Source organism: Brucepastera parasyntrophica (genome assembly GCF_022376835.1).
GTDB classification, from domain to species: domain Bacteria; phylum Spirochaetota; class Spirochaetia; order Treponematales; family Treponemataceae; genus Brucepastera; species Brucepastera parasyntrophica.
Genome location: NZ_CP084606.1, coordinates 667,844 through 783,186, shown reverse-complemented (window position 1 = coordinate 783,186; position 115,343 = coordinate 667,844). Strand labels below are relative to the sequence as shown.

The 115,343-nt window shown below is 45.1% G+C and carries 124 protein-coding genes, 1 tRNA gene and 2 pseudogenes (2 of these 127 running past the window's edge); 79 read left to right on the top strand and 48 right to left on the bottom strand.

The window, feature by feature from the left end; translation table 11 throughout:
* Positions 1-756, top strand: the 3' portion of a protein-coding gene (locus tag K7I13_RS03820) for an aldo/keto reductase (RefSeq protein WP_255948106.1). 96 nt of this gene lie to the left of the window's left edge; 756 of the gene's 852 nt are visible here — the last part of the coding sequence; its start codon lies off the left edge, out of view; its stop codon occupies positions 754-756.
* 76 nt (positions 757-832) lie between these two features.
* Here the strand turns inward: K7I13_RS03820 and K7I13_RS03815 are convergent, their stop codons facing one another.
* The gene (locus K7I13_RS03815; RefSeq protein ID WP_255948105.1) at positions 833-1,213 is read right to left on the bottom strand and encodes a DUF2992 family protein; all 381 of its coding nucleotides are present in this window, start codon (positions 1,211-1,213) and stop codon (positions 833-835) included.
* Positions 1,214-1,942: 729 nt separating this feature from the next.
* On the opposite strand from K7I13_RS03815, the gene K7I13_RS03810 reads away from it, so the two are divergent.
* The 3 genes from K7I13_RS03810 to K7I13_RS03800 all read left to right on the top strand — a co-directional run bounded on the left by K7I13_RS03810 (position 1,943) and on the right by K7I13_RS03800 (position 4,216).
* Positions 1,943-2,419 carry a MarR family winged helix-turn-helix transcriptional regulator gene (locus K7I13_RS03810; protein ID WP_255948103.1) on the top strand — a complete coding sequence of 159 codons (477 nt, stop codon included), beginning with the start codon at positions 1,943-1,945 and terminating at the stop codon, positions 2,417-2,419.
* Positions 2,420-2,456: 37 nt separating this feature from the next.
* Complete coding sequence (gene ytvI / locus K7I13_RS03805) at positions 2,457-3,572, top strand: sporulation integral membrane protein YtvI (protein ID WP_255948101.1); 1,116 nt, start codon at positions 2,457-2,459, stop codon at positions 3,570-3,572.
* 98 nt (positions 3,573-3,670) lie between these two features.
* A complete protein-coding gene (locus K7I13_RS03800) occupies positions 3,671-4,216 on the top strand; it encodes a GNAT family N-acetyltransferase (RefSeq protein ID WP_255948098.1) in 546 nt (181 codons plus the stop codon).
* A gap of 153 nt (positions 4,217-4,369) precedes the next feature.
* Here the strand turns inward: K7I13_RS03800 and K7I13_RS03795 are convergent, their stop codons facing one another.
* From K7I13_RS03795 to K7I13_RS03750, 10 genes are all read right to left on the bottom strand, one after another.
* A complete protein-coding gene (locus K7I13_RS03795; protein ID WP_255948096.1) occupies positions 4,370-4,843 on the bottom strand; it encodes a flavodoxin in 474 nt (157 codons plus the stop codon).
* A gap of 15 nt (positions 4,844-4,858) precedes the next feature.
* Positions 4,859-5,551 (bottom strand): DUF4405 domain-containing protein, encoded by a 693-nt coding sequence (locus tag K7I13_RS03790; RefSeq protein WP_255948094.1) that lies wholly within the window; start codon positions 5,549-5,551, stop codon positions 4,859-4,861.
* Complete coding sequence (locus tag K7I13_RS03785) at positions 5,548-6,108, bottom strand: flavodoxin (protein ID WP_255948092.1); 561 nt, start codon at positions 6,106-6,108, stop codon at positions 5,548-5,550. The genes K7I13_RS03790 and K7I13_RS03785 overlap by 4 nt, the downstream gene beginning before the upstream one ends.
* A gap of 12 nt (positions 6,109-6,120) precedes the next feature.
* Positions 6,121-7,068, bottom strand: coding sequence for a formylglycine-generating enzyme family protein (locus K7I13_RS03780; RefSeq protein ID WP_255948090.1), 948 nt, complete (start codon positions 7,066-7,068; stop codon positions 6,121-6,123).
* Between the two features lie 9 nt (positions 7,069-7,077).
* Complete coding sequence (locus K7I13_RS03775) at positions 7,078-7,635, bottom strand: flavodoxin (RefSeq protein WP_255948088.1); 558 nt, start codon at positions 7,633-7,635, stop codon at positions 7,078-7,080.
* Between the two features lie 147 nt (positions 7,636-7,782).
* A complete protein-coding gene (locus K7I13_RS03770; RefSeq protein ID WP_255948087.1) occupies positions 7,783-8,370 on the bottom strand; it encodes a DapH/DapD/GlmU-related protein in 588 nt (195 codons plus the stop codon).
* Between the two features lie 14 nt (positions 8,371-8,384).
* Complete coding sequence (locus tag K7I13_RS03765; protein WP_255948086.1) at positions 8,385-8,861, bottom strand: cyclophilin-like fold protein; 477 nt, start codon at positions 8,859-8,861, stop codon at positions 8,385-8,387.
* Positions 8,862-8,876: 15 nt separating this feature from the next.
* Positions 8,877-9,701 carry an iron-containing alcohol dehydrogenase gene (locus tag K7I13_RS03760; RefSeq protein WP_255948085.1) on the bottom strand — a complete coding sequence of 275 codons (825 nt, stop codon included), beginning with the start codon at positions 9,699-9,701 and terminating at the stop codon, positions 8,877-8,879.
* Complete coding sequence (locus K7I13_RS03755) at positions 9,659-10,048, bottom strand: iron-containing alcohol dehydrogenase (RefSeq protein ID WP_255948084.1); 390 nt, start codon at positions 10,046-10,048, stop codon at positions 9,659-9,661. Before K7I13_RS03755 ends, K7I13_RS03760 begins: the two co-directional genes overlap by 43 nt.
* A 17-nt stretch (positions 10,049-10,065) precedes the next feature.
* Positions 10,066-10,518 (bottom strand): cyclophilin-like fold protein, encoded by a 453-nt coding sequence (locus K7I13_RS03750; protein WP_255948083.1) that lies wholly within the window; start codon positions 10,516-10,518, stop codon positions 10,066-10,068.
* A 206-nt stretch (positions 10,519-10,724) separates the two neighbouring features.
* Here K7I13_RS03750 and K7I13_RS03745 point away from each other — a divergent pair, with 206 nt between their 5' ends.
* The 4 genes from K7I13_RS03745 to K7I13_RS03730 all read left to right on the top strand — a co-directional run bounded on the left by K7I13_RS03745 (position 10,725) and on the right by K7I13_RS03730 (position 13,613).
* Positions 10,725-11,606 carry a LysR family transcriptional regulator gene (locus K7I13_RS03745; RefSeq protein WP_255948073.1) on the top strand — a complete coding sequence of 294 codons (882 nt, stop codon included), beginning with the start codon at positions 10,725-10,727 and terminating at the stop codon, positions 11,604-11,606.
* Positions 11,607-12,020: 414 nt separating this feature from the next.
* Complete coding sequence (locus K7I13_RS03740; RefSeq protein ID WP_255948071.1) at positions 12,021-12,440, top strand: DUF3788 family protein; 420 nt, start codon at positions 12,021-12,023, stop codon at positions 12,438-12,440.
* Positions 12,441-12,565: 125 nt separating this feature from the next.
* Complete coding sequence (locus tag K7I13_RS03735) at positions 12,566-13,012, top strand: AraC family transcriptional regulator (RefSeq protein ID WP_255948069.1); 447 nt, start codon at positions 12,566-12,568, stop codon at positions 13,010-13,012.
* A 40-nt stretch (positions 13,013-13,052) separates the two neighbouring features.
* A complete protein-coding gene (locus tag K7I13_RS03730; protein WP_255948067.1) occupies positions 13,053-13,613 on the top strand; it encodes a YdeI/OmpD-associated family protein in 561 nt (186 codons plus the stop codon).
* A gap of 99 nt (positions 13,614-13,712) precedes the next feature.
* On the opposite strand, the gene K7I13_RS03725 is transcribed toward K7I13_RS03730, so the two are convergent.
* From K7I13_RS03725 to K7I13_RS03710, 4 genes are all read right to left on the bottom strand, one after another.
* Positions 13,713-15,110 carry a 5-methylcytosine restriction system specificity protein McrC gene (locus K7I13_RS03725; RefSeq protein ID WP_255948065.1) on the bottom strand — a complete coding sequence of 466 codons (1,398 nt, stop codon included), beginning with the start codon at positions 15,108-15,110 and terminating at the stop codon, positions 13,713-13,715.
* Positions 15,111-15,295: 185 nt separating this feature from the next.
* Entirely contained in the window at positions 15,296-16,468 is a 1,173-nt protein-coding gene (locus tag K7I13_RS03720) for an AAA family ATPase (RefSeq protein WP_255948063.1), read from the bottom strand.
* Between the two features lie 53 nt (positions 16,469-16,521).
* Positions 16,522-17,271: a hypothetical protein gene (locus K7I13_RS03715; protein WP_255948061.1), complete on the bottom strand. Its 750-nt coding sequence runs from the start codon at positions 17,269-17,271 to the stop codon at positions 16,522-16,524.
* Between the two features lie 62 nt (positions 17,272-17,333).
* Positions 17,334-17,621 (bottom strand): type I restriction enzyme endonuclease domain-containing protein, encoded by a 288-nt coding sequence (locus K7I13_RS03710; RefSeq protein WP_255948059.1) that lies wholly within the window; start codon positions 17,619-17,621, stop codon positions 17,334-17,336.
* Between the two features lie 579 nt (positions 17,622-18,200).
* On the opposite strand from K7I13_RS03710, the gene K7I13_RS03705 reads away from it, so the two are divergent.
* The 14 genes from K7I13_RS03705 (at position 18,201) to K7I13_RS03640 (ending at position 28,946) form a co-directional block, all read left to right on the top strand.
* The gene (locus tag K7I13_RS03705) at positions 18,201-18,431 is read left to right on the top strand and encodes a hypothetical protein (RefSeq protein ID WP_255948056.1); all 231 of its coding nucleotides are present in this window, start codon (positions 18,201-18,203) and stop codon (positions 18,429-18,431) included.
* On the top strand, positions 18,406-18,963 hold the full coding sequence (locus tag K7I13_RS03700; RefSeq protein ID WP_255948054.1) for a hypothetical protein: 558 nt from the start codon (positions 18,406-18,408) through the stop codon (positions 18,961-18,963). The genes K7I13_RS03705 and K7I13_RS03700 overlap by 26 nt, the downstream gene beginning before the upstream one ends.
* Before the next feature lie 782 nt (positions 18,964-19,745).
* Entirely contained in the window at positions 19,746-19,991 is a 246-nt protein-coding gene (locus tag K7I13_RS03695) for a type II toxin-antitoxin system prevent-host-death family antitoxin (protein WP_255948052.1), read from the top strand.
* Between the two features lie 7 nt (positions 19,992-19,998).
* Entirely contained in the window at positions 19,999-20,331 is a 333-nt protein-coding gene (locus K7I13_RS03690) for a type II toxin-antitoxin system RelE/ParE family toxin (RefSeq protein ID WP_255948050.1), read from the top strand.
* A gap of 277 nt (positions 20,332-20,608) precedes the next feature.
* Complete coding sequence (locus K7I13_RS03685) at positions 20,609-21,754, top strand: ATP-binding protein (protein WP_255948048.1); 1,146 nt, start codon at positions 20,609-20,611, stop codon at positions 21,752-21,754.
* 247 nt (positions 21,755-22,001) lie between these two features.
* Positions 22,002-22,244 carry a single-stranded DNA-binding protein gene (locus K7I13_RS03680; protein ID WP_255948046.1) on the top strand — a complete coding sequence of 81 codons (243 nt, stop codon included), beginning with the start codon at positions 22,002-22,004 and terminating at the stop codon, positions 22,242-22,244.
* Positions 22,245-22,248: 4 nt separating this feature from the next.
* Positions 22,249-23,259 carry an Eco57I restriction-modification methylase domain-containing protein gene (locus tag K7I13_RS03675; protein ID WP_255948044.1) on the top strand — a complete coding sequence of 337 codons (1,011 nt, stop codon included), beginning with the start codon at positions 22,249-22,251 and terminating at the stop codon, positions 23,257-23,259.
* A gap of 11 nt (positions 23,260-23,270) precedes the next feature.
* On the top strand, positions 23,271-23,690 hold the full coding sequence (locus K7I13_RS03670; protein ID WP_255948042.1) for a hypothetical protein: 420 nt from the start codon (positions 23,271-23,273) through the stop codon (positions 23,688-23,690).
* Positions 23,678-25,015: an ATP-binding protein gene (locus K7I13_RS03665; protein WP_255948039.1), complete on the top strand. Its 1,338-nt coding sequence runs from the start codon at positions 23,678-23,680 to the stop codon at positions 25,013-25,015. The genes K7I13_RS03670 and K7I13_RS03665 overlap by 13 nt, the downstream gene beginning before the upstream one ends.
* A 143-nt stretch (positions 25,016-25,158) precedes the next feature.
* The gene (locus K7I13_RS03660) at positions 25,159-25,821 is read left to right on the top strand and encodes a sensor histidine kinase (protein WP_255948037.1); all 663 of its coding nucleotides are present in this window, start codon (positions 25,159-25,161) and stop codon (positions 25,819-25,821) included.
* On the top strand, positions 25,821-26,417 hold the full coding sequence (locus K7I13_RS03655; protein WP_255948035.1) for a hypothetical protein: 597 nt from the start codon (positions 25,821-25,823) through the stop codon (positions 26,415-26,417). Before K7I13_RS03660 ends, K7I13_RS03655 begins: the two co-directional genes overlap by 1 nt.
* Complete coding sequence (locus tag K7I13_RS03650; RefSeq protein WP_255948033.1) at positions 26,410-27,036, top strand: HNH endonuclease; 627 nt, start codon at positions 26,410-26,412, stop codon at positions 27,034-27,036. The genes K7I13_RS03655 and K7I13_RS03650 overlap by 8 nt, the downstream gene beginning before the upstream one ends.
* Before the next feature lie 190 nt (positions 27,037-27,226).
* On the top strand, positions 27,227-27,505 hold the full coding sequence (locus K7I13_RS03645; protein ID WP_255948031.1) for a hypothetical protein: 279 nt from the start codon (positions 27,227-27,229) through the stop codon (positions 27,503-27,505).
* Positions 27,506-27,644: 139 nt separating this feature from the next.
* A complete protein-coding gene (locus K7I13_RS03640) occupies positions 27,645-28,946 on the top strand; it encodes an ATP-binding protein (RefSeq protein ID WP_255948029.1) in 1,302 nt (433 codons plus the stop codon).
* A gap of 103 nt (positions 28,947-29,049) precedes the next feature.
* Here the strand turns inward: K7I13_RS03640 and K7I13_RS03635 are convergent, their stop codons facing one another.
* Positions 29,050-30,222, bottom strand: coding sequence for a tyrosine-type recombinase/integrase (locus K7I13_RS03635; protein WP_255948027.1), 1,173 nt, complete (start codon positions 30,220-30,222; stop codon positions 29,050-29,052).
* A 115-nt stretch (positions 30,223-30,337) separates the two neighbouring features.
* Between K7I13_RS03635 and K7I13_RS03630 the strand changes: the two genes are divergently transcribed.
* The 8 genes from K7I13_RS03630 (at position 30,338) to K7I13_RS03595 (ending at position 35,011) form a co-directional block, all read left to right on the top strand.
* Positions 30,338-30,730 (top strand): DUF6573 family protein, encoded by a 393-nt coding sequence (locus K7I13_RS03630; RefSeq protein ID WP_255948025.1) that lies wholly within the window; start codon positions 30,338-30,340, stop codon positions 30,728-30,730.
* Positions 30,730-31,152 (top strand): JAB domain-containing protein, encoded by a 423-nt coding sequence (locus K7I13_RS03625; protein WP_255948023.1) that lies wholly within the window; start codon positions 30,730-30,732, stop codon positions 31,150-31,152. Before K7I13_RS03630 ends, K7I13_RS03625 begins: the two co-directional genes overlap by 1 nt.
* A gap of 173 nt (positions 31,153-31,325) precedes the next feature.
* Positions 31,326-32,198, top strand: coding sequence for a RecT family recombinase (locus K7I13_RS03620; protein WP_255948021.1), 873 nt, complete (start codon positions 31,326-31,328; stop codon positions 32,196-32,198).
* A 9-nt stretch (positions 32,199-32,207) separates the two neighbouring features.
* Complete coding sequence (locus tag K7I13_RS03615; RefSeq protein WP_255948019.1) at positions 32,208-32,786, top strand: host-nuclease inhibitor Gam family protein; 579 nt, start codon at positions 32,208-32,210, stop codon at positions 32,784-32,786.
* Positions 32,773-33,183 carry a hypothetical protein gene (locus tag K7I13_RS03610; RefSeq protein ID WP_255948016.1) on the top strand — a complete coding sequence of 137 codons (411 nt, stop codon included), beginning with the start codon at positions 32,773-32,775 and terminating at the stop codon, positions 33,181-33,183. The genes K7I13_RS03615 and K7I13_RS03610 overlap by 14 nt, the downstream gene beginning before the upstream one ends.
* Positions 33,180-33,491 carry a hypothetical protein gene (locus tag K7I13_RS03605; protein ID WP_255948014.1) on the top strand — a complete coding sequence of 104 codons (312 nt, stop codon included), beginning with the start codon at positions 33,180-33,182 and terminating at the stop codon, positions 33,489-33,491. Before K7I13_RS03610 ends, K7I13_RS03605 begins: the two co-directional genes overlap by 4 nt.
* 211 nt (positions 33,492-33,702) lie before the next feature.
* On the top strand, positions 33,703-34,605 hold the full coding sequence (locus K7I13_RS03600; RefSeq protein ID WP_255948012.1) for a hypothetical protein: 903 nt from the start codon (positions 33,703-33,705) through the stop codon (positions 34,603-34,605).
* Positions 34,595-35,011: a hypothetical protein gene (locus K7I13_RS03595; protein ID WP_255948010.1), complete on the top strand. Its 417-nt coding sequence runs from the start codon at positions 34,595-34,597 to the stop codon at positions 35,009-35,011. Before K7I13_RS03600 ends, K7I13_RS03595 begins: the two co-directional genes overlap by 11 nt.
* Positions 35,012-35,307: 296 nt before the next feature.
* Here K7I13_RS03595 and K7I13_RS03590 read toward each other — a convergent pair whose 3' ends face one another.
* From K7I13_RS03590 to K7I13_RS03575, 4 genes are all read right to left on the bottom strand, one after another.
* Positions 35,308-36,051 (bottom strand): hypothetical protein, encoded by a 744-nt coding sequence (locus tag K7I13_RS03590; RefSeq protein WP_255948008.1) that lies wholly within the window; start codon positions 36,049-36,051, stop codon positions 35,308-35,310.
* A gap of 83 nt (positions 36,052-36,134) precedes the next feature.
* Positions 36,135-37,376 (bottom strand): FlgO family outer membrane protein, encoded by a 1,242-nt coding sequence (locus tag K7I13_RS03585; protein ID WP_255948006.1) that lies wholly within the window; start codon positions 37,374-37,376, stop codon positions 36,135-36,137.
* Positions 37,377-37,433: 57 nt separating this feature from the next.
* On the bottom strand, positions 37,434-38,093 hold the full coding sequence (locus tag K7I13_RS03580; RefSeq protein ID WP_255948005.1) for a hypothetical protein: 660 nt from the start codon (positions 38,091-38,093) through the stop codon (positions 37,434-37,436).
* Positions 38,094-38,115: 22 nt separating this feature from the next.
* A complete protein-coding gene (locus K7I13_RS03575; protein ID WP_255948004.1) occupies positions 38,116-39,072 on the bottom strand; it encodes a 6TM ABC transporter family protein in 957 nt (318 codons plus the stop codon).
* Positions 39,073-39,216: 144 nt separating this feature from the next.
* Here K7I13_RS03575 and K7I13_RS03570 point away from each other — a divergent pair, with 144 nt between their 5' ends.
* A complete protein-coding gene (locus K7I13_RS03570) occupies positions 39,217-39,549 on the top strand; it encodes a helix-turn-helix domain-containing protein (protein WP_255948003.1) in 333 nt (110 codons plus the stop codon).
* Positions 39,550-39,771: 222 nt separating this feature from the next.
* Here K7I13_RS03570 and K7I13_RS03565 read toward each other — a convergent pair whose 3' ends face one another.
* From K7I13_RS03565 to aroC, 12 genes and pseudogenes are all read right to left on the bottom strand, one after another.
* The gene (locus tag K7I13_RS03565) at positions 39,772-40,575 is read right to left on the bottom strand and encodes a hypothetical protein (protein ID WP_255948002.1); all 804 of its coding nucleotides are present in this window, start codon (positions 40,573-40,575) and stop codon (positions 39,772-39,774) included.
* 624 nt (positions 40,576-41,199) lie between these two features.
* A complete protein-coding gene (locus K7I13_RS03560; RefSeq protein ID WP_255948001.1) occupies positions 41,200-41,862 on the bottom strand; it encodes a hypothetical protein in 663 nt (220 codons plus the stop codon).
* 29 nt (positions 41,863-41,891) lie between these two features.
* Positions 41,892-42,404: a hypothetical protein gene (locus tag K7I13_RS03555; RefSeq protein ID WP_255948000.1), complete on the bottom strand. Its 513-nt coding sequence runs from the start codon at positions 42,402-42,404 to the stop codon at positions 41,892-41,894.
* 133 nt (positions 42,405-42,537) lie between these two features.
* Positions 42,538-43,746, bottom strand: coding sequence for a tyrosine-type recombinase/integrase (locus tag K7I13_RS03550; RefSeq protein WP_255947999.1), 1,209 nt, complete (start codon positions 43,744-43,746; stop codon positions 42,538-42,540).
* A 172-nt stretch (positions 43,747-43,918) separates the two neighbouring features.
* A tRNA-Asn gene (locus K7I13_RS03545) sits at positions 43,919-43,991 on the bottom strand.
* A 187-nt stretch (positions 43,992-44,178) separates the two neighbouring features.
* Positions 44,179-44,771: pseudogene (locus tag K7I13_RS03535) on the bottom strand (DUF6657 family protein).
* 20 nt (positions 44,772-44,791) lie between these two features.
* Entirely contained in the window at positions 44,792-45,394 is a 603-nt protein-coding gene (locus tag K7I13_RS03530) for a 5-formyltetrahydrofolate cyclo-ligase (RefSeq protein WP_255947995.1), read from the bottom strand.
* Between the two features lie 3 nt (positions 45,395-45,397).
* Entirely contained in the window at positions 45,398-46,720 is a 1,323-nt protein-coding gene (locus K7I13_RS03525) for a [Fe-Fe] hydrogenase large subunit C-terminal domain-containing protein (RefSeq protein WP_255947993.1), read from the bottom strand.
* 102 nt (positions 46,721-46,822) lie between these two features.
* A complete protein-coding gene (locus K7I13_RS03520) occupies positions 46,823-47,236 on the bottom strand; it encodes an ATP-binding protein (RefSeq protein WP_255947991.1) in 414 nt (137 codons plus the stop codon).
* Between the two features lie 15 nt (positions 47,237-47,251).
* Complete coding sequence (locus K7I13_RS03515) at positions 47,252-47,611, bottom strand: hypothetical protein (protein WP_255947989.1); 360 nt, start codon at positions 47,609-47,611, stop codon at positions 47,252-47,254.
* A 118-nt stretch (positions 47,612-47,729) separates the two neighbouring features.
* Positions 47,730-48,671 (bottom strand): hypothetical protein, encoded by a 942-nt coding sequence (locus K7I13_RS03510; protein ID WP_255947987.1) that lies wholly within the window; start codon positions 48,669-48,671, stop codon positions 47,730-47,732.
* An 87-nt stretch (positions 48,672-48,758) separates the two neighbouring features.
* Positions 48,759-49,850 (bottom strand): chorismate synthase, encoded by a 1,092-nt coding sequence (gene aroC / locus K7I13_RS03505; RefSeq protein WP_255947984.1) that lies wholly within the window; start codon positions 49,848-49,850, stop codon positions 48,759-48,761.
* A gap of 125 nt (positions 49,851-49,975) precedes the next feature.
* Here aroC and K7I13_RS03500 point away from each other — a divergent pair, with 125 nt between their 5' ends.
* On the top strand, positions 49,976-51,103 hold the full coding sequence (locus K7I13_RS03500) for a vWA domain-containing protein (RefSeq protein ID WP_255947982.1): 1,128 nt from the start codon (positions 49,976-49,978) through the stop codon (positions 51,101-51,103).
* Positions 51,104-51,252: 149 nt separating this feature from the next.
* Here the strand turns inward: K7I13_RS03500 and K7I13_RS03495 are convergent, their stop codons facing one another.
* The 5 genes from K7I13_RS03495 to K7I13_RS03475 form a co-directional block, all read right to left on the bottom strand.
* On the bottom strand, positions 51,253-51,636 hold the full coding sequence (locus K7I13_RS03495; RefSeq protein WP_255947980.1) for an outer membrane protein assembly factor BamD: 384 nt from the start codon (positions 51,634-51,636) through the stop codon (positions 51,253-51,255).
* A gap of 60 nt (positions 51,637-51,696) precedes the next feature.
* The gene (locus K7I13_RS03490; RefSeq protein WP_255947978.1) at positions 51,697-52,014 is read right to left on the bottom strand and encodes a hypothetical protein; all 318 of its coding nucleotides are present in this window, start codon (positions 52,012-52,014) and stop codon (positions 51,697-51,699) included.
* Positions 52,015-52,148: 134 nt separating this feature from the next.
* A complete protein-coding gene (locus tag K7I13_RS03485) occupies positions 52,149-53,462 on the bottom strand; it encodes an OmpA family protein (RefSeq protein ID WP_255947976.1) in 1,314 nt (437 codons plus the stop codon).
* Between the two features lie 160 nt (positions 53,463-53,622).
* On the bottom strand, positions 53,623-54,930 hold the full coding sequence (locus tag K7I13_RS03480; RefSeq protein WP_255947975.1) for a lytic transglycosylase domain-containing protein: 1,308 nt from the start codon (positions 54,928-54,930) through the stop codon (positions 53,623-53,625).
* Positions 54,930-56,018, bottom strand: a complete 1,089-nt coding sequence (locus K7I13_RS03475; protein WP_255947974.1) for a tetratricopeptide repeat protein — start codon at positions 56,016-56,018, stop codon at positions 54,930-54,932. Before K7I13_RS03475 ends, K7I13_RS03480 begins: the two co-directional genes overlap by 1 nt.
* A 54-nt stretch (positions 56,019-56,072) precedes the next feature.
* On the opposite strand from K7I13_RS03475, the gene K7I13_RS03470 reads away from it, so the two are divergent.
* From K7I13_RS03470 to K7I13_RS03320, 31 genes and pseudogenes are all read left to right on the top strand, one after another.
* Positions 56,073-56,636 carry a hypothetical protein gene (locus K7I13_RS03470; protein ID WP_255947973.1) on the top strand — a complete coding sequence of 188 codons (564 nt, stop codon included), beginning with the start codon at positions 56,073-56,075 and terminating at the stop codon, positions 56,634-56,636.
* A complete protein-coding gene (locus tag K7I13_RS03465) occupies positions 56,629-58,368 on the top strand; it encodes a tetratricopeptide repeat protein (RefSeq protein WP_255947972.1) in 1,740 nt (579 codons plus the stop codon). Before K7I13_RS03470 ends, K7I13_RS03465 begins: the two co-directional genes overlap by 8 nt.
* A 27-nt stretch (positions 58,369-58,395) precedes the next feature.
* On the top strand, positions 58,396-58,587 hold the full coding sequence (gene rd / locus K7I13_RS03460; protein WP_255949208.1) for a rubredoxin: 192 nt from the start codon (positions 58,396-58,398) through the stop codon (positions 58,585-58,587).
* 12 nt (positions 58,588-58,599) lie between these two features.
* Complete coding sequence (locus K7I13_RS03455) at positions 58,600-58,887, top strand: hypothetical protein (protein ID WP_255947971.1); 288 nt, start codon at positions 58,600-58,602, stop codon at positions 58,885-58,887.
* Between the two features lie 173 nt (positions 58,888-59,060).
* Entirely contained in the window at positions 59,061-59,456 is a 396-nt protein-coding gene (locus K7I13_RS03450; RefSeq protein ID WP_255947970.1) for an ester cyclase, read from the top strand.
* A gap of 209 nt (positions 59,457-59,665) precedes the next feature.
* Positions 59,666-60,046, top strand: a complete 381-nt coding sequence (gene yajC, locus K7I13_RS03445) for a preprotein translocase subunit YajC (RefSeq protein WP_369413693.1) — start codon at positions 59,666-59,668, stop codon at positions 60,044-60,046.
* A 212-nt stretch (positions 60,047-60,258) separates the two neighbouring features.
* Positions 60,259-61,992 carry a protein translocase subunit SecD gene (gene secD / locus K7I13_RS03440; protein ID WP_255947968.1) on the top strand — a complete coding sequence of 578 codons (1,734 nt, stop codon included), beginning with the start codon at positions 60,259-60,261 and terminating at the stop codon, positions 61,990-61,992.
* Complete coding sequence (gene secF, locus K7I13_RS03435; RefSeq protein ID WP_255947965.1) at positions 61,992-63,233, top strand: protein translocase subunit SecF; 1,242 nt, start codon at positions 61,992-61,994, stop codon at positions 63,231-63,233. Before secD ends, secF begins: the two co-directional genes overlap by 1 nt.
* A gap of 74 nt (positions 63,234-63,307) precedes the next feature.
* Entirely contained in the window at positions 63,308-64,168 is an 861-nt protein-coding gene (gene ispH, locus K7I13_RS03430; RefSeq protein ID WP_255947963.1) for a 4-hydroxy-3-methylbut-2-enyl diphosphate reductase, read from the top strand.
* A gap of 295 nt (positions 64,169-64,463) precedes the next feature.
* On the top strand, positions 64,464-67,151 hold the full coding sequence (locus tag K7I13_RS03425) for a valine--tRNA ligase (protein WP_255947952.1): 2,688 nt from the start codon (positions 64,464-64,466) through the stop codon (positions 67,149-67,151).
* Positions 67,152-67,227: 76 nt separating this feature from the next.
* The gene (locus tag K7I13_RS03420) at positions 67,228-67,809 is read left to right on the top strand and encodes a hypothetical protein (protein ID WP_255947947.1); all 582 of its coding nucleotides are present in this window, start codon (positions 67,228-67,230) and stop codon (positions 67,807-67,809) included.
* 216 nt (positions 67,810-68,025) lie between these two features.
* A complete protein-coding gene (gene gap, locus K7I13_RS03415; RefSeq protein WP_255947945.1) occupies positions 68,026-69,018 on the top strand; it encodes a type I glyceraldehyde-3-phosphate dehydrogenase in 993 nt (330 codons plus the stop codon).
* Positions 69,019-69,385: 367 nt separating this feature from the next.
* Entirely contained in the window at positions 69,386-70,645 is a 1,260-nt protein-coding gene (locus tag K7I13_RS03410) for a phosphoglycerate kinase (RefSeq protein ID WP_255947943.1), read from the top strand.
* Between the two features lie 78 nt (positions 70,646-70,723).
* Positions 70,724-71,472, top strand: a pseudogene (tpiA, locus tag K7I13_RS03405) (triose-phosphate isomerase).
* Between the two features lie 109 nt (positions 71,473-71,581).
* On the top strand, positions 71,582-71,980 hold the full coding sequence (gene secG / locus K7I13_RS03400; protein WP_255947941.1) for a preprotein translocase subunit SecG: 399 nt from the start codon (positions 71,582-71,584) through the stop codon (positions 71,978-71,980).
* A 17-nt stretch (positions 71,981-71,997) separates the two neighbouring features.
* The gene (locus tag K7I13_RS03395) at positions 71,998-72,459 is read left to right on the top strand and encodes a PTS sugar transporter subunit IIA (RefSeq protein WP_255947939.1); all 462 of its coding nucleotides are present in this window, start codon (positions 71,998-72,000) and stop codon (positions 72,457-72,459) included.
* Between the two features lie 185 nt (positions 72,460-72,644).
* The gene (locus tag K7I13_RS03390) at positions 72,645-72,950 is read left to right on the top strand and encodes a hypothetical protein (protein WP_255947937.1); all 306 of its coding nucleotides are present in this window, start codon (positions 72,645-72,647) and stop codon (positions 72,948-72,950) included.
* A 2-nt stretch (positions 72,951-72,952) separates the two neighbouring features.
* A complete protein-coding gene (locus K7I13_RS03385; protein ID WP_255947935.1) occupies positions 72,953-73,558 on the top strand; it encodes a hypothetical protein in 606 nt (201 codons plus the stop codon).
* 79 nt (positions 73,559-73,637) lie between these two features.
* Positions 73,638-73,970, top strand: coding sequence for a V-type ATPase subunit (locus K7I13_RS03380; RefSeq protein WP_255947933.1), 333 nt, complete (start codon positions 73,638-73,640; stop codon positions 73,968-73,970).
* Positions 73,963-75,948, top strand: a complete 1,986-nt coding sequence (locus K7I13_RS03375; protein ID WP_255947931.1) for a V-type ATP synthase subunit I — start codon at positions 73,963-73,965, stop codon at positions 75,946-75,948. The genes K7I13_RS03380 and K7I13_RS03375 overlap by 8 nt, the downstream gene beginning before the upstream one ends.
* A gap of 1 nt (position 75,949) precedes the next feature.
* Entirely contained in the window at positions 75,950-76,270 is a 321-nt protein-coding gene (locus K7I13_RS03370; RefSeq protein WP_255947929.1) for an ATP synthase subunit C, read from the top strand.
* Between the two features lie 17 nt (positions 76,271-76,287).
* Entirely contained in the window at positions 76,288-76,629 is a 342-nt protein-coding gene (locus K7I13_RS03365) for a V-type ATP synthase subunit F (protein ID WP_255947927.1), read from the top strand.
* Positions 76,630-76,796: 167 nt separating this feature from the next.
* Positions 76,797-77,441 carry a V-type ATP synthase subunit E family protein gene (locus K7I13_RS03360; protein ID WP_255947925.1) on the top strand — a complete coding sequence of 215 codons (645 nt, stop codon included), beginning with the start codon at positions 76,797-76,799 and terminating at the stop codon, positions 77,439-77,441.
* Positions 77,438-79,240: a V-type ATP synthase subunit A gene (locus K7I13_RS03355; RefSeq protein ID WP_255947923.1), complete on the top strand. Its 1,803-nt coding sequence runs from the start codon at positions 77,438-77,440 to the stop codon at positions 79,238-79,240. Before K7I13_RS03360 ends, K7I13_RS03355 begins: the two co-directional genes overlap by 4 nt.
* 1 nt (position 79,241) lies before the next feature.
* Complete coding sequence (locus tag K7I13_RS03350; RefSeq protein WP_255947921.1) at positions 79,242-80,648, top strand: V-type ATP synthase subunit B; 1,407 nt, start codon at positions 79,242-79,244, stop codon at positions 80,646-80,648.
* A 2-nt stretch (positions 80,649-80,650) separates the two neighbouring features.
* Positions 80,651-81,277 (top strand): V-type ATP synthase subunit D, encoded by a 627-nt coding sequence (locus tag K7I13_RS03345; protein ID WP_255947919.1) that lies wholly within the window; start codon positions 80,651-80,653, stop codon positions 81,275-81,277.
* Positions 81,277-81,765 (top strand): universal stress protein, encoded by a 489-nt coding sequence (locus K7I13_RS03340; protein WP_255947917.1) that lies wholly within the window; start codon positions 81,277-81,279, stop codon positions 81,763-81,765. The genes K7I13_RS03345 and K7I13_RS03340 overlap by 1 nt, the downstream gene beginning before the upstream one ends.
* A 154-nt stretch (positions 81,766-81,919) precedes the next feature.
* On the top strand, positions 81,920-82,330 hold the full coding sequence (locus K7I13_RS03335; RefSeq protein WP_255947916.1) for a hypothetical protein: 411 nt from the start codon (positions 81,920-81,922) through the stop codon (positions 82,328-82,330).
* An 8-nt stretch (positions 82,331-82,338) separates the two neighbouring features.
* On the top strand, positions 82,339-83,154 hold the full coding sequence (locus K7I13_RS03330; protein ID WP_255947915.1) for a J domain-containing protein: 816 nt from the start codon (positions 82,339-82,341) through the stop codon (positions 83,152-83,154).
* A 1-nt stretch (position 83,155) separates the two neighbouring features.
* Positions 83,156-83,920 (top strand): type I methionyl aminopeptidase, encoded by a 765-nt coding sequence (gene map, locus K7I13_RS03325; RefSeq protein WP_255947914.1) that lies wholly within the window; start codon positions 83,156-83,158, stop codon positions 83,918-83,920.
* 302 nt (positions 83,921-84,222) lie between these two features.
* Complete coding sequence (locus K7I13_RS03320; RefSeq protein ID WP_255947913.1) at positions 84,223-85,722, top strand: Do family serine endopeptidase; 1,500 nt, start codon at positions 84,223-84,225, stop codon at positions 85,720-85,722.
* Positions 85,723-85,864: 142 nt separating this feature from the next.
* Here K7I13_RS03320 and K7I13_RS03315 read toward each other — a convergent pair whose 3' ends face one another.
* Positions 85,865-86,602, bottom strand: coding sequence for a transporter associated domain-containing protein (locus K7I13_RS03315; protein ID WP_255947912.1), 738 nt, complete (start codon positions 86,600-86,602; stop codon positions 85,865-85,867).
* Between the two features lie 316 nt (positions 86,603-86,918).
* Between K7I13_RS03315 and thrA the strand changes: the two genes are divergently transcribed.
* Genes thrA through K7I13_RS03300 form a run of 3 tightly spaced genes read left to right on the top strand, consistent with a single transcriptional unit; the run spans position 86,919 to position 91,422 of the window.
* Complete coding sequence (gene thrA / locus K7I13_RS03310; protein ID WP_255947911.1) at positions 86,919-89,447, top strand: bifunctional aspartate kinase/homoserine dehydrogenase I; 2,529 nt, start codon at positions 86,919-86,921, stop codon at positions 89,445-89,447.
* Positions 89,441-90,403: a 3-deoxy-7-phosphoheptulonate synthase gene (gene aroF / locus K7I13_RS03305; protein WP_255947910.1), complete on the top strand. Its 963-nt coding sequence runs from the start codon at positions 89,441-89,443 to the stop codon at positions 90,401-90,403. The genes thrA and aroF overlap by 7 nt, the downstream gene beginning before the upstream one ends.
* Complete coding sequence (locus K7I13_RS03300; protein ID WP_369413721.1) at positions 90,322-91,422, top strand: prephenate dehydratase; 1,101 nt, start codon at positions 90,322-90,324, stop codon at positions 91,420-91,422. The genes aroF and K7I13_RS03300 overlap by 82 nt, the downstream gene beginning before the upstream one ends.
* A 187-nt stretch (positions 91,423-91,609) precedes the next feature.
* Here the strand turns inward: K7I13_RS03300 and K7I13_RS03295 are convergent, their stop codons facing one another.
* The 3 genes from K7I13_RS03295 to K7I13_RS03285 all read right to left on the bottom strand — a co-directional run bounded on the left by K7I13_RS03295 (position 91,610) and on the right by K7I13_RS03285 (position 92,561).
* Positions 91,610-91,804 (bottom strand): hypothetical protein, encoded by a 195-nt coding sequence (locus K7I13_RS03295; protein WP_255947909.1) that lies wholly within the window; start codon positions 91,802-91,804, stop codon positions 91,610-91,612.
* A gap of 260 nt (positions 91,805-92,064) precedes the next feature.
* Complete coding sequence (locus tag K7I13_RS03290) at positions 92,065-92,355, bottom strand: hypothetical protein (protein ID WP_255947908.1); 291 nt, start codon at positions 92,353-92,355, stop codon at positions 92,065-92,067.
* A gap of 8 nt (positions 92,356-92,363) precedes the next feature.
* On the bottom strand, positions 92,364-92,561 hold the full coding sequence (locus tag K7I13_RS03285) for a hypothetical protein (protein ID WP_255947907.1): 198 nt from the start codon (positions 92,559-92,561) through the stop codon (positions 92,364-92,366).
* 235 nt (positions 92,562-92,796) lie between these two features.
* On the opposite strand from K7I13_RS03285, the gene K7I13_RS03280 reads away from it, so the two are divergent.
* Both K7I13_RS03280 and K7I13_RS03275 read left to right on the top strand, forming a co-directional pair.
* Positions 92,797-93,141: a cupin domain-containing protein gene (locus K7I13_RS03280; protein ID WP_255947906.1), complete on the top strand. Its 345-nt coding sequence runs from the start codon at positions 92,797-92,799 to the stop codon at positions 93,139-93,141.
* Positions 93,142-93,192: 51 nt separating this feature from the next.
* A complete protein-coding gene (locus tag K7I13_RS03275) occupies positions 93,193-94,065 on the top strand; it encodes a DUF4421 family protein (RefSeq protein ID WP_255947904.1) in 873 nt (290 codons plus the stop codon).
* Between the two features lie 80 nt (positions 94,066-94,145).
* On the opposite strand, the gene K7I13_RS15550 is transcribed toward K7I13_RS03275, so the two are convergent.
* The 4 genes from K7I13_RS15550 to K7I13_RS03260 all read right to left on the bottom strand — a co-directional run bounded on the left by K7I13_RS15550 (position 94,146) and on the right by K7I13_RS03260 (position 97,273).
* Positions 94,146-94,331, bottom strand: coding sequence for a YjfB family protein (locus K7I13_RS15550; protein ID WP_369413692.1), 186 nt, complete (start codon positions 94,329-94,331; stop codon positions 94,146-94,148).
* A gap of 31 nt (positions 94,332-94,362) precedes the next feature.
* Positions 94,363-94,494 carry a hypothetical protein gene (locus K7I13_RS03270; RefSeq protein ID WP_255947902.1) on the bottom strand — a complete coding sequence of 44 codons (132 nt, stop codon included), beginning with the start codon at positions 94,492-94,494 and terminating at the stop codon, positions 94,363-94,365.
* A gap of 281 nt (positions 94,495-94,775) precedes the next feature.
* Complete coding sequence (locus K7I13_RS03265) at positions 94,776-95,774, bottom strand: helix-turn-helix transcriptional regulator (RefSeq protein WP_255947900.1); 999 nt, start codon at positions 95,772-95,774, stop codon at positions 94,776-94,778.
* Positions 95,762-97,273, bottom strand: coding sequence for a MalT transcriptional regulator family protein (locus K7I13_RS03260; protein ID WP_255947898.1), 1,512 nt, complete (start codon positions 97,271-97,273; stop codon positions 95,762-95,764). Before K7I13_RS03260 ends, K7I13_RS03265 begins: the two co-directional genes overlap by 13 nt.
* Before the next feature lie 281 nt (positions 97,274-97,554).
* Between K7I13_RS03260 and K7I13_RS03255 the strand changes: the two genes are divergently transcribed.
* Positions 97,555-100,716 carry an EAL domain-containing protein gene (locus tag K7I13_RS03255; RefSeq protein ID WP_255947896.1) on the top strand — a complete coding sequence of 1,054 codons (3,162 nt, stop codon included), beginning with the start codon at positions 97,555-97,557 and terminating at the stop codon, positions 100,714-100,716.
* 139 nt (positions 100,717-100,855) lie between these two features.
* Here K7I13_RS03255 and K7I13_RS03250 read toward each other — a convergent pair whose 3' ends face one another.
* Complete coding sequence (locus K7I13_RS03250) at positions 100,856-101,911, bottom strand: hypothetical protein (protein ID WP_255947894.1); 1,056 nt, start codon at positions 101,909-101,911, stop codon at positions 100,856-100,858.
* 20 nt (positions 101,912-101,931) lie between these two features.
* Positions 101,932-102,996 carry a hypothetical protein gene (locus K7I13_RS03245; RefSeq protein WP_255947892.1) on the bottom strand — a complete coding sequence of 355 codons (1,065 nt, stop codon included), beginning with the start codon at positions 102,994-102,996 and terminating at the stop codon, positions 101,932-101,934.
* 480 nt (positions 102,997-103,476) lie between these two features.
* Between K7I13_RS03245 and K7I13_RS03240 the strand changes: the two genes are divergently transcribed.
* On the top strand, positions 103,477-103,743 hold the full coding sequence (locus K7I13_RS03240; RefSeq protein WP_255947890.1) for a hypothetical protein: 267 nt from the start codon (positions 103,477-103,479) through the stop codon (positions 103,741-103,743).
* Entirely contained in the window at positions 103,743-103,892 is a 150-nt protein-coding gene (locus K7I13_RS03235) for a nuclear transport factor 2 family protein (RefSeq protein ID WP_255947888.1), read from the top strand. The genes K7I13_RS03240 and K7I13_RS03235 overlap by 1 nt, the downstream gene beginning before the upstream one ends.
* A 13-nt stretch (positions 103,893-103,905) precedes the next feature.
* On the opposite strand, the gene K7I13_RS15845 is transcribed toward K7I13_RS03235, so the two are convergent.
* Positions 103,906-104,067 (bottom strand): hypothetical protein, encoded by a 162-nt coding sequence (locus K7I13_RS15845; protein WP_439647474.1) that lies wholly within the window; start codon positions 104,065-104,067, stop codon positions 103,906-103,908.
* A gap of 770 nt (positions 104,068-104,837) precedes the next feature.
* Between K7I13_RS15845 and K7I13_RS03230 the strand changes: the two genes are divergently transcribed.
* The 8 genes from K7I13_RS03230 to K7I13_RS03195 all read left to right on the top strand — a co-directional run.
* Entirely contained in the window at positions 104,838-105,431 is a 594-nt protein-coding gene (locus tag K7I13_RS03230; protein WP_255947886.1) for a lactate utilization protein, read from the top strand.
* A 181-nt stretch (positions 105,432-105,612) separates the two neighbouring features.
* Positions 105,613-106,692, top strand: coding sequence for a nucleotidyltransferase domain-containing protein (locus K7I13_RS03225; RefSeq protein ID WP_255947884.1), 1,080 nt, complete (start codon positions 105,613-105,615; stop codon positions 106,690-106,692).
* Positions 106,693-106,759: 67 nt separating this feature from the next.
* Complete coding sequence (locus K7I13_RS03220) at positions 106,760-107,305, top strand: GNAT family N-acetyltransferase (protein ID WP_255947882.1); 546 nt, start codon at positions 106,760-106,762, stop codon at positions 107,303-107,305.
* A gap of 56 nt (positions 107,306-107,361) precedes the next feature.
* Entirely contained in the window at positions 107,362-107,877 is a 516-nt protein-coding gene (locus K7I13_RS03215) for a ClbS/DfsB family four-helix bundle protein (RefSeq protein ID WP_255947880.1), read from the top strand.
* A 225-nt stretch (positions 107,878-108,102) separates the two neighbouring features.
* A complete protein-coding gene (locus K7I13_RS03210; protein WP_255947879.1) occupies positions 108,103-108,549 on the top strand; it encodes a hypothetical protein in 447 nt (148 codons plus the stop codon).
* Between the two features lie 159 nt (positions 108,550-108,708).
* Complete coding sequence (locus K7I13_RS03205; protein ID WP_255947878.1) at positions 108,709-109,332, top strand: class I SAM-dependent methyltransferase; 624 nt, start codon at positions 108,709-108,711, stop codon at positions 109,330-109,332.
* A gap of 297 nt (positions 109,333-109,629) precedes the next feature.
* Positions 109,630-113,604 (top strand): fibronectin type III domain-containing protein, encoded by a 3,975-nt coding sequence (locus K7I13_RS03200; protein ID WP_255947877.1) that lies wholly within the window; start codon positions 109,630-109,632, stop codon positions 113,602-113,604.
* Positions 113,605-113,608: 4 nt separating this feature from the next.
* Positions 113,609-115,343, top strand: the 5' portion of a protein-coding gene (locus K7I13_RS03195) for a fibronectin type III domain-containing protein (protein WP_255947876.1). The gene runs 452 nt beyond the window's last position; only the first 1,735 of its 2,187 coding nucleotides appear in the window; the start codon lies at positions 113,609-113,611; the stop codon falls past the right edge of the window.

The following is a 115,343-nucleotide window of genomic DNA, read 5'->3' as shown; positions in this document are numbered from 1 at the left end:
TACGATGCGCTCATGGCTGGATACCGCTCCATTGATACCGCCGCGGCATATATGAATGAAACCGCCGTAGGCAAAGCTATAAAGAGGAGCGGAATCCCAAGGGACGAACTGTTTATTACTACCAAACTCTGGATACAGGACCAGGGATACGATAAGGCCAAAAAAGCCTTTGCCAAATCACTCACAAAACTTGAGCTGGATTATCTTGATCTCTATCTTATCCACCAGCCCTTCGGGGATTACTACGGTTCCTGGCGGGCCATGGAGGAGCTGTACAGGGAAGGCAGTATCAGGGCAATCGGGGTAAGCAATTTCTATCCCGACCGTCTGGTGGACCTCATCGCCCACAATGAAATAGCTCCCATGGTGAATCAGGTGGAAACCCATCCTTTTAACCAGCAGATTGAAAGTTCAAAACTGATGAAGGAAAACCGGGTGCAGATTGAATCCTGGGGCCCTTTCGCGGAGGGGAAAAACAATATTTTTACTAATGAGGCGCTTTCAGCAATCGGCGCGAAATACAATAAGTCTGTCGCCCAGGTGATTCTCCGGTGGCTCATACAGCGGAATGTCGTGGCGATTCCGAAGTCCGTACACAAGGAACGGATTATCGAAAACTTCTCTGTCTTCGACTTTGAACTGACCCGGGAAGACATGGAAAAAATCGCCGCCCTGGATACCGGAGAGAGCCTCTTCTTCTCCCACCAGAATCCGGAGATGGTTAAATGGCTCGGTACCGCGAAGTTTGATATTTAGGTTTCACGGGCGGTGCAGTATCCATACCGCCCGTACAGGAACAGGTTAGTCATGTGAATGGTTTCCTGCAAAGGAATCACCGGCGCCGGCGGCGTTTGTTCCGGTCCCGGTTTATCCGGCGGAGCGCCTCGCGTTCCTGATCCCCGGCTTTCCTTTTTTCCTTTCTGCTGTCACGCAGATACTCCCGCTGCAGCTCTCTGAAGGCGTTTCTGGATTTTGACGTGTTTCTGGCCTGCTCCTTTATGCGTTTCTGTTTTTTCTCCCTGATCTTTATGCAGGAAGCCAGCAGGGGAACTGTAGCATAGATGTTCAGATAAAAATGAAGAAGATCGGTATTTGAGGGTTCGGGGCCGAACACATACCTTCCCAGGAACAGCGTTCCGTCCCGGCTTTCCTTTTCAATCAGCGCGGACCAGAACTGCCCGTCAAAAAAAACTGTTGTAACAACATTGTCCATTCTTTTTCTCCCGGGATACATTTTTCCCGGGGCAAAAACGGACATCTTTTAGCAAAGAAGGTTACTTGGCGGAACTGCCGGACTTCGGCCTGTGCGGAAATTCCACTGTCCGGACTACCCGCCGGACCTGTGTTTTTTTTCTGCCCTTAACTGTGAATATGTTTTATCATCTTCCGGACTATGCCGGCGGGAATATCCTATACCGGCGGATGGGGCATGTCAATCCCGAAAAGCAGACCTTTCCGCATCTCCTTGGCAGTTTTCCGCGAAATGCCCGCGGCCACACAGGGAAGGCTGCCTGCCCCGACTCCGGGGCGGGCGTCGCTGCGGGGACATCCGCTGTGCTCAGGAACAATGGATATTTTGTACTCCTAAATCAGTTTGTCCGCCGCTGCGGTATCCTGGGCCTTTTTCATGTCCCGCAAACACTGACGCACAAACCTGCTGTTAGACTCCCTTATGGTATTGAAAGCAATCTTTCTTTCCCTTTCTGTTGTACCGGAAAATTGCCGCAGCCGCCGCAATATCAGCCGAAACAGATTTGGCCGTGATAGATTATGCGTTCCCTGCGCCTGACAAAGGTTAACTGAAAATGACTTACAGAATGAAGTATCCAAGTACAAGTTCCGTATTGACAGCATACCTTGTCAATATTATTATAGTCTTAAAAAATAACGGTATATTTTTCGGACTAAATTTGCTGACTGAATTTCCGTGGAGGATGACACCATGAGGCATCTCACATTACAGGAACAGACATCCATGATTCTGGACGGCTGGCATATTATCGATAAACTGTATGAGGAATACGCAAAATCACTGGGGCTGACGTATATAGGTCTCAGCGTTTTGAACGCAATCTATGGAATGCCTGAAAATTGCACGCAAAAGGCCATCTGCGAGAGAACCCATTTGCCGAAACAAAGCGTAAATGGCATTATCCGTTCGCTGTGGGAACAGGGTTATGTTAAAATGAAGGAGACAGATTCCGACAGGCGTAATAAGATTATCCGGTTCAGTAAATCAGGCAGGGACTACGCGGACCGTACCATAGGACGGCTTCTGAAAAAAGAAGAAAAAGTTGTGGCGCAATTAACCTACAGGGAACGGCAAATTATGATCGGATTTCTGGAAAAAACAGGAAACAGTATTGAAGAATGCATACAGGCCGGACAAAGCGGCCGGAAGGTTTTAAAGGAGGTCTGAAGTGCAAAATCCGGGTAAAGGATTATATAAACGGTTATTGATACGATGTAGCCTTGCGGTTATTGCGGTTCTTTTTCTTGTTTTTATTTTTCCAAGGGCGATTAATGTTTTTCTGCCGTTCATCATAGCTTTTTTTGTTGCCGCGCTTCTCAATCCTCTGGTAAACAAGGTCAATCAGAAATTAAAAATTCCGAGACGGATTATCGCACTTGTTCTGGATCTCCTGGTTTTTCTCCTGATAGCTTCCCTGATCGGTTGGCTGGTATACGCTGTTATCAATGAAGCTATTTCGTTTGCTACCGGCATTCAGACGAACTGGAGCGACATCGTTGCCAGGATTGACAGTCTGTCGGATAGTTTTGACTGGCTGAAGGAAAAGCTTCCTCCGCAGGCAGTTGAAATTCTGGAAGGCTTTGAAGAGAGTATTGCCGTATTCATTCAGAACACCAGCAAAAACCTGCTGCGCTCTGTTATGTCGGCAACCACCACCCTTACAACAAAAACGGGAAGCTTTCTTACCGGCTTTATCATGGCTATTCTGGCAGCGTATTTTATTATTGCGGATTATAACCGCATGTCAGCAGGGATAAAAAAACATATCGGACAGAGGGCAAGCAACTATATTTCCATACTGAAATCAGCTGTGATAAACGCTTTGGGCAGGTATCTCAAATCACAGCTGCTTCTTGCCCTGACAGCCTTTCTCTTTATGTTCGCTGCCCTGGGAATATACGGCCAGCCCTACGCGCTGCTCATTGCCCTGTTTCTCGGAATTGTTGATCTCCTGCCGATTATCGGTACCATTGCCATACTGGTACCATGGGGAATTATTGAGATAATCGTCGGAAGTTTCAGCAAGGGAATTTTCCTGATTGTTATCGGGGTGTCTTTTTTTCTGATCAGAAAGGTGATTGAGCCGAAAATTGTAGGCAGCCAGACCGGACTGCATCCGTTAGCCGCCTTAATGAGTATTTATGTTGGACTCCGGTTATCGGGTGTCTGGGGAGCAGTATTAGGTCCTGTCGTTTTGATGCTGATTATCAGTATAGCCAAATCGGGGATTTTTAATAGTACGGTCATGGATTTGAAAATACTCGCCGCGAGAATTTCGAGGGTTCTGAACAAAAGGTCCGGAGAAAAAACGGAATCGTAGTTTCATTTCTTGATTATATAACTGGCTGACCAGCAGGTAATAAGTGAGGGATAAACCGGGAACGCCTGCCGGTTTGCTTTGCTCAGGGAGTATCCATTATGATTACCGTCATCGAAACGCCGCGCCTCGCATTGAGACACTGGAAAGAATCAGACATGGTCCCGTTTATCAGAATGAACGCAGATACGGAGGTCATGAGGTATTTCCCGGAACCCTACGAAGAAGACAGAACAAGATGTTTTTATGACGCAATCATCACGGAATTTTCTGACTATGGGTACGGACTTTATGCAGCTGAAGAAAAAAACAGCGGCGGTTTTATCGGCTTTATTGGTTTTCACCGGGCAAACTTTAAGGCCGCTTTCTGCCCCTGTATTGAAATCGGCTGGAGACTGGATAAAAGCTTCTGGAACAGAGGATACGCTGCCGAAGGCGCAAACGCATGCCTGAAATACGGCTTTGAATATCTGGGGTTTGACCGGGTGTACAGTTTTACTGCTGTTGAAAATCTTCCGTCACAGAGGGTTATGCAGAAAATCGGTATGCGGCTGGAGCAGTATTTTGACCACCCGGATGTTCAGGACGGTCATCCTCTGAAACCTCATGTTTGCTATACCATAACAAAAAAAGATATGGTGCTGTAAACTATTCCGGTCCGCGTTTGAAAAAAAACCAGTAAAAAATTTTCTACAATCCAAAATGACAGAGGATAGTCCATTTTCCGGAAAGGCGGACAAAAGGCATCATCTGTGCCGCATCACATTTCGTTTCTGTTTATACCGGAATAGCCATTATAACTATTCTCCAAATCCGATTTCCCTGAGCCAGTCTCCGAGTTCCGCTTTTCCGGTATTGCTGCCGTATGACACAAATGGCTTCAGAACGGTTCCTCCGGGACAGAGTGAGGAGATATCTTTTTTGCAGTTTCCCGGACCGCCGCCTCCGTGGGTGATGAAGGGGGCCAGGGTTTTCCCGGAAAAGTCAGAGGCCGCAAGGAAACTTGCTAACGGAGGGGCTATGGTACTCCACCAGTTGGGCGAGCCTATCAGAATCGTATCGTAGTCTTCCAAATCACCGGGCAGAGATTCCAGTTCAGGCCGGTACCCGTTTCTGATCTCCTTTTTTGCCTGTTCAACCACGGCATTGTAGTTGGCGGTGTAGGGTAACACTGGTGCAATTTCGAAAAGGGTCCCTCCTGTTTTCTCTTGAATGGCTTTAGCCAGTTTTCCGCTATTTCCGGACCATGAATAGTATGCAATAAGCACTGCCATAATCATCCTCCATAATCAGCCCTGCGCGTTTTTAGCCGCGGCGGTTTTATTTTTTATCCACTGAAGTAATTTAAGTATATAATGGGTCGTCCCGGTGTACAACGCCGCGATTGCCAGATAATCCCGGATAAACCGGAACACCGAGGGATCGCTGAACATGGCGTGGAGCCCCTCATTGAACAGCAGACGGGAACCCATAGTGCGGTCAAAGGAAGCCTTGATTCCCCAGGTCATGAGAAGAAGGCCCATGGCTCTGACCAGCCAAATGACTACCGTACGGGTGTCCGCCCGCCGACGGAAGGCCCGGAGCAGGCCCGCCCAGTGGAAGCCCAGGTGGACTGCCCCCAGGACAAACATCCATGTTCCGGCCACACCGTGGAATTCCACCGCTGCCGGGTCCTTGGCGATGCCGAGGAAGGCGAATACGGTCTCCGAAATGGGCAGAGCTGTGAGGACCTGGACCGTCAGCGCCGTCAGGAGCAGCAGATTTACCGCGCCGGCAAGAATACGCCTAAGGGTGTACCGGCCCTTGAACAGAGCGGCGAACCATCCCCGGTTGAGTACACAGTGAACCACCGCCAGCAGGAACAAACCCATACCGGCAAACTCATGGAGACCGTTGGGGGCCATCTTGTAGCCCATGAGCAGGATGAGACAGAGCGCCATGGCAATATCAACCACGCATCTGCAAAGCCTTCCCGGGTTCACCTGGCCATCCCTATTTCAGTAAGCCAGGCGTCAATATCACTGCCCAGAGTCCTGCCTCCGCCGTAGTGGATGGACAGGGCCTGGGTGATCTTCACCGAGGGACAGAGCTTTGCGATAGCCGAAACAGTCTGCCCCAGTCTGCCGCCGCCATGGCTGTTGAAAGGAGCGATAATTTTGCCGGTAAAATCGCAGCTCTCCAGGAAGGTTGCCACAGGCATGGGGATGGTTGCCCACCAGGTAGGATATCCCAGGAAAACCACATCATAGCCGGCCACATCCGTCTCCAGCGTTTTCAGCGATGGATGAATGCCTGCCCGGAGATCCCGGAGGCTCTGGTCCAGGCAGGTGTTATAGGTCCGGGAGTAGGGGGTAACCATCTCGATTTCCACCAGGTCGCCCCCGACCCGGCGATGGATCTCCGCCGCAATCAGCCGGCTGTTGCCGGACCAGGAAAAGTAGGCCACCAGAATCCTGGGGTCCCTCTCCTGGGCAAAAAGGCCCGATATCCCTGTCAGGGTTAACAGCATTATACACATCATGGTTTTTATTTTCATCATATTAGATTCTCCTCATACGTTTCTCACCAGACGGAACCCGATGTTAAAGGTCCTGTTTTCCGGCGGATAGGCTGCCCGGTAGGCCGATCTGAGGTGCCGGGCAAAGTCGTTCCAGCCGCCGCCCCGGTTAACCTTGTAATTTCCTGAAGCAGGTCCCGCAGGGTTGTCCCAGTCCGCGGCGTCATAATCACTGTACCAGTCCCAGCACCACTCCCATACATTGCCGTGCATTTCATAAAGGTCCCAGGGATTGGGCGGGAGGCTGCCCGGCGCGACGGTTCTTCCCCGGTACTGACCGGGACCCACCGCTATCCGGTTCTGTGAGAAGTAGTGTTCCTCGATGGTATATGGGTAGGTGCCGTAGTAGTTTCCCTGGTTTGTAGAAATGGCTGCCCCAGTGCTGAAGGGTGTGATGGTTCCCGCCCGGCAGGCATACTCCCACTCGGCTTCTGTGGGAAGCCGGTACCCGCCGGCTTCCCGGTTCCAGGTCACTGCGGGCCTTTCTCCGGTTCCGGTAATGGTGTAGGCCGGGGCAAGTCCTTCCTCCTCACTCCGGGCATTGCAGTAACGCACCGCCTCGTACCATGTAACATTTTCCACCGGCAGGGTCTCATCCTGGAAGCTGCTGGGGTTGTTCCCCATAAGCTGCCGGTATTCTCTCTGAGTCACTTCGTACCTATCCATATAAAATGAAGCCACCGTCACCTGGCGCCGGGTTTCGTCGGACTCCCGGAGGAACTCATCAGCAGGGCTTCCCATGGTAAAGGTGCCGCCGGGGATGAGGATAAAGTTTTCAGGCACTCCGGTCTGCGGGGAAGATGCCTCCGGCGCGGCTGCCCGCGGGCTTGTCCGGGAAGGTTCCTGGGCGGATACCGCCGGATTCTCGCTCCTGCCGCTGCAGGAGGCAAAGGACAGGGGGAATAATAGTATACCCATGGTGATGGTCAAAAATTTTTTCATATAATTCTCCTATTGTAAGATTCCCAGGTCCCGCAGCCAGGCCTCCGCATCATTCCGGGAATTCCGGGCGCCGTTGGTGGGTACCCGGAAGCCATTAGTGACCCGGGCTCCGGGTACCAGCTTTGTAATCTCCGCAATGCTTTGGCTGATACCGGTGCTTCCGCTGGTGCAGAAGGGTACGATGGTTTTGCCGGAAAAATCAAAGGTTTCCAGGAAGGACGCCACCGGCATGGGGATGCCTCCCATCCAGATAGGATACCCTAGAAGGATGTAATCATAGGAGCTGATGTCCGGCACCCACACCCGGATGGCAGGCCGTGCATTCCTGTCCCGTTCCTGCCGGGCCCGCTCAAGCGCCGCGCTATAGGCTTCCGGGTAGGCGCTGACCGCGGTGATTTCCGCCATGTCCCCTCCCAGGAGACTCTGGATATGTTCCGCCACATACCGGGTGTTTTCCGTTCTGGTAAAATAGACCACCAGGATCTTTCCTGTGCTGTTTGTCCGGTCAGCCGCCGGCAGGACGGAAACTGTGACCAGGGCCAACATAAATAGAATTATTTTTTTCATGGTATACTCCTTTGATGCTCCTTCAGAGGGGCAGTATGTACTGTACATTTTCGTTTTTTTCCATAGCCATTCCTCTCTATGTGGTAACAGCCGCTGACCACCGGACGGACATACACAGGTGCGGCGGCGGTGCCGGCGCCGGGCTTCTCACACCAATGCCGCCCTTGCAGTCTCAATGGTTTTGATAATCCTGGCCGGTATTCCACCGACGATCACATTCGGCAACACATCCTTTGTTACCACTGCGCCGGCGGCGATGACAGCGTTTTCGCCGATGGTGACCCCCTGGGTAATCACCGCGTTCGCTCCTATCCAGACATTCCTTCCGATAACAATGGGCGCGGGATAGGTGATGTGCCGGGTAGCAGGTGTTATACCGTGATTCAGGGTGGCCAGCACCACATTGTGTCCTATCTGCGACCCTTCGCCGATGGTGATGCCTCCCTGATCCTGGAAGCTGCATCCCTTGTTGATAAAGACATTTGTGCCCACGGTGATGTTCTTTCCGAAGTCAGTGTAAAAGGGCGGGAATAGCCGGAAGGAGCTGTCCGCCGGTTTCCCGATGAGCCGGAAAAATAATTCCCGTATCTCCTCCGGGGTGCGGTATGAATTATTGAGTTCTGCAGTGATCCTCATGGATTCATTTGTAATACCAACCATAAAAGCATGGATATCCGATCCGCCTTCCAGCGGTTTTCCGTTATTAACATAGGAAAGAAATTCCTGCAAATCCATTTTGTCTATACCTCTTATTCTTTCATGACAGTAAAGGTTACGGTCACATTTCCCGGTCCCAGAGCCGCCGCGAGACAGGCTGTATCTTCTACATACCCCAGCCGGACGTAGCCGCCGTATGAGTTGGAAAAGGTTTTATAAAACAGTACCAGGGTATTGCCCGACCACAGCATGATTTCCCCGGCTCCGATAATTTGCGGGCGTTCAGTGGATGCAGCGGGCAGTGGTTCCTTCAGGTTAAAAAATTTTTCATTCCTATTTAAATCAGACATGTTTACTGTCAGGGGCATGCGGGCCAGCAGAACCCGGGTAGCTGCATTATCATAGAAGAGTGCGGAAAATGTTTCGCCCCCTGCGGTTATGATTATTCTGGTCATGGCCGCATTTTCTCCGGTATTTTTTTCTTCACCCGTATCCGCGAAGATGTCGCAGGCCGCGAACGTCAGGCTGAGAAATATCAGTAATCGTAATTGTTTCTTTTTTCCTTTCATGCAACTCCTCAGTTTTCAGCGGTATGCCTTCCGCAGAATGGCAACACAGTCTTCGTCGGTTAACGGCGTCCGGTCGCTGGAAAAGAGACCGCCCATGGTTTTCCGGGCGTTTCCGGCGATAGCAGGGAATTCTTCCGGAGTAATTCCGTAGTCAGACATTTTGAGGTCCGCCGCTCCGCAATCCGCTTTAAGCTTTTCCAGCATAGTGATGAAATCCATCGGATCCCCGGCGTCCTTCATTCCCAAAGCCCGGGCCATTCTGATATAGCGTTCATCACAGGCATGCTTTTCGATGAAGTGGGAAAAGTACGCCGAGCAGAGCATAATAAGCCCGGCGCCGTGGGGCAGGTCCTGGTGATAGGCGCTCATGGCGTGTTCCAGGGAGTGTTCACTGGTAGTGACGCTCACGGTCATCGCCACACCCGAGAGCGTGTTGGCGAAGGCAACATGTTCCCGGGCTTCCAGGTCATTACCGTACTTCACCGCCCGGGCGAGATACTCTCCGATATGCTCAATCGCCGTCAGGGCGTACATATCACTCATCAAACTCGCAAAAGATGATACGTAGCATTCCACCGCCTGAAGCAGGGCATCGAAACCCTGATAGGCGGTAAACGCCGGAGGGACCGTTTTCATCAGCTCCGGATCAACAATGGCCAGCACCGGAAAGAGCCGGTCATCCCCGCCGAACCCGATCTTTTCATGTGTTTCATCGTTGGAGATAACTCCCCACTGGTCGACTTCGGAACCGGTGCCAGCGGTGGTGGTGATGGCTATTACCGGGAGGGGCGCGTTCTTCAGTTCTTTTCCTCCCCTGTACCGCCTCCGATATAGTCCCATATATCCCCTTCGTTGGTTGCCATGGCCGCGATGGCCTTTGACGCGTCCATAACACTGCCGCCGCCGAGGGCAACGATAAAGTCGCAGTTCTCCCTCCGCGCAAAAGCGCTGCCGTCCATAACAGTGGACCTGAGGGGATTTGCCCGAACCTTATCGAACACCGCCGCTTCAATCCCACAGCTATGAAGTTGCTCCATAGTTTGTGTAAGAAACCCGCCGGACCTGGCGGATTTTCCGCCGGAAATGACAATCAGGGCTTTTCTGCCCGGCATTTTCTGTTTGCCCAGATTATTGAGCTGGCCCGGACCAAAGATGATCCTCGTGGGTACATACATTTCAAAACTCATACTATCAACTCCCCTTTTCAGTTTTCTTCCATAATTTCTATGGTCGCAGTGAAATTGCTCCGCATTTGCCCGAGCCGTTCTGCACCGGACCTGATAGCGCCGAGAATAATCAGTCCGTTTGCGCTCCCCTGTCCCCGGTAAAATACGGCGAGATTTCCCCATGGAGCATAGTAGGTGAAATTGCCCGATGCCGGTGTAGTTTCGGCTGCTCCCCGGTCTGTGGTCAGCCGCCGGGGGAGATAGGTGATTTTCTCAGTGTTCGCGTAATCTTCCATGATTACTGTCAAAGGAAGCAGAGTAAGAAAATCCCTGGCTGTTGGGTTATCGTATAAATCGATGATGAGTTCATCATTATTGAATGCCATCCTGAGTTTTACGTTCATCATGGTCCCTTCTCTTTCCTGAGCACCGATGCTGCAGGAAATAAGAAGCATCCCTATCAGCATAAAGAGAGCAATCTTTTTTTCCATCCGATTCTCCATTACTATTTTTGAAACTTTGAATGCGGCAATTGATGCCGCTGTGTTTCGTCATCTGCTATCCGCTTTAGAACCGCACATTCGCTTTACTCAAATAATACCGGAAGTATTGAACTATGTAAAATACTTGTTTATTATGAATAATAATGCTTTTCAGGCATGATAAAAAAACTATAACAAATACGAGGAGGCGAATAATGGAACTGAGGGTTTTGCGTTACTTTCTCGCGGTTGCCCGGGAAGAGAATATTTCCAGGGCCGCTGATGTACTATACGTGACCCAGCCGACTCTTTCGAGGCAGCTTATGGAGCTTGAGGACGAGCTGGGGACAAAACTGTTTATCCGGGGCAAACGGAAAATAACCCTTACCGATGAGGGGCTGCTCCTGCGCAGGCGGGCTGAAGAGATTCTTGACCTTGTTCGGAAAACCCAAACGGAATTTGATTCCCAGGAAGAGATTGTAAGCGGCAATATTTTTATTGGCGGCGGGGAAACCGAAAGCATGTCTATAATCGCCCGGATCGCCCGTGAAATGCAGCGGGATTATCCTTATGTGCGGTTCAATATTTACAGCGGAGACTCGAAGGATGTCACCGAACGGCTCGATAAGGGTCTTCTGGATTTCGGCCTTCTTATTGAACTGAATCCCCTCAAATATGAATCCCTCAGGCTCCCCGCGGTCGACACCTGGGGTTTGCTCATGCGCAAAGACAGCCCTCTGGCCGCAAGGAAAACAATCAAACCAAAGGACCTGTGGAATATCCCGCTCATTACTTCCCGCCAGAGTCTGGCGGCGGAAAAGATTCTTAAATGGCTTAATAAGGACTTTGATGAACTGAACCTTGTGGCTACCTATAACCTGGTGTACAACGCCTCCCTCATGGTACGGGAAGGAATGGGATACGCCCTGTGCCTCGACAGACTCGTAAATACGTCCGGGCCGGGTACTCTTTGTTTCAGACCTCTTTGGCCGGTCCTGGAATCAAACCTCCACATGGTCTGGAAAAAGGATCAGGTATTCTCAAAGGCTTCGGGGCTTTTTCTGAAAAAACTACGGCAGGCGCTGGTTCAGGAATAGGTAATTACTTACCGATGCCTCAACACAGGCCGCCGGACATCTAAGCCCATAATAAAAAAGCGCAAACAGTTTTGCGGCAAATACAAAAAACTCCGTACCAAATCAGCTTTTCCGGTCTGAAACCGGCAAACAGTTGTCATGTGCAATGTGTTAATAGTATTATGAGATGATGCAACGAGTGCAAAAATCAGCCGGACACGCTGCTATCAGAATAACCCTGTCATTTCAGGAGATTATTGCAAAAGCCCCGGCAGGAAAGAGAATCGGCCTGGCTTGATAAAGCCGTGTTGTCCGCTGCGCCAGAAACACGTACTAGACGGAAGAAGCAATAGGCAGCTCTCTTTATATTGAGATATTGTTTGTGATTGAGGGTAAATGATTAAGCAGGTGAAGTTATATGAAGGAGGTACCTGAATGGCAAAGAGTATTTTCCGCGAAAAAGCCGCGCCGCCCGGCATGGATTTAATCGGCTCCGTTTTGAAAGAAACGAAGCAGCTATGGGATACTCTTGCCGCATATGTGTCCAATACATATCCGCAGGTTGTACAGGAATGGAAGTTTTACGGCACTGCCTGGGGCTGGTGTCTGGTATTGAGCAGCAGAAAAAAGAAACTGGTTTACCTAACACCGTCGGAAGGATATTTTCTGTGTTCTTTTATCTTCAATAACAAGGACCGCGAACTGTCGCGGCAGTCCGGCTTCAGCGAAGATATTCTTGAAACTATTGAAGCGGGCAAAAATAACGCGGCGGGACATACTTTTGATATCGAGGTAGCTGGTGATCAGGATCTTGATCTGGTAAAGCAGCTGTTACATATTAAGGCAGCGTCTTGAGCCGTTTCCGGATATTTATGGTAACCAGATACCTGAGTATCAGGTATAGACTGAATGGCTCAGACTGCGATACGATTATTGCTGAGTCGTTGGGTCCCGGGTACGGCTGATAAAAAAGGATATTCATGGATTTTATTATAGAGCAGCGTCCATCCCAGCCTGTCCTTTATATGAGGAGAACCGGGCCGTACGGCAGCGAAAGCTACGGATTAATGACCGCGCTCAAAGATTGGGCGGACCGGAAAGGGCTGTTAACGGACAGCGTAATTTATGGAATTGCCCGCGACAATGAAAACACGCCGGCGGAAGAATGCCGCTATGATGTATGCCTTGTCGCGGCTTCAGATGTACGGGCGGACGGACAGGTACAGCGGGGTGAAATCCCCGGCGGCAAATACGCGGTTTTTACCGTGGAACATACCGCGGAAGCCATACAAGCGTTTTGGACTTCCGTCATCGAACGCCTGCAAAAAGAAGGACTGCAGTTTGATATGACAAGGTCTATTCTTGAGCGTTACGAATACAGACTGGTTGAAGAAGGGCAGTGCGAGTTCTGTGTGCCGGTTATATAATCAATCCGAGGAGTAATAAACGAATTGAAACGGAGATTTTATGAGTAACATATTGCAGTTTTCTCACAGGCAGGCCTTCCGGGAGTGGCTGGAAAAATATGGCTGTGACAGTGAAGGAGTATGGCTCCTGTTTGGTAAAAAAGGCGGACCGGAAACATTATCGGCCAATGACGCCCTCGAAGAAGCTCTTTGCTATGGCTGGATAGACGGGCAAATGCAAAGTATTGACAGCACCAGCTATAAAAAATACTTTGCCCGACGGACGGCCCAGAGCAACTGGTCCGATAAAAACAAAAAAATAGCGGAAACACTTATTGAAAAAAAGTTGATGACTGATCATGGTATGAACGCTATTGAAAAGGCCAGGAAAAACGGCTCGTGGGAAACATCCAGCCGTATCGTGATTGACGATGAACAAATCGGACAGTTTTTGCAGATTGTTCAGCCCTATGAGACCGCTTATACAAATTTAATGGCTATGCCGCTTTCAGTACGGCGATCATACACCGGACTGTACCTCGATGCCAAAACGGACAAAACGCGTCAAACCAGGCTTGAAAAAATAATAGATAGATTAAATAAAAATCTGAAACCAATGTAAAACGGATATATGCTTGTGAAGCGGCAATAGGTTTCGTTTGCGGGGCGGTATTTTCCACATATGGAATCAGGATATCATAATTACAGCGAAAAAATGAGTTTATTTTTTTGTAATAATACCCCGGAAATACTGCTCTATTCCTGCTTTAAAATGGTTTTCTTCAAGCTGCATTGCGTCAGAAAAATTCCGGAAATTGTCAGCGCATGATGGTATGGCAAGGTCAAATAATAAAACCGTTCCTCCATATCCCCGCAGGGTTCCTACACTGTGACAGCAAGTGTTTCCCTGCATCTCTGAAACAGGAATGATAAAACCTCCGACAGCCGCCTTGAATAAATGAATATAAGAAATAATCTGATAACGGTCTTCCCTCTGAATGAACCGCTTCTCATCATCCGATTCTTCATCCCGGGTATTACTGCTTCCTCTGCGCATTCGTTTGTATTTTGCATCGAGAACAATGGCCGGGATTTTTTCTGAAGCTTCCCGGTAAAAATCGGGATAGCATCTCCATTTGTGTTGACTGTCAGAAGTAAGCAGGTTTTTCCATCCCGATTTTTCCTTGTTCTTCGGATGAATAAATCCGCAGCCGGAAAGAATCGTATTCACATATTCTTCCCACAGCCATGCTCCATCAAATAGAATCCCATGTACTTTGTTGGAGTGAACACCATATTTAAATTGCTCATTCCGCAGAATTTGCAGGCAGAGTTTCTGTAAATCCATATAATTGCAGAAATAGGGATGATTTACGGGCTGTATATTTTTATTGATAATGGAAGAACGCATTCTCAAATCATAATTCGGAGTCGCTCTCACTATCTGCGATACATATTCTTTTGTGTCTGCGTCATTTTCCAGAATAGCGCTGTATGCACTGCATTTAATATACTCAACAGTATGACGTATCAGTTGGGTTATCCGGTTATCATAAGAATATTCCCGTGAGTTATACGCAATAGCGCCTGAAAACGGAATGTTTTTTCTTATATGCCGGGACACATCAATACGGCCCTTGATATCCGGGTCATTATACTGACGGTTGCAGTATTCTTTGAAAAGTCCCTGAACCATTGCCTTTTTCAGTATCATGGGAAACAGGAAAATCATAAGATTGAAGGTCTGGTCTATCGCTCCAGTGTGTTCGAGCTGAAATATATTGACTCCTCCGGTTTTCATCAGCATGTACTGGAGAAAGCTGTCAGCCTTGCCGGATGGCGCAAAGCGGGAAAGTATGGAGATGCGCAGATTATTATATCCGATAAAACCCATGAGATTACCGGTTGCTATTTCCCTGCCTCCGTTTCTGAGATGGAAAAGGGAAAGCTCTTTATCATCAATTCCATGAAGTTGACTGAATGAATAGGGAAATGCCAGTAATTCCTCTGACTTTATCAGTTCCTGTAGGGTATGTTCCGATAGGTAACGCAGTTCTTCAATATATTCATCAGTGGCACATGGTGTTAATGAGTTGTCCCGGAGAATCAGCGGTTCCATTATTTCCTACTCATTTTCCTTTGGCGAAGGGACACCAATATCATAGGCATTTTTCAGTTCACCAAGAATGTCTTTCGAATCAGGTCTTCCCCGGAGGTATTCAAAAAGAACTCCTTCCAAATGGTATTTCCAAAGCAGTTCAAAATCGCCGTTATAATTTTTTAACTTACGGAAATATGCGGGGCCTATATGGTAGGAAGAGGAGAGTCCCTGTACAGTTTCAATTTTGCGTTCAGGGACTGCATTCTTGCCAAGGCCGCATCTGAATACTCTGCAATATCCCGGAACATTGACAGCCGGTCATTCGCTTTCAGTTCCGCCCAGGCAAACCTTCGGCGCATTGCAAAATCCATGCTCTCCACGCTGCGGTCTATATCATTCATGGTTCCGATGATGTATACATTTTCAGGTACAAAAAATCCGTCACTGAATATATCCTGTTCCTCAACAAGATTCTGGTACTGAGTCTTGACCCTCTCCTCCGGTTTTTTTGCCTTTTTCCGGTACCCGGGATCTATGGAGAAAAAAAGCTCTCCGAAGATTTTCGAGATTTCTCCCCGGTTTATTTCATCTATAATGAACACATACTTTTTTTGTTCATTGCTTACTTCCGGAACAGCCACATTATTCCGGTTTTCATTATAGTATGTTCTGAAAGCTTTCATAAATCCATATTTATACGTATGGTGAACACCGCTGATTTCGGTTTTAAAATCATTATACTCCCAGTCTGTCCGGCTGGTGAAGGTCTGATATATTTTCTCAAAGTCCTTTATCAGGACAGATATCGTATTGCCATTTTTTGTAAGCAGCCCGAAACGGATAATGCCTGTTTGTATATAATAATCATATTCAATGAAAGTGATAGGAGCCGCCGCCCTGTTACTGATACCATCTATAGGGAAGGAACCATTTTCTTCAATTGTATCAGCTATATAAGAGATGAAGTCCTCCAGAAGCGCTGAGAATGTTTTTTCTGTTATCAGCTCGGAGGCTTCTTTTTCACTGTCCGCCAGGTTCTGTGCCGCCCTTTTGCAGAATGCCTTGAACACACCATCCTGCCGTTCAAAGCCGATATTTCCATTTGAGTCGGGATGGGTAGGACGCAAACCTTCTACAAAGTCGGTGTAATCATAGGAAGGATGAAACTGGACAAAGGCGGTTTCAGTGTCACCTGCACCCATCTCCCTGGCAATCTCCTTCGCGAGATATGTTTTTCCCGTTCCGGGCGCGCCATGGATTATCAGATTTTTGTTTGCTTCAAGGTGCGTTATGAGTTCGGATATATCGATAACATCCTTCATGTTTCCCTCCAATGCATTCATCAGTTTCAGAGCCGATGCTGGTTCCAGTTCCATAAGTACGCCATAAGGCGTTTGGCCTTCTTTATAATCCTTGGCCAAGTTTACATTTATTCCTCTATCATGATAGTACTCCCATTTATCCACTGGCCCCAGGGATTGTCTCTTTCATATCTGTCAGGGAGATTGAAATCTTCATAAAAAACATCGCTTTCCTTGAAGGTTATAACTTTATCATATTCAGTTGAAAGATATTTGCCTGCATCTTTTTTTTCGACAAAATCATTTATGGAAAGAATAATGTCGGCTTTTTTACGGGGAGGAATAACCCTGCCATAGGCATGAACACAATCATCTCCTCTGAGAAAGATAATATCCCCTTCCCGGATTTTCAGTGCCGCGTTCCAGTTTGCTGTTACAGGACCAGTGGCCTGTATATTGTATTCATATTGCATAGCGGCAAAGTTTTTATCCTTTACCCAGCTGAGTATTGGCCGGGCATTGCCGCCGGTGCCCGGCTTGTGCTTAAAAGTCCAGTAGCGTATTTTTGTTTTCGGGGAGTCCTGTAAAAATCTCTGAAACAGTTCCATGCCTGCTGAGAAAGCCCTGTGTCCTGCGGCTATATCTACCTCATCAAAATCAGGCTGTTTCTCAATTATCGCCTTAACTTTCAAGAACTCATTTGTATCGCTGTATTCAAACAGATCCTTCTGTATTCCAGACGGCAGCTGACTTAATTTGGCGGAGCTGTTTTTCAGGGCAGAACAATAGGAGTTAATTGTATTTTGAGTATAGAATTTTCCATAACCTTTTTGCTGCCTGCTCATCCATTGTATGAAATCGTTTCTCTTGTCTGCCATTTAAATAGCTCCTCATGGCTCTCATGAATTTTAAATGAGTGAATTATTTTTCCCTTCCTTTGTCAGCTCATCAGAGATTGCCTCCGTCTGCTCCGGAACGTTTTTTTTATGGCGGTTGCGCCGGTCCTGCCGGTAAAGTATTCCCGTGAGCTTCCGGCATTTTCCTTTTCCGTAAGTTCCCGGACGCTCCAGTTATCTGCAATAGCGGTATAAAAAGTATATTCGAAATCAGTAAATCCCGGCGTCTGAGCCTTTTTATCTTCCGCTTTGATCTTCCGGGAAAGATTTGGAAAGTCTTCAATTATCTCTGCGGCAGTTTTAATTGTAGTACCGTTTGATGGAATCTGCAAGCATTCTCCATAAGGCTTTTGTCCTGAACAGGACTTATGTTTTCCGGAAGGAAATTCCTCTGAAATGATGGAGATACTATTTTTTGACCGGCTGACGCCTATCGTTGAGGGAGATTTTCCGGACCTGTCTATACCGTAGTTCCCCGGAAACTTTGAAAATATCCGAAAAATGGTAACCCTTTCCGGGCAAAAATTGAAAAAGGCCAGACAGTTGTCTGGCCTTTTTCATCGCTCCCCCGAGGTGGCTCGAACACCTGACCCAGTGGTTAACAGTATGGGGTCGATTATTCAGACTCTTTCACATAGTGGCAATAAATCATTGTAATACAATGATTTAGGCTGATTTAATATAATCAGTATAGCACGGTTTTGAGGGGTATGCAAGCGTATTCTGTTGCCACTTTTGTTGCCACTTGGGGGAAAAAAAGCTGTCCAGGAAGAACCTGGACGAGATGAAACTGACTCGATTCTGATAAATAGAAATTGCCCGGTACATTGGTACATTGGTACATTATCAGGGTGAAAAATTATCTTGTCATAGGTAATTGAGGCTGATATACTATAAATGAAGGAGAATATATGCCGCAAACCATGACCATTGAAGAGAAACTCTTTATCTCAAACAGGGCTTGCGCTCTGTGGGATGCCGGAGATATGGAAGGATACGAACGCCTGACAAAGACGATTCCCATGCCTCCATATCTGGCAAAGGTAATGAAGGAAAAGGTAGGAGTGGATTATCTTCTAAACAGCGGATGGAATTTATCGGAAGCAGAGGCAGAGTTTGGATCCGATTGGCTTAGTAGATAGTATTACTACAGCAGTAACAAATATTGATGCCGGACGCAAAGGATTTGCTATTATAGGAAAGGAGCGGGAAGGTCGTATTTCCTATGAAACAGGTATCGCTAATGCTATGTCCGCTTTTCAGGAAGCCCAGATTTCCGCTGATCCTCAATCCATTATTCTTGCCGAGTATACATTCCTGATTCAGGAACTTGCATTTTGTGATGAAACCGACAAAGACAGCCTGAGTAGTCTTACCCAGGCAATACAGAGTTTCGATGACGCTTTCCTTGTACTAAAAATTGTAGATGATAAAACCCTTTACTTGGGCGCTGAAAACTCCCATCCTCACCATAAAAAATATCGTGTAAACGGTCTCCCAAAAGACTCATTCCATATAGCCTGTATTTCTCACAAAACAAGGATTCAGAATATACTTCGTAGTCCCGGAATAGAACCAATAGAAAAAGCCCTGCTCAAACAGCGGTTTGCCAATCTCTCTGTTGCTCAAGGTGGTTATATCGAGAAACAGAAGAAGGTGCTTGAAAACAATTAAAATGTTGTTTATCTGTATTTTAGATTTCATCTAGCTGATTAAAAAATAAAGAATTACAGCCATAATTCCTATATAAAGACATCATAAAACCAGAGAAGATTAAGAGATTTTGTTGTCACGGAATCGGAGAACACATATCTTGTGGTATTTTTTGCGGTATAGAAAAATAGTCAGGTCCGCTTGGGGATTATGCATCTTGTTGCAGATGTAGTCGAAGTACGTTTCCATATCTTCTTCGGTATATGTATATATCAACCCGCTTTTCTTTTACAAAAACCCCACCGGCACATACGCGTTATGTTCATTTACCGGAAGGTATTGGGGTATCTGGCAAATCAGCGCCCCGCTTCCGATGGATAGAACAGGGGACAGAGCTTGCTCTGCCTCAGCTGTTTTTTCAGCTTTTCCAGGGACCTGAAAATTCCGCATCATTGTACTGTCTGGAGATTCGGTCTTTTTGATTTCTATGGGATACAGTTTGCAGTCAATATGAAGGTCTATTTCCTTTTGTCCTTGTCCCGGTAATAATACAGGGGCGGTTCCATTCCCGCATTAAGGAAACTCTTGTAAATCTCTGATATGACCCAGGTCTCTATGTACATATATGACCTCTATCTTGTTCGTCTGTAATAAAGTATGACTTTATTACAGACGATACTCTGTGAAAACACAATACAGGATTTTTACAGCATATATAATTTCGAAAACGCTGTATTATTTGCTGTTGAATTTTACAGCAAATAAGTGTATAATAAATACAGCACATGAAAAAGGAAAAAATTATGCCGAATATTAAACCGGTATCAGATTTACGGAATTATACGGAAGTTCTCCGCGATATTGAAGTAGGGGAACCTGTTTTTCTTACTAAGAACGGGCGGGGACGGTATGTAATTATCGATATACAGGAGTATGAAAAAAACAGGGCCACTTTGAAACTGATGTCCGAGCTTGCAAAAGGGAAAAAAGCGGGCGAAGAAGCAGGCTGGCTGGATATTGATGAAGTTGAAGCCTCTTTAGGATTGTGAGTATCCCGTGAACAGAGTATATATTTCTCCTGCCGCCAAAAGCGATCTGGAGGAGATAAAACAGTATATCAGTGATGAGTTGTATAATCCTCAGGCGGCTTTGCGAATCATATCTGATATTACCCGGCGTATCAGACTGCTTCAGGAATTCCCGGAAACAGGAGCACCCCTGTCTTCCATTGTTGAAATTGAGACCCCATACCGCTTTCTGGTATGCGGGAAATATCTGACATTTTACCGGTTTGAAAAGGATACTGTTTTTGTGGACAGGATTTTATATGGTAGACGGGATTATCTGAAAATACTTTTTTCAGATACGTCTGACGAAACTGATGACTAAGCGGGCAGATGCGTTGCCGGTTGTAGAAAACGAGAGACTTGCAAGCGCAAAAGCTGGCTGTTACGTATAATTAACAGACTACGGTAGGATTCTTCGGCGGGCCGAAAGGGGATGGACCGGATACATTATCCTTGCATAATCCTGTTATTTCGGCTAAAATAGGATTGATACCTATATCAGCCGGAGGGTATATGAAATACATAAAGCGAAGTATGGAGGATATATTCCTCAGTCTCACAGGAGAATACAGCGCTGTCCTTGTCACTGGCCCCGACAGGTGGGAAAAACAACCATGCTTCAGCGTCTCATGGAGCGGGAATCCGTAAAACGTGAATATATCACCCTTGATGACCTGAATGACCGGGCTCTCGCGAAAAATGACCCTGCCATGTTCTTCCAGCTTCATCCGCCTCCTGTTTTTATCGATGAGGTACAGTACGCGCCGGAACTGTTTTCATATATTAAAATCCAGATAGACAAGCATCATAATCCAGGCGATTTCTGGCTGACCGGTTCTCAACTATTCAAACTGATGACAGGAATTCAGGAATCTCTTGCGGGGAGGGTTGCCTTATTACATCTTTCGCCCCTTTCCCAGCAGGAAATATACACTGAAATCGGTCCAGAACCCTTTACGCTGGATATGCGGAGGCTGACGCAAAGACAGCGGTATATCAAACCTGCAAGTACACCTGAAATGTTTGAACGTATCTTCCGCGGGGGAATGCCCGCCCTGATTAGTGGTCAATATTCAGACCAAAACAGGTATTACTCGGGTTATATCTCTACCTACCTTGAGCGGGATGTCCGCGATTTATCAGGAACAATCGATTCGCTGAAATTCATGAACTTTGTGACCTCCGTGGCGGCCCGGACCGGACAGCTGGTGAATTACAAGGGAATAGCCGATGACTGCGATATCGACCAGACTACGGCGAAAAACTGGCTGCGGATTCTGGAAACTCTGGGGATTATCTTTTACCTTCATCCCTATTCGAACAATGTGCTGAAACGGACAATCAAGACGCCCAAGCTGTATTTTTATGACACTGGACTTGTCTGTTACCTGACAAAATGGAGTAACGCTGAAACGGTGATGAACGGGGCAATGAATGGAGCCTTATTGGAAAACTATACGGTCAGCGAGATACTGAAGAGCTATCACAATACTGGATTTGAACCTGCCCTGTATTACTATCGGGATAAGGATTCAAAGGAGATTGACCTTTTGCTGGAAAGCGACGGCGCGCTTCATCCGGTGGAAATCAAGAAAAGCGCGTCTCCTGATTCGAGGATAACCCGTGTCTTTGATGTTATCGACCGGGGCCCGCTGGAGCGTGGCACCGGAGGCGTGCTCTGTATGGCCGAGAAGCTGGGAGCCTTTGATTCACGGAATCTGATTGTGCCAGTCTGGTTGGTGTGAATATGGGTTTTACGGAAAAAATTATCGAATTCTTTTATCTTGTAATTTTTCCGTCTTTATATTGATCTCCCCTTTAAACTTTTTCGGCCTTTATTAAGCGTTGTCATTACAATAGCCATCGCTTAGATTATTTTTTGCCTTATTCCGTCACTTAATTTATGTTTTAATAAGTATATAAATTGCATATTTTCATAAAATAATATATGTTGTTGTTGATAACGTTGTTTGGCTATGATGAGGTAATTTTATGACCCAATCTGTTAATGCTTTACTTTATTCTGCAATTAATGAAACGAAAAATATAAATGAAGGTGAAGTTTTTCTGCTTAAAGACCTATTCAAAGGTTATGAATGGAATCGGATTCCTCGCAATACAAGACTATTATTGGGTACTTTATTTTTAAATTATGTAAATGACAAGAAAGATGGGATTGCTGCTATTGAAAAAACATCATCAGGTCAGCAAAAATATACTTCCCGAAAGAGATAATCGAATGAGTTCAATTTTGGAAATACCAGAGGTCAAAAATAAGTGTCAGATACTCACTCCAATTTCAACAGTTGCAACTATGCTAGATATCGCCGGATATAAGAAACACTTATTTGGAAAAAAGGTATTAGAAAATTCTTTTGGTTCCGGGAATATTTTACTTGAGATAGTTATACGATATATTCGTAGTTGTATTAAGGACAAACTTTCAGCTGAAAAAATTGCTATCGGTTTAAGTGAAGATATTTATGGTATTGAGCTTGATAAGGACCTCTTTCGTAAATGCAGAACAGCTCTTAATCAAATTATTAAATCTTATAATTTACCACCTGTGAAGTGGAAGCTGTACAATAAAAATGCATTGGAATGGCATCCTGATATCTATTTTGATTACATTATAGGGAATCCTCCTTATATTACTTATAAAGAATTGGATGATGAGACCCGAAAAACTATAAAAGAAACATATGATTCCTGTTCAGATGGAAAATTTGATTATTATTATGCGTTTATAGAAGCAGGACTTAGATCTCTTAATAGCACAGGAAAACTTGTTCAATTAGTTCCAAATAATATATATAAAAATGTTTTTGCACATAAATTACGTTGCTTATTACGAGAAAATGTTTCAATTATTATCGATTACCCGGCTCAAAAAATATTCAAGGATGTGATGACATCTTCAAGTATATTTGTATATGATAAAAGTTTTGCTGATAACTTAATTACATATAAGAATGAAACTGAAAAGAGTGAATTAAAAATTCCAAGAAATTTATTAGATGGTAAATGGCAATTCGATAAAAAAATAAAAATTACTTCTGATTTAGTTTATTTTGGAGAGCTCTTCACTGCATCTATAGCTATTGCCACTTTATTAAATGAAGCCTTTATAGTTGATGATAAAATAATTGATGAATATAAAATTGAAAGCAAAGTCTTGCGAAAAGCAGTAAGTCCGCGTTCTTTGCGTTATAAAAAAATGAAACAATTATATTTCCTTACTTTTATATAGATGGTAAGCTAATGCGCTATAAGCCAATTGAGTTTTCTACACAATATCCTTTTGCAGAAGCATATTTAAAAAAATTTAAAAATAAATTAGATGTAAGAAAAAAGGATAAATCTGCTGAATGGTATGAATATGGGCGGTCTCAAGCTCTATCCCATATGTACCAAGAAAAATTGCTTTTATCTACAGTTGTTACAAATGATGTTGAAATTTATCAATTAGATAAAGCTACTATCCCTTACTCAGGGATATACATTACGCGAAAAACTGTTTTTCCGCTAGCTTGTGCACAAGAACTTCTTAAAAGCGATGATTTCAAAAAATATGTAAAGAGTATTGGAATTAACGTTAATGGCAAGTCAATACGGATTACTTGTAAAGATATAAATAACTTTGGTTTTGAACGAAGGAGGCTGGATCCTTGGAAAAATTAAAATACGTAATAGAGGATAGTACAATAGCAGAACTCTTAGGTACTCAAAACTTCACAAACAAAGAATCTGCCATTTTAGAACTCGTAAAAAACTCATACGATGCCAAAGCCTCAAAACTTACCATATCCTTCGAACCAAATATGATAGTTATGACTGATGATGGTATGGGTATGGGGTCAAAAGATATAAAAAGTCATTGGATGCATATTGGAAAAAGTAATAAAAAGTATGAAATTATTGACTTCAATCATAGGAAAAGAGTTTTGTCCGGGTCAAAAGGTATCGGTCGTTTTGCCCTTTCTCGACTGGGAGAACAAGTTGCAGTGTATTCAAAAAAAAGGAATTTATCAGGTATTGTTTGGGATACTGACTGGAATAGTAGTACAATTTCAGAAGAAAAGTCATTAAAAAAACATGGTACCAGAATTGAAATTATGGGATTAAGAGATAAATGGGGACCAAAAGCAATAAGCGATTTATCTGAATTTTTAGCTAAAACCTATAATGATGATACTATGGAAATTGACATTCATTCTAATGGAGAAATTACATCAGTTTCAAAATATTTTCCAGATCCACAATTGGGTATAAACTGTTTGAGTTCTATTCAGATGACATACGATAGTGCGAATCATACGTTGAGAATGGTTATTAAATCAGACGAATTTCTTGACAAGGCAAGGGAGTATCATACACAGTACGATATATGTAAATATGAAGTTAATACAAATATATTAGAAGAATTCAAGACAGTACAAAACTGGGATTTATCAACCGAAGAATTATCTGGTAATTTACATGGGTTAGGTGATTTTTCTGCAATTATGCTTTTTAATATAAATTCTCCATCTGTTGAAATGGAAAAATTTTTATATAAATATAATAATATACCAAACAGCCTGACTGGTGGTATGATTTTGTATAGGAACGCATTTAGTATATCTTCTTATGAGGGTAAAAAAGATTGGCTCGGTTTAGGCAAGCGTTCTAGACAATCCCCGGCAGCCGCATCTCATCCAACTGGGGCATGGAGAGTAAGAGAAAATCAGTTAGCCGGAAAAGTTGAAATTGATAAAAAAAATAATAGGTTCCTTCGAGACCTTTCGAATAGGCAAGGTCTCGATGAAAACGTGTTTTATGAACTTTTTGTGGAGATCATTCTTGTTGGTATCAAAGAATTCGAAAGATACCGTCAAGAAATTATACGTTCAATTGACAAGAAAAACAATTCAGAATCTGAAGAGAAAGCCTGGCCCATATCTGAAAAGGTATTATCAAACCCTTCTTCTGTCTCTACTTTATCAAAGAAGAAACAAAACAGTTAGTTACGGAATTAAAAACATTCCACAAAGAAAGATCTTCTTTTAAACGAGAAAAAGAGAATGTAGAAAAACGCTATAAATATGATGTTCGTATTTTAAATGTTCTGGCAACAACTGGATTAAAGGCATCTTCCATTGCTCATGAAATGAGTAATGATCGTAATTCTATAGCAGAAAACAGTGAAAATATTATTCTTGCGCTTAAAGAATATAGAATGTGGGAAGAACTAATATCTCCAGAACGAACGGAAAAATCATATAAAAATGTTCCAGAGCTTATTGAATCAAATCGACGGATTAGTACTAAAATCGTCACTTTTATGGATACCATGTTAGTAGAAATTGAAAAAAAACAATTTAAAACAAGTATGCAAAATCTTACAGAGATTCTTTATACAATAAAATTGACATGGGAAAGGGATTATTCCTGGGTAACGATTAATATTTTATCTAAATATGATATATCCTTTTTTACTTCTGAAGATATCGTACGTGTGATTCTGGATAATTTAATATTGAATAGTATTCAACAGAATGATAAGAAGGAACATTTGGATATCATTATATCACTAAAAGAGAATGAAAATGAATTACTTTTTGAATATTCAGATGATGGTAACGGTTTAAATAAGAAGTATTTATCTAATCCACGAAAAATATTAGAGGTTCATGAAACAACACGCAAAAATGGGCATGGGTTAGGAATGTGGATTGTTAATAATACTGTGGTAATGTCAGGTGGTACTATTTTCAGTATTCAAGGTGATCATGGTTTTTTTATCGAATTTTCGTTAGGAGGAAAAATATAATGGATGAATTACACATTGTCTATGTTGATGATAATATTGACACAGGTCTTAGTCGTTATTTAGATGAAGAGTATAATCCTCCCAACTTTCAGAAAATATATGTTGAAGTAGAATTTGATCCAAGCTTAGGCTATGAAAGTTTAATACAAAATCCAAAAATACAAGCAGCAAATATTATATTAATTGATTCGAGATTGTTCGAGAATGGAAGGGCTTCCGCAGGAAAATTTACTGGGGAAGAATTTAAAATAATTTTAAAGAAATATTATCCCTTTATTGAAGTGATTGTTATTACACAAAATAAACCAGATATTGATATGGGTACAATCTCAAAATATAATGCTAGTTGCGGAAAAAGTAATAAGGAATACTATGACAATACTCTGCCACAGTACTTTGCGAATGCAATCAACAATTTGCAAATATACCGACAAATTGCTAAAAACCTTAAAGAAAACCCCAATTGGGAAGATGTTTTAAAAGAAAAAATACTGAATTCACTTAATGGGATTGTTTCGTATGATGAGTTAACAAAAGCAGATATTGATAATTTAGTTACTATTTTTAATGAAATACAGGATAATTTAAATGGCTGATGATTATAGAACAACACTTTTTTGCCCACAATTATATGATATAACAGAGCGAAAAAGACATGTTGTTGCAGAAATTCTGAAGGATCATCCGAGAGCAATTGACATGCATGCATATATTAGCATGACGGATTCCTCATACAAAGAATTATTTATAGAAGTATATTATTCTAAGTGTGCTTATTGTGGTGTATCAATCGATATTATACCAAAAAATATGTTTGAGGTAGATCATTTTATATACAAAAGTTCTTTTCCAAAAAAAAGTGAAGCTGGTTATATTCAGAATTTAATTTTAGCCTGTTATACTTGTAATCATAAAAAAAGTTCGTTACCAATACCTGAAAGGTATCGTTCAATACTTCATCCAGATGAATGTAAAATTAACACATTATTTGTACGTGATGATCTATTCTACATAAGAATATCAGATGAAAATACAAATGACGAAGTAATAAACTTGTTTTATATACAACTTGGACTTGGAGAAGAAGTAAGAAGATTAGATTATCTATTAATGAATATGATTGGATTACAGAGAAAAAGTGGTATTAGTGCTGACTTATATCAACAATTAGGTCAAGTAATTGATCTGTTGCGAAAAAAGCGTAACATGACTTAAACAAGTATTTTAAAATACATATTTTGTTTTAGGATGTGTGTTTTATTAGTTTTGTTTATAAGGGAATGTTCTTGCTGCTGAAGTATTGAAGAACAAATAAGACTTGTATTGGTATTTATTTTGATATAGATATTATCCCCTGAAAGGCCGTCCGCAGTGGCGGCTTATTTTATTTTCAGGAGATTTTATCATGGACGAAAATCATAACCACGATCCCAATACCGAGCACGAACTCACACAGGAAAAAGAACTCGCCTTTATCGCCGCCCTAAACAAGATAACCACCCTCTCGGAGCTCCTCGGTCAGTATGAGCCGGTAAATCCGGATAAATTCTGGGAAACATGTAGCGGTATTTCGGCCATTCTTTCGGATATCGCGGCGGCCTGTTATGTCTACAAGGAAACCGTTGTCATGCTTTTGCCGGAAACCGGTCCCGGGGCCTGCGGAAAAAATGATCCCAAAGAATAGGAGCAAAACAGTCGTATAGCGATTATACGGCTGTTTTTTCAATATTCGTTATAATAATTGTATATTAATATCAAAAAGTCGTTTGAATTATTGTAAAAATATACTATACTATCAATATAGCCAGCAGAGGGAGGCTTTTATGTACCGGGAAGCGATAAAAGAATTATACAAATGGAAAGAAAAACAGAACCGGAAACCCCTGATTATTCGGGGGGCGCGGCAGGTCGGGAAAACCTGGCTCATGAAGGAATTCGGCGCTCAAGCTTATACAGATACCGTCTACGTCAATTTCGACAATAACCGGCGTATGCAGGACCTCTTTTCCGCCGACCTTGATACCGAACGGCTCATAACTGGGCTTGAACTCTATTCCGGGAAAAAGATCGTACCTGAAGAAACACTCCTCATTTTCGATGAAATCCAGGAAGTCCCTCATGCCCTTGCCTCGCTCAAATACTTCAACGAAAACGCCCCTGAATACCAGATAATCTGTGCTGGTTCTCTCCTTGGGGTGGCCCTGCATCAGGGAACATCCTTTCCTGTCGGAAAGGTGGAGTTCCTTGACCTGTATCCCCTTTCCTTCAGCGAGTTTATGACAGCCATGGGAAAGGATCGTTTTGTCCAGCTTATCCGCGCGGGGGACTACTCCATGGCAAACGATTTCAAGCAGACCTATATTGACCTGCTCAAATACTATTACTTTGCCGGCGGAATGCCTGAAGCTGTCCTCGCGTTTTCACAGAACCGGGACTTCAATGAGGTCAGGGAAATCCAGCGGCGCATTCTCGAGTCCTATGAACAGGATTTCTCGAAACATGCTCCCCATGAACTTGTTCCCAGAATCAGGATGCTCTGGAACAGCATTCCGGGACAGCTTGCCAGAGAAAATAAAAAGTTCATGTACGGACTCATCAGGGAAGGGGCGCGGGCCAAGGAGTATGAACTTGCCATGCTCTGGCTGACCGACTGCGGTCTCGTACACAAGATCCACCGAGTGACAGCGCCTCATCTGCCGCTCAAAGCCTATGAAGACCTGAAGGCGTTCAAGCTGTTTGTGCTGGATGTAGGTCTTCTTTCCTGTATCGTCAGGCTCAGGCAGGAGACTCTTCTTGACGGGAACGAACTTTTCATCGAGTTCAAGGGCGCCCTGATCGAACAGTATGTATTGCAGCAGCTGAAAACACTGAAAGGTCTGGATGTCTGGTACTGGTCAAGCGAGCGGGGAACCGCGGAAATTGATTTCCTTGTGGACAACGGAAAGAATATTATTCCCGTTGAAGTCAAGGCCGAAGTGAATCTTCAGGCAAAAAGTCTGAAGGTATACCGAGAAAAGTTCCGGCCGGAAATATCCGTGCGGACTTCCATGGCAGATTACAAAAAGGAAGACGGACTGGTGAACCTGCCGCTCTATGCGGTGGAGGAAATCCGGAGTATAAGCTGATTGCTTTCCATGACTTCAGAATCATATTCCTTCCCTGAAACCGGCAGTCGGAAACGGAATACCCAAATTTTCTTTTTGATGAAATCTTTGAGTATTCACACTGTCATACAAAAACCTGCGAACACGATAACTCCTGTACCTCTGTGACCTCCGGCATATTCCCCAGCTGCACATGCGAATAATGGGCTGTCATCTGCGGAGAGTGCCCGGTCATCAGCCGCACGGTTTCAGGAGGAAGCCCGGCTTCAAGCAGAAGAGTGTTGAAGGTGTGCCGGTAAGAATGGAAACTGATATTTCGCCGTTCCCGTTCCGCTTTGCCGATACCGATATTGTCCAAAGCCCTCCAGAAATGAACATACACTGTTTTGTGGTTTATCGGTGTCGCGCCGCCGTTGGTTGAAAAGATGAACCCTTCAGGAGATTTATCGGCGGTGAACGTATCTATCGCCTTGCGCAGTTCCGGTTTGAGCGGCACTGTCCTTGTCCTGCCTGTTTTTGTTCCCTTCAATCCGTCAAGACGGTTCCATGAATGAGAGACTGTAATTCCCGTTTCCGTGATATCTTCAGATTTCAGGGCAAGGATCTCTCCGAGTCTCATGCCCGTTGTGGCCGCGATACAGTTGATAAGCAGATGCGTTCTGTTTTTCCAGAGACCTGAACTTTCAGGAGTACCGAACAGCTTCCGCAGTTCCTCCCTGCTGAATATTCCCTTTTCCCGTGTGCGGGTATTAAAGGGCCTCAGTCCTTCAGCCGGATTCCTTTCAATAAGCCCGTTTCTCACAGCGTAACCGAAGATAACCTTCAGGACAGTCAGAATATGGTTCAGTGTTTTTGTACCTGTCCCATCCTTTTTCAGTTTCAGAATGAATTCATCGATTGAGCGGGATGAAACCGTCCTGATATCCGTAGTGCTGAAAAAAGGCTGAATGGTTTTTACCAGAAGACTCCTCTGTCGTTGTGCCCAGCCCTGAGTATATGAATATCCTCTGAGCAGTCTGCTTTGGATATACGGACAGCTGCCGTAATCGAAAAAATCTTTTGTATACATGTCAAACCTGAAGGCTGAAGAAATATAGAGCTGTCCCTTTTTCTGCAAAGTCCTGCAATATCTGACCGCTTCGGTAAAATCCCGTTTTCCTGTAGTACGAAAAATCCGTTTTCCCTTTTCATCATAGGTCCAGTAATAATAAATAATCCCTTGCGGATTTTTTTCGGAAAAATCCCGAACTCGCCATTTCTCGGTCTCATAGTAACACTCCTGTGGCGTATCTGCCATTGGAATGTCCCCGCGAATTTATTTTTTAAAAATGTATTTTCCCTGATACGTAACAGAGCCTCTGTTTGCCCAGATATTATCCTTCTGACAAAACCAAATCAGACAGGAGGTATGTATGGATAACTGGGAAACAGTCTATTCCTATTCACGAAAACAGGCGATTGAAGACGGGGTGCTCATTGATATCACGGAAGCCGCAAAGGAAAGCGGATTTGTTCTTCCAGTCGCGGTAACCGCTTCGGTTTACCACGGATTGATAGTTCCTTCAAATCGGGCGGAAACTGAGTATGGCCAGTCCGTGGAGGGACGGCTGCACGATATGCTTTTTCTTTTGCAATATGCAATCAGAATCACTTCAGGAAAATCACAGCTTCTCTTTGATGTTGCCTTCCTCATGGAAAATGAATCAGGTGAAATAGGGGACAGGGAAGTAAAACTTAAAGCGGTTATTGACGGCGGCGATGACGGTTCACCTGTCGTTACCATCATGGGAGAAGAGGAGGACTGATGGAGATGCAGTACCAGATAGTTTCGGAGAGGAAAAGCCTGTATCCCGTACAGATATCGGCTCCCGCCGATGTGTATGCTGCGGTACGCCGTTACGCGAAATCACCGCAGGAACAGTTTATTGTCCTCACCCTGAACGGCGCCCATGAAATCATCACCGTTTCCATTGTCACCATAGGAATCATCAACCGGACAATCATTCATCCCCGTGAGGTTTTTATCAGGGCAATACGGGATTCATCAGCGGCCGTCATCCTTGCCCATAACCATCCTTCGGGACAGCTTGAACCGTCCCCTGAAGACCTTGCCGTAACCGTCAGGCTTATGGAAGCGGGAGAGCTTATCGGTATTCCGGTCCTTGATCACATTATTTTCGGCAAAAAGGATTTTGTGAGTCTCAGGGAAAAAGGACATGTTCCATAAGTTGGTTACTTATGAAACATGTCTTGAATTTTCTCCCGTTTCTTTGAAACGGTGCAAAAATTCCACATCAAGGAAACTGTCCGAAGAAGTTTTCAAACTTTTCGGACAGCCTCAGAAAAAAACACACATCCCATCGGAAGATGAGGATACAACTCATTACAAGGAGGCATCAAATGCAGAATGCCAGTGAAGAAACAGTACCCGCCGTTATCAGCCGGGAACTGGCTGAACACTATCTTTCCGTTTCGCCGGAGGAACTTCCTCTGACGGAGGCGGAAAAGGAACGGTTTATCGCCACGGCGGTTACCTACCAGCTCAATCCATTCAAACGGGAACTTCATGCCAGGGTTCTGTTTGAAGACGGACAGCGGAGGATGAAACTCATCACCGGATATGAAGTGTACATCAAGAAGGCCGAGCGGACAGGATTACTTGACGGCTGGAAAGCGTGTGTTGAGGGCTCCGGTGAAACCCTGAGGGCTGTTGTCGAGATACAGCGCAAGGACTGGAGCCGCCCGTTTATCCATGAAGTATACTGGAATGAGGCGGTACAACATGACAGTTCCGGGAAAGTCAACGGATTCTGGGAACGCATGCCCAAATTTCAGCTGAAGAAGGTTGCTATCAGTCAGGGATTCAGGCTCTGCTTCTCAAATGAAATCGGAGGCATCCCCTATGACAGCGCGGAGCTTCCCATCAGGGAAATGCCTCTGGCGGAACCCGGGCAAAAGCCCGCGGCAGGAAAAGCCCGTGAAACGGATACCGGCTTTTCCGCTGGCCCTCTGGTCGGTGCCATTCATTCCCTCGCGATGGAAAACAGGGACATCCTTTCTCCCCAGCATCTTGAATGGATTGAAAACCAGCTCAGAATGGAGAAGACGGAACCTCAGCTCAGGGGACTTCTGAAACATGTGAGGGAGTGTATCGCGTCGGGCGGAGATGCTGAAAAAGAGAAAGGACGGAAACAGCGGACTCAGACAAAACAGCCCCGCGTTCCTTCATCCTATTCAAAACCTGCGGTTCCGCAGGAAATACCAATATACTGAGGTGCGTTTATGATACAGCAGGAACAGCATACTATCGATTCTCTGGAACAAATACTTTTTAATATCAGGGAAAGCTCCGTTTCCCCGGAAACAGGATTTCATGTTGACTCTGAGGACAAGGCCGCCTGGACAGCCCGGAAGATATTGCAGGCTGAACAGCGGATTCAAAAACAGAAACAGCTTGCCGAGGCGTACCATGCCCGCATTGACCGCTGGCTCGCGGAAACCGTGAGGGAGGACACCGAAAGCATCATCTGGTTCCGTACACTGCTGAGACCCTACGCGGTCAAAGCAATCGCCGAACAGCGGAAAGGAAAAACCCTGAAACTCTTCAGCGCTTCAGTGTCTATGAGAAAACTTCCCGATACCGCAAAGATAACAGACGAACAGTCGGCCCTGAAATACTGCGGGAAAAACCTGAAGAACGCTGTGGAAGTGAAAAAACAGCTTCTCCGTTCGGAGCTGAAAAAGGCCCTTCAGTCCGGAGTTTCCATTCCCGGCGTAAGCCTCGTTGAGGGAGAGGAAGAACTCTACATCACAGCGGAAAAAGGCGCCGCAAAACAGGAGGCCGCCCATGACGCCGCCTGATGAAAACGGATATCCCTATTCACGAGGAACAGCGATACGGGGTGGTCTTCTGGTTGATATCAGCGGGGAAGCTGAAACCGAGGGGATTGATATTCCCGTGGCTCTGACAGCCGAACTCGCGCAGAAACTGACCCCTCCGGATTTTCTGGTATCCATGGGAATAAGCCTGAAGCAGAGGATCATCAATCTCCTGAAGCTGGTGAACGCCCATATTGTACCGGAGACTTCTCCCGGACGGAATACCGAAGAAAGCTATGCCGTTCCTTTTATGGTTCTCCGGGGGCCTCTGGTGACCGAAGAGTTTATTCTGGTTACGGCCCTTATTCATCCCGGAGATGACGGCAGGACTGTGATGACCCTGCTTGCGGCAAAGGACACCGACGGAGACGCGGCATGATTCTGATTGACCATGACAGGGAAGGGTATTGCTGTCCTTACTGCCTTTCAAAAAACATCATCAGGCTTTCAGCTCATGCGGTCATTCTCGCGGGATTGGGCGGCGCCATCGGCGGCGCTCTTATCGCGTGGGTGCTGATTGATGAGCAGCGTAAAGAAAAAGGAGAAGCCTCGGGGCCAGTCACGGGCGGAATTATTTCTGGAATCCTCGCGGGTCTCGCCTGCGCGGGATTGTCGGATATAACGGAAAAGGCGGGACGGAAATATATCTGCCTGAGCTGTTTCAGAATATTTACCAAAGATGGGTAACGTCTGTATTTGGAATTACCTGAAATACACAGGCTGAGCTCATTACAGTCCGATAACTTGATCAGCGTTTCCGCACCGTTTCAGATTCAGAAAAAGCCGTTTCCTCCGGGAAGCGGCTTTTTATTTTTTCATATCAAAGGAGTTGCGGAATTGAGTTGCTTCTCAACTCGTTCTGCGTCCGGTTAACGGATAAATTTATAGGAGTATATCAATGTTGATTTTTTTACCTGCCGCAATCACCGCGGCGGTCTCATTGGGAGAGATACTGGGTACTGGCGTCGGCATCATAGGTATCGGTGCGGGGATAAGGGGAATCGCGGATTGCAGAAAAAGCGCTGAAATCCAGAACGCGGCGCGGGACTCATATCTTCTGGAACTCCGGCGTATTAGACGATACGCCAGGAGGATACAGAAACGGCTTGAACAGTTCGGCAGACTGAAACTGGAAATCTATTCCGGTATTATCAGGGAAGCTGTGGAATCTCTTTCCCGATTCCGCGGTACCGAACTGACTCCCTTCAGGAACACTGAAACAATCGGCGTATACAGTATTGCTCCGGAACTCGATTCCCTCGAAAGGGCCTGTATCAAAGCGGGCGATATACTTGAGGGCCTTTCTCTGGGAATCGCGCAGGTTGTACAGTGTAGGAGTGTATATGGAAAACGTCTTCCATCTCTTATTGCGGCGGGGGCATTTGGCCTCAATCCTCTTTCTACGGTATTCCCTGCCATAACAGGATTATTCTTTGGAGCAAAAGCTGCGGGAATAAAAACAGCCGCCCTCAGGAATGCAGCGAAGATTGAGATCAGACGGGAAAAGTTACAGGCCTATCTTGCTCAACTGCGGGCTGTCAGCGCCCGCGTCAGGGAAGGTGAACAGCTCATTTCAGCCCTTTCCGGAAAAATACGTACCCAGCTGTGCTTTCTTGACAATGTGTCCGGCTTTGAAATCACTGAATCAGTAAGCGGTCATATCAATATGACAGTCCTTCTTCTCCGGGCTCTGAAGAGTGTTATTGAAGTCGATATCGTAAGCGGAAATGGTACCCTGACAAAAGGGAGCGGAGTGCTGTTCAGGAAAATACACAGGGAGTATACCGCCGATGATCTATGAAGACGATGAAGAATATCCTGAATATCCGGATGTCAGACGGTTCCCTGAACAGGCAGCCGCTAATACCGCGGGAGCGGTCATACATGCCCTGAGCGAATACATGCGTACCCTTGAACAGGAAAAATCAAAACGCCGGGATATTGAACGCAAACGCATAGCAGCGCTTTCGGTTATAAGAACTGAACGCGAAGCCATGCTTTTGTATCTCAGGCACCGTTTTGGCGAGCGCAGGATATTGTTTGAAGAGTATTTCCGGCTTGTCGATACGGCCCTTCAGGAGCAGAACACGCAAGCCGTGAGCATGATACTCGAAACCATTATGGAAATCTATCGGGACAATCCCGGAGCCGGAATCGATGAGTTCCGCGGACGTATGAGCGAAATAAGTGAGGTAATCAGGATATGAAACACCACAGGTTTATTCCACCGGGATGGAAACAGAAACGTCTTATGAAATGCGGATCATGCGGATATATTTTTTTCGTGAAACCTTCACTGTTTTTGCCCCGCTGTCCCAGATGCGGAAGCAGGAAAACAGATGAGGATTTCCGTGTCAGATATTAAGGTATCAGTGATTCGGAGGCGGGATGGTATCTGTTTCCGTATCCGAATCACGGTGCATCAGCACAGAGAATATTCTTTTCCGGAAACCGGTAACGCATCAGCCGTGATTCTTATCCGCAAACAGGATACCATCCCGCGCTATTCAGTTTCATTTTTCTGAAACAGGGAAAGGATAACCACAAGCAGCAAAAGTATTCCGAGAATGAAACCTGTTATATACAGTCCCTTTTTATTCGGATACGCATAAATAATTACATCATCTTTTGCGAACAGGGAATATACAAGCATGAACGGACTTTTCAGTCCATCACCAAAGCCTCTGAAAAATCCCGGTGTTTTTACCTTTATGGTTTTGAATATCTTTGCCGCGTTCTCCAGATCGGAATCAGCCGATAAGAGAAAGGCGTACATATTTCCCTGATGAACACAGACAGCATACAGCATTATACCGTAATAATAATCATGAAACATAATAAAAAATTCTTTTCCATGGATCTTGTCAAATCCCATTGTTTCATCAAATGTCTCTGCGGGAGGCAGCATCCTGCGTATAGACATTTTTTTTAATTCATCAGGTAACGCCATAATTCCGATCCGCAGAACATTTCCGGGGTTTTCCCTGTCACGGTAATAATATTCCGCGATAAACTCTTCCTCTGAAGAATCAGCGCCGCCGGTCAGTTCATCCGTCATAAATCCCAGGTCAATTTCCTCAATTTCACTTTTTGGTACCTCATCCCAGGTTCTGGGAATTTTCAGGGAATATTGATATGTCGTGTTTCTGATTGTTTTTTTCGAAACAGAACAGGATGATAGTGATACAATAAAAATACAAACTACAGAAAAAACGATATATGCTGTTTTTCTTTTTTTAAAACACATGTTTATGCCTCCCTGCATATTTCTGATATTTATTTATTACACAACACAGCGTGCCCGGATTATATGTTCAATGATATTGGTTGCTAGTAAGCGTTAGGAGATGAAATATTTTCCATCCAATATATACTGCCTGTTTTTTTGGTCAGCCTGACTTCTTTTACCATTGCGTATGCTTCTTCCGAAATATTGAAAAACCATCCCTTACTGTCTCTGGATGATTTTCCCCATGGCGCAGTCCGTGTGAGCGTGGTTTTATATATATCAATCGGCAGCCCGTCTCTATCAAGTAGAGTGAATTCCAATTCCCAATGAAATCCGTATTTTAAAACAGAATTTGCTTTTTGGTATATGGGAAAAGCTATCTGCTGGGTTTTGCTCGCGTATGCGCTTGGATAATAAGTGAAGCTCCGTTTTCTGTTTCCCTGACCCGCATCGGCAAAGGTCTGAAAAAATGTTTTCATTTCGTTAACTACCGGCATTTTGTCGGTATGGTTCCAGGTGAATTCAATGGTATATAAAACAGTTGATCCGGATACTTTTGATTCGGTTTTTATATCCTTAACAGTAATATCCGGAAAATAATCAATCATATACTCCTGATAGTCCCTGATTGCCTGAATCTGCGCCTCTTCGGTGGCAAGTTCATCCCTGTTTTTCTGTATCAGGGACAAATCCGGATTAGCTGAGGCGGAGGACGCCTGATTATCAGGTCTGTCTGACGGATGGGGAAGCATCTGTTCTTCTTTTTTTGTTTCCCCGGCTGAACTCTGTTTCTTTTCCGCCGTTCCCAGCAGCGATTTCACCTTTTCTGTTTTCGGCACTTCCATATTGGCGATGGAAACAAGTATCCCGGATTCAACATCGATAATCCGGGCCGAAATCCTGACTGATCCGGGAAGTTCGGTAATCCGCCCATAGCAGAGCATATCCGCCCCCGCAATCCGCCCGATACTTTTTGCGGTGTTATCGTCAACATTTCCCGAAAGCTGAAACTGCTGTTCGTCCAGCACCGTATCAAGGTTTTCCCGTTCAATCATTTTTACGGTACCTGACGAATGAAAAATGCCCGTGAGTTCCTCGGCAATATACCGGGAGAGCTGGGTATGTTCATTGTCCAGTGTGAAATCCAGGACAGCGATGGACAGGCCTTTTTTGCCGGCCATATCGGCGAGCATCCTGTCAGCCATACTATATATGCCTGCGTCAAGTTCATCTGAGGTACTGACTGGAACAGTTTCAGCCGCCGGTTTGGCGGTTGTCGTACAGGCGGTGAAGCAGGTAATCATAATAAAGAATAAAATCAGGAAAATGGAAAACTGTTTCATGGCGTATCCTTTGTATTAAAAAAGCGGGAAGCGGAATGACGCTTTCCGCTTTCATTTTTATCTCGTCTCAATATAGGATTTGTTGCCGTAAATCATTTTCAGCATTGTTTCCAGTCCTATGGGAATAGGTACATCAAGTGTTTTGTTATCCATCTGCGGAAGTTTGAATGTGACAGTTAACGTCTGGTCATTCAGACGGGTTCCATCTTCCTTCTTTCCGAGGATGAGCCATTGAAGTTCAAGAACAGCCGACGCCGGAACAAAAAATGCTTCATCATGGGGTTTTTCATCATAATATTCATATACCTCATAGTACCGTTCATATACTGTGTTAAGAAAGTTTTTGTCCATTCCCAGTTCTTTCAGTTCAGCTTCCGAACCGGAAAGACCATAGAAGCCGATGAAATTGACAAAAAGGTCATCCCTTGTTTTGACATCAATATCTCCTTTCGGCGTATGAAAGATAATCGCGTATGGGTCCTTCGCTCTTGCGGTGAAAGAGACCAGCTGTCTTCCCTGACTGTCCTTTGATGAACTCCATTTTCCCGCTGTTATGTAGGAATATCCTGAAAGCGCTTTGCCGATTGTGGTTGACTGGTCGAAATTCATCCTGCCATTTTTTACCTGTTTTATGTAGTTGTTTCCTCCGCAGGAAGCAAACAAAAATACACACAATAGCGCAGCCAATAACCGTCCGTAACTCCTAAACCCTTTCATTCTGCTCCTCCTCCTTGTTGGTTTATGAGAAAAATCCGCCGATAAAACCGGCAATAACAATGACAAGCCCCAATAACGCAAACCAGATATTTACTCCGCCCAGTTCCCGTATCGCGGTAAGGCGTTGTTCTCTGTCCGTGATCATTTGTGTTTTCCGCTGTATTGACCGGAACCGTTTATATATGAAATAGGGTCCCATCAGCCCGCAAAACAGAATAAGCAGGACAAGCGCTCCGATGTCAATGAAAATGTATAACAGCAGATATATTCCGAGCGCTGTCAATGCTGGCGCATAACACTTGCGATAAAAGAGATTAAGCAACCCCGCCGCGAAGCCGCTAATGGAAAAAGAAAAAGCAAACCGATCTATTCCATTACACGAACACCGGGCAAAATATCTGGCGTAGAAAACATAGGCGGAGATATCGTTATCCGCGTCAAGATATGCCCATATCTCTTCACGGTTCAGAGAGCCGTCGGCGACAGGTTTTTTGTCATATATTATTACCAGCGTTTCCAGGAGTTTTTCCAGCCCTCCACGGATACTCTGGATCATTTCAGAATTTGAGCATGCGTCAAGTGTGACCGAGAGGGTAATAAAATCGGAGTTTTTTACATCATCGCGGTAAAAGGTGATTTCATCGCTTCCGGAACCGGTCTTTACCCTCACGGCAAAATTGGCAAGTTCCTCATAGGAGAGATTTCCTGAAGTTCCTTTTCCTGTTTTATCATCCTCTTTTATTGATTGAGACTTCCAGAACATTCCCGCTGAAGTAAACGCTACAGCCTGTTTCCGTTTTCTGTCTTTCAGATAATCGGCGTCAATATATCCGAATATCTTCGTACCTGCCGGGATACCGAGGGAATCGGTCAGGACAGACAAATCCTGCTCCTGCATTTGTTCTCCTGAATGAAAACGGTCTGATTTAATCCCTGATAGAACATTTTTAATGTTTACCGTAGTTTCTTCATTATTCATGGCCAAAATCCTTTTGTATGCTTGCTGAAATAGACATGTGTGGTTATTAAAAGTCGCTTATGGCGACTTTGTGTTAATGCTAGTAGTTATTTGCGTGTTTGTCAAGCTGATAGTTAGAATTACACTACGCTATAAGGATGAAATATGGATAAACGTGAAACTCTGGAAATTCAGAGAATATTGAGTGCAAATATAAAGCGCTTCCGCAGCAGACGCGGTATGTCCCAACTGAAATTTGCCCAGGAACTTGGAATATCCCATAATTTTGTCAGCGATATTGAAACAGGAAAAAAATGGATATCCCCCGCAACTCTGACAAACCTTGCCGAAGTCCTTGGGGTTGAAGTCTACGAACTGTTTATGCCCGAACAGGCGGCTACGGAGGATACCCATAAAATACTTACCCGGTACAGTCAGGATATTAAAAAGGTTTTTATTGAATCATTTGATACTATTACAAATGAATACTTAAAGTAATTATTCTTTTCATATTTAGTTGTTTATACATGAATACTATGTAATTCATATATGTATTCTATACATAACGAATATATCAAATTATATTTTATATTAATTTTAATTAATTTGAAAATATTTTCAGAAATATCAGAATACATCAAAACAACTAAACAAACGTTTCCCATTAATAAGTCCCCCTGAAAAATACAGACAGAGCGCATGTTTCTACTATAGATTTGTTTACTTTTTCAGAAATGCCAGCAGAAGCATCATTTTAAATAACTCATGACTGTTCAAATCCCAATAATCGGTCAGTACAATCGATTCAGGACTGATAAGTTTACCGATAATTTTCGGAAAACTTGGTTTCAGCAGGGAAAACGCTTTCTCCGCTGTACCTTCGAGCATGTTTATAGAAAGGTACTTTCTATATTTTCCCTGATATCTGACCTCAAACCGTGTACATTTCCTGTCACTTCCCAGTTTCTTTCCCCGGTCATATATTATTACCGCGGATTGTTGGTTTCCCTTGGACAGCATTTTACCGTTTCTTTTCCGTCTGGTGACTTTCCCGTCAAGGGAATAAAATGTTCCTTTATAATTTTTGAAATCATGATGCTCTGTATTTGATGGGGAAATCAGCAGAGGATAGTCATAAAAGTCAAACGCAAGTTCAAATTCAGCAAGACTCATAAAGTTGCTTAAAAAATATGATATGAACATGTCGTTTCTTAACAAATAGGGATATAGTGTTTTATACATGGTATATACACAAAAACTGAATCTTCGTGTAAAGGCTTGGGTATGCAGCAGCACCAGAACCGCATCAAGACATTTCCATCCGAGATTTTTTTCCCATGGTTCAAATTCAGGATGAATGTTTATCTGGGCTGTTTCACCATGGGTCAGGATAGTAATTCTTCCTTTTTGCCAGTCTTTGACAGTATCCTTATTCAGATATTCTGTTTTTATCCGCAGCCCGATTTTATCAATTACCAGCTGAGAATTTCCGTTGGGAATCTGTGTCGTGTCAGTTGTTGCCATAATGGCACCTCCATAAAAAGTTGGCCGGCTTTTTTGCTGAACAAATAACTCCCGCTATTACTACTCAGCAAATTCATCCGGCCTTATTTTTATGTATGGAGGTGTTTAGAGTTTAAAAATATTTTTATCTGATTTTGCGTAATTTTCCGTTACAGGAATAATAACATTCAGTCATTTTCACTTTTCTTTTTTGCCGTCATACAATATTGTGGACCCATTAATACCATCTGCTGAAAATACACATGAGTGTACTTCAACACAATCTGCTGATTCAATAAAAAGGGGCGATTTTGTTCTGGCTGTCTCATCGGGATCATAAATTGTTACATTATAGAGTCCTGGAAGGCGATGGGGTGAACTAATGTGTATATTTTCTATTTTAATATTTTTGAGGGACTATCAATTACAAATGCTGGACTATCTTCGCAGGTATAGATTTTTGATTCATTTATCTTTTCTTCTATCAAATTAGATTGACTATCCTTATTCCATCCCCCTGAAAGTATTACTTGGGAATGTATCTGGAAACCATCTTCAGGCGCTGAATATTCACCTGCGGCAACTCTTATTTCTACTTTTTTCTTTGTTTATTAAAAACCTGATCGACATGACGTAACGCGTTGTTTAAATCGGAAAATGCTGTATTCCAGGTTTTTCCGTCATTTTTTTGTTCTTTGTTTTTCCGTCAACATATAAAATAACTTCATTGGATAGTATTTTTTCTTCATATTTTTCAGGTATCAAATAATACATTTCATTCTGCAAATTGGTCAGAGAGTCAGTAAATGATTCATCAAGTGTAATAATATAATCAATTGAATATTTGGGATTATTATTAATGAGTATCTTAAATAGATATTCTCCCTGATTTTTGTATTTTTTTATTTCACTGGGATAATCAATATCAGCTTTTATCAGTTTTGAAAGAACTTCAATCGCGGAATAAATGAGCGTATTGGAAACCGGCCCCGCTTTTTTTCCTGACCGGTATATATCAAAAAACTCATCCCATATTTCCGCGATAAGCTGGAATTGGTTTTTTATATCAGTTTTATGCTCTGTTTTAATATACTGAAATCCCTTAAAAATGCTTTTATTAGATTTTGTAGGAGTAATGTTTGTATATTTAAGATTAAAATGTGAAAAGTAAAATCGTTCTATTTCTTGTTTTAAATATAGAAATATAAGAATTTTATTGTCTTTTTCAGATGCTGCTTTAGGGAAAATATTAAATATTTTTTTTAGTACAGTATCAATCTGTATAATATTCTTATCTCTATTATTCACCGTACCGTGTGGATACAATTTTTTCTGTTTTACCGACCACATAAAAAAAGCGAGAGTGTAGGCAAACTATTACTCATAATAAGATTTGTGTAAAACAGAATATACCCTGCCGCATAGTATTTCTGCCTGAACGATATATTTTGACTCGGCTTGCGTGAACTCCATACCGCATGCTGTACGGTATCATGAATCAGCCTGAGACTCTCCGATGAAACGAGAGCTTGTGTTACTTCCTGATCTGTTAAGATTTTCGTTTTTTTCAGGGAAAAAGCTTCCTGTATGGATATGCCCAAGTCTTTAGTTACAGCCAGAAGCAATACCGGATCATTATATAATCCATTTTTACCATTCATTCGTTCAATTTTTTTATAAAAAGATTTTTCCTGAAGATTACGCGCGTTGCATACCGCATTGGTATGTTCCATCATATATAGATTTTTAATATGCGGAAAAGACCTGCACAGGTGGATAAATGATTCAGTTGCTTCCTGTAATTCGTGTTCAAGCTTTCCATATAGTTCGGTATCCTCATTTTTCGGCATAAAACTCCTCCACAGGGCGGTCTTAAAGATTTTTACATTTTATATATATTAGACAATATTGTCTATAATAAGACAAAAATGTATTTTCAGCGATACCTTTATCTGTAATGCAGATAGATGATTTAGCTAATGATCAATTCCCCCAGAACATCTCCACCGCGGGCCGCACTCCCTGATACGCCTCAAGCCGTTCGGCGGGGATCGGGTTGTCATAATGGTCCGTCATCGCCATAGACCGGTGACCCACAAACTCCCGAAGGACCTGTTCTGACAGGAGTGTCCGCATACGAGTGTTGTAGGTGTACCGCAGGCAGTGAACGGTCAGCCGCCGGGCCTTATAATCAATCCCCGCTTTTTCAAGACCGAACCTGAACCGGTCGAGAAGGTAATAACTTGCTACGGGCTTGCCGTTATAGGGAAACACAAGACCGGGAAACTCAGGAGTGTGGGGCATGAGGGAGAGCCAGCGCTTCAGCATATTCATTGTGATTTCAGGCACAATGACGGCGCGGCTTCGGGTATCTTCAGCGGTGGCTTTTTTCAATAAGCCGATCTCCCCGAGGTCATCGACAGCCCGGTCAATTACCAGACCGCTTCTGGGCAGATATATCTGCTCGGTGTGCAGCGCCCGGACTTCCCCGGAGCGGAGTCCCGCTGATACGGTCAGACAGAAAAGAGTACCGAACATGAGCGCGTCCCTGTCGGTCTCCTGGTGCACACGGCTGGGGCGTTTCCATATCCTGATAAGCTCGTCCGCGTCCCATGGAAAAAGGTAGGCCAGCTCCTCACCAGACAGGGTGTCCTGTCTCCTGCCGTTCCGCCTGAAGGGTTCAAACTCGGGGATTATCTCCAGAATACCCGAGCGACGGGCTTCCCTCATGATGAGACGGAGCGTATAAAGGACAGTGTTCCGGCAGGAATTGGAAAGCCTCTGTTCGAGAAGAAAGTCCTCGACTTCAGTTGGAGTAATATCGGGAAAACGGTAACGTCCGAAGCGGGGAAGGATATAGCGCGTCAGGTGCCGCCGGTGCTGGATAACAGTCTGCCTCTTGAGCACCTTGCCTTTGGCGGCCCAGCGGGCGAGGTGAGGGGCCCCTTCAGTAAACATGTCCCCGGCGAAATCCGTGACAGTTACCAGCCTGGCCGCTGTTTTCTTTTTTGACTGGGTCAGTTCTTCTTTCAGGAGGTTTTCGAGAAACTGTACCGCTTCCCGCTTGCTTGAGCAGGCCCGCCCGCAGGACCTGATAATCCGCTTTTCGTTTTCCGAAAACCAGTAATACCAGAACGTTCCATTGGGCCGCGCGCGTTTGAACAAATGATACTTTCCGACCGATACACTCATCCGTGGCTCCCGGAGACTTATGAAATCTCCAAAAAAAGTGTTGCCCTTTTGTTGCCACTTCTGTTACCACAGCCCTTTTCCGGCTGTGTCTTACGCATACGATTCTGACAGCGTTTTCAGCTAATTCCTTGCAGTGCAAAAAAATAGACCGCCTGAAAGGCGGTCTGAAAAGCTCCCCCGGCCGGGCTTGAACCAGCGACCCAGTGGTTAACAGCCACTTGCTCTGCCGACTGAGCTACAGGGGAATGTTTGTATTGGAAAAAATATACTAACAGCAAAAAAAAGTCAAGAGGGCAGGCATAAATAATCATATAGACTGCGTTCCCTGATTTAACTATATTTCTGCCGCTAAGGCAATTTGCCCCTTCATTTTACCGGCCTCACTCTGTTCCGCTCAAACCTCAAACAGAGAGCGGCCCCCGTACCGGTACCTTATTCAGTGATACCCGCTATTTCCTGAATTCTTCGCTTGATCTCTTCGATTACCGCGCCGTATTTCTGTTCAAGCATGCGTCTGCCTTTGGAAACGGCCTGCATATATTCCGGATCCTGTCTGGGATCAAGAGAAACCGCCTGCCCGTACATTTTTTCGAGTTCCTGCTGTTTTGCCTTCAGGCGCGGCATGAACTGCTGTTCCAGCATGGATCCGAGCTGTTCACCTTCATCCAGGTATTGCTGCATAATCTGGTTAACCTGCTCAAAAAAGAAGGAATTCCCGAGTCCGGCAGCAAAACATCAAGCCCGGCACCTATATCGGTCAGTTTCTTGAGATCATCCTCAGCGGACGGGAGCCTGACTGCGGCAAGAAAAATTGACAGGGCGCCTTCCTTTATAAACTGCTGATCTGCCTCTTTTTTTCCGGACAGCACGGACGCAAGCTTTTTCGGATCCCTGTCTTCCAGGTAGGCGGTTGCCGCCTTTTTTCCCTCAACTTTCAGTTCCCTGCTTTGGGCCCCTGTTTTGTCTCCCTGTATATCAGCTGTTTTTTCAAGCGCAATTTCCAGAGCTGATCGAACCTGTCCCATTTTTCCCCCTCATCATATTTTTATATTAATATACAGTTTTTTTCAGTACAAAGGCAATTAACCCGTATATCATGGGATTCAACAGGAATATCTTCAATTATCTGGGCTTCCCAGCATACTCCCGCCAATGTAATCTCTCTCCGGCGTTCCGCAAAATGACTGAGAAAATCCGAAAGAAACCGGTCATAGTATCCTCTGCCTCTGCCAAGGCGGGAGCCTTCACGGGAAAATGCGAGACCGGGCATCAGAATAACTGCCGGAAACCGTATTAAATGGGACTGTTCCGGAAACAGGGTGGGCCAGGAGCTGTCAGGTTCCGGAATGCCGAATGCCCCCGGAAGAAAATCACCGGTTACGGAATTAATGGCATGAAACGTCAGATCCTCGCCGGTAATGCGCGGGACCGCTACGGTCCTGCCTTCATCAATCATTCTGGATATTGCCGGAGTTATATCGGGCTCTCCGGCGTAAGGAAAAAAAGCAAAAACCGTGTCTGTTCCTTCAATGCCGGGAATGGCGTATATTGACTGAAGAAATTGCCGGGAAGTGTCCCCGCCGGTCATGGCGCATTGTTTTACCCGTTCTCGCATTTTCTGCCTGAGTTCTGCTTTTGCTTCGTTCATGTGCTATTTTTCTTTTCCGAGAAGGTTTCTGTACTGTTCCTTGAGAATGATGACACAGTCCGTCAGACTGGCGTTTCCCTTTACAATATCCTCCGCAAGGGCGTGACAGTTCGGCGCGCCGCAGCAGCCGCAGTCAAGCCCGGGAAGTTCTTTATAAATTTCCTCCATTTCTTCCATCATTTTTACCGCTTTTTTATAATCGGAATCAAGTTTGAACGCCGACTTTTCGGGAATGGAACCCTTTCTCATACAAAGTGAAGGATCAACTTTTTTCCGTTTATCACCGGCTTCTTTTTTTTCATTTCCCAGTTTTTCTTCTTTTTGCCTGATGGAATGTTTTGCCAGATCGGAATTTGAAACAGTCAGCGCCCCGCCGACACATCCGCCCGGACAGGCCATCAGTTCAAGGAAATCTATATCATTGAGAAGCCCGTCTTCCACGGCCTCAAGAACCCGGGTGCAGGCTTCTATGCCGTCGACCGCCATGTAGGAATATCCTTTGTCTGCGAGGGCCGCCTCGGCTTCTCCTCCTGTCCTTCCCCAGGCGATTTCTTCGGGGCGGAGAGGAAAACATGCTTCGCCTCTTGTAATTTTTCCGAGGGCAGTCAGGCCCGGAACATGAATATCCCTCATACTGAAAACACCGTCAATGCCCGTATCTTCGCCGCTCACGGGGGCCATTGATTCCGTTATTTTTCCCGGACAGGGTGAAATAAAAAATACGCCTATCCTTGGTTTTTTCTTTCCCTTTTCCCGTAATTCAGTAAGAGCCTTTTCCCGCGCAAGCCGCCCTGCCAGTTCCATAGGCGCGATTACAGGTACTATATGATCGATCAGTGTAGGAAAGCGGCTTTGGATAAACTTTATTATTGTAGGACAGCTTGAAGATATCAGGGGCTTCATTTGCTGCGGCCCCTGATTGTTTTCAATACACTGGAGGGTTGCCTCGGAGATTGCGGAGGTTGCCGCTGATACGGGAAAAATATCGTCAAAGCCCAGCATCAGCAGCGCCTGATGGATATCACCGATACTGTATTTTTCCGGAAACTGTCCGTACAGCGACGGCGCGGGCAGAACAATGGTCCAGTCATATTTGCTGCGTCCGGAATTCATAAAATCCCGGAAACTGTCGGATCTTGCCTGTTTTGCGTGGTTCCTGCACCGCCGGATACATTCGCCGCAGTCAATGCAGCGTTCGCTTATAATAAGGGCCTTTCCGTTTCTGACGCGGATTGCTTCCGCAGGACAGGTAGTAACGCAAACTGTACAACCCTTGCATGCATCTTCATCGAGCATTACGGAATGATTTCGGTTTGGTTTTTTCACTGCACTGTTTCCCTTTATCAGGAAGTTTCCGGGGTCTTCCTGAAAACCTCTCTGCTTATTTAGTACTCTAATAATAGAGTACTCTGATGTTATACTATATTATTAGAGTATCCGTATTTTCATGGTTATGGTTGTGCCTTTCCCGGGTTCCGTTTCTATCAGCATCTCATCGGTATTGCGCTTCATGTTCGGCAGTCCCATTCCCGCGCCGAAACCCATTTCCCTGACTTCATCCTCCGCAGTGGAGTATCCGTCCTGCATGGCAAGTTCAATATCCGCTATTCCGGGACCATCGTCTTTCATAATGATAGTTATCAGATCAGGCTCAATGGTTATTTCCGCCCGGCCCCCGCCGGCATGAACAACCATATTGATTTCAGCCTCATACATGGCGACGGCGGTTCTTTTGATAACCGCCTGGGGCAGCCCCAGGCGCTGGAGTGTCTTTTTCATTTCTGAAGAAGCATTTCCGGCACGTGAAAAATCATCTCCGGGAACTATATAATTGAATTTCATCCCGCCCGGATTCTCCTAGTCGATTTTTCGGACTCCGCCCTGTCTGACTCCGGCTTCATACAGCTTTCCGCAGGCAAGAAAAAGCGGGAGTTTTGTTTTAAGCAGGACAATATTATTGTCTTTTGCCATTTCAATCATTTCATGATTGGGGGACTTCCCGCGGACAAAACATATTGCCTGAATATCCATAAGAATAGCGGTACGGATAACCTGAACATTGATAAGACCGGTGAGCAAAAGGACCTGGTCCTTTACAAAGGCCATCACGTCACTCATAAGATCGGCTCCGCAGGCGGAAAGGATTTCCACATTTTCCTGTCCGGTGCCGTCAACCAATTCGGCTTCAAGAGCCTTTTGTACTTCGGAAATTGTCATATAATAAGAATAACACGGTTCCGGCCTGCCGTAAAGTGACTTTCCGGGCAGTTATGCTCCCCCGTATTTCTGTTTTCAGTATTTTTTTTATCCGGAAGTCCGGTTTAATCCGGGCTGTTCATTGAACCCTGCCGAAATCCCTCAAAAGCAGCGTTTTTTCAATTGCCTTGACTGATTTCCACCAGTTTTCACTGATAGCCCATTCCCTTGCGTATTTTCCGGCGTGCTCAAACCAGTTCCAGGGGATATCCCAGACCGCCCCGGGCCGCCTTGTGTCAATAATAAAATCCAGCTCCGCGGAAACAAGCTCCTTAAAAGCGGGAAAGAAAACACTGTCGGGCGATCCGATATAGAGGGAAGGTTTTGCGTTATAAGCAGTCCATTTTGAAGGGTCCCGTTCAACGGTATTTTCCATGAGTCCTGCCAGCCTGCCCGCGAGGCCGGGACCGTCAAATTTGTTCGCGGCGCCGGACGTTTCCATGTCAGCGAGCAGGGAAACTCCTTCTCCGATTCCCATGTCGCCGTACGGTCCCGGTCCGTTCAGTTTATCGATTACATCTTGGGTGCAGTCAAGGGCTTTTTCATACAGGGCCGAATTGACATCCCCGTATCTCAGGATAAAACCGGCAAGACCGGCGGTTACGCCGACACTTTCAGTCTCATTTGAGGCCTCATTGTATGTCCACCACGGGGCTCTCGGGCAGGCGTCGTTTGAGGGTATGCTGAACAGCCAGCTCTTTTCAGTGCTGTGCATCCCGTTTTCCAGAAATCTGAAAATGCCCTGGTATACCGGATGGCTTGTATCGGTAAAGCGGATTCCCCTGAGAAGGGTTATCGCGTAGAGTGTTGTATACGGTGACGAATCCGGGTTCCAGCTGTCAGGTTCGAGTGCGTTCCCGAAACCGCCGTCTTCATTCTGGTAAAAGGCGAGGGTGGACAGTACAGCCTCTGCGGTTCCATCTTCAAAATGAAACTGCCAGAGCGCGCATTCGATTTCCCTGCCGTTCCGGTGCAGCCAGCTGCGGATTTCCCCAAAAGCTTTTTTATCGAGTGTTTTCATTTTTTTTCTCCGGTAAGTTTTATTCGAGGCGAGGGTTTGATACCCCTGCTCTGCGCCGAGGTATTTTATTGATTGTCCGCTGTTTTTTTATTTTTCGGCTGACGTGAGCTGGCGCAGATACATATCCGCGATTACTATAGCTGCCATCGCTTCAATGACCGGAACAATCCTCGGACAAAGGCAGGCGTCATGCCGGCCTGTTATTTCAATGCTGGTCCCGGCGCCGTCAACCGTTACCGTTTTCTGGATTTTCGCTATGGACGGGACCGGCTTGATAGCCGCATTGAAGAAAATATCGGCCCCGGTCGAAATCCCTCCGAGTATCCCTCCCGCATTATTTGAAGAAAACCCGGCGTTATCCTGTTCATCCCCGGCGGTCATTTCATCATTCCATTCCGATCCTGTCATGCGGGCGCTGGCAAATCCTGCGCCGAATTCGATTCCCTTTACCGCACCGACGGAAAGAATTGCATGGGCAAGTTCGGCGTCCAGTTTATCAAAGACAGGTTCTCCGAGGCCCGCCGGGACTCCCGAAATCCTGCAGGAAATAATCCCTCCTGCGCTGTCGCCTTTTTCCCTCAGAGCGGCTATTTCAGCCGTCATTTTTTCCGCGGCTTCCATATCCGGAGCTCTGCATGTATTGGCCTCAATAACCGATTCATCTCTGGTTTCGCAGCTGATACCTGCGGCTTCCTGTGTCCATGCAATCACTGTGATGCCCTTTGAGGCCAGAAAAGTTTTTGCCACGGCTCCCGCGATTACCCGAGCCGCGGTTTCACGGCCGGATGAACGCCCTCCGCCACGGTAGTCACGGATCCCGTATTTTTTCTGCCAGGTAAAATCAGCGTGGCCCGGCCGGAAAACATTTTTCAGCGTATCATAGTCGGAAGAATGCTGGTTTGTGTTTCTTATGAGCGCCGCGATGGGAGCTCCTGTTGATTTTCCCTCAAAAATTCCGGAAAGGATTTCACAGTGATCAGCTTCTTTCCGGTCGGTAATTGCGGGATTATGTTCCCTGCCGTGAAATCCCGGCCTGCGGCGGTCCAGTTCTTTTTGTATATATCCGGGATCAACCTGAATACCGGGAGGACACCCGTCTATGACAACCCCCAGAGCTTCCCCGTGACTTTCCCCGAAAGTGGTTACCCTGAAAACTGTTCCGAATGTATTTCCTGCCACAGCACACTCCTTTCGGAAATAGTCAAATAATTTAAATTATTTGACTATAGCTTCCTTTATTCTCACTTTAACATCCGGCGTCCTTTTGCATCAAGGGCCACTGTATATATTCCGATAGTATATATATGAAGAATATTTTCATTACAATAATCATGGTTTTAACCGCCGGTATGCTTTCCGCCGCGGATCTCTCCATAGGCCCCTCCGATGTAAGGATTATCCAAAGTCCCGAGGGCGGTTACCATTTATACATCCGGAAAAAAAAGGATATAAATTCAGTACTGATCACTGAATCCACAAAGGATCCGCAAATGCTCTCCGCTAACTACGCTTACCGGACCCGGGACTATAATCCGGTAAATGGCGATGAACTCCGCATGCTTGATGGTGAATTTATTCCAAAAGAAGATAAAATCTACAGCCTGATTGATTCTACACCGGAGCAGAATACTCCGCTTGGTGAAGCTTTCCATATCTGGATACCCTATATTATTCTTTACGGATATGAAAATACCCGTCATGGGGAAGTACAGGTTCTTGACGGGACCTTCCTCAATATCCGTGCCTTTGAAAAGCCCTATGCCGATTATACGGGACAATTCAAAGACAATCCCTTTCAGCTCCGGGTAACCCAAAAATCTGTTGCCGAACATATGCCGGACACCGCAATTTACATGAAAGATACGGTAACCGCCTTCTCGAATCTTGCCGATGTTTCACAGGGTAAAATAACCTATGCAAAAGGCGCGGATGATATTCTTCCCCAGATCACGAAAATTCTGACCCCTGCCGGTGATAAATCCCTTGATCTTGTATTTGTTATTGATGCAACGGAAAGCATGCAGGATGATATAAAGATTCTGCGGGAACTGCTGGCCTCTTCCCTTAATGAGTTACTGCCCCAGTATCCTTCATGGCGGGTCGGGCTTGTTCTTTACAAGGACTATTTTGATGATTTTCTGGTTAAGTCCGCCTGTCCCTTTACGCCGGATTTAAATGTATTCATGAAAGCCCTCGGGAGTTTCCGTCCCTTCGGCGGCAGGGACATCCCCGAAGCGGTTTATGAAGGCATTGACGCCGGTCTTGCCTATCCCTGGAATCCTGCTTCAGATAAAAAAATCATTCTTATCGGTGACGCACCGCCTCATCCGAAACCGCGCGGGCGGATTACAAAGGAAACGGTTGAAAATAACGCCCGTTCCAAAAATGTACAGATTAATGTTATCATTCTGCCGCATGGAAACACGTATTAGACGGGAAACCAAAAGTATCAATCATCCCTGAGGCGTATCAGCAAAAGATACCGCCCCGGGATAGAGTATTCTTTAAAAAATTACCTGAATATGATTTTGTCAGAAAAAACAGCCGCTGAAAACAGATTTATTTTCAGTGGCTGGATATTTTATTCCGCAGCGTCAGTTTTTGCAGTCCGGTGTTTTTCCGGAATGCGGTTCAGATCGTTCCGCGCCAGGACCAGATATTCAGGGGGCAGCTCTGTCCCTCCGGTTGATTCATAACGCGCTATAATTGTTTCGAGGCGTGTTTCAGCATCTTCCCATTTTTTCTGCTTCATTCTGATATGCGCAATTTCAAACTCCGCCGCGGTCAGTGTTGAGGTATCCGATCCATAGCGGTCTATGATAGTCTGGTAATAAACTTCTGCGGCCTTGTATTTGTTCCTGTCAAGTTCCGTCTGTCCCCGGAGACTCAGTTCCGCAACGCTTGCTTCAGGTGGGATCTGTTCAGGATTGGGAATAGAAGAACATCCTGCCGATATTACTGCCACAATGCCGGCCAATAAAAAAAGTAAGGGTTTGCATTTCATGTACGGGTTTTCCTAGCCTTATTATTCGTAGATTTCGTCTTTGATGGGCAAGGTTTTTTTCAGATCGCTGATAAAATCCGCGGCATCGCCCATCGGTTCATATGAATCACAACAATCAATACTGCGTCTGGTAACAGTGAAATATTTATAAAGTTTCTCTCCGCCCATTTTTTTATTCCATTTGCCTGCTGCGCAGCGGACCCGGAGATAAAACTGGCCCGAAGAGTTTGCCGGACTCGGCACAAGTTTGCAGTGTATGCAATTTGCGCAATAAATTTTTCCCTGTTCAAGGGCTTCCGCGATTTCGGTTTCATACATTTTTTCTGTCTGCTCAGGCATACATAGCCCCCTTTTTCAGTCTTTATAGTATCATGCGTGAAGACCGGCGTCAATGTAATTCGGGCCTGAAAATGCGCATGACAGGTATGATATCGAGCCAGTTTCAAAACTCTGTTAGTTTTGAAATCGCCCCATTAATTCAATTTTATAATAATTTCGGCCCGCCTGTTGCGAGCCCGGCCGTCGGCCGTTTCATTGGTATCTATGGGTATCCGAGCGCCGAATCCCGCTGTCTGTATTTTATCAGCCGGAATTCCCCGGGAAACGAGCTGTTCCGCTATTTTTTCCGCCCTCAGTTCCGAAAGGGTCTGTTCACCGGACGGATTGCCTACGTTTGCTGTATGACCCTTTACAGTAAATGAAGCGTTCGGGCCGGCTATTTTAAGTATATCGGCAATGATATTAAACCGTTCCTGTTCCTCAGGAAGGATTTCAGGAGAATCGGCGATAAAACGTATATCATAAATACTGATTTTAAGCCCTTCCCAGCTGTCGTCCACATCCATCCTGGTGACAGGAATGGGTGCCAGGATCTTTTCGATTTCCTGACGTGTAAAATAGTAGTTTTCATCCCGTACGGGGCCGAGCATGCTGTTTTCCAGTGTTTCCTGGTCACACAGGATAACGATTTTACCGTCCCTGAGCAGATTCCTGTTTTCAGGGCTTGAAACAATACGCAGAAAATCCGTCTGTGAAATGACGGGATCGGTCCTGTTCTGGCCATACACGCCGCGGGCCGTTATCCGAAGAGGGTCTGCTCCTATTCTGTCCCTGTACCGGCTTTCATCGCTGCTTGCCGTGTAATATACGATTCCCCGCTTTAAGGCGACAGCCGGATCTACCGTATTCTTTTCATACAGCAGGTCCATATCCGAACCCCATATTCTGGGAAAAATACAGGGAGACAATGCTTCCTGCGTATATTCGCCATGTACGGGAAGTGTTCCCCGCGCGTCAATCAGAATGCCGCTGTATGCCCGGGTCGGTACTGTATATAAAGAAGGTTCAACCGGGTTGGCCCTTCTGTGCTTAATAAAAAGACTGCCTATATCGGCAAGATAAAAGGTATGTGTTGTTGACAGCTGTTTTAAATCAAGTGAAAAGCGGGGAGGTGTTTTTTTGCTTGTGTCGATAATTTCATTTATATCGGCAAGCGAAACAGCCCCGCTTTCAACAGCGTCGCCGAGTCTCTGCGAGGAATCTATAATTATGGAAAAGAATGTGTCTTTTAGAAGGCCGGGAGTTTCCGCGTTTAATATCCGGAGGGCCTCATTTCGGCTTGTGGGCATTTTCAGGCCGGTTTTCTCTACATCAAGTGAAATTACGGAGGTGATTGCTTCCGTGTTCCAGTTCACTGCCGATTTCGCAGAAATAATCTGATCATAGGCGGCAGCGTTAAGGGTAATCACTAATATGAAACACAGAGATATCGGCAGTTTTTTAGCCATATACACCTTTAATTTAAGTTTCTGATATAAAGATTTAATTAATTCTTTATACCAGAAACACGTACAACCGGAAATAGTCAAATATATTTAAGTTATTTGACTATATTACCTTCTTCCTCACGGATTTTTCCGGAAAACGGTTTCCGGAAATACCCTCATGTTAGAGTATCGGTACATGAAGCTGTTTACCTAACTTAAGAACAGCGTTAACATCAAGATTATTTTTTTCCGCAAGCGTTTCAACCTGAATATTATATGCCAGCGCTATAGACCAGAGCGTATCGCCCTTTTTGACAAGATAGGTGCCGGAAAAATCGAGGGTATCGGAATCTTTTTTTCCTTTATATGCTGTTACTTCCCTGAATGCCGGGATGACTATATTTTTTCCTATTTGCAGCGCCGATGGCTTCAGCCCGGGATTGTGCTGCAGAATCATATCGACGGAAACTCCGTAATGGTTGGAAAGAGCATAAAGCGTATCGCCGCTTTTTACCGTATACATATAATACTTTAAAAGTATCCGCGAAGTATCGTCCAGAAGACTTTTTACAGACTCCTCGTGGCTGCAGGGTATTCTGAGCGCATAGGATACATCCGGAGGCGTGATATTGTAAAAGAGGGAAGGGTTCGCCGCCAGAACCAGTTCGGTATCAATGCCGCACTCGGCGGCTATCAATTGTATGTCCACCGGACGTTTTACGGTAATTGTTGTCAGCTCCGGATGTTCTCCGGTTTCACCCCAGGAAATTCCGTAGTCATCGCTTTTTGAGAGGATTTCCGAAACTGCCAGGAATTTCGGTACATAATGGACCGTTTCCTGTTTTAAAAAACCTTTTTCACATAAATACCAGTAATCGGCTTTTCCCGCCTTTTTTATCGCGGTACGGACCGCTCCAAGGCCGCAGTTATAGGCGGCAAGCGCCAGATACCAGTCGCCGAGGTCCCTGTAATTATCCATCAGCTTTCTGACCGCCGCGGTAGATGACAGCCAGGGGTCCCGTCTTTCATCCATCCACTCATTTATTCTCATTCCGTAGCCGCCGATACTATTGCGCATAAACTGCCAGACCCCGGTGGCGCCCGATCTTGATACTGCTTTAGGCGAAAATCCCGATTCAATTACAGGCAGGTATAATAAAAACTCCGGGGCTTCAAGACGTTCAATTTCGGATAAGATAAAATCACGGTACAGCCCGGAACGCTGCATAACTGAAGAAAGGTATTGAATTCCGCCTGAAGAAGTGTACTGGTCGCGGTATTTCTGGACCAGCGCGGTTTCCGGGACCTCTATTGTAAGCGCCGGGTAGGAATTTTTCCGGTTTTCTTCTATTAGAATCTGTACCTCTGTATCTTCGGCAGCAGGCGTTTCAAGCTGGAAAAGGACCTCTGTTTCCGTTTCTATTGACGCATAGATAAAAAAAGGAAAAAACAGCGCGATTATAGGGACTGCAAAGACGGCTCTCTTCATTATACCTTATCTCCGTAATATATTCCCGCCCATTCCCAGCGCCCGTGAATCTCGGGATCCGCCGGAAAATTCACCTTTCTGAAATAAAGGTACCAGACACTGACATTCTGATACCAGCCCCAGGTCCGTAAATACGCCTCATAGGGAGTTGAAGAAGAATCAAGCGCCGCGCTGTATCTGATTCTGTTTCCGGCCATAAAGTCTCTCATCTGAAAGTCAACCTGCGAATTTTTATCGCTTGCGGTCTGCTTCCATGACATTGCGAAAAAATTGACCTTTGCCCTGTAGCTGTCAAGCGCCCGGTAATTGTAGGTATCTATAGCCCGTTTTATGCTGGTAACAAGCTCGTCCAGTGTTTCAAAGGTCCAATCCTTGGAAGAACTGTTATAATCGACGATTTGCTTGGCATATTCATACGAATTCGGTATTCCGGGTACCTGAATATCAAAACGGCCGTAACTCAGGAACTGTGTATATGTTTGTATAGCAAGGTCCCATTCACCGAGTTTTTCATACGCGCGCGCCAGCATAAAATATGCCTGGGCGGCGTCAATATTGGATGGAAACCGGGTTATAAGTTCGGTATAATATCTGATATGGAGTTCCGGGGAATCGGTTATTTTTATGAGATTTTCGAGACATACAAGGTGGAGCGACCGGCCCTGTATTTCAAGATCGGGACAGTTTTTCAGGATCCGCTCAAAATAATATTTTGCTATTTTCGGAGCATTGTTCTGGAGATAAATATGGGCGGTCATTAAAAGCCAGTATGCGTTATACGGATTATCGGGGTAATTTTCCACCGATGTGGTAAGAAAGAGTACGAGGCTGACATTGTTTTGTGCCGTCAGGAGATTATTTGCGACGCGGTTCATAAGCGCAAAACGGGTTTCCTGGTTTTTTGGGTTTTTTGCCAGAAGTTCAAGCAGCTGTTTCTGTTCATCTGAGTTTTCTTTTAGTCCGTAAAGTAAATAAGAAGATGAATCGGAAGAACAGGCTGTTGCCGTAACGCAGAAAAAGGCGATAATGGAAATACTGATTCCGGTCAGAATTTTTTTTAACACGGATAAAATAGTAACAAAAACCATTTGTATTGGCAAGATATTTAAAATTGGATTACTATATATAATGATGGGGATACTTTGAAAATAAAGCCGCGCATGACAAAATTCATATTACGATCTTCGGCCATATTACTGCCTTTCAGTATGACTTTTATTGTTGTACTGATCACGTTATATATGCTTATGGATACCAATTTGCCTCGTTTTGTTTTACCGACAATTACCCTTGTTCTGGGATTGCTGCTGTGGGCTACCGGCATAATATTACGAACCCGTTCCCGTTTTTTCTTTGCCGCTTCCTTTCATATATTGACCGCCTATCTTCTTTTTCTGGATGACCTGGGCATTTTCGGGATGCACTCATCACTGTTATGGCCCTTTCTGGTAATTTTTACCGGCCTTTCTTTTTTTGTGGCCGGAAATATGCATTACGGCAAGCCCCACCCGATGTATATTACTATATCCGTGGCTTTTTTTGTGCTTGGCCTTGTGTTTTTGATCTTTGCGTCCGACATTATGAATGTATCTCTTATTTCATTTTTCGCAGGAAGTTTTTCCGTCGTTATAGCTTTGCTTATTTTACTGCTGAGCAGATTGATTATCAATAAAACCTGTATTTCACTTGAGACCGTTAATGAGTAAATTTCCGCTCCGGCTGAGTTTTGTATTTCTTATTCCTCTTATATGGTTTTTCTCATGCAAAACCGTACCCGAGGCAAATTCAGGTGATTCCGACAAAGTGACGCCCGCAGCGGTTTCAAATGGCAGCGGTACCCTGCTTACGGTTCCATCAAAGGAACAGCTCCAGAAAAATACCATCGACAGTACGGTTCTGTCCTATCTTGAAACCGGATCTCCCGCGTCGATCAGGCATGCCGTTGAACGGATTAATCTTGATCCGAGGGGAATGACCGACCAGAACAGGGTCGCGCTCGCGGTCGCCGCCGAGTTAATGCGGATTTTATACCCGCTCGAAAAAGTCACCTGGTCTACGCCCTCGGTTCCTGATACCGATGCATATATTTCGGCAATCAGGCAGGCCCGTCTGGGTATCTATGATTATTCTTCCGGAAATAATGATTTTTTTTCACTTGTACTGCCCTCCCTGGTCCTTTTTACGGCTCCTCAGGTGTCCGATTTTTATTCCGACGCGGAAGTTTCCCTGAAAAAAGCAGCCATAATGAATGCTAAATCCATTCTTCCGGTCTGGTTTCTGGCAGTACTTGCCGAACGCCAGGGCTTTTCTTCCGCCGCCTCCGGATATTACAGGACAGCCTGGGAACGGGATCAGACCTGTTATCCCGCCGGGGTCGGTTATGCAGGCCTCCTGATCAAGGCGGGAAACGGGGCGACCGCGCTTGAAATAGGCAGGCAGCTGCACGCAAAATATCCCGATTCGCTTCAAATGGTACAGATTTGTGCGGAGGCGGCCTTTGTTATGAGTGACTGGGACGCCGCTGATCCCTATATTCTCGATGTATTGAAAGCCGAACCGGGAAATACGAATTATGTTCTGATGAGGGCAAGGGTTCTGGTTGAGAGGAAGGAATATCTCAAAGCGAATTCGCTCCTGGACGCCTTTGCCACAACAAACAGGACAAATAAAACATATCTCCTTTTACGGGCCCGGGTTTCGCGTGAATGGAATAAAAACCCGGCCCTGGCCATATCTTTTCTGCAGGATGCCCAGCGCCTGTATCCGGACGATCCCGATGTTTTACTGGTATCCGCCGAAGTAAGCTATCAGACCGGCCAGGCAATAAATGGAAGAAACGGAAGGGATTTTGTCCAGGCAGTGCTTGCAAAAGACCCCGGAAATAAAACAGCCCTGATGCTGCTGGCCTCCGATTATATTGCCGTTTCCGACTGGCCTAATGCGGTCCGCTACAGTGAGCAGCTGGTTTCCGCCTATCCTGAACCGGCGACCCGTTCCTTACTGCTTCAGGCCTATATTGGTTCGGGACAGAACACTCGGGCGCTCCAGCTTGCCGAAGAATTGTATAATGCCCCGAACCCGGCGGATGAAATTACCAGCCTCTACCTTCAGGCCCTTATAAACACCGGAAATACCCAGGCCGCTTCGTCGCTCATCCGGAACCGGCTGCGCGATGCGTCTTCTTCCCTGAAGAGTGTTCTCCATTATTATGAAAGCAAGCTCTTAACCAATGAAGAAGAAAAACTGTCCGCCCTCCGTTCCAGTCTTCTCGCGGACCCGCGTAATCTGGACGCCCTGTTTGCCATGTATGAATGGTATTTTGACCGGAAAGATTACCGGAAGGCCCAGTATTACCTGAAACAGGTAATAGCCTTTGATCCCATGAATATAAAATACAGCCAATTACTCATAAATCTCGAAGATTTACTTGCACGCTGAGGTAAATACCTTTATATTCAATACTAACTGGTTTTTTATTCCGGTAAAAGGAGTCATGGTAATGAAAAATATGTATGTGAATTATGCGGTTATGAGTATGACCCTGCCGTAGGCGATCCTGATAACGGAATCGCTCCTGGTACAGCCTTTGAGGATCTTCCTGATGATTGGGTATGCCCCATGTGCGGAGCAACAAAAGACAGCTTTGTCCCCGCATAATCAGGAAAAGACATGATTTCAAGAAAAGATGCAATATGGTCTATCGGATATGACGGCAACACTGCGATAGTTGATAAAGCGGCAAGAAACCGTTACGGCAGGCTGACAACAATGCAGCTGGCTGAAGCCGGTTTTTTCCGTGCGGCGGCCGCTTCGGCGCTGTACAATGAGTCTGATACGGAGCTGGCGGACGTCACTGAGGTCTATAACCGTATTTCCGGTTCTTCATATCCGGTTGACGCTATTCCCCGGCTTTTCGGGGTTGCCAGGGTCAACGCAGACAAGATAAAAGTTTTATAAAAAAGGGGCTTTTTCAGAACGTTTGTCCGGAAAAGCCCGATTATATTCACTTCCATTGCAGCAGGTAGTCCGTGTCATTCTGTGTGTGCGGGGCCTGGATGTTACATTTTAAACCACGGACATATGCTGAAAACAGCTGAAACAAGTACGCCATAAAACAAAAGGAAACAATAATGACGAATAAAGACCTTGTCAGAAACTTTTTTATTGAAGGCTATCAGAATAAAAACTATGACTTTGTGCTGGCTTCCGTTTCGGACGCTTATATTGACCACAGTCCTGCGGGAGCAAAAAGCAATAAGGAAGCCGCGGAAATACTGAAACTTGTAGCCCAAATGTTCGGAGATGTGAAAATCGGGATTCCGGATATATTTGAAGAAGCCGGTATGGTCGGAGCCCGGGTCAGATTTGAAGGAATCCATACCGGGGAATGCATGGGCATTCCGGCTACAGGAAAAACAGTCTCTTTTGAATTCCTTGAACATTTTAAAATAAGCGGCGGCAAAATTGCCGAGTCCTGGGGGTATTGGCCTGATCTTGAAATCCTCAATATCCTGAAATCCGGGTAACAGAAAAACCGTCCGTTTTTTCTGCGTGAAGGTTCCGGTCCCTGACCGGAATCATTGCTGTCTGTTTTCAGACTGTCCGGAAAACAGACAGGAAAATCCTCTCCGTTTTTTATTTTTCAGTGATGCCGCTATTTTCCGCTTATTGACTGTAATTCACAGTCTGTGATAACCTGTCTGGAACCTATTTTTTCTTTCAAGGAAGTATTGTTATGAATTTTTTACCGTTTTTACAGGCCTCAACGGAGAGCTCTGTGTTTTTTCCGATTATAACCTTCGGACTTATCTTTGTTGTATTTTACTTCTTTATTATACGCCCGCAGAATAAAAAACAGAAAGAGACCGAAAAGATGATTTCCGCACTTAAGAAGGGCGACAAGATCATTACCATAGGCGGTATTCACGGGGAAGTTACCTCCACAAAAGAAAAAACCGTCGTCGTAAAAGTTGATGATAACTGCAAAATTGAATTCAGCCGTTCCGCGGTTTCCAGTATAATGACAGATCCCAAAGCGGAAAAACCGGCAAAGCTTGAAAAAGCGGAAAAAACCGATAAAGCAGATAAAGACGAAAAAAAAGACAAGGAAAAATAATTTCTTTATTTTCGATTTTCAAAAATACGTTTTGGGTGATACCCTGTATTGAATAATCCTTAAAATGGCAGAGAGAATCTTTGTCATTTTATCAATATGGAGAAATATAGTCAAATAATTTAGATTATTTGACTATTTCCAATTCTAAGTGTTTCTGATATAAAAAAGCAGTTGTTTTTTATATCAGAAACATAACGTAAAGGTGTATAAGTATGAATAAACGAAGCCGATTCCTGCTCATTTTAGTAGTTTTGGCAGTGTGCTTTGTCTGCCTGTGGCCATCGGTAAAATGGTATTTTCTGACTCCGAAAGAAGACCAGTCTCTGGCGCTCGGGTCAAGGGAAAAAATCAGGGATTATGCACATGAGCTGGCTGCTGAAGACGTCCGGCAATTGATAAGTGATGCCAGGGCCGATACCCAGGAGCCGGTTGATGCGAAATTCAAACCGGTCATAAAAGTTGCAAAAAAGAATTACAAGGCCATGAAAAAACCGGTCCCGTCCGTGTGGACGGCGAGGGCTTTTCTTGACGCCTTTCCCTCTGAAGCAGATATTCTTTCATATATTGAAGCCGACTACCGCGATCGTATTCTGGCCCTGAAACGGACCCAGGCAAATTCAGTAAAACTGGGTCTGGACCTTTCCGGCGGTATGAGCATTGTTATAAAAGCTGACCTTGAAGCGGCCGTCCAGTCCCAGGGCGGGACCATTACGGATATGGCGGCATTCAAGAGGGACGCGATGAACCAGGTTATGGAAACCCTGACAAGCCGCATTGACCGTTTCGGTCTTTCAGAGCCGGTAATCCGCCGCCAGGGCGAAGACCGCATATATATTGAAATCCCCGGCGCGGCCGATTCCGACCGGATAAATTCAATAATAATGGGGAAGGGTATTCTTGCCTTCCATATGGTTGACAATGACGCAACAAACCAGTTCCTGCAGTATTACGCGCAGTTTCCGACTTCGACCTTTGATTCCGAATATAATCTTCTGAACCCCGATATAATACCTTCAGGCACACAGGTGATGGGCTATTATGTAAAGGACTCATACGGAATCGATGAACGCAGGGGCTTCCTTGTAATAAAGTCGGAACCGGGACTTGAGGGCAAGCATATCAAGAATGTGGAAACCCACAGCGACAGATATGGCCAGCCCGCAGTAACGTTTTCCCTTGATTCGGAAGGCGCCCAGATTTTCGCCGATCTTACCGCGAACAATGTCGGCGAGACTCTTGCCATTGTGTCCGAGGACAAAATAAAATCCTACGCAAGTATCAGACAGGCTATTCCGAATGGACAGGTAGAAATTTCAGGGTTTTCAGCCGAGGAGGCTGAAAACATAAAGGCCGTTCTCCGGACCGCGTCAATAAATGTTCCGCTCGAACTTGAAAGCCAGCAGGTTATAGGCGCTTCAATGGGGGATCAGGCGATCCGCCAGGCCCTGTGGTCGCTCATTTTCGGATTGGCAGCCGTTTTTGTTTTCCTTCTTATCTATTATAAAGGCGCTGGTATAAATGCTTGTGTCGCCCAAATCCTGAATATGTATATTGTTTTCAGTATCCTTTCGGCGTTTAATCTTACCCTTACGCTTCCGAGTGTCGCCGGTATGATTCTTACCATAGGTATGGCCGTTGACGCCAACGTTGTTATCTTCGAACGTATCAAGGATGAACTGAAACTGAAAAAGGGCAGGGAGGCCGCAATCAACGCCGGTTTCAGTCATGCTTTCTGGGCAATTATGGACTCAAACATTACAACCTTTATTGCTGCCATTTTCCTTTCCATACTGGGTTCGGGACCGGTCAAGGGCTTCGCCTATACACTTGCCATCGGTGTTGCTTCTTCCGTATTTACCGCACTCTTTGTATCGCGGCTTCTCTTTGATTTTAATACTGATGTTCTGAAAAAGAAAACTATCAGTATCAGCTGGAGGATAAAATAATGAAAAAGGTAATTAAATTCAGCCGTCTTTTTCTTCCCATGGCGATATTGAGTATAGTATTAATCGCATCAGGCATTTATGGATTTTTTACACGGGGAATTAATTTCGGCATTGATTTTCAGGCCGGTTTGATTGAGCAGATCCGTCTTGCCCCCACCGCCTTTACGCTTGCCTATCAGGGCAGCCAGACAGTGACTTATTCCCAGAATGCTACGGGTATCAATTTTGTTATCACCGGTGTCGGCGCGGACAATGAAACCATCCGTTACGCTTTTCATGAATATCCTACCGTGGAAGCTTTTGCCGCGGCGGTAACGGATATTCCGGGTGTATCCATCCGGATAGAGGGAGATCCCTCTGTTCCTCTCCGTTCGATTTTCCCGGACGCCACGGCTATTACGCGGCTTTCCGCGACGCCCTTCCGTCTGCATTATGTACCTCAAAATGCGGAACCGGTTAACGCCGATGAAATCAGGGAGGCCCTTGCGGATTATCCCGATGCGGCCGTTCAGGTTATCGGCGATCCTGCCGAACGCACCTTCCAGGTCAGGCTCAGTGATGATGGAACTGACAGCGATGCAAGTTTTAATCTCCGGGCAGGCCTTAATGCCGCTCTCGTAAAGGCCTATGGCGATGAAAACCTTGCAGTGATAAGCGCGGATTTTGTCGGTTCAAGATTTTCCGGCAATCTCGCCCGGCAGTCGGTTTTTCTTGTTATCGGCGCGCTCGCTCTGATCTGGCTGTATGCGGCTATCAGGTTCCGGTGGGATTTCGCGCTTGGAGCTATCATTGCCATTATGCATGACGCTCTGATTATGGTGACATTTATTATCTGGACCCGGATGCAGTTCAACTCCACAACTCTTGCCGCCATTCTTACTATCATAGGGTATTCAATAAACGACACGGTAGTTGTCTTTGACCGCATCAGGGAAAACATGAGACTGTATCCCAATATGAGTATTACGGAACACCTTAATCTTTCGCAGACGGAATGTCTGGGACGGACAATTATTACCACTATAACAACCATGCTTGCTGTTGTTTCCCTGTTTATTTTCACGACGGGAGATATCAAAGACTTCGCGCTTGCGCTTCTTATCGGTTTGATAAGCGGGGTGTATTCTACTCTCTTTATTGCAAGCGGCTTTATCAATTTTGTTTCACGCTTCCGCAAGGACAAGGGAATTATCCACGAAAAAGCAAAATCAAAACCTGCCGTTTCCGGAGAAATGGTATGATTAAAAGGGCGGTTTTCGAATTGCCCCTTTTTTAGGTCTTCACTTTCATCCACATCTCCTGTACAGTTATATGCATGAATCATGAACGCCGAATAATACGGGCAGAAATACTTGGTTACTGTATGGGGGTGCGGAGGGCCGTCGAGGCCGCTGAACAAGCTCTGCTGGAAAATCCGCTCCGTCCGGTATATACGTACGGGCCGCTGATTCATAATTCTTCGGCCCTTGAACGCCTGTCCGCTGCAGGAATAATAATTCTTAATGAAAATGAGGATGATCTCCCCGAAGACTTCGGCGGAAAAACCGTCGTAATCCGCGCCCATGGGGTTCCTCCTTCCGTGCGGACCGAACTTGAACGGCGCAATGCCTGTATTGTAGACGCTACCTGTCCCCGTGTGCTTTCGAGCCAGAAGCGGGCCAAATCTTATTCCGAAAAAGGCTACACGGTTATTCTGGTTGGTGACAAAAACCATGGTGAAATTGCAGGAATCGCGGGCTATGCTCCCGGCTGTATTGTGCTTGAAAACCGGGAAGATGTCCTGCAGCTGAAAAGCTATCCCCAGAAGTCGGTACTTATAAGCCAGACTACTATCTCGCAAAATGAATATGATGCCATAGCGGAAGAACTGTCCCGGCATATACCGTATTTGACAGTGTTCAATACTATCTGTCCTGCGACCCTGGAGCGTCAGGATGCCCTCAGGGAACTTGCAGGGCAGGTTGAAGGTATAATAGTGATCGGGGGAAAAAACTCCGCAAATACGCTTCGCCTGTATAACACAGCCTGTGAACTTTCCGGCAGGGTCTGGCATATCGAAAATCCGGACGAAATGCCGGAGGAAATCTTTTTTCTGACAAGAATAGGCATTACCGCAGGTGCCTCGACTCCGGATGATTTGATTAACTCTGTTGAACAAGCGCTTCAAAAAGTATAAACTTATTCAGATCGCTCGCGCCGGTTTGCTCTGACCGGCACTTTATGTTTTGCGGATAGTATATAACCGTTTCTCCTGAAAAGGGTTCCAGGGCTTATGCTGAGGATATCGGTTATGCAAGTTTTCAAACCTCTGCTTTGAAAACTTTTGCTCGGATGTAACTGAACATTTGATTTTAAATAGTTGTAACAAGAGGTTCTTTCAAAGCTAACCGAGTTTTGAAAGAACCTCCAAATCTTATTGAATCTCTGAAAACAGCCCTGGTTGGGAAATGTTCATAAAAAGGATTACTGCTATGAAGGCTATTGAACTGGAAAAGGCGTACAACCCTAAAGATTTTGAAGACCGGATCTATGCTGCCTGGGAAGATGGCGGTTATTTTAAGCCCCATAAAAACCCGGGAAAGAAAAATTTTGTTGTTGTTATTCCTCCTCCGAATGTTACCGGTGTACTGCATATGGGACACGGACTGAACAATTCCCTGCAGGATATTGTTGTGCGCTACCACCGGATGTGCGGAGAGCCGACTCTTTGGGTCCCCGGAACGGATCATGCCGGGATCGCAACCCAGAACGTTGTGGAGCGCGCCTTAAAAAAAGAAGGGCTGAACCGTTACAGTCTTGGCAGAGATGCGTTTATTGAACGTACCTGGAAGGTGGCAAACGAGCACCATACAATAATAACCGAGCAGCTCAAAAAGATGGGGGTAAGCGTCGACTGGAGCCGTGAACGTTTTACACTGGATGAGGGCTTGTCCCGCGCGGTCCGCGAAGTATTTGTTACGTTATACGAACGAGGGCTTATTTACCGGGGAAATTATCTTATAAACTGGTGCACCTCCTGCGGAACAGCGCTTGCTGATGATGAAGTTGAACATAACGACACTGAAGGCAGAATGTACCACATCTGGTATGAACTTGCCGATGGTGAAACAATGCCTGACGGCTCAACCAGAATTGAAATTGCCACAACCCGTCCCGAAACTCTTTTGGGAGACACTGCGGTCGCGGTCCATCCTGAAGATCCGCGTTATGCCGGACTTATCGGAAAGATGGTCAAACTTCCGCTTGCCGGACGGCTTATTCCGGTTATCGCCGATACGTATGTTGACCGGGAATTCGGGACCGGCGCGGTAAAGATTACCCCTGCCCACGACCCGAATGACTGGGAAGTCGCCAAGAGACATAATCTTGAAATAATAAATATTCTCAATCCCGACGGAACTTTAAATGACGCGGTGCCTGAAAAATACCGGAACATGAAAATCCCCGCCGCACGCAAAGAAGTTCTCTCTGATTTGTCGGAAGCGGGTCTTTTCAAAGATGAAGAAAAAATCGTTCATGCTGTCGGAAAATGTTACCGCTGCAATACTATTGTTGAACCCTATCTCTCGGACCAGTGGTTTGTAAAAATGAGACCGCTTGCCGACAAGGCCATAAAGGCCTGGAATCAGGGCGATATTATTTTTTATCCGAAAAGATGGGAGAATACCTATTCACAATGGATGGAAAATATCCGCGACTGGTGTATTTCCCGCCAGCTCTGGTGGGGCCACCGGATTCCTGTCTGGTATTGCGATGACTGCGCGGAAATGATTGTTTCCCGCACGGATGTAACCGAGTGTCCAAGATGCGGGAGTTCCAAACTCCATCAGGATCCCGATGTTCTGGATACCTGGTTTTCAAGCTGGCTCTGGCCTTTTTCCACTCTCGGCTGGCCGGATAAAACACCGGACCTTGAAGCGTTTTATCCGACAACAGCGCTGATAACGGCCTATGACATTATCTTTTTCTGGGTTTCCCGCATGGTTATGGCCGGCCTGGAATTTACCGGGCAGGCTCCTTTCCGTGATATTTATATCCACAGCCTTGTCAGAGACAAACAGGGCCGGAAAATGAGCAAGTCTCTGGGAAACGGTATTAATCCGCTTGATATTATAAATGAATACGGAGCGGACGCGCTGAAATTCACACTGGCCTTTATGTGCGCCCAGGGACAGGATGTTCTCATAGATAATGAATCATTCAAACTTGGTTCCCGCTTTGCGAATAAAATCTGGAATGCCTCCCGGTACATATTGGGAAATCTCGAAGGCCGCGAAATTGTTCCTGTCGCTGACAGCGATCTGACGGAACTTGATGAGTGGATTTATCACCGTCTGGATCAGTCCGTCCGCAGTGTCCGTTCCGCGCTTGAAACGTACCGGTATAATGATGCCGCGCTGGCGCTGTACGAATTTTTCTGGAATGATTTTTGCGACTGGTATGTTGAGGCAAGCAAGATTTCCTTTAAAAACGGTGACGAAGCTGAAAAAAACCGCGCCGTATCAGTACTTCTCAATGTCCTCGAAGAAAGCCTGAGGCTGCTCCATCCGTATCTTCCCTTTGTAACGGAAGAAATCTATCAGAAACTTCCTGAAAACTGCGCAGCCGGCGCTTCCCGGAAATCCGAAATGCTTATAAATGCGCCGTATCCCGAGCCTTCGGATAACAGAAAGAAGCCTGCGGCTGAAGCCCGCTTTACCGCGCTCCAGGAACTGGTTCGCGCCGTCAGGGCACTCCGGGCCGAATGCGGCATTGACCCTGCTCTTAAAATCCGGGCCGCCCTTTATACGGAACTCGGCAGTGATATAGAAGTCGCGCGGGAAAAAACCGAAATTATAAAACTGCTGGCGGGAATTTCCGAAATTACATTTATCAATTCCCCGGCTGAAAAACCGCAGGGATCTATCGGAACAGTAGGGAAAGGCTTTGAGGCCTTTGTTCTGGCAGGAGAAGGGACGGACGCGTCCCAGCTTGTTTTACGGTTTACCCGCGAAATTGAAAAAGAAAGGGTAAATCTTGCCCGCCTTGAAACCAAACTTGCCAATGAGAGCTTTGTTGCGCGGGCTCCGGCGGAAGTCGTTGCCGCGGAAAAGGAAAAAATGGCGGAAATTCAGCGGAGAATAGAAAAACTCAGTGGATATATAGCCGATTTGCAGTAAAATATAGTCAGATAATTTAAATTATTTGACTATTTCAGATACATAAATTATAGGAGTATATATTTAAAGAGGCTTTATGAATACTCAGGAAATGCTGGTTCTAAATGGTATGTATCTCGCTCCCTATATGCAGATAGCGACCGCGCTTATCGGCAAGCAGCGTCATGCCGGCGGAAATATGTTCCGCCACCAATTGGATACCATGGCTATTCTGATCGACTATGGCTATATTGACAGTGTTCTTCTGAAAGCTTCTATTATCCATGATGTCATTGAAGACATTCCCGATTTCAACCGTAACAAAATTCTTGAAATCGACATGGAATCCGGACAGGTATATGATCTTGTAATGGAAGTAACCAGACAGGAAGGACAGCTGAAAAGTGACTATCTGAAACGGATTCTGGAAAAAGGCTCGCATAAGGCCAAGGTCTTGAAATGCGCCGACCGCATCAGCAATATGATAAGTCTGGGTTTTGTTTCAAAGCCGGAATTTATTGAGCGCTATTGCGATGAAACAGAACTGTATATTTTTCCCATTGCGCTGGAAGTAAATTTCGATATGTACCAGGAACTCATCCAGCTTGTAATTTCCCGGCGGAAATATCTGGAAGATTCGGGATATCTGGCCCGCAACTTGAAAAAAGCAAATACCTGAAAAAATACGGACAGACTTTTCTTTTTTTAAAATAAGTACAGCTTTTATTTTTATATTTGATTATATTATATAGATGAAAGCGGGGATCGGTGATTTCCGGCTTTTATGAGAAACCGGGCAAACAAAGTTTCTTGAAACATTGTTTCTCAATTGACACGGAAACATAGTTTCCGTAAAATAAATACAATATATTTTTATTGATTAGGGAGAGCTGTAATGAAAGTAGGTATTAACGGTTTTGGCCGCATCGGCCGTATGGTATTCCGGTCCATAATTGAAAATTTTAAGGACATTGATGTTGTTGGTATTAATGACCTCCTCGAGCCTGATTATCTTGCCTATATGCTGAAATATGATTCAGTACACGGACAGTTCACGGGAGATGTCTCTGTTGAAGGCAATACCCTCATTGTAAACGGAAAAAAGATCCGCCTTACTGCGGAAAAAGATCCGGCGGCCCTCAAGTGGAATGAAGTCGGCGCGGAAGTAGTAGTGGAATCAACAGGACTCTTCCTTACCAAAGAAACCGCCGAAGCTCATATCGCGGCTGGCGCAAAAAAGGTTATTATGTCCGCTCCTTCAAAGGATGACACTCCGATGTTTGTTTTCGGCGTAAATGACGATAAATACGCAGGTCAGGCTATTATTTCCGCCGCGTCCTGTACAACAAACTGTCTCGCTCCGGTAGCAAAAGTCCTGCATGAAACCTTTGGAATCAAACGCGGTCTTATGACAACCGTTCATGCCACAACCGCAACCCAGAAAACCGTTGACGGCCCTTCAAAGAAAGACTGGCGCGGAGGACGCGGTATCCTCGAAAATATTATTCCGAGTTCAACCGGCGCTGCAAAGGCTGTCGGCAAGGTCCTTCCTGAACTGAACGGAAAGCTTACCGGTATGTCAATGCGCGTTCCCACTTCCGATGTTTCTGTTGTGGACCTGACTGTGGAACTTGAAAAAGCAGCCAGCTATGATGATATCTGCAAGGCCATGAAATCTGCTTCCGAAGGAAAACTGAAGGGTATCCTCGGCTATACCGAAGATTCAGTGGTTTCGACCGATTTCCGCGGAGATCCCAGAACTTCAATTTTTGATGCAAAAGCCGGTATCGCGCTTGATCCGACCTTTGTGAAGATTGTTTCCTGGTATGATAATGAATGGGGCTATTCAAATAAACTTGTTGAATTGATCCGCGTTATCTCGAAATAATTTTTAAGATTATTTGCTGATAAAACCGCCCTCAGAAAGGGCGGTTTTTTTCCCTGAACTGCAGCAGAATAGCTGTGCGCTCCGCCCTGGCTGATACTATTCGGAAAAACGTCCTGCTAATCAAATTTCTTTCAACCCTGCTGTTTCCGGCGCTTCCCCAAAATAACAAAAAGCGCATATCAGACTCTTTCCCTGTCTGTATCCGGATGTTTTTCCGGCTTTGTCCGGTGCCTAACTATTTACTTTCTCGCATCAAACTGGTATGTTTTATCCGGGGGTAGCTGAAATTCTACTATAAAATGCCCTGATTTAACCGGTATTTCAGATTTTAAATATGCTTTCAATGACTTCAATTAGGAGGAGTTCCATGATTAAGACGGTAAAAGATGTTGATTTAAAAGGCAAACGGATTATTATGCGCGTTGATTTTAATGTGCCCATGAAGGATGGGGTTGTTCAGGACGACACCCGTATTATGGCCTCCCTGCCGACCATACAATATATTCTTGATCAAAAACCCCGGTCTCTGGTTTTGATGAGCCATCTCGGAGATCCTTCTAAGGATTCAAAAAAGGCCCAGGAAAAGGCCGAAAAAGACGGCAAACCCTTTGATATGGACGCCTACATAGCCGGTAAGCACCGGATGAAACCGGTTGCGGAATATCTCTCCAAAAAACTGGGGAAACCGGTCGAATTCGCGGATTCCTGCTTCGGACAGAAGGCCAAAGTTGATTCTCTGCCTGAAGGCGGTATTCTTATGCTTGAAAACACCCGTTTCCATAAAGAAGAAACCTCAAAGGACGAAGCCCAGCAGGAAGTTCTGGCAAAAGAGCTTGCCACGTACGGCGATATATTTGTGAATGACGCTTTCGGTACCGCGCACCGCGCCCATGCATCAACCGCAACAATTGCAAAATTTGTTCCGGTAAAAGTTGCCGGTTTTCTCATGGAAAAAGAAGTAACATATCTGGAACCCATGGTTACAAATCCTCCGAAACCCATGACCGCGATTATCGGCGGGGCAAAGGTTTCTTCGAAGATCGCGGTACTGGAGAGCCTTTTAAAAAATGCTTCTTCGCTTATTATCGGCGGAGGAATGGCCTATACCTTTCTGAAGGCGCAGGGACACACCATCGGAAAATCTCTTGTGGAAGATGATTTTATTACCACCGCTAAAAACCTGCTTGCCGCGGCCGCCGCGAAAAATGTAAAAATAATCCTGCCTGTTGATCACCTCTGCGCGGAAACCTTTTCCGCCGACGCAAAGCCGGTTCCTGTTGACGGACTGGACATTCCCGATAATCTTATGGGAATGGATGTCGGACCGAAAACAATCGCGCTGTATAAGGAAATTATTCTTGCTTCAAAATCCATCGTATGGAACGGACCTGTCGGGGTTTTCGAATTCGACGCCTTTGCCAAGGGTACGGAAGAAGTTGCCCATCTTGTCGCGGAAGCGACGGAGAAGGGCGCGGTCAGCGTTGTCGGCGGAGGCGATTCAGTCGCCGCCGTGAACAAATTCAATCTTGCTTCAAAAATGAGCCATGTTTCAACGGGCGGCGGCGCTTCCCTGGAATTCCTCGAGGGGAAAACCCTTCCCGGTATTGCCGTTCTGGACCAGAAATAATGGACTGCAATGGGCCGCGCGCTGTTCTTTGCGCGGTCCTTATTCAAAAAATGCTGATATATTTTAAGGAGAATACAAATGCGTACGTATTTTATTGCCGGTAACTGGAAAATGCATAAAACCATACCGGAGGCTGTGGCCCTGGCGGCGGAACTGGTTAAGGAACTGAAAAACGGTTCCGGTAAATATATGATAGCCCCGTCTTTTACCGCACTTGATGCGGTTTCAAAAGTAACAAAGGGAACCAACATTTTGCTGGGCGCCCAGAACATGAGCACTGACGAAGCGGGAGCCCATACCGGTGAGGTATCCGTGCTTCAGCTGAAAGATATCGGGGTACAGGTTGTCATTCTCGGCCATTCGGAACGCCGGCACATCTATGGTGAAACCGATGAAATGATAAACAAAAAAGTCCGGCTCGCCCTTTCCCACGGACTCGAAGTTATTCTGTGCGTAGGTGAACTTCTGTCGGAACGCGAAGAGGGCAAAGCCGAAGCCGTATGTGAAGAGCAGACCAGAAAGGGTCTGGCCGGGGTTTCCGCTGATGATCTGAAAAAAGTGACCATCGCCTATGAACCGGTATGGGCAATCGGTACCGGAAAGGTAGCCACTCCCGAAGATGCCGAAGCTATTCATGCCTTTATCCGGAATATTATTGCGGATATGTACGGGAAACAGGCCGCCGGAGAAATAATTATCCAGTACGGCGGATCAATGAAGGCGGATAACTGCGCGGGACTTCTTGCGAAGGAAGATATTGACGGCGGCCTTATCGGGGAGCTTCTCTCAAGGCCGAAACCTTTGTTCCCATTGCATTGACTGAATAGGGGAAGGGGAGACATTTAAAACGTATCAATTCATGGCGCGCTCCGCTTGCATAAAGCAAGGTCTTTGGAGTATAGTGTCAGGTGAATTATTTAATGGAGTAGTTTAATTATGGGTGTCATTGGTGTAATTTTACTGGTAGTTTTTGTTATTGTTTGTTTGCTGATTATAGCGCTTGTTCTTATGCAGAATGAAGAAGGTGATGGGCTGGGCGGTCTCTTGTCAAGCGGAAGCAATTCTGCATTCGGATCGAGATCTGCCGGTGTGCTGACCAAAATCACCTATGTAGTTGTAACGCTTTTTTTTGTTACAGCCTTTCTTCTCGCGCTTATCAATAAGAGTCCGAGCGACAAAGGACTCGAAGAAGCGGCAATGACCGATCAGCCGCAGACGGAAACCAGGTTCTGGGAAAGCAGCGACGGGACTTCGGATATTTACTACGAAGAATCAACGGGTCCTGCAGAAGGCGAAGCGCCGGTAATGTCATCCGAATCGGCTGAAATTGAATAATTGGGCGGGGTTATTGTATGGTTCTCGGTAATATTTTTTCACCTGCGGTAATTAAGACAAATCTTGAAAGCGAAGATAAAGAAGAAGTTTTTGAAGAACTTGTTGATGTTTTTGTTTCTGCGCACCCTCATGCATCCCGTTCCGCAATTCTGGACTCCATCAGAGACCGGGAGGCAAAACTCTCAACAGGGATAACCTATGGTGTCGCTGTTCCCCATGCCCAGACCGATCAGGTTGACACCATTCAGGGCGTAATAGGGATATCGGAAGAAGGTATTGATTATGACGCTCTTGACGGAAAACCTGTTCACCTTATTTTTATGATTCTGTCTCCGAAGGAGGAAGACTGCTCTCTTCATTTGCGTGTTTTAAAGCGTCTTTCAACACTTCTCAAGGATCCTGATTTTTACCAGACACTTATTTCCCAAAAGATCCGCAGAGTGTGTACAACGCATTATGCAGATTTGAAGATATTTTGACGACGAATTCCATGTAGTTCATGGTAAATGTATACTGAAATTAATAAGGAGCCTTCTGAAACTGTATCCATAGACGGAACTAGGACTGGGTATTTCATTACGGTTTTTCAGAAGTTTCCCTTAACATAGAGAAAAACCGACAGCAAAACAGATTTTTTCCTGCTGCCGTTTTGTAGGAGGTTAAGATGATCGAACAGGATGTAATAGGCCATCTTATTGATGTCGAACGTCTTGCATCTGATTTGCTGCTCGACGCACAAACTGAAGCTGATAAAAGAAGAAAAGCCGCGAAGGACGCCGCCGATCTGGAATATCAAACCGCTTACGCAAAGATTATTTCAGAGATGGAATCATCCTATGAATCGGAAAAGCAGAAAACTGATTCGGAAAAAGAGGCATCTTTTAAATCCTATCAGTCAGATCTCGAGAAAATCCCTCAGAATTATCAGGACTTTACTGCCTTTCTTAATTCACTGTTCCCCGGAAACTAAACATGGACAGAACCGCAGCTGATGCATTTGTGTATTCAAAAGCCTCCGGCATGTATGCCCGTTCCTTTGTCGGTATACGGGCGCGGAAATTGTTTGAGGCAAAACGTATACAGGATTTATGGGCTTTGCTCTTCAGTGAAGAAGTCCCGCTTGTCCCCGAAGGGCTGCTTGCGCTTTTGCTTGAACGAAAGGCGGAACAGACTTCCGCGGATGATTATATCAGGCTCCTTTCGGCCTATGACAAACCTGATGCTCTTTCCCGGGCTCTTATACTTCTGTTTGATTATAACAATCTTAAGGCTGCGGCGGACGCGGTTTTGCTTGGAGCGACCACGTCCCCCTTTATGGTAAACATCGGGAATTTCGGACTTTTTAACCAGAAAAAATGGCCCAATATCGCCGCAATGACCCAGAATACTCCTGTTTCATGGTATAACCGGATTCCTTCGTTCGAGGAGCAGATTGAATGGGAAAACCGTCTTGATGAGGAATATTACGAGACTCTCTGGCATTCAATGCATTCGCTGAGAAAAAAGACCGGAACGCCGCTGAACCCATTATCCGGGAAGAAATTATTCTGCAGAATATTGTTTGGGCATTACGCCTGAAGATTTATTATGATAAAACGGAAGAAGAAATAATACCGATGCTTGCCTTCGGAAAATCAAAAAAGAAGAGTTCTCGATTTTGTGCCAGCCAGCGCTGGCGGCATTATCAAAGCCGGTCGATTCCAGACCTGAATGGGAATCATGGAAATACAAATGGCTTCTAAACCCCTATGAAGAAGGTGTTCCCTGGGAGGCTGATCCCCGCTGGATGCAGTTTGCCTCGGACAAATATCTGTATCATCTTGCAATGGTGAGGTTTCATCAGCATCCTTTTACGGCAGGGGTTTTGGTTTCCTTTTTTAAGATACAACAGTTGGAGCAGCAAATGATACGCGTTGCAGTAGAGGGTCTTCGCCTCGGCACCACGGAAACTCAGATGAGAGAATTTATGGAGGGGCCCCAGGATGTTTAAGACAACTACAATGAAGCTTGTAGAATTAATGATACTCCGTCAGGATATTGACAAGGTTCTGGAATATCTTGGCCGGCGCTCGAATTTTGAAATGCAAAGCCAGGGAGAAGAAGTTAGCGCCGCCCCTGTCCCTTCCCACGACAGCGACTTCCTGGATAAGCTGCACGCATGCAGAACATATCTCGGAATTCCCGATGCCCATGAATACGCAGAAGATATTACCCTGCCTACTGAAAAAGATTTTGCTGCGGCAAAAAAAATAATGGAAGATGTGGAAGATCTTCGCACCCGCGAGACCGCGGCCGTTGACCGCCAGAAACGAGTGGCGGAGGCTTATGATGAAGCAAGGGCCTTTGCAAATCTTAAGGTTGCCTACACCGAACTCGAACATTTAACCTTTTTAACCATGCGCGTAGGAAAAATTGATCCTTCAATGGTTGATGAACTGAAATTTGCTCTTTCCGACCGGGCCGTCGTAGTCCCGCTCGGAGAGGACAACAGCAGAATCCTCGCGGCTTCTTCAAAAAAAGGAAGATTCGCTCTTGATTCCGAACTGAAGAGGTTCGGGTTTGTTCCCCTTGAAATACCAAAGGATTTTAAAGGTGTTCCGGATGATGTTCTTGAAGGACTTCGTACGCAGGTCAATGAGACTTCCCGCGACACGGACAATCTCACCCTTGAAAGAAAGAGATACGCTGAAACCCATTCCTCTGAACTGCTCCGGCTCCTCCAGGCTTTTTCCCTGGGTGCGCAGGTTCAGCAGGTCCGCAACGGGCTTGAAGCGACACAGCTGGTATACAGGGTTTTGGGATGGATTTCCGCTCCCGACTGTGCGACCCTGATGAAGGACCTGGATAATCTGACTGAAGGACGGATCGCGATCCGCGCCTATACACCGGATGAGGTCCCTTCCGTAAAAAACGGCCATGAAAAGGTCCCGGTGCAGTACAAACACGGTCCGCTGGTGAAAAGTTTTGAGCGGATGATTTTCAGTTACGGCGCCCCTTTGTACGGGACTATTGATCCGACTCCTATAGTCGCCTTCTTCTTTACACTCCTTTTCGGCATAATGTTCGGCGACCTGGGGCAGGGGTTCGTTTTTTTCCTTCTCGGGCTTATTATGCAGACAAAAAAAGTAAACGCGCTGCGGAAGTGGCAGCATTTTGCCCCGATTTTTATTGCCATCGGTTGTTCCAGTATGGTTATGGGTCTTCTCACCGGCACGGTTTTCGCGAATGAGGAACTTCTGATTCCTTTCGGACGGTGGGTGACGGGCCTGTTCGGAACACCTCATGACCGTATTCTCGAATTGATGCCTTCCGCCAATTCGATGGATAAGCTCCTGCTCTTTTTCGGTTTCACCCTTCTGATAGGTTTTATTATCAATTCAATTGGACTGGTTATTAATATTGTCAACCAGTTTATGCTTAAAAAACCGGCGAAGGCTATTTTCAGTAAAACAGGTATCTGCGGCGCATGGTTTTTCTGGTATATTATTTTTGCCGCTGTCCGCATTCTGGTTACCCACACCGGAATACGGTGGTTTGATATTGTACTCGTTGTAACACCTCTTCTGGGAATTTTCTTTGCGGAACCTTTGACCCGGCTAATTGAAGGAAAACGTCCGGTACTTGAAAACGGACTGTTTTCGGCTATTATCGAAGGTATTGTCGAGCTTCTGGAAGTTGTTTCAACCTATATTTCAAATTCGATCAGCTTTTTGCGTGTCGGCGCTTTTGCGCTTTCCCACGCCGTATTAAGCTATATTGTGTTTACAATGACTACGCTCGTAAACAATGCGCTTCCTCCTTTCGGAATACTTGTCAGTATTTTTGGAAATCTGGTCATTATTGTTCTCGAAGGTTTGATTGTAGCCATACAGGTTATTCGCTTGCAGTATTATGAGTTTTTCTCGAAATTTTTTACAGAAACCGGAAAGGAATTCAAGCCGTTCCGATTCAAATATAAGGAGAATTAGGATGAACCGAAAAAAAATTATTGCTGTTGTTTTTCTGCTTATCGGTATGGTTGGCATGATGTTCGCTGCAGAAGAAGCTGCGGCAGCGACAGCAGGAACCGTTGATTCAACTGTGTCCGCTTTCAAGTATCTTGCTGCTGCCCTGGCGGTAGGGATTGCCTGTATTGCCGGCGGAATGGCGGTCGGCCGTATCGGCGCCGCTGCAATGGGCGCTATGAGCGAGAATTCGGAGCTTTCCGGAAAGGCCCTGCCCTTTGTCGGCCTTGCGGAAGGTATATGTCTGTGGGGTTTTTTGGTTGCCCTTCTGATTATTCTGCTGTAATAACCGGGAATTAATGAGTGAAATACTGTTTTATTGGTGAGCGGGAACTGGTATTAGCCTTTGCCCTTGTCGGAGTTAACGGCATTATAGCGAATACTCCGGAGGAAGCCCGGGACGCGTTTTTCCGTGTGACCGGACGGGGCAATATGCTTGCCGGCGGTACACCGTCGGTTGAGGAGCGGCCCCGCATACTTATTCTGACGGAAGATGTTTCATCAATGCTGGGAGAAGAAGTCAGCAATTGGCAGATGGGAACTGAATATCCGCTGATTGTTGAAATCCCGGGATTGCATGGGCATTTACCGGACAGAAAATCGCTGACGGAAGCGATCCGCGACGCAATCGGTATTCATGTATAATATTTTGAGTATCTTTCCTTATGTGACGAAAGATGCTTCCGTTTTTACGCTGATGCGTACTGCTGTAAGCGGAAACCCCGCCTTTTAGAACGGGTTTTCCGCAAATTATAAAACCGGCTGTCTGTACGGTTTGATATGGACGCCGTTTGTTAAGAGTGGTTAATTTTATGGAAGAACTTCGTTCGACAGAAAGCCTTGACCGGGAGATTCAGGAAGAAGCCCGCCGGAAGGCCGAGAAAATTCTTAAAGCCAGTGAAAATGACGCCCGGCAAATTGCCGCGAATGTTTCCGAACGTATTGAACACATCAGAAAGGCAAAAGAACAGGAGTACGCGAAAAAAATAGACGCATACCGGAAAGATACCGATTCAGCCATTCCCCTTGAAAAACAGCGTCTGCTGGTTTCCTTTGTCGATATTTCCGTCCATAATGCGCTTTCGGCATGGTTCCGTGAAATGGGAGAAGACAGACAGATACTGCTTTTGAAAAGCCTCCTCGCGAAATATAAATCAGTTCTTGCGGGCCGGAAAATTTCAGCGGTATTTCATGGCTTTACCGTGAAAAATGTAAAAAAAATTCTGGAAGCTGTTTTCGGACCGGATTCCGTTGAGAATGTCACGGAAATACCGGAAAAGCGGGCGCTTGAACTCGGGTTTTCATCGGGCATTTTTGTGGAATCAGCCGATCATGGTATAATTTGCAGGGCAACAATGGAAGAACTGACTTATAATATTCTAATGACAAAACGGCAGGAACTTGCGGAAAATCTTCTTGGCGGGGAAATTCTGCAGTCCGGGAGGTTGCCTGAATGACTAATACCGAAACCATATCCGGTGTAATAACAGGAAGGGTTATTCGTATATCGGGCCCTATAGTATTTGCCGAAGGACTGGAAGCCTGCGGCTTATATGATGTTGTCAATGTCGGTGAAGCTGCCCTGATAGGCGAAATTATCAGACTTAAAGATGGAATCGCTACAATACAGGTATATGAAGATGATACGGGCATGCATATTGGTGAAAAAGTAACCTGTCTGCGCCGGCCTCTTTCAGTGCGGCTTGGTCCCGGCCTGATAGGTACTATTTATGATGGTATCCAGCGTCCTCTTGAATCCCTGTTTGATTCGACCGGTGTGTTTCTTCTTCCAGGCGCCCGGAGCGAGCCTCTTGATACCACAAAAAAGTGGCATTTTGTTCCTGAAAAGGACATCCTTTCGGATGGAAATAAATCAATATATCCCGGCATGCCGGTTGGTACTGTGCGGGAAACATCATCCGTTCTCCATAAGATTATGGTCCCTGCCGATATACGTGGAAAAACCATAGTCTGGATAGCCGATGAAGGCGATTATACAATTACTGATGTTGTAGCGAAAACAGAGCTTGACGAGTCCCTGTATCTCGCCCATTACTGGCCAGTCCGCAAAGCCAGACCGTTTTTTGAAAAACTGACCGTATCGGATCCCCTGATTACCGGACAGAGAGTTATTGATGTCTTTTTCCCCATATCAAAGGGAGGTACGGCCGCAATTCCGGGCGGTTTTGGTACGGGAAAGACCATGACCCAGCACGCGATTGCCAAATGGTGCGATGTCGATATTATCGTGTATATCGGCTGCGGTGAACGCGGAAATGAAATGACTGATGTTCTCACCGAATTTCCTGAACTTATTGACCCCAGAACAAACCGTTCCCTGATGGAACGTACCATATTAATTGCAAATACTTCGAATATGCCGGTAGCGGCCCGTGAAGTTTCTCTTTACTCGGGAATTACCCTTGCCGAATATTACCGTGATATGGGAATGGCCGTTGCCGTTATGGCTGATTCAACCAGCCGGTGGGCGGAAGCCCTCCGGGAGCTTTCAGGCCGCATGGAGGAAATGCCGGCCGAAGAAGGCTTCCCCGCGTATCTCCCGACACGGCTGGCCGAATTCTACGAACGGGCAGGGCGGGTTTCTTCCCTGAATAAGGAACAGGGGTCCGTATCAATTATCGGAGCCGTTTCTCCGCCCGGCGGGGACTTTTCCGAGCCGGTAACCCAGCACACCAAACGGTTTATACGCTGTTTCTGGGCGCTTGACCGGGAACTTGCCAACGCGAGGCATTATCCTGCGATAAGCTGGACGGACTCCTATTCGGAATATGCGGATGAAATCAAACCCTGGTGGGACCGTCTTGACCCCCGCTGGAATCAGGTCCGGGTTGCGGCTCTTGAATTACTCAAGCGCGAACAGCGGCTCCAGCAGATTGTAAGACTTATAGGCCCTGATGCTCTGCCTGATACCGAACGGATCATTCTTGTCGTTGCTGAAATGATTAAAAACGGGTTTCTCCAGCAGAGCGCCTTTGATGATATTGATATGTATTCAGTTCCTGAAAAGCAGATCATGATTCTGTCAATTATGATGAAATTTTATGACAGGGCAAATCTTATTATCAAAAACGGCTGTCCGCTCATTAAAATTGTGGGACTTCCATGCCGTGAAGATATTATCCGCATAAAAACAACCTATACAAATGATAATATAGCAGGAATTTCAGATGTTGAAAAAGAAATGGATCAGCAGCTGGATGAACTCGAACGGATATACCGGAAGGCGGTGATATAGCATGACAGGAGTCGAATACCGGGGGATAGCATCAGTTGACGGCCCCATAATTATTGTAAACCGCAGGGAAGATGTTTCTTTCGGGGAAATCACCGCTGTACGGGATAACAGCGGGAAAATCCGGACCGGACGGATTATCGATATGTCTGAAAAATACTGTGTTGTCCAGATTTTCGGTTCCACTTCCGGACTGAGTCTGGAAGAAACAACGGTTGAATTTCTCGAAACACCGATGGAATTGCGGGTTTCCGAAGGATTGATGGGCCGTATATTTAACGGACTCGGAAAACCGATTGACGGCTACCCTGAAATATATGCTTCAAAAAAGGTAAATGTTAACGGTTATCCGATTAATCCCTATGCCCGCATTTATCCGCGCGATTTTATCCAAACCGGAATTTCTTCCATTGACGGAATGAATACCCTGATCCGGGGCCAGAAACTCCCGGTTTTTTCCGGAAACGGACTTCCGCACAACAAAATTACCGCCCAGATTATCCGGCAGGCAAAAATTCTGTCCGCCGATGAAGAATTTGTTATGGTGTTTGCCGGAATGGGGATAAAATATGATGTCGCGCGTTTTTTCATAGATACCTTTGAAAAATCAGGCGTTCTCTCCCGGGTCGCCATGTTCCTTTCCCTTGCTGATGCTCCTTCAATTGAGCGTATTATTACGCCGAGGTGCGCCCTGACAACCGCGGAATATCTCGCCTATGAAAAAGGCAAGCATGTTCTTGTTGTAATGACCGATATGACCAACTATTGTGAGGCGCTTCGGGAAATTTCCACAACCCGCGGTGAGGTCCCCGGGCGGAAAGGTTATCCGGGGTATCTGTATTCAGATCTTGCGGAATTATACGAACGGGCCGGAAAAATAAAGGGGTCAACAGGATCAATAACCCAGATTCCGATCCTGACCATGCCCAATGATGATATTTCCCATCCGATACCTGATCTTACCGGATATATTACTGAAGGACAGATTGTTCTTGACCGGGAACTCTTTCAGAAAGGCGTGTATCCTCCGGTTGCCGGACTGCCGAGCCTTTCCCGTCTTATGAAGGACGGAATAGGTCCGGGCATGACAAGGGAAGATCATAAAAATGTTTCCGAACAGCTGTTTTCATCATATTCCAAGGTAAAAAGCATCAGAAACCTTGCCGCAATAATAGGCGAAGAAGAACTCTCTGATGCGGACCGCCAGTATCTCAAATTTGGGGAACAGTTTGAGCATAGGTTCCTTTCTCAGGGTGAGTTTGAAAACCGTTCAATAGATGAAACGCTTGATATTGGCTGGAGGCTTCTGTCTCTTCTTCCCCGGGGTGAACTGTACCGGATCAAACCTGAATTTTTTGAAAAATATATGCAGCCTGCCCTGGATAAAAAACCGGCTGATAGGGATTTATAAATATGGCACAGGTTAATATTGCTCCGACAAAATCAAACCTTCTCGCAGTCAAAGAGCAGCTTGCCATAGCAAAAGACGGCTATGAATTGCTGGAACAGAAACGTGAAATTCTGGTCATGGAACTCATGCAGATGGTTGAAAAAGTGAAGCTGCTGGAAAATGATATCGAAAAACAGATAAACAAAAGCTATCCGACCCTCAAGCGTATGTATATGTCTGTCGGACGGGACCGTGTCGAGCAGCTTGCGCGGGCTGTTTCCTATGATTTTAATTTTACTGAAAAACGGGTTATTCTCGCGGGAATGACCTTTTCAAGCATCAGCGTTGAACTTCCGAAACCGCATCTTTCCTGGTCTTATCTGAATTCATTTGCAGATTGTGATAAAGTCATGGTAGAATTCTTCGAACTGCTCCGGCTGCTTACAGAGATGGCTTCAATACGGACCATTGTCTGGCGTCTCGCCCGTGAAGTAAAAAAAACACAGCGGCGGGTAAACGCGCTTGACAAGCAGGTTATACCGCAGGCGCAGGAAGCAAAAGTGTATATTGAAAGCGTACTTGAAGAACGGGAACGGGAAAATATTTTTGTTCTTAAAGCACTCAAATCCAAAAACGGAGGCATGCTATAATGATTAAGCCCCTTTTTCAGAACGTTCTTGTATTGGTAAACGGCACTGAGGCTTCAATCAATGCGGTAAGATATGCGATCCTGATGGCAAAGTTATACCGTTGCCGTGTTTATGCCGTATATGTCGTTGACACAGCTACCATAAAACAGCTCACGCTCAACCGAATCTTCATTGAAGAAGAGGGAACGGCATATGAGCAAAGCCTTGATGAAAACGGACGCCATTATCTTTCATATATCAGTGAATTGGGCAAAGAAAAAGGCGTAACAATAGAAACCGAGCTTCGTTATGGAGCTGTCTGGTCGGAAATTGTCGCAAGCGCGGAAGAAAAAAAAGCCGACGCCATTCTGCTTGGCGGTTATGATAAAACAATGACGGACCAGAAAGATATGCTTTCATCAACATACCGTTTTATATTAATGAATGCGCGCTGTTCCGTATTAATGGTTAAGGAAAAGATGATAGAACAGCTGTACAAGCTGGCTTAAAAAGCATGAACCGGGTAACATTTAGTACCTTTTCGGGGTTTTAATAAAAGGTAAATATATATAACAGTTTTTTCGGGGCAGGGGTGTCCCGAATCTGTGGAAATTTTTCAAAAGCTGATATTTTGAAAAAATCTCATTCATTTGCGGAGTAATAATGCGGATTGCACTTATATCATTCTGTCCGGCTAACGATAACAAATCAAAACGTATTGCTGAAAATCTTGTAAACAGCGCCCAGCGGCAGGGACATCAGGCCGAGCTGATAAGCGGATTACAGGATATGGAATATATGAAAATAACAATTTATGATTATATTACGGTGCTTATAAAACCTGCGGGGCTTTTCGGGGGAACTGTTCCTCCCCGCGTTTCCGAGTTTTTTTCGTCGTCAGGAAGCGTTGCCGGTAAAAAGGGGGCCGCTCTTGTCATAAAAAGCGGATTCTCAACTGAAAAGACCTGCCGCAATCTTATGCGTGTTATGGAAAAAGAAGGGGTAAAGCTCGATTATTTTGAAGTGATTAAGGATGCCGACCATGCCGCATATGTCGGTAAAAAACTGGGTTGAATACTATTGTGAATGACTGTTATCAGATCCTCGGAGTGACCTCCTCGGCGTCCGCCGCTGAAATAAAACGGGCGTTCAGGATACGGGCAAAGGAAATTCATCCTGATATTCCCGAAAATACAAAACTTTCTTCCAACAGTGACGCCCGCATGCGTGAACTTATTCATGCTTACAAAACCTTATCCGATTCCGAACAGCGCGCCGAATTTGACGTACTGTATACCAAATTCAGGAAAACCCGTAAAGCCTCGGATAGTGATGACAGGTTTGATTACCGGCTGTGGTTAATGAACCGGGACGATAAAGAGAGCCGGGCAAAGCTTATTTTTTTTGATCTGCTTCATGATTTGGAAGAAGAGGCAGTCCAGGAATTTCAAAAACAGCGTAAAAGCCAGTCGGGATTTATTCTTTCGCAGTATTTTGACCGTGAAGATTTTATGGACTGTGGTTTTATTCTGGCTGAAGAACTTGCCCTGCGCGCAGATTATTATGAAGCTTTTCTGCTCCTTGCGGAAATTATTTTTCTTGAACAGAAAAAGCCGTATTTCAGGCATTTTTTTCCTGAAGTACTGATTTTTACCCGGGATATAATTAAAAACAAACTGCTGCATACTATTTCCGATGAGCTTATGCTTGATAGCCTCGAGACCGCCCTCGAGCTTCAGCTCGGAAAAAAAGATGATGCGTATATTCTCAAATTAATGGCCGGCTGCTATGAAAGAATAGGCGATAAGTATACGGCGAGACTTTGCCTTGCAAAAGCTATGGAACTTGATCCCGCGCTGAGCGGTGTCCGTACCCTGCGCCGCCGCCTGGAGGTTTAAAATGATCCGCATAAAAAATGAAAAACAGATTGATGGAATAAGAAAATCCTGCAAAGCCCTTGCCCGGCTTTACCAGGCACTGATACCGAGGGTTCGTGAAGGAATTTCAACTGGTGAGCTTGATAAATTCTGTGTTGATTTTATCAAATCAATCGGCGGAATTCCCGCGTGGTATTCTCAGAATTTCCCCGGGGCTGCCTGCATTTCCGTAAATGATGAGGTGATTCATGGCATTCCCTCCGCTAAACGTATCATTAAAAATGGCGATTTTGTTTCTATTGATATAGGCATAGATCTCGGCGGATACATCAGTGATTCCGCGGTAACCGTACCGGTTGGTCCTGTTTCACCGGAAAAACAGAAACTTCTTTCCGTTACAGCAGACTGCCTCAAGGCCGGAATTGAAGCCTGCAGGGCCGGAAACCGTATCAGTGATATTTCCCGCGCAGTGTTTGATATCGCCGATGCCGCCGGTTTCGGCGTTGTCCATGAATACTGCGGCCACGGCGTCGGGTTAAAGGTCCATGAAGACCCCCAGATTCCGAATGTTCCTTCACGTGGCGGTCCGAACCCAAGAATCGTTCCCGGGATGGTCCTGGCCATAGAGCCTATGATAAATATGGGAACAGGCGACGTGGATCTGCTTGATGATGACTGGACTGTTGTAACCGCTGACGGAAGTGTTTCCTGCCACATGGAACATACTGTCGCGGTATTTCCCGATCATACGGAAGTCCTCACAGTCCTGAATCCGGGTGAAGCATAAGCCGGATTCATATTCGGGAAGACAGACCGGTTTTATCTTTTTGTAAATATAAATAATAGTTATATTCTGTAACTTATTTTTGTTTTTTTATTATTTTATATATACAGAGCCTCTTTCAAAATTAACCGAGTTTTGAAAGAGGCTCTGTATAAACAGTATTTTTGATCCGGCAGATTGTCCGGAATTCATACATATGGCTTCCGGTACTATATTTTCCGTCTGCTGTATAATTTGGACCATAAAATCTGTTTTATTTTGACATTACCTACTATTACATTTTACAGTTTTTCAGGAGGAGTCGGATGAGTTCAATTACAAAAAAAACGAAAAATGCCCTTTTAATTGCGGCAGGGGCACTTTTATGTTTTTCCCTGGGCGTTTTTGTCTGCCTGAGTGTACCGGGCACAGCTCAAACCGCCTATGCGGATACAATAGTGACCCCAACGGTTTCTGAGGAATCCATTGCGTTTCTAGAACAAATGCAGAATGCAAACCGTTCTGTCGCAACTGCGATTCTTCCTGCAGTAGTAACCCTTGATGTTGTTGAAATGCGGACCGTTCAGAATAATCCGTTCAGGGATTTTCCATGGTTCTTTTTTGGCAATCCCCGCGGCGAGAAGGACGGGGAAAGCGATTCCAATAAACGCGAATACAGAACTGAAGGTCTGGGATCCGGTGTAATTGTCCGGAAAGCAGGAAAAACATATTATGTTTTGACAAACCAGCACGTGGCCGGGGCCGCAAATGAAATCTACATCCGTATGCATGACGGACGCGAATACACTGGCAAGTTGGTCGGCGCTGATGAACGGAAGGATATAGCTCTTGTATCTTTTGAATCGGATGATTCTTCCATTCCTGTTGCGCGCATGGGCGATTCGGACACTGTCCAGCCAGGCGACATTGTATTTGCCGTCGGTTCTCCTCTCGGATATGTTTCATCCCTTACTCAGGGAGTTGTCAGCGCGGTAGGACGCAGCGGCGGTCCGAACAATAACATTAATGATTTTATTCAGACCGATGCAGCGATAAATCAGGGAAATTCCGGCGGTCCCCTGGTAAATATTTACGGGGAAATAGTCGGGATCAATTCATGGATAGCCTCCTCTTCCGGCGGTTCCCAAGGTCTGGGTTTTTCAATTCCGATTAATAATGTCAAAAAAGCTGTTGATGATTTTATTTCCGGCGGGAAAGTCAAGTACGGCTGGCTTGGCGTATCGCTTATGAACGCCGACAAAGAAACGCTTACCGCTCTTGGCGTAGCCGATAATAAAAAGGCCGCGCTTGCCTCGCAGGTCTTTATTAATTCTCCGGCCGATAAGGGCGGAATCCTCCCGGGCGATCTGGTCATTGCAATGAATGACAAGGAAGTCCGGTCGGTTGATCAGCTCGTCCGCGATATCGGCGATCTGGCAAGCGGCAGTGTTGTGAAATTCCGTATTGTAAGAAACAAGAAGGAAATGGATGTCACTGTTACAATCGGTGAACGGGACGAAAAACAGGTAGCGGATTCAAGCAAGTTATGGCCCGGGTTTATTCCCTACCAGATAACAAAAGATATCACAGACAGACTCAAACTGGACGCCAACCAGAAAGGTGTTGTAGTTGCGAATGTCCAGGCAAAAAGCCCCGCCGCTGTCATGGGCCTGCAGTCGGGCGATATTATTACAGCTGTAAACGGTAAGCCGGTCGCGGATATCGCTGATTTTTATAATAAACTTTCGGACAAGACAGCCAGGGAATTCTGGTTTGATGTGCTTCGGGACGGACATACCGTGTCAACAATGAGGTATAAAAAATAAGGCGCGGAATGCCTGCAATAATGTAATTTGATAAAAAGCCTGCTCCGCAAACGTGAAGTTTCCGGAACAGGCTTTTTTATTCTAAAACAGCGCAGGATCCGTGAAACTTATTCCTGCGGAAAAAACGGACTCTGCCGCGCCGTTAACTGTCGGATGTCTTTGAGATCAGAACTTTATCAATACGGTGACCGTCCATATCAACAATTTCGCAGATATAATCTCCTGCCGTTATTCTGTCGCCGGTTTTGGGAATGCTTCCCCTGACCGAAAGAAGATAGCCCGCGAGAGTATAATATTCATTGCCCGAATTCGGCGCCGCGGGGAGGGTAATGGCTTCAGGCAGTTCATCCATGCGCACCTGTCCGCTTACCAGCCAGCTCCCGTCTTCACGCTGGAAAATATCCGGATCGCCTTCCGAAGTATCATCGGATATGTCTTCCAGAATTTCCGTAACAAGGCCGTTCTTTGTTACAAGACCTTCAATACCGCCGTACTCGTCAATAATAAATACCAGCGAAGATTCTGTATTGGCAATAACGCCAAGAGTTTTAACTATGCTTACTGTTTCCGGTAAATATACCGGTTTTTTTACCAGTTTTTTCAGCCCGGGCCATTCAGACTCAAGAAGAGATGCGAGAAAATCCCTCGCGCTTAACACCCCGAGTACTGAATCAATCGTACCGGAACAGACCGGAAAATACGCAATTTCCCGGTTTTCCGTAATAATCGGGGTGATTTCTTCTTTCTTTTTTGACGCGTCTATCCAGATGATATCCGGCCGGTGAACCATACAGGACCCTATTTTCCGGTATGCCGGCAAAAAGATTCCTTCGACCGTTTCTACCCCTGATTCTTTGTTTTTTTTGTGAAATGCACACATATCAGTGTTCTCCGTCAATTTGATCACTGCCAGGAAATGGAAAAAATAAAATACTCTATATGAATAATATATAATATATTTGCCGGTTTGTCAGCGATATGCTTTTCCCTCTGTTGTTTATTGACAGTCAATTCAGGTTAGTCCGCAAAAGCTTAAACTGTCTGTATAAAATAACGGGGATTTCAGTTTTATAAAAACAAGTAAAAATACAAAAAATATGTATAAATATGCACTCGCCCCTAGAATAAAATTTTCTTATAAGATATTATTCAGATTCATCGGGCGCTGTTTTTTGTATTGCCCGTAAGAGGGACATATGCTGGTAATGAAATTTGGCGGTACTTCTATGGGAAATGCCGCAAGGATGATGAATTCTGCTGATATAATCTGTAAAAGATCAGAAAATAACCGTTTGGGAGTTATAGTTTCGGCGGTGGGTGGAATTTCAAACCGTCTTCAGGAAAGTATTCAACTCTCGCAGGCGTTTTTTTCTGCCGGTCCGGAGAGTCCTGTCCTGACCCGTTCCCAGGCGGGAACCTTTGTCAATACCGGCGAAATTGTCCAATCGGTTAAACAGGTCCATGATGATATTATTTCCGATTTGCAGTCAGTGCTTCCGGAATTCGACGCCTCTTCCGTTCAGGCTGTTCTCCAGGAATATTATCAGGAGTATGGCCGTCTGTTAGCGGCTGTTGCGGCCTTTGGAGAATGTCCGGATACGGTCGAATGCCGCATTATGGGACTTGGCGAACAGCTCTGTGTGCCTGTTTTTGCGGAAGTTCTCCGGCGCCGCGGTGAAGATGTCGAAGTTCTGGACAGCAGAAAATATATTGTCACGGAAGGATTGCTGAGGGAAGGCGATCCGGTTATTGATAAAATTGAGGAAAACTTTTCCCCTCTACGAAATGAAGGCGCTCATATACTCCTTGCGCCGGGCTTTATCAGCTCCGATGTTTCCGGTAAACCTTCGCTTTTGGGAAGAAACGGTTCCGATTTTTCAGCCGCGCTGATGGCTCTTGGCCTGGGAGCGGAAAAACTTGAAATATGGTCGGATGTTGACGGAATTTTTACCGCAGACCCCAGAATTGTTCCGGATGCCGTTTTAGTGAATGACATTTCCTATGAGGAAGCCATGGAACTTTCTTTTTTCGGTTCCAAGGTTTTGCATCCGAAAACTATTTCGCCTATCGCTGCCTGCGGAATTGAAACCTGGAGTCTCAACAGTTTTAATCCTGACGCCCGCGGCACACGGATTGCATCGGCAAATACCATTCCGCAGGATCCTCTCGCGGGCCCGGTCCGGGGCATAACCTGTCTGAAAAATACCGCTCTCATAAGCGTATCGGGAAGCGGGCTGAGAGGAAAAAAGGGGACGGCAGCAAGGCTTTTCAGCGCGGTGAGCAGGTCCGGCGCGTCCATTCTTCTGATAACCCAATCCAGTTCTGAATATACCATCAGTTTTTGTGTCCGGGCTTCGGAAGCAAAAGATGTAAAGCATGCGCTTCAAAATGAGTTTGCGCTCGAAATCAGGGAAAACCTTATAAACCAGATTTCAATAATGAAGGATATGGCAATTGTATCAATTGTCGGCGACGGGATGCGGCAGCGGAAGGGCGTAGCCGGGACTTTTTTTTCCGCGCTTGCCTTCGGCGGCATTAATATTCAGGCAATTGCCCAGGGTTCATCCGAACGGTCAATAAGTACGGTTGTGGCCGAGGAAGACGGCGATAAGGCTGTCCGGATCACGCACCGGTATTTTTTCAAAACCATGCAGACTATCGAAGCCTTTCTTTTCGGTGTCGGTACTGTGGGGTCGAAGCTTCTTGACCAGATCCATAATCAGCAGCAGGAACTGAAAAAAAACCATATTGATCTGCAGGTATGGGGAATCGCGGATTCACATAAAATGGTAATCGCCAAATCCGGAATCAGTCTTGAAAAATGGAAAGACCTTTTGAGCCGTTCTGATGAACAGACATCGGTTGATGTTCTGCTTGATTTCGTCAGGGCAGAAAAACCCCTCAATCCTGTATTTATAGACTGTTCGGCGGCATTTACCCTGCCGGAACGGTATTCCGATATTTTCGCGGCCGGCATGAACATAGCGACGCCGAATAAGCTGGCCAATGCCTCCTCAATGGATTTTTACCGTTCAATCCGTACGGCCATGGTTATAAACAGAAAGCAGTTCCTGTATGAAACCAATGTCGGCGCGGGCCTCCCTATTATCAACACCTTCCGGAATATGATTCACTCAGGCGATTCCCTTATTAAATTTTCGGGAATCATGTCAGGTTCAATGTCTTATATTTTCGGCAGGCTTGAGGAGGGCGCGCTCTTTTCCCAGGCTGTTCTGGAAGCCCGGGAAAAAGGTTTTACCGAACCCGATCCGCGGGATGATCTTCTGGGCATGGATATTACACGGAAAACGCTTATTCTTGCCCGTGAAGCGGGTTATTCCCTTGAACTCGAAGACATAAAAGTTACCTCCATATTTCCTGAAAATTTTGACATATCAGGATCTCCTGCGGAATTTATGGGGCGGCTTTCTTCTGTTGATTCATACTTTTCCGCATGGATAGATAATCTGAAAAATGAGGGAACAAAACTCCGTTACGTTGCTACCATTTCCGAAACCGGGGAGGCCAGTCCGCAGATATGGGCAGGCCCCATGCCGGTTGCATTGGGCGATCCTCTCGCGCAGATTGGCGGCGGCGAAAACGCTTATGTTTTCACTACAAAATATTATTCCCCAATTCCATTGGTAATACACGGATATGGCGCAGGAGCTGATGTTACTGCGGCAGGCATTCTCGCAGATATATTAAGGACAGCAGTATGGTAATAGTTCTGGAAAAAAATATACGGGAAGATGATAAACAACGTATAAGGTCTTTTCTTGAGAAGAATTCACTCAGGGTAAATGAAATTACCGGAGATGAAGAAACAATTTTCGGCGCGGTTGGGCATGTCAGTATTGATCCCCGCGAAGTGGAAGTACTTGTTGGAGTTCAGCGCGTAATTCCCATTTCAAAACCGTATAAAATGGCTTCCCGGGAGTACAAACGGGATAATACGGTTATTGACATACGGGGAGTTAAAATCGGCGGAAACCGGCTCGCGGTAATTGCGGGTCCCTGTGCGGTTGAGTCCCGGGAACAGATGATGGAAATCGCCGCGAAAATTTCGGATTCGGGTGCCGTGATGCTCCGGGGCGGCGCGTATAAACCCCGTACCAGCCCTTATGCTTTTCAGGGACTGGGTAAAGAAGGGCTGCGCTATCTCCGTGAAGCCGGAGATGCATACGGTCTTCCGGTTGTAACGGAAATTGTTTCTGCTGAAAATATTCCTGTGATGGAAGACTATGTTGATGTTTATCAGATTGGCGCCCGTAATATGCAGAACTTTGAACTTCTGAAAAAGGTCGCTGTTCTTGGGAAGCCGGTTATGCTGAAGCGCGGCATTTCGGCCACCATTGAAGAGTGGCTTATGGCGGCCGAATATCTTCTCGCGGGCGGAACAAATGACGTAATCCTTTGCGAACGGGGTATCAGGACCTATGAAAAGGCAACACGCAATACCCTTGACCTTTCAGCGATACCGATTCTGCGTTCCCTTACGCATCTTCCTATTATTGTTGATCCGAGTCATGCAGTCGGGATCCGGGACAAAATACCCCTATGGCTCTTGCATCGGTTGCGGCCGGCGCAGATGGTCTTATTGTTGAAGTCCATAATTGTCCCGACAAGGCCCTTTCCGACGGCGCACAGTCCCTGTATCCCGAGCAGTTTGAAAAAATGATGAGGGATATAGATGTTCTCGCTCCCGTAATAGGGAAGTCTGTTTCACACAGGACTTTCAATACTGAAAAAGCGGGAAAAACTCAGTCTCACTCCGGCGAGTCTCTTGCCTTTGATTATACATCCCCGCTAGCGGAATATGTCAACACCCATAGTCCCGTTGTCTGCGCTTACTCGGGCGGAAACGGCGCCTATGCCGAACAGGCCATACAGCATTATTTCGGAAAGACCGTCACGCCCCTCGCCGAACATAATTTCCGCGGCGTAATGGATGCTGTTATCAGCGGCCGGGCTTCCCTGGGTATGCTTCCCATTGAAAACAGTCTGGCCGGATCAGTCTATGAAAATTATGATAACCTTGCCCGGTATGAAGATATTGAAGTAGTCGGAACATTCACCATGAGAATTGAACACTCGCTTTTGTCCGTAAAAGGTTCGAGTCCTGATAAAATAACGGCAGTATATTCACATCCGCAGGGTCTTGCGCAATGCAGCGATTTCCTTGCCGGATACCCTGACTGGGAGCGTATTGAAACTGACTCAACTTCAAGCGCAGCCCAAATGGTTGCCGAATCCGGCGATAAAAGCCGGGCCGCAATCGCAAGCGGGGCAACCGCTCCGATTTATCACCTTGAAATACTGAAATCGGGAATAGAATCCAATCCCCGGAATTATACGCGGTTTGTTATTATAGCCCGCACCGGAGAAATTGTTGCGTCCGCGCCCAATACAGCCAGCGTTATCTTTTCAACAGCAAATGAACCTGGGTCGCTTTACCGTGTTCTCGGGCTTTTCGCAAAATATGGATTGAATCTTACGAAGCTTGAATCCCGTCCTGTTCCCGGTGAACCCTGGCAGTACCGCTTTTATGCGAACCTTACCCTGCCGGAAGGCGTCGGTTCCAGCGTAGTTGCCGCCGAACGGATCCGGAGCGCAATAGCTGAAATGAAAGACAAAAACAGGGCGGGCAACAGTATTCTTGATGTGCGTGTACTGGGCCTGTATTCCGTAAAAGAGTAACAGAGCTGTTCAGCACAGCAGTAAAAACCGGAGAAGTGTCAGGACTGAAATTTCTCCGGAACTGCATCTCCCGGTCCTGCAAAAACCTTCTGCCGTAAAACGGAGATATGACGGTAACTGATAATTGAAAATATATTTTTTATACGCAGTTCACGGACCGGAAATCCGGTCCGGCAAAGCGCTGTTTCTATTCAATCTGGTTTCCGGTAAAATCCTCACACGGGGTATCCGAATTTGAAAACCGGGCGGCTTCCGGCCCCGCACTTCTGCAGGAAGGAAGGTCTACTTCCTTCATCGCTGAACCACAGCAGAAAGGCACGGGTTCGCCGGCATCCTGTATAACGCTTCTTTTGCAGATACCGCATTGATATGCTTTTTCCATATTTACCCCTTTGTTTTTTCGCTTGCACGCAAATATCAAGTATGTCGAGCTTCTTTCAAAACCCGGTTAGTTTTGAAATCGCCTCTGTCTATATAAAATATATACATATTTGTCCCGTCCGGCAATTTCAGTAATCAACCATAAGCGCGGAGTTTAATGAAATAGTAAAATAACAAGGAAAAGCAGAATGTTTCCGCTTTTCAGTATGTATCCGGGGCACTCTGAGAAGAATGTTCTGTTACGGGAAAAACTGTTTCCGGTCAATAAATATTTACAAAAAGCGTATTCAAGGCCTTGTCATACGTATATTCGCTGTTTACAGGATAGCCGCCTGCGTCAAGAGTGAATTTTGGTTTTGTCGTATAGATTTCTTCAGTTGCCTCCGCGTCTTTTGCAAGGACAAGCGGTTCCGGATCCATATACCCGCCCGCGGATACCGTAACAGTCCCGTTAAAGGAATTATTGATCTGCAGGATTATAGGATCTGTTTTGGAAAACACAACTGAATCATCATTCGGATAGGTTATGCTGGTCCAGGGCGGATTGCTCACATGATAAGTTACGGTATTAGAACTCGCGGAATAAAACCCGGTTTGCCCGGGGCCAGCGTTTTTACGCTGTCATCGGAATAATTGTTTAACCGGAAATCGATGGAATAAGGAGAACTGTTTGTTACCTTTATTTCAGCAAGCTCCCTGGCGCAGGAAAGCATGCATAATGAAAAAACCGCTATGAAAAAAGGCATTATTTTTTTCATCTCTTACTCCTTTGACACTGATTATAATTTATATGCTGTCCGGATTCAATCCCCCGGTGAAAATCCTGTCATTCACGATAAAAATCACCGTATTTGTTCCCAAAAGAATTAAAAAGGCTATATTGGAATAGAAGAAACAAAAATCTCCGGAACCAGGGCCAACTGTGAATGAAATCATCACATTTCAGCCTGTATCCGGGCTATATTCCAGATTACAATAGTAAAGGAAGCGAAGATGGGGGAAGCTATTCTGAAAAATATTGCGCTTGAAGAGGTTCTGTCTCTTTCAGATCAGGTACGGATTATGCCGGGGCAGATAGTAAGCAAAACGCTGGTACAGAACCGTCAGGTGAGTATTACACTTTTTGCCTTTGCCGGCGGGGAAGAGATAAGTTCCCACGAATCTGACGGCGATGCAATGGTCTGCGTTCTGGAGGGAACGGGAAAATTTACTGTCGATGGAACTGATTTTACCGTAAACGCGGGCGAAACGCTGATTATGCCGGCGGGAAAACCTCATGCTGTATATGGGCAGGAAGCTTTTAAAATGATGCTGACTGTAGTTTTTCCGCTTTCATAACTGGATGCCGGAAAAGCAAGTCCTGAAAAAACCAGGCGCATATTCACTTTCATGAAGAAAAAAATTCTATACGGTTTATTTCTTTTATTTCTGTCATCTATGCTTACCGCGGAAGACGTATTCAAAGAGGACTTTCCCGGTGATTTTTCCCTGAATTTTTTTCTCAGCTACAATTTTGCACGCTTTTCACATGATGAAATAGAGGATACAGCCTTTTACTCAAATCGCCCCCTCGACATAGGTATTGGTTTCGGGTATAAAAAACTTTCACTGAAATTATCTATTAATATTCCTTTTACGCATAATCTGAACTTTGCAAAATCAGAATCAATTGTCGGGCAGCTGCACTATTATGGTGAGAAAATGCATATTGAATTTTCACTGAAGAATTATCTGGGTATGCATCCGTCCCGTAACTCCTCTTCCTCCAGGGAAATAGATTTACAGCTTTTAACGGCCGGGGTTTTCAGTCAGTATATTTTTAACCATAGAGCCCATTCCCTGCGGGCCGCATACAGTTTAAATGAAAGGCAGAAAAAATCTTCGGGCAGTTTTCTTGTGGGCGGCAGTGTTTTTTACGCGTCCGTTCTTTCACAGGACGCGGCAATTGAAACCTACAGCGAAAGAAAACAGTTTATTCATTTCGGTCCGAATGCCGGCTATTCATATTCATGGATTTTCGGGAAAGATTTCTTTCTTAATGCTTTTTTTTCACTTGGCCTTCATACCGAGCTGGAACTGGGTTCGAACACGGTCTATTTTTCTCCGGCAGTGTTTCCAAGTCTTTCCTTCGGGTACCATCAGGAAAAATGGTCAGTCGCTCTTTCCGCGACATCCAGCCTTTTACTGTTCAGAACCGACGGGGACATTCATGATATGCTGCTGACCTGCACCGCGAGGCTGGTATTCGTAAAGCGGTTTTAGCAAAAACAGCTTTTGCGGCAAAAAAAAGGGGCTGTCTGGAAGACAGCCCTTCAAGCGGAATTGTAATAACCATGCTCTATTCAGGCGAGCATGTCCACTTTACTGCCCAGCATAGAATCAATATTTGAAACCACTGTATCCAACATTTTGACTAATGCGGCTCCCTGATCCCTTGCTCCGTCCATTGTCATCTTCTGCACACGAACAACAACTTCATGCTGTACGTTTCGCAGAGACAAATTGGCAGAAAGTGAATATATATCCATAGTCTAAGTATATAACCGGAATGTACAGAAGTCAAGAAAAATCTGCAAATTTATGTAAAATTGACATTTTGGGGCGCAAAATATCAGGATTTTCCCGCCGGGTAAAAAGTTCGCCCTGATACCCCAGCTGGCGGCGTTGTCGCCTGAATGAATATTTTTCCATATGCCCTTCGGTTTACCGGACTTTCTGTACAATGGATTCGCCCTCCTGTTTTGCAATCAGGTTCGCAATATGCCCGCATACCCGTAAAAAACATGCAGGAATCATTTTCTTCATTATATATGTGTATTGCAGTATGGTATTCTCCGTCAGGCTGGGGATTTGTAATGCCTTCAGTCAGGGCTGGACAGATAAAAACATCCTGAACCGCTTTCCCTTCAAGAATCCGGGAAAAATGCCATTCTCTCTGAACGCGGCGTTCCTTTTCCGTGCTGTAAAACCGGTTACCCTATAAGTCCGAATTCGGCCGCAATTCTGATGGCGTCCGCGCGGTTTATGGCCCCCATCTTATTGTAAATACTTTTCACATGCGTTTTAACGGTCCCTGATGATATTCCGTAAAAAGACGCTATCTGGTCCTGGGTCAGGCCGTTTGCCAGTTCCTGCAATACCTGTGATTCACGTTTTGATAAACTGATGTTTTGGGAATTATTGTGTGTCTTATTTTCGTGTTTATATGTCTTTACCATGGTCTGGTAGAGCCGTGAAAATGAAAAGGCCTTGCGGTATATGAGATCCAGCCAATCGGCATCGAAGCTGTGGCGTTCATCTTTTCGCGCGATTTCCACCAGTGACCGCATATAGCCGCCGCTTTCAATAAACGGAGCGATGATCCCGTTCTGATGGGATATATCATAGGCTTTCCTGAATGAATCCATGGACAGATCATTTTTGTCCAGCTTTGAATACGCAACTGCGCGCATTATATGCGCAGTGAGAATACCGTTCCATATTCCCTTTTTGCGGCACATGTTTTCCAGCGGATCAAGAAAGGCAATCAGTTCATTGAATTTTTCCGCCGCCAGCAGATATTGGGCATGCATTATGCTGCTCGCTCCGCTGGTCAGAGGCGGCTGCCGCGGGTTATTGTATTCAGTAAATATCCAGCTGGAAACCTTGCTCAGATCCCTCATTTTTACATATATCCAGTTCCGGCTGCTTTCCCTCATGTCAAAGAGGGGCGTAAGATTTTTTTCCGTAATATAATCGCAGATAAACGTTATATGTTCGGTCGCTTCCTTAAAGTCTCCCCGCATAAACGCAGTCTGCGCGAGCAGACTCCGGGCAAGACAGATAATGTCATGCTGGTCATTTTCCTGCGCACGGTAAATCGCCTGATAGGCTTTCTGTTTTGCCGCGTTTAAATCGAAAACCATATATGAAGCTCCAGCGGAATACAGGTAGTCTTGTCCGCGTCCGGCCCCATTCATTACATGTTCCATATAGGGGACGGCCTCAAAAAAGCGGCTTCCATCCGCTGGAGGGCGCCCGGTTCGCTGTCCGGGAGCAGATAGGGGAAGGCCTCTCCTATAATCATCTGGTTTTTTTTCTGTATGAGGCTTCCTGCGGGCAGATGTTTCGCGGCGTTTTTATAATGGTCAACAAAGTCTGTGGTATTACGCAGAAAGGAAATTGCCGCAAGCATAATATATACTTCACCCAGAACAGCATCGGGTTCGTCAGGTTTTTCATTTTTTATGCGTTCTTCAAGTGACAGCAGCATCCGTTCAGCGGTATTAACTTCCATAATATTATGAAAAAGAGAAGCTTTCAGATATTCGGCAATGGGATGGGAACGGAGAAAATCGGCGGGAAGAAGACTCAAATGTTCAAGCAGAAAATCTGCAAGACTGATTTGCATAAGGGCTTTCGGAATGGCAATAACAGCCTGAAGCATTTCATCAAATCTGCCGCAGTTACCATAACATTTGACTGCATCAAGATATTGGGAATGTTTATAATACCAGTCGCCTGCTATGGAATAAACCTCTTTAATTTCTTCCTCATCAAGCATATATTGTTTGCGGGACAAAAAATCATTATACAGCGAGTAAAAATAATAAACGTCATATCTTGGGTCATATTCAATAAACAGGTTTGCTTCAAGCATGGTATCCACGGCGGATTTTTCACATTCACTGATAAGATGCAGCATCTCATAGGGGACTGAACGCAATAGGGTCATCCTGATAAGAAGTTTTTGCAGTTTTTTTTCATACACCGAAAAGTATTCTTTTTCAAACAGATTGTAGGCAATCGACATATCAATGTGAAAAGGATCCTCATGAATATGAGGCTTCATTTTCATATGCTGCATCAGTAAATAGAGGCCCAGCGGCCAGCCGGCGACATAACGGTCTATTTTTTCAAGCATTTCCCCGGGCAGCTGAATTTTGTTTTTTTCAAAAAGCTCGGCCGTTTCTTCGGCCGTAAAGCGCAGGGATTCCGCAGTCAGCTGATATACGCTTCCTCCTCCCTTAATGCACGCCAGCCCCAGATCGGTTTTTACACTGCTGATAATAATAAAACAGAAGTTTTCCAGGTTTATCTGCGCCGTAAATTCAAAAAAGTGTTTTATTTCCTGATCATATATAAGACTGAAGTCATCAACGACCCAGATAAGAGGTTCGCTATTATACAGGTTGGATGCCAGAATCCGTAAAAAAATAATATACGTTGCCGCTGTGTCCGGGTATCCGATGTCTTTGATTTGCGCAGCGAGGTCCGGATCCGCCGCATTTACAGACCGCAAAAAATTCTCCCAGAAGTGCTGGGGAATATTATCCATGGAACTCAGGTGCAGCCACAGTACTTTTTTCTTTTTCTGTGTAAATAATGATACCGCCTGCGTTTTGCCATAGCCCGGTGCAGCGATGACTGTAACCATGGAATGCCTGATTCCTTCTTCAAGGAGTGCATTAATACGGGCTCTGTCAATCAATGACTCCGACGGGATTTTTTCCAGCCCGGCCGATAACGGCCTCTTGTTTATGGGTTGTGCTGCACATATTTATCGAAAATTATAGCAGTTTTTTTAAAAAAAGTCGATCTTTATCTCCTTTTTGGGAGATGTCTGTACAAATTGACAATAGTATTATTTAAACGAAATTCGGAACAGACGGCAGAAATATTCGAAAAAAATCGCACAATCCCGTCTGTATGCTCCACGGCGGTTTATCAGTATTGATCCGGTTTTATCTCTTATTCTGAGGTGAGGTTGGTATGGAAAATGAGGAAAAGCTCCTGTCTGATTATATCAGTACTGATTATTTGCAGTGGATTCAGGACAGATTCAGTGAAATAACCAAAATTTCTGCAAATATTTTTGATCATACCGGAAAAGTTTGTACGGAACAGAGCAATTTACCCGCTATCTGCAAGGTTCTTCTGGCATCTGAATGTACTGATGGAATATGTTCCGCGGTTATAAACGGGTTATGCAGTACAGTAAAAGAAACAGGCGAACAGGCTTTTGCGGCCTGTCCCCATACAGGACTGATGCTCGGAGCCGTCCCTATTTTGGTAAACAGGGTATATATGGGCTGCTGGCTGATCGGTCAGATAAAAACTGCCGAGACATTAAAATCCGCGATCCCGAACCCGGAGGAAGCCCCGGTCAGAAAAACTTCGGAAACCGCTGCCATGATTTCCCTGATGCCGGTCATGTCAAAGGAACAGTTCAGAAGAATACTGGATTTTCTTCAGAGAATTACCATGACTTTGCTTGAAATGAATATTTCAATACAGCAATTATGGGAATTTATTACATCGAATGACTTTGCCACGTATATTACTGACTGCAAGACCGGACTGATAATTGAAGCAAATGAGTCGTTTGCAAGGCAGGTCGGGCTTCCCATTGAATCCGTTATTGGTAATGCATACCGGAGTGTTACGGACAATTTTCCCGACAAATTCCGCCCCTGTATGGAATTGATTTCCGGAAAGACCAAAGATACAAAATCGCGTGTGTTCAGATATTATAATGAACGGCTGCATAAATGGTTCAGATGTTCCCATCAGATAATGGAATGGTTTGACGGGAAAAAAGTATACATAATTACCCAGCTGGATGTTTCAAAGGAACATGAGCTTGAAAAAGAACTTTCCCGCCTTGCATATTACGACAGTTTGCTTCATTTACCGAATTACCTGAAACTGGAAAACGACCTGCAAAACAATATGGCCGGTGATTCAAGGCAGTATCTTATTTGCTTTGATATTCTTTCACTCCATCATTTTAACGCTATATACGGGTGTTCGGCAGGCGATGAGTTACTCCGGCAGATAGCCTCCTGGCTGGCCGATCTGGATATTGTTTCAAGTGATCTTTACCGAATTGACGGAGATATGTTCTGTCTTCTGATCCGGGAAACGGCACCCGACGTTGTAACTCTGATCGCAAAATTAATCCAAAAACAGTTCAGCATGCCCTGGATAATACCTACGGAAAATGAGCCCTTAACCTGTTTTTGCGGTGCCGCTGTCTGCATTATCTGTGTTGACCGGAATACGGACACCGTAAATCTCAGAAAAAGAATAGAGGATACTCTCGCTGTCTCCAGACATGAAAAGCCGATTATAACCTATGACGCAGTGATGGACAGCGGCGAAAAAGAAAAGCAGGTTATGGCAGTAAAACTGAAAAACGCCATCCTGAATAACATGTCGGGTTTTGATGTATACTACCAGCCAATTGTGGAGTTTTCATCCGGAACCTGGACCGCTCTTGAGGCCCTGTGCCGGTGGAAGAGTCCCGATTCCGGGATTGTATCTCCGCAGGTTTTTATTCCCGCGGCGGAACGTTTCGGGCTTATAAGCACACTCGGCGAATGGGTCCTGGAAAAAGCGGTGGGGAAATGCAAGGAATTAGGACTGGACAACAGTGAAGATTTTTTCCTTTCCGTAAATGTATCACCGTCCCAGATTATTGATGAATCTTTTGCCGACAAGGTAATTGAAATTTTATACCGGCATCATTATCCGGGAGAAAAACTGAATCTTGAAGTTACCAGAGGTTTCGAATTTAAATTCAACGCTTTTTCCCGTTCCGTTATTGATAAACTTAAAATGTTTGGGATCACTATTGCCCTTGATGATTTCGGAACGGATTATTCCTCATTTGAAAACCTGAAAAACTTTCCGGTGCATTATCTAAAAACCGAACAGAAATTCGTACAGGGAATTGAAAAGGACAGTTATCTGCAGTATTTCCTGTACATGATGTTTGAATTATCACATTCGCACAAAATGAAATTAATTGCGGAAGGTATTGAAACAAACGAGCAGCTGGAAGTAATCCTGCAAAGCGGCGCCGATTACCTTCAGGGTTTTCTTTTCAGCGGTCCGCTTTCATCAGATGATTTGGAAAATCAGAAGCACAATTTTACGGAAAAAAATGAAATTCTCCAAACACATGCCCCAAAATATATCAGTCTTGAGAAATGGTTTAAAAGCAGAAATTACACTACTGCTGATACTTCCCTTTTTAAACTCCTGCACCAGTGTACTCAAGTACTCATGAGTGAACAGCAGCCGGATATATCCTTATATCAGGTACTGGAAAATATCGGTACGCATTTTGACATAAGCAGGACCTTTATATTTCTTAAGGAGAAAGGGCTGCCCTGTAAGAATGCTCTTGAATGGTGCAATACCGATGTCAGCTCGCGGAAATACCTCATGACAAAAGACAATTTTGAACTGATGGCGGAATTGCTTCTCCCGGACATAAAAAAAGACGGTATCATTATTTCATCCGGTCTTAGGGGGTTGCCTGCGGAACTTATCTCAGTATTTGAGATGGCTGATGCCCGTTCTGTCGTAATCGTACCAATGTGGGACAATAATGAACTCATTGGGTTCGCCGGCTTTATCCATACTGATTACCGGAACTGGCAGCCGGAAGAATTAGTTATGTTCTGGAATCTGACGCTGATGGCAAGAAATATGCTTATCAGTTCAATGCTCAAAACAATTGTAAAGTTTAAAACAATTGGTTTATTGAATGTTCTTAATACCTGTGCCCTCAACGCCTTTATTTCTGATGTTGAAACGGATGAAATTATCTGGGTCAATGATACAGTCAAAAGCCGGTACGGTATTGGAAACGAGATGCTGGGGCGGAAGTGTTATGACGTCCTGCAGGGCCGTTCAAAACGCTGTCCGAATTGCAGAATACCGGAATTGCTCGAGCGGAATGACGGCGGAGTAATATGCTATGAACATTTTAATGATTATCACAAAAGAAAGTTTATAATATATGAAAGTGTTATTCTATGGGAAGGAAAAAAGATGGTTCATATTGAATATTCGTATGATATTACAGAAAGTAGCGAGAATTATGAAAAAGTTGCTGATGCAATAAAGTACAGCAAGATGTAATAATGTTTTTTAACATAGATTTTAATGATCGCCTAAAAGGAGCGGTACAGTAACTTACCCCATCCTGTATATACGCTCTTCAGAAGGGATCATTAGAATCTATGTCTTTTTTATAACCGCATTATAATAAAAACCGGGATCAGGAATTTCCTGCAAGGGCCGCAATGCATTCCGCCTCGTCCGGCGCGCGGAGTTCCATATATATGGTGCGGGCATCCGTTCTTTTTGTACACAGTCTCACACCCTCAATAATTCTGATATTATCATGACTGGAAGCGCTGCACTTTCCACAGCTGATACAGTCAAAATGTTCGATGGCTGTTTTTATTGCGGACGGATACCTGTTTTTGTTTCGAACAAGTTCTTCCGCTTTTGCAAAAGAAAAAGGAACATGAACCTGAAGATAATCGTCAAAGAGCATTGTTTTGCAGATAAGCTTTTTGTTCTGCATAAAATTAATGTTCCAGAAAGGACAGGCGTATCTCTGATAATAGCAGCTTGTCACGTCTGCCGTTTTTAAAAGTTTTTCCGCAAGCAGACAGTATAGGTCCCGTTTCCCCGCGGCTGAATTCAGAATATCTTCCCGCAGAGGGTCAATACACTCCCTGAAAGCAGGCTCACCTGATACAAGCCGGTCATAATCCGCTTTGGCAAACATGGTTATCGCGTCACCGTATTCTTTTTTTTCATCAACAGAGGAAAATTTTTCTGCCAGCAATATAAGCGCCTGTACAGCCGAACCCGAATTTCCGAAATTTATTTCAAATTGTGAACAGTTTTTGTAGGAGGGGACCTCTTTTCCCGTTTTAAGATAGCGAACGGTTATGCCGTATCTCTGAAGGGCCTCAAAAGGCAGCATATTTTGTTTTTTATATATTCCTTTGAATTCCATTTTGTCACATAAAAGAACCATCTGTCCGTCTCTTTCTACTGATACACCACAGGCCGCAGCCGAGTACAGAAATCGCACCGTATAAGAAATATTATGGAAACTCTTCAGATCATTGCCGTTAGAATAAAAATCATAGTCATCATAAATTCTGGTCACAAGTCTTCTTATATCGCGCAGCCCCCCTGCAAGTTCTTCAGTCAATTCCGAGCCATTTTTATCTCGAAATATATTTCCCTTCCACTCACGTACATTATTCCGCAGAAAGCGGGCTCTTCTTTCAAAACTGATATCATCCATGAACATTGAATATGCTCCGTCCTTATTTACAGAACAGTCCCGTTATACCGCTGAAGGGGACTGAGTTCTTTATTGTTTACCTGATATACGGCATTTATAATTTCTTTTTTCCGGCCGGGTTTTATATTTGCGGACGGGTCTAACAGAATATCTTTCAATACAAAGGGGCCGTTTTTAAATTTCCCGGCAACAGCTCCGCTGAATTCTCCGTCAATAAGAATATACTGCAGTATGTCCCAATCATGGCTTGAGAACCTCGCCTTGAGTTCAGCTTCCTGTGATTTTACCAGAAAATCGTTCCGGTGAAAAACAAAAACCGAAGGCTGCTGTTCCCGTTCTTTCTGCAGAATAACCAAGTCGGATGCAAGTATATACCCCAGCCTGTTATTGCAAACGGCTTCAGCTATAATGCCTTTTCCGAGCAGAACCGATAGGGCCGTTTTAATATCCTTCAAATTGAAACAGAAAAATGACCGGATGCTTTTTTCATCAGCAAAAACATTCATTTCAATAAACTGGGGCAATATCCTGCAAAGGGCCTCTGTCCGGGGATAACGCTGTAAATTTATGTCAGGAAATTCGGTTTCAAAAAGATAAAAACAACGGTCCCAGTCACTGTCAACCTGATCTTCGAAAACAAGAGAGTTCCGCTGAAGTTTGTGAAGGACAGGCGAAATGTTTTTTGAAAACCGTCCGGTTATTTCCTTAATAAACCTTATATTGACCGGACCTTCTCCGCGAAGCAACTCAAGCATATCAGTATCATCTCGTGTCAGTCTGTAGTTTTCATTCCGGTACGCGCAGGCGAATAATTCCAGGTCCCGAATATCTATATAGGCAACATTGCCGCCCATCAGTCTTGTCTTGATAATCCGGCGGTCCGCGCGGCGGCTGTCATTATATGCGGTGTCATCAAAGGAAGCCCTGTGTGCAAGCAGGGGAGGGCTTCCGGGGTATGTCCAGTATCCGGGCTGTACCGGGGAAAGCCGGCGGAATAGGGAATCATACCGGGTTTTTCCTGCCGGATCAGTAAGGGCCTGACGAGAAAGCCGTATTCCCGAAACAGCTGTATGGCTGACTTCACTATTCATTCAGATATATTTCCTGATATGAATGTAGCACTGAAAACCTCTGCTGTACAGAGCAGAATAATGTTTTGCTGCCCTGTGTAATTTTTGTTGAACAAAAGGAATCTGTCTGAACAAGTTTTTCAAACTTTTCGGACAGGCCTCTTTTCCCGGAAGTTGTTTCAAACATTGAGTACCCTCCTTCATGTAACATCCGCTTTTGGATTAATCATATTAACAGGATACAATACAAACCATGACATCTGTATGTCATGGTTTTGCGAAATAATAAAAAAGTAAGGAGATTTTCATAATAATGATTCCATTGGAGCGGAAACGGATATGTATTCCTGAACTTGTCAGGGATATGTGAAGTCACGATCCTTGCCATATAGTGGAGTGTTATGATTTAAGCCACAGCAGAAGTTGCATATAAACATGACATCCTGCTGTCAGGATTAGTTTAGTATAATATTATTACATAAATGGCAGGAGGCATATAATATGGATAGTAAGCATTTCGGTTACAAAAAAGGAACGGAACCGTTTTTCAACATTGTTATGGAAGGACTCAAGGACACGGTGGACGGCGAGTCCTTTTGGGACGCCGTCGCGGAGGACGCGGTTTTCGATTTTATATATCATTTTCCCGGATTTACCAATCGATTTGAAGGCCGTGATGCATACAGGATTTGGTTTGATGGTTACTCAAATGAACTTCACTCCGCCGATAATCTCAGGGTTTACAAAGCGGAAGGGGCGGTGTTGTGATGCTGGAATATGAAGTTCATGGAATTGTACCCGGCACGGGTAAATCGTACGATAACAGATTCTGTTCCATCATCACAATCAAAGACCGAAAAATTGTATATTGGCGCGACTATATGGATTCTCTTGCGGCGATGCTGGCAAGTTCGTAAAACAACGTATTGTTCACCGGCAAGGGATGGTGAGATTGTGTCGCTCCTTGTCGATGGCGGCCCGCCGGAAGCGGATCCGCTCCGTTTGTCTCACGTCTTTCCGAGGACGTTTTTCTCCGGAGAGTGGGAATAGCACAATGGTCTTGCCTGAAAAAATATAGCTCTCCGGAAATATGTTTGTTATGTCCGGCGCTGCATACCATCAGTGAGGAAAACTCACAAAGATTACATCACCGTCTCCGGTATGGGCACCCGCGTTGGCAACATCCAGGCGGATGGAATGCTCATTAACCTAAACGGAGCTGAGTGAAACCTTGCCGAACAGCAGGAATATTCGCTTGACCCGGATGAACGGTTGAGGCAAAATAAATCAGACTCATAGAATCCTATGGAAAGGGAGACTGAAAAGCGTATGACGACGCCTGTTTATGACTGGGACAAAATAAACGACATTATCGAGGATAAGAGAAAAAGCGGAAAACCGCACTGCTTCTTTCCGGTGAGTTAAGCGAAGAGGAAGAAGAAAAAATCGGCTTTCTGCTGGCCCTCACCGAAGACTTTCGGTTAATAGACAGTCTGCGGGAATCCGGGACAAGCTTTGCTGACTATATCCACGAAAAATATCCCCAACTGTCCCAGAGAAGCTGTTTTATTCTTCAAGTCCGCGCGCGGCATATGGACCGGTAAGGCGGCGCCCGGCAGACCCTGCAGGATGTCAAGTGGGCGCTTAGGAGCTGAACGATTCCCGGCAGATAAATGCTGTTAGTCGCAACGCCCGAACCGTTTCCATAATAATAAGAAAAAGCCTGTATGGAATTAGCAGCAAATAATTTGGCTTTACTTTGCGCCGGCGGCTGATATATACTTGAATACATAAAATTTTATATGACCTTGGCGGATAATCAGAACTAAGCATTTGAGAAAATAACAGTCGGCGGTGTTTGAATGGATTATACTGATATAAGAAAAAATTTTGAAAAGCATGGATTCTCGACACAGGTATTCCTTACAAAGGAAGAAGCTGCAGATTATTTGAAGAATGAGTTACAGCATCAAACTATCGGATTTGGTGGAAGTGAAACGCTAAGGGAAATAGGCCTTTTTGAAGCCCTGCTGCATAATAATGCCGTAGTGTGGCACAACAAAGTACCTTCCCGTGATGTGCGGCGTTTGGCTAATTGCGCGAACATCTATATAACCAGCGCAAACGCTGTAACAAAATCAGGGGAAATCGTTAATATAGATGCTACGGGAAACCGTGTGGCAATGACCGCTTTCGGCCCGGGAATATGCTATTATGTAGTTGGGAAAAATAAGATCACGGAAAATATGACTGATGCAATATATCGCTGCAGAAATGTAGCTGCCCCGCAAAATGCGAAACGGGTAAATGCGAAAACTCCTTGTGCCAAAAAGGCTGACCGGTGCTATGATTGCAATAGTCCTGACAGAATTTGCCGTATAATGATTACTATAGACCGTGTGCCGAAAGGTATGAAGTGCGAAGTGATCTTTATCGACCAGGAATTGGGGTTTTAGCATTCACAGGGAAAACAAGCATACGTTTCATAAGTCATAGAATGCTGCTGTGCAATCGGGCAACTTCGCCGGCAGTGTATATCTTCAGATGTTTGTTGCCGCTCACCGAAAAAATACCGGGTACGCCCGTGAGGTTAGGGTTCATTTCTTTCCGGCTTTATTATGTTGGCAGGAGGACTATATGCCAAAAAAGATAATTCCCATAATACTTTCTTTTCTGCTGCTTTTTTCCGGAACACTCATCGGATATAATGTGTCAAATTATCGGTGGAAAAGTAGAAACAGTATTGAGGAAAACACTAAATTAAGAAACTTTGCATTATACATATATAGCGAAATTAAAATAAATTTCGGTTCGCTTAAGGAAAATGACTCAGAGATGCAGTTTGTTGTTGGGCGCATTCCATTTTATAAAGATTTGGATATCGCGATACTGGAAAAAGAAAACATAAAAAAACGATCAGAGTATATGAATAACGAAGTAATCCTGCAAGTCAAAGACAAATTATTGGATATCGAAAAAGAACATAATGTAAAAGTCCTATATGCGATAGAATCAGGATCAAGAGCATGGGGATTTGAATCAGCCGATAGTGATTATGATATCAGGTTTATATATTGTCACAAAAAGGATTGGTATGTATCTATTTTTCCTAAACGTGATGTAATAGAATATCCCATTACAGATGAATATGATTATTCCGGGTGGGATCTTCAAAAAGCATTATTTTTATTAAATAAGTCAAATCCTGTTTTATTCGAATGGCTGCGATCGCCTATAGTCTATCATCAAGAAGAATATTTTTATGAAGTAATGAAAGAAATATCTCAATTGTATTTCTCAAGCATTTCATCTATTTATCATTATCTGCATATGGCAAGAAGAAATAACAGGGAATTCCTTCAAGGTGAAAATGTAAAAATAAAGAAATATTTCTATGTTTTGCGGCCAATATTGGCATGTTTATGGATTGATCAATTTAAAGAAGCTCCTCCAATGGAATTTAATAAATTACTGGAGCTTATTGATAATAAAGAATTATTATTGAACATACATTACTTATTGGAGAAAAAAAGGTCCGGAGTTGAATTAGGATTAGAGCCAAGAATTGATATAATCAATAATTATATCAACGAGAAAATAAATTACATTGGGACCCTTATAACAGGGTATGCCTCGGAAAAAAAAAGATTTCTCATTTTTAGATCAGTACTTTGTAAAAATATTGAATTACTATCATGTAAAAAAAATGTGACTTAAACTTGTACAGAGAAAGAAATGATGCCTTAATTGGCAAAAACAGTAAAATAAACCGGAGAAAAATAACATGGAAAATATAAACATTTCTTTTAACAAATTAGAATTAATAGATTTTGATTTAATGTATAAATGGTTAAATACTGAATCTGTAAAAAAATGGTATTTTAAAAAAGATTGGACATATGATGATGTAGTTAAAGAATTTACACCTTATGTGCTGAAACAAAAAACAACAGGAGAGCCGATCGAGAGTTTTACAATATTATATAATGATATAAAAATAGGGTATATTCAAACATATTTATTAAAAGATTATCCTGAATATGATCAGCTTGTTCAGGCCGGAGAAGATTCCGCCGGATTGGATTTATTTATAGGAGAACAGGATTACGCTCATAAAGGATTGGGTTCAATTATTATCCTTGAGTTTTTAAGAAATATTGTATTTATAAATAGTAATATAAAAAAATGTATTATTGGACCGGAACCTAAAAACACAGTTGCAATTAAGGCATATGGGAAAGTCGGATTTAAATATATAAAAACGATTCAGGTTCCGGAGGAAGATGAACCGGAATATATTATGGAAATAAAAAGAGAAGAAATAGTATAAGATATTCTGGATAGTATGTTATAGAGAATAACATTTTTCATGTGAGGAACAAAACTATGCCCGGACCCGCAACCAAAAAAGAACTGCTGGACTTATCGGAAAAAAACTTCAGCAAATTACTCGATTTTATAAACGAACTTCCTGATGATATTAAAAATAAAACATACACACATGATGAACTCAATGACCGGGATAAAACAGTCAGCGATGTAATATGCCATTTACACGAATGGCATGTAATGAGAATAGCTTGGTACAAAGCCGGTATTTCCGGTGAAAAGCCGGCGGTTCCCGTGCTGAGTTACAGCATGCAGACATTGCCGGTAATAAACCGCCGGATATGGGAAAAATATCAGGGGACCGATGTAAAAAAAGCGATTTCCCTGTTCAAAGAGAGTCATAAGGATGTAATGGCATTAATTGAAAAACATACGGATGATGAACTTTTTACCAGGAAAAAATACCCTATGACAGGAAGCACAACATTGGGGGCCTATTTTTATTATAACACATCAAGTCACTATGTGTGGGCCTTCAAGACTTTAAAACCGTTGAAGAAAATGGTTAAATAAAAAGTGTAAAAAATAATAAAGCCCGTCCCATATTATAAACAGGACTATAAACGCTTCCTCGCCTGTCAGGGCAACCGGGCAGGCAAACTGTTGGTTTCAGTCAAAATGTCAGGCGAAAAACTTTTTTTGATATACTATTAATAAAGCAATTTTGTTACATTATGAATTGTATGAAACAGTGTTTTTTATATAATTATAATGATCAAATTTATTTGAGGTATTAACATGGAATCAGTACGTGTTTATGAAATTCCTGATTGTAAAATGGTCTCGTCAGGAATAGGAATGTTTGGTGAAGAAAAATTAGAAAATTTTTCAAAATGGTTCAGTTCATTAAAACAGACAATATTTCCAAAAGACTTTCTCTTTTGGGATGGCGAACAGCAAGGTTCCGGCGGATTTCACTGGCTGTATATGTATGAGGACGGGATGGATGTTCCGGATGAATTCAGCATCATAGACTTTAAAGGCGGGCTTTATGCTGTTGTAACTGCCATTGATCAGCAGGATAATACTGAAGCAATGAAAACAAGAGAAGCCTTTTTGGAATCCCATGGACTGGAAATTGATAAATCACGGTTTGAACTTGGAAACATAATAACTACGCCATTGGCAAATAAAATTTTAGGATATAATCAAATGGATTATTACACTCCAATAAAAGAAAAATAATATATTTTTATTAGAATAAAAGCAAAAATTACTTCGCCTGACGTGACTGAAAATACTTCACCGTATCAAACGCCGGTTACAGCCGGAAAGTCCGGAATGGGATTGTATGTCAAAAAACTCAAAACGATGGATTATAGAAAGTATAAAAGGAACATGCTTATGGAAAACGATGTATTTAATCTGATTGCAAACAAATATGATACGAAAGACAGACGGGATTTGGCCCAAAATATTGTTAGCGCCATAAAACCGGAATTAAGCAACAGTAAAGATAAATCATTAGTGGATTATGGAGGCGGGACAGGGCTCGTAGGATTGGAATTATTACCGTTTATTGATAGCCTCCTGCTGGTAGATTCTTCAGAGCAAATGCTCAAAGCCGCGGGAGAAAAAATACGGCAGGCCAATATCAAAAATGCCAAAACGCTTCGCGCTGATTTCAGCGAAAGTAACCCGGATATTAAGGCGGACATAATAGTGGCTTCATTGGTACTTCTTCATATTCCCGATACAGAGAAAATATTGAGACAATTTTATTCAGTACTAAATACAGGCGGAAAACTGATCATTGTTGATTTTGATAAAAATGAAAAGGTCTCCCATCCCGCAGTTCATAATGGGTTTACTCAGATTGGACTCAGATCATTACTGACAGATGCAGGATTTAAAGAAATTAGCATAAAAACATTTTATCACGGAAAAAATATTTTCATGAATCAGGATGCTTCAATGTTGATTGCTGCGGGTATAAAACCGGCCGGCCCGGATAGTAAAACCCCTTAACAGAAAAGGTTCATATATGATAGAATTTGCCTTATTATAGTGCGCTGGCAGTATTTTCAGCAAAAATACCTGCGAATTTCGTGTACAGGGCCCGGAATTTCATGGAAAAACCGCAAATCCGGCCTTGTCATTGACAAAATCACGTCTTTTGTAAAAAACTTTGCCGATTGTATTGTTTTTCTTTAATAAACCGTCTATAATTTGAGGGTGTACATATTTTTTGTATGTAATCTGTTAATAAAGGTGCATGATCTGTGCACTTTCTGATTTCCAGTCGTTATCTGCAGGAGTAAACCGATGGGAAAAAGTCAAAAACTTCTTTTATTAACTGCGGGTGTATTAATGATCGGTCTTTCGGCCTGTCAGAACCAGCTTTTACCGTCACCGGCTTTGGGTTCGAATAATACCGATAACAGAGCCTGGGCTGCGCCTGAAAATGTGCGCGCTTCCCACGGCGGCAAACGGACTATTACACTTTCCTGGGATAGTGTCAAAGACGCTGCCCGTTACTATATTTACAAGGCCGACAGCCCTCTGATGGAGTTTACGCAGTACGCCGAAACCCTGAACGCTACCGCCGAGTATAAGGTCTCTGTTTCTGCCGGGGCCAGCCTGTATTTCAGGATACGGGCTGTTGACGCAAAGGGGAATATTTCCCCGATGAGTTCTTATGTCCGGGGAACCAGTCTTGCCCAGCCCGTTATCAGCGATATTACAGAGTCTGACAATGACGCCGATTCGTCCGCGACCGTTCACTGGTATATGAATAATATTGACGCCGCGACCTATCAGAACCAGGTCCGGTATATTGTATATTGTTTTGACGATACAACAGAGGTAGCCCGTCTTGCGGTGAACGGTTCCGCCACAGCCGAAACGTCGGCAGCCTTTTCAAACCTGTCTCCGAATACCAACTATACGTATCAGGTAGAGGCCTATCTTGACGGAGACCAGAACGCGACTGAAATAAGTGAAAAAATGGATGCGGCGACCGCGCGGCGGCTGAGACCGAACGCTCCGGAAAACGCCAGAGCCACAAAGGGTACCAGCGCGTCTTCCATAACCATATATTTTGATTTGCCCGAAATGGTTGATGTTTCCATAGGAAACGGCATGTTTGAACTGCATCCCCTGTATTTCGTAATTTCCCGCCGCGAGGCCGGAACCGAGGGAGAATTCCAGACTGTCTGTCCCTATTTCGGGACCGATCCCAAAACCTTCCCCGAGTATACGCCCGGCATAACTGTTGCCTGGGAAGACACTTCAATTATTACGTCAAAGCGGGGTACGGAATATGAATATAAAATCCAGTCCTATGCCGATGGTGTAACGAAAATAATTTCTTCAAATTCCTCTATTGCGACTGCTTCCGGCTGGGTAATGAAAAAACCGGTAATTTCAACCAAAACACCTGTGTATTATCTCAATCCCGAAGAAAACGAATTTGAAAGAGCCGAACTGTCGCTCAATTTTTCACATGATCCGAAAGGCATAGAGTATACCTATATTCTGCATGAAACAATCGCTCCGGTCGGTGACAATCACCCGCTGGATCATGTCCTGCCTAGGACCAATGATTACGAGTGCTGCCTTGAAGACGTTGAAGTGTACACAGCGGCAATAGACTTAACCAGGTCAACGACAGCCCTTTCAAACGGGCGGGGATTGTATTCCTATTCCGTTGATGTATACCTCGACGGTACAAATGTTGAAACAGTGCAAATGGTCGGGACCAGGCGGATCACTGAAAATATCGAGCCTGTCGTCGTTGAAAATTTCGCTGTTGCGGACGGGTATCCCGATAAATATGTAATTGAATGGACAAGATACGCAAACAGAAAATATGTTCTGGCCTATTCCGAAACAGGCGTTGATAACTGGGTGGAGATTACGGAATTTGATGTCGGGTATGACCAGGACGGAGATATCTGCCGGTATGAATATGACGGACAGCAGAGCGGCATAACCCGGTATTTTTCCATGTACGCGAAAACTGAACGGAATGTCCGGGGAGAGGAAGTGTACGTTTATGACATGAAAACCCTCGGCACTCCCGTAGCCGAAAATATCGGTGAAACTTCCTATGACACAATCAAACTGGCGTGGACCGCCGCGCAGATGGCGGATACTTACCGTGTCAATTATGAATATGACGATTCTGCGGTTCTTGTTGCGGATACTGTTTCAGCTGAGGACCTTGTTTTTGATGACATAAGCCAGCGGTATACTTTCAGTTTCAAACCGGAAGGGTATAACAACGCGGCCCGTTCGGGAAAACTCCTGTCGGTTTCGGTTGAGGCCATAAACCGCGCCCGCGAAACGGCGAACGGCGACGGTGTCGAAATCAAGACATCTTCCGCCGAGGTTGGCGCCCGCCTGGTCGGTCCCGCGGAACTTTCTTCAGCCGCGGATCAGGGACGTTCCGTTTCCGGTATTGATCTGGGCTGGACAGCCGCGGAAGGCGCCAAAGGCTATTATGTTGTCCGCCGGCAGTTTGACATGAATAACAGCGCTGTTTTTTCAGGCAATGAAATTCTCTATTATATTGACGGTGAAACAAGCTCGCTGACAGGCAAGGAACTCGTTGTTGTTGAGGGAACAAAGGAAGATACCAGTACCGTTTCCGCTTCCGTCCAGTATAATACCGAAACCAAACGCTATACCCTGACCGATTCCTACTTAACGGACACTGCCGCCGCGAACTACCGGCTTCAGAATTATACTGACTCATATGTTGATGAACAGAATAATCTGGCATGGGGTTATCCTTACCGGTATTATGTTTTGCCTGTCCTTTCCGAAAATGACGTACCGTCATTTACTCACGCCGGAGCGGGGACTTCCTGCTCGGTTTCATCAGTGATATATACCAATATATCTCCGTCCGAGCAGACCGGTTTTGCGGTAGGTTTCGGACGTGATGTAAAAGGCACAAAAGCCACCTATTACCAGACAGTCAACACTGAACGTATCAATAACGGGGTACGGATTACCTGGAAAGCCCCGCTGCAGCTGGAACAGCTGCCCGAACAGCCGACCCTTTCATATTATATATACCGGAAAGCCCAGACCGATACTTCAAACAACTGGACGCAGATTACACTGACGCCGGTGTATGGTACGGAATATATTGACCGGGCCGCTTCCGATAATCCGTCTGCTCCCCATGAAGGGGTCGCCTACGATTATCTGGTAGGCGTCGCCGTATCCGGAATAGCGGGCGTCTCCCGTCCGGATGAAAACAGCCGGTTTATCACTTCCTGTTATACGGTTATGGATGAAACCCTGACCGACGAATACAAAATGGCCGGTTATGTGCTCGCGAAGCCGACCCTGATTACCGTATCAAAGGCTTCCCTCGGCGTGTACCACGAAACGGTCAGCTGGAACGTGGCCGGCACAGACAGCAGTACTTCAGGCAAAATGAACAGGGGCCTCAGCGGATACGAGGTGCAGGTATATAACAGAAATATAGACGGAAACTGGCACAGCGTTCTTGATGTTCCTGCCCAGAACCTGCCGTCCCTGTCAATGTTTAAACGGGATATAACAAATGATACAGGGTATCTGAAAGTACTCCGGGATTACAAACATTATTTCCGCGTACGCGCTTACGTTCTTATTGGTGAGGATAAAGTATACAGTTCTCCTCCTGATTATACCTGGTCGGATGGCTATGAAGATCCGGCAAATTATGTAAAATGGGGTTCCCGTGATGTAACGAACCTTGAGTTTGCCAAGATGGCGATTATCGGTATGAGTACCGGTATGGAGAAGGAACGGGGAACGCGTAACAGCAATTCTGACGGAATCGGCATTACCGGTCTTAAATCTGTATGGAACTATATGGGAGCAACAGACTGCAGAATTCAGATGACATACACCAGTTATGTCGCGAGCCATGCGTCACAGGCGTCACGGGATGAGGAAGATCCTGATGAGATTTCAGCCGTCATCATATCGGGCGACCTGTGGGCGCGCGGCGGTATTATGGGGCAAAAACAGGAACGGTACTGGACGAACAGTCCAATGACTGTCACCTATGCGGGCTGGCAGGGTAACGAAGAAGACTGGACAGGTACCATAGATTTTGAAGGCACCGGAGCAAATAAAGGCAGCGGATCTACGACACGCACATCGGGCGGCGTTACTGTCGTCTGGCACGGGGAGGACCCCGAGTATTACAGTATGTCAGGCGATGGCAGGGCCTTTAATCTTCCCTTTATGTTTGCCGGTACCGGATATTCGAACGATACGGATGAATGGAAATAAGTATATGAACAAGGTAATGATACATTCTGTGTTATTTTTTTCTATTATGTTTCTTTCAGGCTGCGCTGATCTTTTTCAGGGCAAGGTGGCAATGGATGCGGATCCCGACGGGACCGGATCTCTGAAAGATGTGTTCAGGCAGGAAGAGGAAATATCAAAACTGTCCACGCCGACCCAGTTTTATGTTTCCGACGGATATTCCCCCTCGGCAATCAGACTGACCTGGAACGGCGTGACCGGGGCAGCGTCATATATGATTGAATGCGCGGTTATGGAACCCATAATCGACGGCGGCGGGAATATTACCTATGAAGTTCCGGGCAACGAGGATTTTGAAGTTCTGGAAAATTTTGTCTATGACACCGGATATACTCATCGGGTCCTGACAAATCCCCAGCGCACTTCGCCTGAATACCAGAACAAATATTATTACCGGATTATTGCCGAAAATGTCGGAGAAAAATATGACAGCAGTGATCCTACCGCGGCTCTTTCCGGCACCCTGTTTGCGCCGCCGTCCAATGTGCGGGCAAGTCTCGGGACTTCAACCACCCAGATAACCCTGCAATGGGAAAAGGTTAACGGCGCCTCTTCCTATACAATATACCGTTCGGATTACGCGACCGGAACTTCTCCGTACTATATGGATTCCGTATACGGGAACCAGATGTGGTATACGAATACGGTTTCAGAAGACGAGCAGGGCAAGGAATATTATTATTCGGTTTATGCCATAAATGATTCGGGAAATACCAGCGTCGTAAGCAATCTTGCGATGGGCTACGCGCTGGTTACCGGCGCTCCCGATACGCCGGAAAATGTCCGGCTTGCGGACAATTCCGGACGGGGACACGCGACAAACCAGATAACAATCGAATGGGACGCGTCTTCCGAAGCCGACTATTATGCGGTATACCGCTACAGTTCACAGGATTCTTCACTGACCAGGCTGACCGAGAACACAACGGATACTTTCTGGGTTGACTCCAAACAGCTGCGGCCGGGATTATATTATTACTATCTGGTCCAGAGCATTGCGGAAGATACAGTCAACTCCAAGGTTTTAAAAAGCCAGTTTTCAACCGATGACGTTGAAGGCTACATCCTCAGTCCTCCTTCGACAGTATCTGCCATAAAATCGTCCGGCGGATCGGTATCAATTATATGGTACCCCGCGATCGGAACGGAGACGGAACAGTCCAGATATTCATACAAGGTATACGCCGACAATAATCTGGCCGGTACATTTACCGCCGAGGTAGCGTCAGGTGTTTTGCCCGTGACTGGATCCGACGGATATATTCATGCGGATAATGTCGACCCCTATACCTTCTATAAGGTAGCAACAGTGAACACCCTGACCTCAGCGGAGAGTTCCCAGAGTTCCGTTGTATCTCCTGCACCGGCTGCTGCGGTAATTCTTGACGCGACAAAGGCCGCAAACCTTTCAGGGGAAACGGCAAATTCCTCCGGAGTATATCCGGTAAAAATTACCTGGAAGAAACCATCTTCGGAAACACCGGCAGCATATCATGTGTACCGTTCTACCTCTCCTGATTCGGGCTTCCGTAAAATAACAGACGATCCGATCGATGCTTCGGCTGAGATTGATGGCGTCTTCTCTTTTGTTGATCCCAATGAAACGGCCAAGGTCGGAAAGCTGTATTATTACAGAGTTCTTTCTTTGAATATGCTCGGTCAGGGTTCATATTTTTCCGATACCCGTACCGGATACGGAG

Coding starts and splice junctions, on each gene's coding strand:
- K7I13_RS03255 (WP_255947896.1), top strand. CDS start 97,555: ATGGAAAATGAGGAAAAGCTCCTGTCTGATTATATCAGTACTGATTAT.
- K7I13_RS03570 (WP_255948003.1), top strand. CDS start 39,217: ATGGATAAACGTGAAACTCTGGAAATTCAGAGAATATTGAGTGCAAAT.
- K7I13_RS03735 (WP_255948069.1), top strand. CDS start 12,566: ATGGATTTTATTATAGAGCAGCGTCCATCCCAGCCTGTCCTTTATATG.
- K7I13_RS03465 (WP_255947972.1), top strand. CDS start 56,629: ATGAGTAAATTTCCGCTCCGGCTGAGTTTTGTATTTCTTATTCCTCTT.
- K7I13_RS03725 (WP_255948065.1), bottom strand. CDS start 15,110: ATGGAACCGCTGATTCTCCGGGACAACTCATTAACACCATGTGCCACT.
- K7I13_RS03375 (WP_255947931.1), top strand. CDS start 73,963: ATGTTTAAGACAACTACAATGAAGCTTGTAGAATTAATGATACTCCGT.
- K7I13_RS03590 (WP_255948008.1), bottom strand. CDS start 36,051: ATGTGTTTTAAAAAAAGAAAAACAGCATATATCGTTTTTTCTGTAGTT.
- K7I13_RS03280 (WP_255947906.1), top strand. CDS start 92,797: ATGGGGGAAGCTATTCTGAAAAATATTGCGCTTGAAGAGGTTCTGTCT.
- K7I13_RS03315 (WP_255947912.1), bottom strand. CDS start 86,602: ATGTGTGCATTTCACAAAAAAAACAAAGAATCAGGGGTAGAAACGGTC.
- ispH (WP_255947963.1), top strand. CDS start 63,308: ATGAATCATGAACGCCGAATAATACGGGCAGAAATACTTGGTTACTGT.
- K7I13_RS03225 (WP_255947884.1), top strand. CDS start 105,613: ATGCCAAAAAAGATAATTCCCATAATACTTTCTTTTCTGCTGCTTTTT.
- yajC (WP_369413693.1), top strand. CDS start 59,666: ATGAATTTTTTACCGTTTTTACAGGCCTCAACGGAGAGCTCTGTGTTT.
- K7I13_RS03630 (WP_255948025.1), top strand. CDS start 30,338: ATGGATAACTGGGAAACAGTCTATTCCTATTCACGAAAACAGGCGATT.
- K7I13_RS03490 (WP_255947978.1), bottom strand. CDS start 52,014: ATGCCTGAGCAGACAGAAAAAATGTATGAAACCGAAATCGCGGAAGCC.
- K7I13_RS03680 (WP_255948046.1), top strand. CDS start 22,002: ATGACCCAATCTGTTAATGCTTTACTTTATTCTGCAATTAATGAAACG.
- K7I13_RS03550 (WP_255947999.1), bottom strand. CDS start 43,746: ATGAGTGTATCGGTCGGAAAGTATCATTTGTTCAAACGCGCGCGGCCC.
- K7I13_RS03285 (WP_255947907.1), bottom strand. CDS start 92,561: ATGAAAAAAATAATGCCTTTTTTCATAGCGGTTTTTTCATTATGCATG.
- K7I13_RS03475 (WP_255947974.1), bottom strand. CDS start 56,018: ATGGTTTTTGTTACTATTTTATCCGTGTTAAAAAAAATTCTGACCGGA.
- K7I13_RS03780 (WP_255948090.1), bottom strand. CDS start 7,068: ATGAAAAAATTTTTGACCATCACCATGGGTATACTATTATTCCCCCTG.
- K7I13_RS03410 (WP_255947943.1), top strand. CDS start 69,386: ATGATTAAGACGGTAAAAGATGTTGATTTAAAAGGCAAACGGATTATT.
- K7I13_RS03240 (WP_255947890.1), top strand. CDS start 103,477: ATGGATAGTAAGCATTTCGGTTACAAAAAAGGAACGGAACCGTTTTTC.
- thrA (WP_255947911.1), top strand. CDS start 86,919: ATGCTGGTAATGAAATTTGGCGGTACTTCTATGGGAAATGCCGCAAGG.
- K7I13_RS03645 (WP_255948031.1), top strand. CDS start 27,227: ATGGACGAAAATCATAACCACGATCCCAATACCGAGCACGAACTCACA.
- K7I13_RS03670 (WP_255948042.1), top strand. CDS start 23,271: ATGCGCTATAAGCCAATTGAGTTTTCTACACAATATCCTTTTGCAGAA.
- K7I13_RS03765 (WP_255948086.1), bottom strand. CDS start 8,861: ATGAAAGGAAAAAAGAAACAATTACGATTACTGATATTTCTCAGCCTG.
- K7I13_RS03275 (WP_255947904.1), top strand. CDS start 93,193: ATGAAGAAAAAAATTCTATACGGTTTATTTCTTTTATTTCTGTCATCT.
- K7I13_RS03625 (WP_255948023.1), top strand. CDS start 30,730: ATGGAGATGCAGTACCAGATAGTTTCGGAGAGGAAAAGCCTGTATCCC.
- secF (WP_255947965.1), top strand. CDS start 61,992: ATGAAAAAGGTAATTAAATTCAGCCGTCTTTTTCTTCCCATGGCGATA.
- K7I13_RS03715 (WP_255948061.1), bottom strand. CDS start 17,271: ATGGCAGACAAGAGAAACGATTTCATACAATGGATGAGCAGGCAGCAA.
- K7I13_RS03510 (WP_255947987.1), bottom strand. CDS start 48,671: ATGAAAACACTCGATAAAAAAGCTTTTGGGGAAATCCGCAGCTGGCTG.
- K7I13_RS03720 (WP_255948063.1), bottom strand. CDS start 16,468: ATGGAACTGGAACCAGCATCGGCTCTGAAACTGATGAATGCATTGGAG.
- K7I13_RS03795 (WP_255948096.1), bottom strand. CDS start 4,843: ATGGCAGTGCTTATTGCATACTATTCATGGTCCGGAAATAGCGGAAAA.
- K7I13_RS03575 (WP_255948004.1), bottom strand. CDS start 39,072: ATGAATAATGAAGAAACTACGGTAAACATTAAAAATGTTCTATCAGGG.
- K7I13_RS03555 (WP_255948000.1), bottom strand. CDS start 42,404: ATGCCGAAAAATGAGGATACCGAACTATATGGAAAGCTTGAACACGAA.
- K7I13_RS03295 (WP_255947909.1), bottom strand. CDS start 91,804: ATGGAAAAAGCATATCAATGCGGTATCTGCAAAAGAAGCGTTATACAG.
- K7I13_RS03215 (WP_255947880.1), top strand. CDS start 107,362: ATGCCCGGACCCGCAACCAAAAAAGAACTGCTGGACTTATCGGAAAAA.
- K7I13_RS03450 (WP_255947970.1), top strand. CDS start 59,061: ATGACGAATAAAGACCTTGTCAGAAACTTTTTTATTGAAGGCTATCAG.
- K7I13_RS03350 (WP_255947921.1), top strand. CDS start 79,242: ATGACAGGAGTCGAATACCGGGGGATAGCATCAGTTGACGGCCCCATA.
- K7I13_RS03775 (WP_255948088.1), bottom strand. CDS start 7,635: ATGAAAAAAATAATTCTATTTATGTTGGCCCTGGTCACAGTTTCCGTC.
- K7I13_RS03650 (WP_255948033.1), top strand. CDS start 26,410: ATGGCTGATGATTATAGAACAACACTTTTTTGCCCACAATTATATGAT.
- K7I13_RS03605 (WP_255948014.1), top strand. CDS start 33,180: ATGATTCTGATTGACCATGACAGGGAAGGGTATTGCTGTCCTTACTGC.
- K7I13_RS03530 (WP_255947995.1), bottom strand. CDS start 45,394: ATGAACGAAGCAAAAGCAGAACTCAGGCAGAAAATGCGAGAACGGGTA.
- K7I13_RS03335 (WP_255947916.1), top strand. CDS start 81,920: ATGCGGATTGCACTTATATCATTCTGTCCGGCTAACGATAACAAATCA.
- K7I13_RS03755 (WP_255948084.1), bottom strand. CDS start 10,048: ATGAGTTTTGAAATGTATGTACCCACGAGGATCATCTTTGGTCCGGGC.
- K7I13_RS03655 (WP_255948035.1), top strand. CDS start 25,821: ATGGATGAATTACACATTGTCTATGTTGATGATAATATTGACACAGGT.
- K7I13_RS03815 (WP_255948105.1), bottom strand. CDS start 1,213: ATGGACAATGTTGTTACAACAGTTTTTTTTGACGGGCAGTTCTGGTCC.
- K7I13_RS03730 (WP_255948067.1), top strand. CDS start 13,053: ATGAGTAACATATTGCAGTTTTCTCACAGGCAGGCCTTCCGGGAGTGG.
- K7I13_RS03420 (WP_255947947.1), top strand. CDS start 67,228: ATGAATACTCAGGAAATGCTGGTTCTAAATGGTATGTATCTCGCTCCC.
- K7I13_RS03425 (WP_255947952.1), top strand. CDS start 64,464: ATGAAGGCTATTGAACTGGAAAAGGCGTACAACCCTAAAGATTTTGAA.
- K7I13_RS15550 (WP_369413692.1), bottom strand. CDS start 94,331: ATGGATATATATTCACTTTCTGCCAATTTGTCTCTGCGAAACGTACAG.
- K7I13_RS03385 (WP_255947935.1), top strand. CDS start 72,953: ATGGACAGAACCGCAGCTGATGCATTTGTGTATTCAAAAGCCTCCGGC.
- K7I13_RS03580 (WP_255948005.1), bottom strand. CDS start 38,093: ATGAAAGGGTTTAGGAGTTACGGACGGTTATTGGCTGCGCTATTGTGT.
- K7I13_RS03355 (WP_255947923.1), top strand. CDS start 77,438: ATGACTAATACCGAAACCATATCCGGTGTAATAACAGGAAGGGTTATT.
- K7I13_RS03345 (WP_255947919.1), top strand. CDS start 80,651: ATGGCACAGGTTAATATTGCTCCGACAAAATCAAACCTTCTCGCAGTC.
- secD (WP_255947968.1), top strand. CDS start 60,259: ATGAATAAACGAAGCCGATTCCTGCTCATTTTAGTAGTTTTGGCAGTG.
- K7I13_RS03585 (WP_255948006.1), bottom strand. CDS start 37,376: ATGAAACAGTTTTCCATTTTCCTGATTTTATTCTTTATTATGATTACC.
- K7I13_RS03705 (WP_255948056.1), top strand. CDS start 18,201: ATGCCGCAAACCATGACCATTGAAGAGAAACTCTTTATCTCAAACAGG.
- K7I13_RS03210 (WP_255947879.1), top strand. CDS start 108,103: ATGGAATCAGTACGTGTTTATGAAATTCCTGATTGTAAAATGGTCTCG.
- K7I13_RS03200 (WP_255947877.1), top strand. CDS start 109,630: ATGGGAAAAAGTCAAAAACTTCTTTTATTAACTGCGGGTGTATTAATG.
- K7I13_RS03745 (WP_255948073.1), top strand. CDS start 10,725: ATGGAACTGAGGGTTTTGCGTTACTTTCTCGCGGTTGCCCGGGAAGAG.
- K7I13_RS03760 (WP_255948085.1), bottom strand. CDS start 9,701: ATGGGACTATATCGGAGGCGGTACAGGGGAGGAAAAGAACTGAAGAAC.
- K7I13_RS03205 (WP_255947878.1), top strand. CDS start 108,709: ATGGAAAACGATGTATTTAATCTGATTGCAAACAAATATGATACGAAA.
- K7I13_RS03270 (WP_255947902.1), bottom strand. CDS start 94,494: ATGGAAAAATATTCATTCAGGCGACAACGCCGCCAGCTGGGGTATCAG.
- K7I13_RS03520 (WP_255947991.1), bottom strand. CDS start 47,236: ATGAAATTCAATTATATAGTTCCCGGAGATGATTTTTCACGTGCCGGA.
- K7I13_RS03660 (WP_255948037.1), top strand. CDS start 25,159: ATGAGTAATGATCGTAATTCTATAGCAGAAAACAGTGAAAATATTATT.
- K7I13_RS03340 (WP_255947917.1), top strand. CDS start 81,277: ATGATTAAGCCCCTTTTTCAGAACGTTCTTGTATTGGTAAACGGCACT.
- K7I13_RS03610 (WP_255948016.1), top strand. CDS start 32,773: ATGACGCCGCCTGATGAAAACGGATATCCCTATTCACGAGGAACAGCG.
- K7I13_RS03320 (WP_255947913.1), top strand. CDS start 84,223: ATGAGTTCAATTACAAAAAAAACGAAAAATGCCCTTTTAATTGCGGCA.
- K7I13_RS03600 (WP_255948012.1), top strand. CDS start 33,703: ATGTTGATTTTTTTACCTGCCGCAATCACCGCGGCGGTCTCATTGGGA.
- K7I13_RS03265 (WP_255947900.1), bottom strand. CDS start 95,774: ATGGAACATGTAATGAATGGGGCCGGACGCGGACAAGACTACCTGTAT.
- K7I13_RS03770 (WP_255948087.1), bottom strand. CDS start 8,370: ATGGATTTGCAGGAATTTCTTTCCTATGTTAATAACGGAAAACCGCTG.
- K7I13_RS03455 (WP_255947971.1), top strand. CDS start 58,600: ATGATTTCAAGAAAAGATGCAATATGGTCTATCGGATATGACGGCAAC.
- K7I13_RS03800 (WP_255948098.1), top strand. CDS start 3,671: ATGATTACCGTCATCGAAACGCCGCGCCTCGCATTGAGACACTGGAAA.
- K7I13_RS03360 (WP_255947925.1), top strand. CDS start 76,797: ATGGAAGAACTTCGTTCGACAGAAAGCCTTGACCGGGAGATTCAGGAA.
- K7I13_RS03740 (WP_255948071.1), top strand. CDS start 12,021: ATGGCAAAGAGTATTTTCCGCGAAAAAGCCGCGCCGCCCGGCATGGAT.
- K7I13_RS03370 (WP_255947929.1), top strand. CDS start 75,950: ATGAACCGAAAAAAAATTATTGCTGTTGTTTTTCTGCTTATCGGTATG.
- K7I13_RS03250 (WP_255947894.1), bottom strand. CDS start 101,911: ATGTTCATGGATGATATCAGTTTTGAAAGAAGAGCCCGCTTTCTGCGG.
- K7I13_RS03395 (WP_255947939.1), top strand. CDS start 71,998: ATGGTTCTCGGTAATATTTTTTCACCTGCGGTAATTAAGACAAATCTT.
- K7I13_RS03235 (WP_255947888.1), top strand. CDS start 103,743: ATGCTGGAATATGAAGTTCATGGAATTGTACCCGGCACGGGTAAATCG.
- K7I13_RS03640 (WP_255948029.1), top strand. CDS start 27,645: ATGTACCGGGAAGCGATAAAAGAATTATACAAATGGAAAGAAAAACAG.
- K7I13_RS03750 (WP_255948083.1), bottom strand. CDS start 10,518: ATGGAAAAAAAGATTGCTCTCTTTATGCTGATAGGGATGCTTCTTATT.
- K7I13_RS03245 (WP_255947892.1), bottom strand. CDS start 102,996: ATGAATAGTGAAGTCAGCCATACAGCTGTTTCGGGAATACGGCTTTCT.
- map (WP_255947914.1), top strand. CDS start 83,156: ATGATCCGCATAAAAAATGAAAAACAGATTGATGGAATAAGAAAATCC.
- K7I13_RS03810 (WP_255948103.1), top strand. CDS start 1,943: ATGAGGCATCTCACATTACAGGAACAGACATCCATGATTCTGGACGGC.
- K7I13_RS03615 (WP_255948019.1), top strand. CDS start 32,208: ATGATACAGCAGGAACAGCATACTATCGATTCTCTGGAACAAATACTT.
- K7I13_RS03635 (WP_255948027.1), bottom strand. CDS start 30,222: ATGGCAGATACGCCACAGGAGTGTTACTATGAGACCGAGAAATGGCGA.
- K7I13_RS03675 (WP_255948044.1), top strand. CDS start 22,249: ATGAGTTCAATTTTGGAAATACCAGAGGTCAAAAATAAGTGTCAGATA.
- K7I13_RS03500 (WP_255947982.1), top strand. CDS start 49,976: ATGAAGAATATTTTCATTACAATAATCATGGTTTTAACCGCCGGTATG.
- gap (WP_255947945.1), top strand. CDS start 68,026: ATGAAAGTAGGTATTAACGGTTTTGGCCGCATCGGCCGTATGGTATTC.
- K7I13_RS03220 (WP_255947882.1), top strand. CDS start 106,760: ATGGAAAATATAAACATTTCTTTTAACAAATTAGAATTAATAGATTTT.
- aroF (WP_255947910.1), top strand. CDS start 89,441: ATGGTAATAGTTCTGGAAAAAAATATACGGGAAGATGATAAACAACGT.
- K7I13_RS03595 (WP_255948010.1), top strand. CDS start 34,595: ATGATCTATGAAGACGATGAAGAATATCCTGAATATCCGGATGTCAGA.
- K7I13_RS03785 (WP_255948092.1), bottom strand. CDS start 6,108: ATGATGAAAATAAAAACCATGATGTGTATAATGCTGTTAACCCTGACA.
- K7I13_RS03485 (WP_255947976.1), bottom strand. CDS start 53,462: ATGGCTAAAAAACTGCCGATATCTCTGTGTTTCATATTAGTGATTACC.
- K7I13_RS03480 (WP_255947975.1), bottom strand. CDS start 54,930: ATGAAGAGAGCCGTCTTTGCAGTCCCTATAATCGCGCTGTTTTTTCCT.
- K7I13_RS03515 (WP_255947989.1), bottom strand. CDS start 47,611: ATGACAATTTCCGAAGTACAAAAGGCTCTTGAAGCCGAATTGGTTGAC.
- secG (WP_255947941.1), top strand. CDS start 71,582: ATGGGTGTCATTGGTGTAATTTTACTGGTAGTTTTTGTTATTGTTTGT.
- K7I13_RS03565 (WP_255948002.1), bottom strand. CDS start 40,575: ATGGCAACAACTGACACGACACAGATTCCCAACGGAAATTCTCAGCTG.
- K7I13_RS03695 (WP_255948052.1), top strand. CDS start 19,746: ATGCCGAATATTAAACCGGTATCAGATTTACGGAATTATACGGAAGTT.
- K7I13_RS03390 (WP_255947937.1), top strand. CDS start 72,645: ATGATCGAACAGGATGTAATAGGCCATCTTATTGATGTCGAACGTCTT.
- K7I13_RS03230 (WP_255947886.1), top strand. CDS start 104,838: ATGGATTATACTGATATAAGAAAAAATTTTGAAAAGCATGGATTCTCG.
- K7I13_RS03620 (WP_255948021.1), top strand. CDS start 31,326: ATGCAGAATGCCAGTGAAGAAACAGTACCCGCCGTTATCAGCCGGGAA.